Genomic DNA, 103,090 nt, shown 5'->3' with positions numbered 1-103,090 from the left:
CCACTCGCCGCCAGGCCGAAGCCCGCGCTGCCGTCCGACTTGCATGTGTAAGGCATGCCGCCAGCGTTCAATCTGAGCCAGGATCAAACTCTTCAGTTCAATACCTGTTACTGTTTTCGGTTTCTAAGAAACCGGTCGCTCACTCAACGTACTGACGATGATTAATCCGTCCTAAGACAGATAAACCTTCCTCTGATACTTCGTGTGAGACTCTTGATACTTTTGCTTATGCCGCAGCGCCTAAGCACCACAACCGCACTCGCCATCAAGCGCCCACACTTATCGGCTGTTAGTTTTTAAAGAGCAATCCGCCAAGACTTTCCACCTCGCCGCATCGAGCACTGGGCTCAACCGCTTCGTCTTGCGTCGCTGCATCAGCAGCAGAGAAACGAGATTATGTACGTCGTTTCGGTCAGTGTCAACAAGTTTTTGAAGCTTCTTTTTGACTCGCCTTTCGGCTCGGACCTGCGAACCCAGTCGGCTTACCAACATCGGCTCGCTTAAAGCGAACGGGTCGTGCGGACATCGCACGACCCGTCGACATTGAAGTCTTGGTGCCGGCTGCAGGACTCGAACCCGCCACCTGATGATTACAAATCAACTGCTCTACCAGATGAGCTAAGCCGGCGAAGGACGAGATTCTACTTCATTTAACGACTTTCAGGTGCGACCGGCCAGAGGATTTCGATGCGTCGTCATCCGACGCGCCCGATTGCGCCTCATCGCGCGATGAAGTGGCTGAAGCGCTCGACCGATCCTCCGCCTGAGGATCAACGTGACGCTGCTCTCGCTCGGCAGACCGGGGCGCAGCCGAAACACTCGGCTCGCTCGCGGAATGAGGCGACGGCTCGACGGGAAACGCCATTCCTTGCCCGTTCTCGCGCGCATAAATGGCGAGCACGTTGGCGACCTGGACCTCGATCTTGTGCGATTTCCCGGAAAAGCGCGCACTGAACTCGATCCATTCGTTCCCCATCTGCAACTGGCTCGTCGCCTCGAAGCTGATGTTGAGCACGATCTCATCATTGCGCACGAACTGGCGCGGCACGCGCGTCGCGCCGTCGACTCGCACGGCGATGTGAGGCGTAAAACCGTTATCGGTGCACCATTCGTACAGCGCGCGCAACAGATAAGGCTTGGTGGAGATTTCTTGCATCAACTTTCCTCTGCCGGAGCACGGTCGCGCGAACTCGCGCCCGGCGCGCCCCGTTCTCGCAAACTATCGACGCATCACCTTTTCGGAAGGCGTCAGCGCTTCAATATAGGCCGGGCGGCTGAAAATGCGCTCGGCGTACTTCATCAGCGGCGCGGCGTTCTTCGACAGCTCGATGCCATAGTGATCGAGACGCCACAAGAGCGGCGCGATCGCGACGTCGAGCATCGAGAACTCCTCGCCCAGCATGTACTTGTTCTTCAGGAAGATCGGCGCGAGTTGCGTGAGGCGGTCGCGGATCGCGCTGCGCGCCTTTTCGTGGTTCTTCTCGGCTGCCTTGCCCTTCTCGTTCTCGAGCGTGCCGACGTGCACGAACAGTTCTTTTTCGAAGTTGAGCAGGAACAGACGCGCACGCGCACGCTGGACGGGATCCGCCGGCATCAGCTGCGGATGCGGGAAACGCTCGTCGATGTACTCGTTGATGATGTTCGACTCGTACAGGATCAGGTCGCGCTCGACGAGAATCGGCACTTGACCGTACGGGTTCATCACCGCGATGTCTTCCGGCTTGTTGAACAGATCGACGTCGCGGATCTCGAAATCCATGCCCTTTTCGAACAACACCAGCCGGCAGCGCTGGGAGAACGGGCAAGTAGTGCCGGAGTACAGAACCATCATGTTATTTAAGTCCCTTCAGTAAACTCGAAGGGCCGGCTGCGGCGAATCCCTCCCGGGAGTAGCCGCGCCGACCCACGCCGTCACAGGCGTGCTATTTGATATCTCGCCAGTATGCCGCGTTCAGACGCCATGCGAGGAAGCTCAGGAGCGCCAGAAACAGCAAGACCCAGACGCCAAGGCGCTTGCGGGTCTGCTGGGCGGGTTCGGACATCCACGAAAGGTACGAAACCAGATCGGCCACAGCTGAATCATAATCCACGTTCGACATGGTGCCAGGCGTCACCTGAGTGTAACCCACGAATCTTTTTGTCTTTTCGCCGGTTTTCTCGTCCGTGTCCGTCTCGAACCGCGCATCGCGGATACCTTGCAGCGTCCACAGCACATGCGGCATGCCAACGTTCTCGAACACGCGATTGTTCCAGCCGGTCGGCCGGGTCGGGTCACGGTAGAAGCTGCGCAAATACGTGTAGAGCCAGTCCTTGCCGCGCGCCCGCGCCTCCACCGACAAATCCGGCGGCGACGCGCCGAACCACGCTTTGGCGTCGTCCGGGCGCATCGCGATGCTCATGGTGTTGCCGATCTTTTCCGTCGTGAACAGCAGATTGTCCTGAATCTGCTTCTGCGTGAGCCCGAGGTCCGTCAGACGGTTGTAGCGCATCAGGCTCGCGCTATGGCAGTTCAGGCAGTAGTTTACAAATATTTGGGCGCCGTGCTGCAAGGACGCGAAATTGTCCGCGTTATCGGGCGCACGGTCCAGCACCGCTTCTTCCGCCGCGTGCACTGGCGCCGCGCTGAACGCGAACATCGCCGCGCAAGTCATCGCGAGAGTCGAGAGCCATTTTTTCATCGTGTCGTCTCCGGACGGGCGCTTAGTGGAGTTTGTAGTTCACTCGCTCGGGCGGCGTCTTGAATCTGCCGCGCGGCGTCCAGAAAGGCATGCCGAGGAAAAACGCGAAATAAATGAGCGCGCAGATTTGCGCGATAAGCGTTCCCGCCGGCGATGGCGGCCGCGTTCCCAAAAAGCCGAGCACGAGGAACGCGAAGACAAAGATTGCGTAGAAGACTTTGTGAAAGAGCGGCCGGTAGCGGATCGACTTCACCGGACTGCGATCCAGCCACGGCACGAAGAACAGCGAAACGACCGCCGTGCCCATCACGACCACGCCCCAGAACTTGGATTCGGTGAGGGCCATGAACACGATCACCAAGAGCGCGAGCACGGGCAGCCCAATGCGCCATTTTCCGCGCGCGCGCAAAAGCGCGAACACCCCGAGCAGCGCGATGATGATCATCAGCACGATCTTGAACGGATCCGTGGTCGCACGCAGCATCGCGTAGAAGGCGGTGAAGTACCAGACGGGCGCGATTTCAGACGGCGTTTGCAGCGGATTAGCCGGCACGAAGTTATTTGCTTCGAGGAAGTAGCCGCCCATTTCCGGCGCGAAGAAAATAATTGCCGCGAAAATCAGCAAGAAAATGCAGACGCCCATGAAGTCGTGCACCGAGTAATACGGGTGAAACGGAATACCGTCGAGCGGAATGCCGTTCGCGTCCTTCTTTGCCTTGATTTCGATGCCATCGGGATTATTCGATCCCACTTCATGCAGCGCGACCAGATGCGCAACAACGAGCCCGATCAGTACGAGCGGAATCGCGATCACATGAAACGAGAAGAAGCGATTCAGCGTAACGTCCGACACGACATAATCGCCGCGAATCCACAGCGACAAATCCGGGCCGATAAAAGGAATCGCCGAAAACAGATTCACGATTACTTGCGCGCCCCAGAACGACATTTGCCCCCAAGGCAGCAGATAGCCGAAGAACGCTTCCGCCATCAGGCACAGGAAAATGGCGCAACCGAAAATCCACACGAGCTCGCGCGGCTTGCGGTAGGACCCGTACATCAGGCTGCGGAACATGTGAAGATAAACGACGACGAAAAACATCGACGCGCCCGTGGAATGCATATACCGAATGAGCCAGCCCCACGGCACTTCGCGCATGATGTACTCGACCGATGCAAAGGCCAGCGTCGCATCGGGCTTGTAATTCATGACGAGAAAAATGCCCGTGACGATCTGAATGACCAGCACGAGCATTGAAAGTGAGCCGAAGAAATACCAGAAGTTGAAGTTCTTCGGCGCGTAGTATTCGGTGACGTGTTTCTTCCAGGTGGATGTCAAAGGAAACCGGCGATCTATCCAGCCCAAGAAGCCCGTCGTTTCCACATCCTTGTCTGCGGTCGCCATTTAAGCCTCTCCCTTTTCGTCCTTGCCGATCACGAGTTGCGTCGCGGAAGTGAACATGTACGGTGGCACGTCCAGATTCTGCGGCGCGGGCTTGTTCTTGAAGACGCGGCCGGCCATGTCGTAGGTCGAGCCGTGGCACGGGCACAGAAAGCCGCCTGGCCAGTTATCGGGAAGATTGGGTTGCGGACCTTCGGTGAAGCGCGGCGTCGGCGTGCAGCCGAGGTGCGTACAGACGGCGACGGCCACGAATATGTTCTTGTGATCGGCGCGGGAGCGGAACTCGTTGTTGCAGTACTCCGGCAACGGCATCGAGAATTCCATTTTGGACTTCGGATCGGCCACTTCATTGTCGGCCTTCTTCACGTCGGACAGCATTTCGTCCGTGCGATTCACGATCCACACCGGCTTGCCGCGCCAGGCGACTGTCATCATTTCGCCCGGCTTCAGTCCGCTGATATCGACCTCGACGGGCGCGCCCGCCGCCTTGGCCTTCTCCGACGGAGCGAACGAACCAACAAACGGAACCAGCGTTGCCACACCTCCGACACCACCCGCCACGGTCGTCGTAATCAGCCAGGTACGGCGGCCGCCATCGACGCGCTTATCGTCCTTGTCTCGCATCACACGCCCCACTTCTGAGTTGGATTTATACCGTCACATCAGTGTTCCGCCGCTAGTGTGCGCGAATGGAGTTGCCATTTACAAGGGCCGTTCGGGGAAAATTACCCGGATTTAGCGAACCTTCCGGGTTTTCCCCACGTTTTCGCGCGTTCGCGTAAAGCATCCTTTCATGCCTACAGCCGGGCCTAAACGACGAAAAATCGCCGCTTCAGACCGGATTATCGATATCGATAAACACATGCTCGATGTCGAACTCTTCGGACAGGTGCGCGCCGACGGCCTGCACGCCATAACGCTCCGTCGCGTGATGCCCCGCCGCGATATACGCCACGCCGGATTCCGCCGCGATATGCATCGTCTGCTCGGACACTTCGCCGCTCAGATACACGTCGGCGCCCGCTTCGATGGCCTGTTCGAAATAGCCCTGCGCACCGCCCGTGCACCACGCGACGCGCCGCAGTTCGCGGTCGGCATCGCCGAACACGAGCGGCTTGCGGCCGAGCGCATTCTCGACGGTCGCGGTGAAGTGCTCGAGCGAAAGCGGCATGGTGATCGGCGCGACCCAGCCGATGTCCTGATCGCCGAAACGGCCGTCGGCAATGAGGCCGAGCCGCGCGCCGATCTGCGCGTTGTTGCCGAGTTCCGGATGCGCGTCGAGCGGCAGGTGATACGCGAATAGATTGATGTCGTTGGCGATCAGCGTGCGCAGCCGCCGATGCTTGCGCCCCGTGATCTGCGGCGCCTCGTTGCGCCAGAAATAGCCGTGATGGACGAGCACCGTGTCCGCGCCCCACTCCAGCGCGGCTTCCAGGAAGGCGAGCGATGCCGTCACGCCGGTCGCGATTTTCTGAACGCGGCGCGTGCCTTCCACCTGTAGGCCGTTCGGGCAATAGTCCTTGAAGCGGCCGATTTCCAGCAGGTTGTTCAGATACAATTCGAGTTCGATCCGATCCATGAAATCCTCTATCCCTTCAAATGCTTAGACGCTTCTGGCTGTTTTTTGCCCAAGCGGTCACCGTGCTTTTGGCTCTGATGTTCATCATCGCGACCCTGAAACCGCAGTGGCTTCAACGTCAGGGCCAATTCGGCAAGCAACTCGCCGAGCCGATCGTCGCGTTACAGGAAGTGGCGCCGAGCATCGGCTCGCGCCCGCTCCAGTCGTCGTATGCGGACGGCGCGCAAAAGGCGATGCCCGCGGTGGTGAACGTGTTCTCCAGCAAGGACGGCAATCTGCCGGCGGACCCGCGAGCCAAAGACCCGCTTTTCCGCTACTTCTTCGGCGACAAGAACAGACGCAAGAACGACGAGCCGCCCGCGTCGAATCTCGGGTCAGGCGTCATCGTCAGCTCGGAAGGTTACATTCTAACGAACCAGCACGTCGTGGACGGCGCGGACCAGATCGAAGTCGCGCTCGCGGACGGCCGCACGTCGAGCGCGAAAGTGATCGGCGTCGATCCCGAAACGGACCTCGCCGTGCTGAAGATCGCGCTGACGAACCTGCCGAGCATCACGCTCGGGCGAATGGACCAGACGCACGTCGGCGATGTCGTGCTGGCGATCGGCAACCCGTTCGGCGTCGGGCAGACGGTGACCATGGGCATCGTGAGCGCGCTCGGGCGCAATCACCTGGGCATCAATACGTTCGAGAACTTCATCCAGACCGACGCGGCGATCAATCCCGGCAATTCGGGCGGTGCGCTCGTCGACGTGAACGGCAATCTGCTCGGCATCAACACCGCGATTTATTCACGCAGCGGCGGCTCGCTAGGCATCGGCTTCGCCATTCCGGTGTCGACGGCGCGCAGTGTGCTGGAGAGCATCATCACGACGGGCACGGTGACGCGCGGCTGGATCGGCGTGGAACCGCAGGATGTGACGCCGGAAATCGCGGAATCGTTCGGGCTCGATCAGAAATCCGGCGCGATCGTCGCGGGCGTGCTGCAAGGCGGCCCGGCGGATAAAGCCGGCATCAAGCCGGGCGATATTCTCGTCAGCATCAACGAGGACACGATCACCGACACGACGCGCCTCTTGAACGTCGTTGCTCAGATCAAGCCGGGCACGTCCGTGAAAGTGCATCTGATGCGCAAGAACAAGGAACTGGACGTGAACGTGATGATCGGCAAACGGCCCGCGCAGCCGAAGGCGCCGCAGACGCCGGACGAAGATCAGGGCGATCAGGGCGACGAATAACGCGCCGAGCGCTCAAAAAGAAGGCAGCCTCGGCTGCCTTTTTTATTGCGGAGAACACGCGTTCGGTGCGGCCGACGCTGCGACAATCGGCCGCAGCCTTCTATTTCACGGTGAGCTCTTCGCTCTTGATCGCGTCTTTCCCGACCACGAGCCGCGCCGCCACGATTCCCGCTTCGTACAAGATGATGAGCGGAATCGCGAGAATCAGCTGCGAGAAGACATCCGGCGGCGTCACCACGGCCGAGATGATGAACGCGCCGACGATCACATACGGCCGGATCTGCTTGAGCTTCTGAATCGACACGACGCCCATGCGCGCGAGCAGCACGACGACGATCGGCACCTCGAACGTCATGCCGAACGCGAGGAACATGGTGAGCACGAAGCTCAGGTAATTGTCGATATCCGTCGTCATCTCCGCGCCGAGCGGCGCGTTGTAATGCGCCATCACGCGGAAAATGGTCGGGAATACGACGAAATACGCGAACGCCATGCCGCAGAGAAAGAGCGCGTAGCTGCTCGACACCAGCGGCGCGACGAGCTTCTTCTCATGCTGATAGAGCCCCGGCGCGACGAACGCCCAGATCTGATACAGCACGAACGGCAGCGCGATGACGAAGGCGACGAGCATGGTCACTTTCATCGGCACGAAGAACGAGCCAGTGACGTCAGTGACGATCATCTTGCCGTCGCGCGGCAAGTTCTGCATCAGCGGACGCGCGAGCAGTTTGAAGATGTCCGGCGCCCAATACACCAGCCCGACGAAAACGACGATGACCGAAGCCCCCGCGCGGATGATGCGATCGCGCAGTTCCACCAGATGGGAGATAAACGTCTCTTCGACGGGCTCGTCTTTATTGTGTTGCGGGTCGCTCACGCCGGCCCTCGGTTTGGATCATCGATGGAAGAAATGCGGCCGTGTCAGAAGAATTTCGTCGGACGGCGCAGGCTTGCAGGCGTATGACGCGCGACCCGGGCCGCACCCGACTGCACGCGCGTGCGGCGCGCGGTGGTGCGCTTGTACCAATTGGGAACCGCGGTCTGCTTGACGCGCCAGTTCTTGCGCTTCGCTGGCGCGAAGGTCGAGTTAACCCAAGGCTTGTCGGAAGCGCCGCTTTCATCTTCAGGCGACGCCGGAGCGCCTCCCGCGATGCTCGGCTCGACCGACGTGCCTTCCCTCCACGCATCGTTCAGTTCGGACTCGTGGCGCCGCAGATTGTCGTGAATCGTCGATTCGACGTTCGACGCCGCCGTCTCGAACTGCGTGCGCATCTTTTTGAGTTCGTCCAGTTCCATCTCGCGCGCCACCTCCGACTTCACGTCGTTGATGTAACGCTGAGCGCGCCCGAAGAGCGCGCCCGCCGTGCGCGCGACGCCGGGCAAGCGCTCCGGCCCGAGCACCACCAGCGCGACGACGCCGATGAGCGCCATTTTGGTCAGACCGAGATCGAGCATTGAAGGAACTGTGCAGGGTTACGTTCGCCCGTTCGATTAGCGGTAGTCGCCCGAACGCGTCTTGTCCTTCGCTTCCACGTCCACCGTGTCGCGCGGCAGTTGATCGCGCTTATCGGCCGACGCAGGGTTCTCTTCCTCACGCATGCCTTCCTTGAAACCGCGAACCGCGCCGCCCAGATCACCGCCGATATTGCGCAATTTCTTCGTGCCGAAGACGAGCGCCACGATCAGCAAAACGATCAACCAATGCCAAATGCTTAACGAACCCATGAATGAAAACTCTCCTTATTCCGCCGCAAAAGCCTTTCCGCGACGGAAGGCTGGCCTGCAGCTCGAGCCGAAGCAATGCCGCCTCGGCTATCAGTATCGATTTTGCGCGCCCAATATGGCATTGGAAAGCAAAACGCCGATGAAACCGACGTCAGCCCATTCGCCGCCACGGACGCGCCCCAGCCAGAAGATGCGCATGAATGTGATACACCTCCTGCCCGCCGCCTGGCCCGGTATTGATGACCGTCCGGAAACCGGTATCCCCACCCGTGTAGGAAACGCCCAAATCTTTCGCGAGACGGCCAACGAGACTTAACATTCTACCAAGCAGCGGCGCATCGCTTTCGGAACAGTCCGAAAGCGTCTCAATGTGCTGACGCGGAATCACCAGCACATGAACCGGCGCGGCCGGGTTGATGTCGTTGAACGCGACGAATTCGTCGTCCTCGTAGACTTTCGTGCTGGGAATCTGCCCGGAGGCAATCTTGCAGAAGATGCAGTTGTCTTGGCTCATGAATGTGCGTACTCCGTTGCCAGGCATCGCCGCTAGAACCACGTCTGCGGGTCGATCGGTTTGTTTTCGTAGAGAAACAGCCAGCCCTTGATGACGCGATACAGCGTCCAGATGCCGACTGCGGACAAAATGAGAAAGCCGACGCCCACGAACAGCAGCGCGACGCCGATCACATGGCCGAGCACTGCCCACCAGAACGTGCGGATTTGCCACGAAAAGTGCGCCTGATACGGCGTGCCCACCGTGTCGCCGCGCTTCAGATAATTGATGATGATCGCGACGAGCACGGTCAGCCCGCCCGTCAGCCAATAGAGCGCGTACAGCGCATAAAGGATGTGCGTGAGCGTGCGCAGGCTGCGCAGCCGCTCGTCTTCCGCCGGCGTCTGATACACCGGCGGCGGGTACGGTCCATCGAGCCCGGCCATGCTTGCCTCCTTCGCTCGCGCGAGAAAGTGGGCGAACGCCTCGTCAGCCGCCGTTCTGTTCGCGCTCGCGCGACTTGCGCAGCGCCTTCTCCTCGATGCCCGACAAGCCTTCGCGCCGCTCCAGTTCGGCGACCACGTCGGCGGGACTCAGGTCGAAGTGCGACAGCATCACGAGACAATGAAACCACAAATCGGCGACCTCGCCGACGAGCGCCTTCGGCGCGCCGCCGTGGCGCGCGTCCTTCGCGGCGAGCACGACTTCGGTCGCTTCCTCGCCGATCTTCTTCAAGACCGCGTCGTCACCTTTGTGAAAGAGTCGCGAAACGTAGGATTGTTCCGGATCGCCGCCCTTACGGCTGTCGATGACGGCGGCAAGGCGAAGCAGCGTGTCCAGCGTGGTGGCTTGCGTCATTTGTAAATGCTTTCTGGGTCTTTCAGGACCGGCTCGACGGCGACCCACTCGCCGCTTTCGGCCGTTCCCTCGAATTTCTGGAAGAAGCAGGAATGGCGGCCCGTATGACACGCGATGCCCGACACCTGCTCGACCTTGAGCAGCACGACGTCTTCATCGCAATCCAGCCGCACTTCGTGCACGTGCTGGACGTGCCCCGACTCTTCGCCCTTGAACCACAGGCGCTGTCGCGAGCGCGAGAAGTACACGGCGCGCTTCAGTTCGATGGTCTTCGCCAACGCCTCGCGGTTCATCCACGCGAACATCAGCACGTCGTTGGTCGATGCTTCCTGCGCGATGACGGGCACGAGGCCGTTCGCGTCCCACTTCACCTTATCGAGCCAATTCGTCGGGTCGCTCACGGTTCAGATCCTCACCGAGATGCCTTGATCGGCCATGAAACGCTTCGCTTCGCCGACCGTATGCTCGCCGTAGTGGAAGATGCTTGCGGCGAGCACGGCGTCGGCGTGCCCTTCGACGATGCCGTCCGCCAGATGCTTCAGCGACCCGACGCCGCCCGACGCGATCACCGGCACAGGCACGGCATCCGACACGGCGCGCGTCAGCGCCAGATCGAAGCCGGCTTTCGTGCCGTCGCGATCCATGCTGGTCAGCAGGATTTCGCCCGCGCCGAGTTCGGCCATCTTGCGCGCCCATTCCACTGCGTCGATGCCGGTCGCCTTGCGGCCGCCGTGCGTGAACACTTCCCAGCGCGGCGGCTCGCCTTCTCCCGACACGCGCTTCGCGTCGATCGCGACGACGATGCACTGCGAGCCGTGCTTGTCCGACGCGTCGCGCACGAGTTGCGGATTTGCCACCGCCGACGAGTTCATGCTGATCTTGTCCGCGCCCGCGTTCAGCAAGCGCCGGACGTCCTCGACCGCGCGCACACCGCCGCCGACGGTCAGCGGAATGAAGACCTGCGAGGCCACCGCCTCGATGATCGGCAAAATGAGATCGCGCTGGTCGGACGTCGCGGTGATGTCGAGGAACGTGAGTTCGTCGGCGCCCTGATCGTCGTAGCGTCGCGCGATTTCAACGGGATCGCCCGCGTCGCGCAGTTCGACGAAGTTGACGCCCTTCACCACGCGCCCAGCGGTCACGTCGAGACAGGGGATGATGCGTTTTGCGAGAGCCATGTTCTAGCTACTGCCGGTTCGGTACGGTTGAGGGCGGCCAGCGCCGCCCGGCGCGCTTCAGTGTGCTCGCGCGAGAGAAGCCGGGAAAGCGGCTCAGGCGTCGTCCGCTTCGCGCAGCGCGTCGGCGCGGGTTTGCGCCGCCTTGAAATCGAGGTCGCCCGAATAAATCGCGCGTCCGCAGATCACGCCTTCGATGCCTTCGTCCTCGACTTCGCAGAGCGATTCGATGTCCGCGATGCTCGACAAGCCGCCGCTTGCGATCACCGGAATCTTGACCGCTTGCGCGAGCCGCACGGTCGCGTCGATGTTGATGCCCTGAAGCATGCCGTCGCGGCCGATGTCCGTGTAGATGATCGACTCGCAGCCGTAGTCCTCGAACTTGCGACCGAGGTCCACGACTTCGTGGCCGGTCAGCTTGCTCCAGCCGTCGGTGGCGACCTTGCCGTCTTTCGCGTCCAGTCCGACGATGATGTGCCCGCCGAACGCGCTGCACGCGTCTTGCAGAAAACCCGGATTCTTCACCGCCGCCGTGCCGATGATCACGTACGAAAGGCCGTCGTCCAGATAGCGTTCGATGGTGTTCAGGTCGCGGATGCCGCCGCCGAGTTGCACCGGAATCTCGCTGCCCACTTCTTCGATGATCGCCCGAATGGCGTCGCCGTTCTTCGGCTTGCCCGCGAACGCGCCGTTCAGATCGACGAGGTGGAGTCTGCGCGCGCCCTTGTCGACCCAATGCCGGGCCATCGCCGCCGGATCTTCTGAAAAAATGGTCGCCTGGTCCATATCGCCTTGCTTCAGGCGCACGCACTGACCGTCTTTGAGATCGATGGCCGGAATGAGCAGCATAGGTATCGCGTATCTTCTGGGTGAATGTGATTGAAACGGCCGCGCGGGCCGTCTCGCTAGTGTAGTACAAGTCTCGCGGCACTCAATCGTGCGGGGACGCGGCCGCGAGGCTAACGCGCGACGCCGCTCACGGGTTCCAGTGAACGAAGTTCCGATAGAGGCGCAAGCCCGCGTCGGCGCTCTTTTCCGGGTGAAACTGCGTCGCGAAGATGTTGTCGCGCGCGACCGCCGACGTGAACGGGTCGCCGTAGACCGTTTCGCCCGACGTGTGCGCCGGGTTCTCCGGCGCGACGTGATAGCTGTGCACGAAGTAGAAGAACGCGCCGTCCGCGATGCCGTCCCAGACCGGATGCGCCTGCGTCTGGCGCACGCGGTTCCAGCCCATCTGCGGTACTTTGAAGCGCGAGCCGTCGTCCTGCACGCGGCCTTCGAGCTGAAAACGCACCACCTTGCCCGGGAACAGGCCGAGGCCGCGCGTGTCGCCTTCTTCGCTCCAGTCGAAGAGCATCTGCTCGCCGACGCACACGCCGAGCATCGGCTTTTCGCGCGACGCCTGCATCACCGCTTCCTGGAGGCCGGACTGCCCGAGATGCGCCATGCAGTCGCGCATCGCGCCCTGTCCCGGCAGCACGATGCGATCGGCCGCGTGAATGGCCTGCGGCTGATCGACGATCGCCACGTCCGCATCGGGCGCGGCCTTCTTCAGCGCCTGATACACCGAGCGCAGGTTGCCCATTCCGTAATCAACAATCGCAATCGAAGTTTTCATTTCAAGGTAGGCATCAGGGCCTTCAAGCCGTTGACGATGAATTCCACCGCCAGCGCGGACAGCATCAATCCCATGAGACGCGTGCCGATATTGATTCCGGTGCGCCCGACCCAGCGCGCGATCGGCTCCGCGAGATTTAGCGCGCCGAAGCACAACGCCGCGATGATCGCGCCCAGCAGGACGAGCCCGAAGCGGTCGTACCAGTGCTGCGCACTTGCAGCATAGACGATCACCGTGCTGATCGATCCCGGGCCCGTGAGCAGCGGAATGGCGAGCGGCACGACCGCGATGCTGTTGCGCTCTTCCGCTTCCATGCGCTCTTCGGGCGTCGAGCGCGCGTTGCCCACTTGCGCGTTCAGCATGCTGATCGCCATGAGCAGCATGATGATGCCGCCGCCCACTTCGAACGATCCGACCGAAATACCGAAGAACGCGATGATCTGCTGCCCGAGCAGCGCCGTTACGGCGATCACGCAGAACACCGAAATACACGCGACGCGGATGGTGTTGCGCTTCTCCACGTCCGATTGCTGCGAGGTGAGGCTCAGAAAAAACGGTATTGCGCCGATCGGGTTGATCAGCGCGAGCAAGGATATGAACGACTTGAAGAGATCCATCGCGAATGGCCGGCCGAGTTGAACGCTGTGCGGCGCCGAATCGGCAAACGGCTGATCAGAGACTGCCTTTGGTCGATGGAATCTGTCCCGCCGCGCGTTCGTCGACTTCGACGGCCATGCGCAGCGCGCGGCCGAAGGCCTTGAACACGGTCTCGACCTGATGATGCGCGTTGATGCCGCGCAGGTTGTCGATATGCAGCGTCACGCCCGCGTGGTTCACGAAGCCGCGGAAGAATTCGATGGTGAGATCGACATCGAACGTGCCGATGCGCGCACGCGTGAACGGCACATGGAATTCGAGCCCCGGCCGCCCCGAGAAATCGATCACGACGCGCGACAGCGCCTCGTCGAGCGGCACGTACGAATGACCATAGCGGCGAATGCCCTTGCGATCGCCGATAGCCTTCGCCACCGCTTGCCCGAGCGTGATGCCGGTGTCTTCGACGGTATGGTGATCGTCGATATGGAGGTCGCCATGCGCTTCGATTTCGAGGTCGAACAGGCCGTGACGGGCAATCTGGTCGAGCATGTGATCGAGAAACGGCACGCCGGTGGCGAGCTTCTGCTTGCCGGTGCCGTCCAGATCGAGCTTTACACGGATCTGCGTTTCGCTGGTGTTGCGAACGACTTCCGCAATGCGCATGGTGTTTCCTTGAGACTTTTCGAAGAAAGGGGTTCAGTTGGGCGCGAGCTTTCTCAACGCCGCGAGCATCTGCGCGTTCTCTTCGGCCGTTCCGACCGTCAAACGCACGCAATTCGTAAGCAACGGATGCATTTTACTCACGTTTTTCACCAAAACCCGCGAAGTCAGCAGGGTTTCGAACGCGAGCGCCGCGTCGGGTACGCGCACGAGCAGGAAGTTGCCCGCGCTCGGATAAACGGTCATGCCCGGCAGCGCGGCCACTTCCCGCGCGAGTTCGGCCCGCGCCTCGCGCAGCGCAGCGGCTTGCGCGTCAAGCACGTCGAGATGATCGAGCAGGAAATCGGCGGTGGCCTGCGTCAGCACGTTGATGTTGTACGGCGGGCGCACCTTGTCGAACTGCGCGATCCACGCGGGCGAACCGGCCATGTAACCGAGGCGGATGCCCGCGAGGCCGAGCTTCGACACCGTGCGCATGACGACGACGTTATCGAGCTCCGCGGCGCGCGGCATCCACGTTTGCTCGGCGAAGGGCTGGTACGCCTCGTCGATCACGACGAGGCTTTTCGTCGACGCCGCGATCACGCGTTCGATGTCGGCGTCGTCGTAGAGCGTGCCGGTCGGATTGTTCGGATACGCGACATAGACGAGCGCGGGCGCGTGTTCCTTGATGGCGGCGATGAGCGCGTCGGCGTTCAGCGTGAAATTGGCATTAAGCGGCACGCCGATAAATTCGAGGTGCGCGAACGCCGCCGACAGTTGGTACATGACGAAGCCCGGCACCGGGGCGACGACTTTCGCGCCCGGCTTCGAACACGCGACCGACATCATGCTGATCAACTCGTCGGAGCCGTTGCCGAGCAGCACGTCGCACGCAGCCGGAACGTGCATTGCGCGCTTGAGCTTCGCGATGAGTTCCGCCGGGCGCGGCGCGGGGTAACGGTTCAGCGCGACGCCCGCGAGGTGCGCGCCAAGTTGTTGCGCGAGCGCGTCGGGCAGCGTGTAGGGATTTTCCATCGCGTCGAGCTTGATGAGGCCCGTGGATTCCGGCACGGGATAGCTCGTCATCGCGAGGACGTCGGGACGAATGATGTCGTTCGGTGTGGTCATGGTGGCGCTGCTGGCGCTGGCGGCGGCTCTGAGGCCGCCTCGTTCGATTCAACGGCCCACTTCAGCCGACGTTTTTCATCCGGTATTCGGCGCTCTTCGCATGCGCCTGCAAGCCCTCGCCATACGCGAGTTCCGCCGCGATTTCGCCCAATGTCTGCGCGCCGTCCGAACTCACTTCGATGACGCTCGAACGCTTCATGAAGTCGTAGACGCCGAGCGGCGACGAAAAGCGCGCGGTCCGCGAAGTCGGCAGCACGTGGTTCGGCCCGGCGCAATAGTCGCCGAGGCTTTCGCTCGTGTAGCGGCCGAGGAACATCGCGCCCGCGTTGTGAATCTGCGCGGCCCACTGATGCGGATCCAGCGCGGAAATCTCCAGATGCTCCGGCGCGATGTCATTGGCGATGGCGCAGGCTTCGGCCATGTCCTTCACCTTGATGAGCGCGCCGCGATCTTCCAGCGAGCGCTGGATGACGTCACGCCGCGGCATCGCGGGAAGCAGTTCGACGATGGCATCCTCGACGCGCTGAATGAACGCCGCGTCGGGGCACAGCAGAATGGATTGCGCGAGTTCGTCGTGTTCGGCTTGCGAGAACAGGTCCATCGCGACCCAGCGCGGATCGGTGGTCGCGTCGCAAATCACGAGAATCTCGGATGGCCCCGCGATCATGTCGATGCCGACGGTTCCGAACACGCGACGCTTCGCCGACGCCACATACGCGTTGCCCGGACCGCAAATCTTGTCGACAGCCGGCACGGTCTGCGTGCCGTACGCGAGCGCGCCGACAGCCTGCGCGCCGCCGATGGTGAACACGCGATCGACGCCGCCGAGCAGCGCGGCCGCGAGCACGAGCGGATTCTTCACGCCATCGGGCGTGGGCACGACCATCACGATTTCCTTCACGCCCGCGACGCGCGCCGGAATCGCGTTCATCAGCACGGACGACGGATACGCCGCCTTGCCGCCCGGCACGTAGATGCCCGCGCGGTCGAGCGGCGTCACCTTCTGGCCGAGCACGGTGCCGTCGGCTTCGGTGTACTGCCAGCTATGGCTGCCGCATTCGATGCGCTGCTTTTCGTGATAGCCGCGCACGCGCGCCGCCGCCGCTTCGAGCGCCGCACGGCGCTTCGGCTCGAGCCCTTCCAGCGCGGCTTCCATCTCGGACGCGGGCAATTCGAGCGCCGCGACGCTGTCCGCCTTCAGGCGATCGAACTTGTTCGTGTATTCGAGCACGGCTTCGTCGCCGCGCGCTTTCACGTCGGCGAGAATCTGCGCGACGGCGCGCTCGATGGCTTCGTCCTCGCTCGCTTCGAACGCGAGCACCGCGCGCAGCGCCTTTTGAAAACCATCGGTGCTGGAATCGAGCTTACGAATCTTGATAGACATGCTGGTTTCCGATTGTGCTGTGGACGGCAGGCGTGGAGCAGCCGCCCTAGTTGTTCGTTGCTGCCGAGGCGCGCTCGAACGCGTCGAGATAGGGCTTCAGCGCCGCGCGCTTCAACTTGAGCGCCGCCTGATTCACCACCAGTCGCGACGAAATCTGCATGATCTCTTCGACCTCGACCAGGTTGTTCGCGCGCAACGTGCCGCCGGAACTCACCAGATCGACGATCGCATCCGCGAGGCCGACGAGCGGCGCGAGTTCCATCGATCCGTACAGCTTGATCAGATCGACATGAACGCCCTTCGCCGCGAAGTGTTCGCGCGCCGTCTCGGTGTACTTCGTCGCGACGCGCAGCCGCGCGCCCTGGCGCACCGCGTTGGCGTAGTCGAAGCCTGCCTTCACGGCCACCGACATCCGGCAGCGCGCAATGTTCAGATCGACCGGCTGATACAGACCGCCGCCGCCATGCTCGATCAGCACGTCCTTGCCCGCCACGCCGAAATCCGCCGCGCCGTATTCGACGTACGTCGGCACGTCGGTCGCGCGCACGATGATCACGCGCAGGTTCGGGTTCGTGGTCGGAAGAATCAGCTTGCGCGAGCTTTCCGGATCTTCGGCGACCTGCACGCCGGCTGCCGCGAGCAGCGGCACCGTTTCCTCGAAGATACGCCCTTTCGAGAGCGCGAGCGTGAGCGGCGCGCTGGCCTCGACCGACGACGACGTCTGCGGCAACGAGCTCATTGCTCGCTCCCGCTGCCCTTGATGCGGCGAACGTTCGCGCCGACCGCCGTCAGCTTCGACTCCATGCGGTCGTAGCCGCGATCCAGATGGTAGATGCGGTCGATCAGCGTTTCGCCGTCCGCGCACATCGCCGCGATGACGAGACTCGCCGACGCGCGCAGATCGGTCGCCATGACCTTCGCGCCCGACAGTTGCGCGACGCCGGTCACGAGCGCCGTGTTGCCATCGACCGTGATGCTCGCGCCCAGGCGGTTCAGCTCCTGCACGTGCATGAAGCGGTTCTCGAAAATGGTCTCGACCACTTGCGACGTGCCGCTTGCAATGGCGTTCAGTGCCATGAACTGCGCCTGCATGTCGGTCGGGAACGCGGGATATTCGGATGTGCGAATGTTCACGGCTTCCGGCCGCTTGCTCATGCGCACGCGCATCCAGTCGTCGCCTTCCTCTATGGACACGCCCGCTTCGCGCAGCTTGGCCGTCACGGCGTCGAGCAGCGACGGGCTCACGTGCCGCAGCGTGACATCGCCGCCGGCCGCCGCCACCGCGCACAGAAACGTGCCGGCTTCGATACGATCCGGCACCACGGCATGACGCGCGCCATGCAGCTTTTCGACGCCCTGAATCACGAGCCGGTCGGTGCCGATTCCTTCGATCTTCGCGCCCATCGCGACCAGCAGATTCGCGAGGTCGCTTACTTCCGGCTCGCGCGCCGCGTTCTCGATGATCGTTTCGCCATCGGCCAGCACTGCCGCCATCAGCAGATTCTCGGTGCCGGTCACGGTGATCATGTCCGTGATGATACGCGCGCCCTTCAGACGCTTCGCGCGCGCCTCGATGAAGCCGTGCTCGATGTTGATCTCGGCGCCCATCGCCTGAAGGCCCTTGATGTGCTGATCGACCGGACGCGCGCCGATTGCGCAGCCGCCCGGCAGCGACACCTTCGCTTCGCCGAAACGCGCGACGAGCGGCCCGAGCACGAGAATCGACGCGCGCATGGTCTTCACCATCTCGTACGGCGCGACGAGGTTGTCCACCTTCGACGCGTTGAGCGTCACGCGGCCGTCGGTCATCGCTTCGGACTGCACGCCCATCTGACGCAGCAGTTCGAGCGTGGTGCGCACGTCCTTCAGGTTCGGCACGTTCGACAGATGGACGTCGTCGGCGGTGAGAAGGCTCGCGCACAGAATCGGCAAAGCCGCGTTCTTGGCGCCCGATACGGTGATTTCGCCGGAGAGCTTCGCGCCCCCCGTAATGACGAGTTTGTCCATGATTGCTTGTCCTTCGACCGAGCGTCCTGCTGCGGAGCCGGATTCGGCGCCGCGGTTATCTTGAATGTTCCGCACTCTGTGCTGCCTGGTTCTGCCTGCTTCTACCGGTCGTGCCGGGTGTTGCTAGCTGTTGCTGAGGGTTGGGCGTGTGGCCTGCGTGTGACTCGTTTGGCTTCGCCGAATGGACTCAGGCCGATTTCCATTCGTCCGGGGTGAGGGTCTTCATGCTGAGCGCATGAATCTCCTCGCGCATGCGCTCGCCGAGCGCCGCGTACACCAGTTGATGACGCGCGATCAGGCGTTTGCCGACGAACGCATCGCTCACGATGGTCGCGAAAAAATGCTGGCCGTCGCCTTCCACTTCGAGATGCTGGCACGACAGACCGCCAGCGATGTAGTCCTTCACTTGCTCGGGAGTCGGCAACATGGGATTGTCTCCTTGAGATTTAGTGACGCAGCTTGTAGCCGCTCGCAAGCAGCCGCACCGCGATGAGCGCGAGCACGACCAGAAAGCCGCCGACGATGCACAGGCTCAAGAGCGGGTTCACGTCCGACGAGCCGAAAAAGCCGTAGCGGAAACCGTCGATCATGTAGAAGAACGGATTCAGATGCGACACCGCGCGCCAGACGGGCGGCAGCGAATGCGTCGAATAGAAGACGCCCGACAGGAACGTGAGCGGCATGATCAGGAAGTTCTGGAACGCGGCCAATTGATCGAACTTGTCGGCCCAGATGCCGGCGATCAGACCGAGCGTACCGAGAATGGCCGAGCCGAGCATCGCGAACGCAATGATGTAGATCGGCGCGGAAAAAGACATCGGGATGAACCATATCGTCACGATGAACACGCCGAAGCCGACGCACAACCCGCGCACGACCGACGCGAGCACATACGCGAAGAACATCTCCCAATGCGCGATCGGCGGCAGCAGCACGAACACGAGATTGCCCGTGATCTTCGACTGAATCAGCGACGACGAACTGTTCGCGAATGCGTTCTGCAACACGCTCATCATCACGAGGCCGGGCACGAGAAAGCTCGTGTACCCGACACCCGGATAGACCTGCACATGCCCGGTCAGCGCGTGACCGAAGATGGTGAGATAAAGCAGCGCCGTGACGATCGGCGCGAGCACCGTCTGAAACGACACTTTCCAGAAGCGCAGCAACTCCTTGTAGAACAACGTCTGGAAGCCGCTCATGAAAGCCCCTCGACCATTTCCGGCTCGTTCATGACCTGAAGGAACACGTCTTCGAGATCGGCTTTGCGCACTTCGATCTCATCGAACGTGCAGCCCGCCGCGCGGCATTTCGCGAGGATCGGCTCGACTTCGTCGTAGCTCGACAAGCGCAGCAGGTGCTGCGCGCCGGATACCGCTTGAGGGTCGACTTCGAGCGAGCGCAGGTCGGCCGGCAGCACGCCGCTCGAGAAGCGCAAATAGAGCTGCATGCCGGCGAAACGCTGCAACAGCGCGCTCGTGCGCTCCAGCGCGACGATTTCGCCGCGGCGAAGCATTGCGAGGCGGTCGCACAGCGATTCGGCTTCTTCGAGGTAATGCGTCGTCAGCACGATGGTATGGCCCTCGCGATTGAGGCGCGAGATGAACTTCCAGAGCGTCTGCCGAAGCTCGACGTCGACGCCGGCCGTGGGTTCGTCGAGCACGATCACAGGCGGCCGATGCACCAGCGCCTGCGCGACCAGCACGCGGCGCTTCATGCCGCCGGACAGCGCGCGCGTGTTGACGTCGGCTTTCTCGGTGAGATCGAGGTTCGCCATGACCTCGTCGATCCAGTCGTCGTTGTTGCGCAGGCCGAAATAGCCCGACTGGATGCGCAGCGACTCGCGCACCGTGAAGAACGGATCGAAAACGAGTTCCTGCGGGACGACGCCGAGCGCCCGACGCGCCGCGCGAAAATCGCTGACGACATCATGACCGCGTACGCTGATCGTGCCGCTATCGGCGCGCGCCAGTCCCGCGAGAATGCTGATCAACGTGGTCTTGCCCGCGCCGTTCGGGCCGAGCAGGCCGAAGAACTCGCCCTCTTCCACCGTGAGGCTCACGCCCTTGAGCGCCTGCAGATCCTTGTAGCGCTTTCGGACGTTTCGGATTTCTATGGCTGACATGAACAGTGCGCGCGCCTCGTGCGGCCGCGCCTCGATTGTGCGGATTACGCGTGACGGACCCGGGCTCGCTTCAAAAGGGGCCGGGTTCGGGCCCGAAAAAACGTTTGATTATAGGGCAAAGCCGGTAGAGCCGACGTCGGAGCGATCCTGTTTGCGGCGACGCTCACGCTGATGAACGCCGCCGCGCCTGAGCAGATGAATCAGGACAGGATCAATGTCGGAAGGTGAGCAGCGTGTCGACGCCATAGGCTTGCGCGAGACTGGCAAGCCCGGAGGGAATGTTGACGATACCGAGCGCGGCGCCGCGCGCGGTGGCCGCGCGCTGCCATGCGAGCAGCACGGCAAGCGCGGACGAATCGAACTGCCGAAGAGGCGCGCAATCGACTTCGGTCGCGCCCGCGGCGATGCGCGAAAGGCCGGCTTCGAGCGCGGCCTTCGCGCTTTCGTGAGTCAAGGACGCGGCCGTCTGGAAACGGCCGCCGGTGCCGACTGCGCTCACGACGAAGCCTTGCCGCTCGCGAGTTGCTGGTTGCGCTGCGTGAGGAACTGCAGCAGGCCGTCGACGCCGTGTTGCGAGATCTGCTCGCTGAACTGCTGTTGATACGCCTGGATCAACCATGCGCCGAGCACGTTGATGTCATACACGCGCCAGCCTTGCGGCGTCTTGTACAGGCGATAGTCGAGCTCGACCGGCTGGCCGTTGTTCATCACCACCGAGCGAACGACGACATCCGTGTCTTCCGGCGATGCGCGGAACGGCTTGTACTGAATGGTCTGATTGCGCACCTGGCTGAGCGCGCCCGAATACGTGCGGATCAGCAGCATCTTGAATTGCTCGACGATCTGCTTTTGCTGCTCGGGCGTGGCCGAATTCCAGTTGCGGCCCATCACCAGACGCGTGGTGCGCGTGAAGTCCGTGTACGGCAGGATCTTCTGGTTGACGAGTTCAGTGATGTGCTGCACGTCGCCCGACTGGAGCTTCGGGTCCGACTTGATCTGATCGAGAACCTGCTGCGTGACGGTTTTGATCATGCCGTCGGGCGAGCTGGTATCGACCGTTTGCGCCGACGCCGCGCCGCAGAACGCCATCAGCATGGCAAACAAAGGAAGCAAGAAGAGTTTTTTCATCGCAGACCCTGCAAAAGAAGTGGCTTGGATTGGAGTGCGCCGCTTGAACCAAGTTCAGGCCGCGCACCGGCCAATCTGTAATAAACGCTGTCAATCATGTTACCGCGCGTTAGCGTGGATGCGCTCAACGCAGGCGGAATGAAGGGAAGCCGGGCGGCGCGCGCGGCGGCACGTACTGATTGCCCGGGACGGTCGCGCCGCTCGAACTCGCGGCGTTCGGCGTAGCTGCGGTCCCCGAAGCAGGCGCCGCGCCCGACGCGCCTTCCGCCGCCGACGCCGCTGCGGGCGCCACCGCCGTTGCCGATGCGCCCACCGCGCCGCTCGCGCCGCCCGGTTCTGCGTAGGTCGGCAGCGGCGCTTCGTCGTAGTTCGGCATGCTGCCGGCATCACCGTCGGTGTCGCCGTGAATCAGATACTGCCGACGCTGCAAGTACGCGTTACGCACGAACGAGTATTTGTCGAGCGCTGCATCGGCGAGTACGTCCGTCGCGCCGAGCAGGTTCGCCCGCGTATTGACGAGGTTCACGCCATACAGCGCCCAGCTCACGGAATCCGGACTCACGTAGGTCAGCGGACTGCCGAAATAGTCGACGACCAGCCCGCTCGTATCGCGCACCGTGCTCGGCCCGAGCAGCGGCAGCACCAGATACGGACCGGCCGGAACGCCGTAATGGCCGAGCGTCAGGCCGAAGTCGCCGGAGTGCTTCGGCAACTTGGCGACAGTCGCGACGTCGAAGAGGCCGCCGACGCCGAACACCGTATTGATCGCGACGCGCATGATGTCGGAGACGCCATCCGCGATCTTCAACTGCAGCAGATTGTTCGCCGCGATATACACATCGCCGATATTCGAGAAGAAGTTCGTGACGCTGTTGCGGACCGGCTCCGGCACGCTCCACACGTATGCCTTCGCGACCGGCTTCAGCGCGAACTGGTCCACCTTGTCGTTGATAGTGAACATCGTCCGGTTGTAACTCTCGAACGGATCGCCCTTCGTGGGCGTCGTCACCGTCGCGCAACCGGCGAGCGTCACCGCCGCCGCCGAGACAAGCACGCGCCGCAGCCCCATCGCGTACATAGCTTCTCCTTATTGAGCCGAGCCCGATGCCGCGGGTGCGGGTGCGGGTGCAGCGCCCATGGCGCTTGCCGCGCCCGGGAATGCCGGCGCGGCAGCGGCCGGCGCGGCCGGCGTTGCTGCCTTCGACGCGCCCGAATCCGCCGCCTTGTTGTAGAGGAACTGTCCGATCAGGTTTTCGAGGACGACAGCCGATTGCGTCATCGTGATGGTGTCGCCGTTCTTGAGCATCTGATCGTCGCCGCCCGGCTCGAGGCCGATGTACTGCTCGCCGAGCAGACCCGAGGTCAGGATCTTCGCGGACGAATCCTTCGGAAACTGGTACTGCTTGTCGATGTCGATGGTCACGACCGCCTGATACGCGTTCGGATCGAAGCCGATGGAGCCGACGCGCCCGACCGTCACGCCCGCGCTCTTCACGGGCGCGCGCGGCTTCAGGCCGCCGATGTTGTCGAACTTGAGCCGGACGGCGTACGTTTGCTGGAACGACAGGGAACTCATGTTGCCGGCCTTCAGCGCGAGAAACAGCAGCGCCACGAAACCGAGCACCACGAAGAGGCCGACCCAAAAGTCGAGAGCAGTCTTTTTCATCGTCTTTCCAAAGAGAATCTTGTCGCGGAATGCGCGTGACGGTCTGTACCCTTCACAACGCCCACGCCCTCGCGGGCGTCCGCGAGTGGTCCATTAGCTGAACATCAACGCGGTCAGCAGGAAGTCGAGGCCGAGCACGGCGAGCGACGCGTAAACGACCGTTTTCGTCGTCGCGCGCGACACGCCTTCCGGCGTCGGCCGGGCTTCGTAGCCCTGGAACAACGCGATGAACGTCACCGCGAAACCGAACACGACGCTTTTCACGACGCCGTTGCCGACATCGCGCCAGACATCCACGCCGCCCTGCATCTGCGACCAGAACGCGCCCGAATCCACGCCGATCAGCAGCACACCGACCACATAGCCGCCGATCACGCCGACCGCGCTGAAGATGGCCGCGAGCACCGGCATCGAAATGATGCCCGCCCACATGCGCGGCGCGACGACCACCTTGATGGGATCGACGGCCATCATTTCCATTGCAGTGAGTTGCTCGCCCGCCTTCATGAGGCCGATTTCCGCCGTCAGCGACGTGCCCGCGCGCCCGGCGAAGAGTAGCGCCGTGACCACGGGCCCGAGCTCGCGCACGAGCGACAGCGCGACGAGCAGCCCGAGCGCCTGCTCCGAGCCGTAGCGGTTGAGCGTGTAGTAGCCCTGCAAGCCGAGCACGAAGCCGACGAAGAGACCCGACACCGCGATGATCACGAGCGAATAATTGCCGACGAAGTGGATTTGTTTCGTGACAAGCCGCGGGCGGCGCAGCAGCGGGAAGAATTCGAGCACGAGACGCGCGAGCATGCGCGTCGCGTAACCAGCGGTGCCGAAGCCGTCGAGCACCCAGCGTCCGAGTGCGCTGATCATGCCTTGCCTCCGATGCCGAAATCCGCCGCGAGGTTCTGGCTCGCGTAGTGGAACTTGAAGGGGCCGTCGGGCGTGCCGTCGATGAACTGGCGCACGGTTGGATCCTGCGACGCGCGCAGTTGCGCCGGCGTGCCTTCCGCGTGAATGCCGCCGTTGGCCACGAAGTACACGTAGTCGGCGATGGCGAACGACTCCGGCACGTCGTGCGAGACGAGAATGGACGTGGCGCCGAGCGCGTCGTTCAGCGTGCGAATGAGCTTCGCGGTGATGCCAAGCGAAATGGGATCGAGGCCGGCGAACGGCTCGTCGTACATCATGAGTTCGGGATCGAGCGCGATGGCGCGCGCCAGCGCCACGCGACGCGCCATGCCGCCCGAAATCTCCGACGGCGCGAGATCGCGCGCGCCGCGCAGACCGACGGCGTTGAGCTTCATCAGAACAAGATCGCGAATCAGCGCCTCGGGCAGATCCGTGTGCTCGCGCAGCGGAAACGCGACGTTCTCGAAGACCGTTTGATCCGTGAAGAGCGCGCCGAACTGAAACAGCATGCCCATCTTCCGGCGCAGCGCGTAGAGGCCGTCGCGCGTCTGCGAGCCGACGTCCTGCCCGCCGTACAGCACCTGGCCGCGGCTCGCCTTGACGAGACCGCCGATCAGCCGAAGCGTCGTGGTCTTGCCGCAGCCCGAGCCGCCCATGACCGCGACGACCTGACCGCGCGTGAAGCGCATGTTCAGGTTCGACAGGACAAGCCGGTCGCCGTAACCGAAGTCGACGTCGCGTAGCTCGAGCAGAGTCTCAGAAGAGGCTGGCACTGGGTAAGAAATTCCGTTGACGCAAAACGCCGCATTATAGGGCCTGCGTGCAATCGGTGCTTTGCCTAGTGCGCGGTGCCTAATTTTTTCGGAACTGTCAGCATTGACCTGCAAAGTTTTGTTGCAGCGATGTGACCGCCTGAGCAGTATCCGGCGCTTCGGTCACCGCGCGCACGACCGCCGCGCTGCCGACGCCCGTCGCGAGCACGTCGCCGATCACTTTGCCGTCGATTCCGCCGATCGCGACGAGCGGCACCCGGCCGCTTAACAACTGCACATAGCGGCGCAAGCGTGCGAGACCTTGCGGCTTGGTCGGCATGACCTTGGTCGTCGTCGGGAAGACGGCGCCGAGCGCGAGATAGCTCGGCCGGAAATGGAGCGCGCGCAGCATCTCGTAGTAGCCGTGCGTCGAGAGGCCGAGGCGCAGGCCGGCGCGCGCAATCGCGCTCAGATCGGCGGTCTCGACGTCTTCTTGGCCGAGATGCACGCCGTAAGCGCCCGCCGTTATCGCCTCGCGCCAGTGATCGTTGATGAAGAGCCGCGTCTGATGACGACGCCCCGCCGCCACGGACCGCTCGATCTCGCGTCGAAGATCGTCGGCGTCCGCGCTTTTGCGGCGCAGTTGCGCCGTGGCGACACCCAGATCGAGCACGCGCTCGACCCATTCGGCGCTCGGCAGAACGGGATACAAGCCGAGCGCGTCGGGGCACGCGGGGAATGCAGGCTCCGGCGCGGGCGGCAAGTCGCCGACGCGCGGGAACGTCGTGAAATCCACAGGCCAGGCGTCGTCTTTCGACTCGTCGCCGGTGCGCCAGGCCAGCGCCAGAACAAGCGCATCGTGCGGCTCGAAGTTGCAGTCGAGAAACGCGGCGAGCGCGGCGAGCCAGTCGTCGGACCGCTCGCCGTCGAGCACGAAACGCGCGCCCTTGCGCGTCAGCGTCACGCGCGAGCCGTGCGCTTCGAGCACGGCGGCGTCGCCGGCAAGCGCGCCGGGATCGGATTCACGCGGTTCCGTGAGCACGATCACGTCCTGCGCGCCGGCCGATTCGGGCGCGGTCAGGCAGATGCGCCAGCGCGTCGACGCGGCGGGCCAGTCGCCGAGCCGCGCGCGGATGCGCTCCGCGACTTCCACGAGTTCGTCCGCCGGCGGCCAGAACACTTCGCGACGGAGCAGGCTCATGCCGCACCTCCGTCCTGATGCCAGAACGGCATGCCGACGACCGGCGTGCTCGCCTGCGCGCTGTCGCGCTCGGCCATCGGACCGGCGAGAAACGCGCTGCGGCCCGCTTCGACGCCCAGCGCGAACGCACGCGCCATCTGCGGCGGAAACGTGGCCTGCGAAACCGCCGTGTTGAGCAGCACGCCGTCGAAGCCCCACTCCATCACCTGACACGCGTGCGACGGCACGCCGAGACCCGCGTCGACGATCAGCGGCACGTCCGGCAGCCGCTCGCGCAGCGTGCGCAGCCCGTAGGGATTGGTGACGCCCTTGCCCGTGCCGATGGGCGCGCCCCACGGCATCAGCGCTTCGCAGCCGGCATCGAGCAGGCGCCGGCCGATCACGAGATCTTCCGTGCAGTACGGCAGCACCTTGAAGCCGTCGCGCACGAGCTTCGCCGCCGCTTCGACCAGGCCGATCGGGTCGGGCTGGAGCGTGTAGTCGTCGCCGATCAGTTCGAGCTTGATCCACGGCGTGTCGAACACTTCCCGCGCCATGTAGGCGGTCGTCAGCACTTCGTCGACGCTCTGGCAGCCCGCCGTGTTCGGCAACAGCGCGACGCCGTGCCGCTTGAGCACGTCGAAGAAGCCGGCTTCGCCCGTCTCGGACTGACGGCGCAGCGCGACCGTCACCATGCCGGGACGCGCGGCATCGATGGAATCGGATAGCGATTGCAGCGACGGATAGCGCGACGTGCCGAGCAGCACGCGGCTCGGAAACGCCTCGCCGTAAAGCGTGAGCACGTCGGCGGTCTGTGTGGTCATGATGAAATCCTTCGTGTGTTCAGCCGCCCGCGACGGGCGAAACGACGTCGAGCTTGTCGCCCGGCGCGAGCGTCTTCGTGCCATGCTCGCCGCGCGCGACGAACTGGCCGTTGAGCGCGACCGCGAACGGCGGCTTCGCGCCGAACGCGGCGAGCGCGTCAGTGACGGTCGCGGCATCGGGCAACGTGAACTCGCGCTGATTGATGTGGATGTTCATGGTCCTGTCTCTGAATCGTGTCACGCGGCTACGGCCGCAAATGCGCCGTGCAGCAGCTCGCGCCATCTGGCAGCGCCGCGGAACTGCGCGAACGAAGCGGCGTCGCGCACCGTTCCTCCGATGAGCGCATCGGCGAGCGCGCAGGCGGCATCGGCCACTTCCGGCGCGATCATGAAGCCGTGCCGATACAGCCCGTTTACGCGCAGCGTCTGCGCGCCGTCCCAGACAATGGCCGGACGATGATCCGGCAGCGTCGGCCGGCATTGCGAATTGAGTTCGAGAATGCGCGCTTCGCCGAATCCCGGATGCACGGCGAACGCCGCGCTCAGCAATTCGAGCGCCGAGCGCACGCTGACGGGCGACATGTCCTCGCCCTCGACTTCCGTCGCGCCGATCACGTAGACGTCGTTCTGCTTGGGCGCGATGTAAAGCGGATAGCGCGGATGCAGCAAGCGCACCGGCCGCGTGAGCCCGATGCCCGGCGCATGCACGCGCGCCACTTCTCCGCGAATGCCGCGCAGCGCGGGCCACGCAGGCTTTGCGCCGAGACCGCGGCAATCGATGATCCAGCGCGCATCAGGCATGGCATCGACCGGCGTGTTCCAGTGCGTGCGCACGCCGCGCGCCGCCAGCCCCGCCGCGAGCGCTTTCAGCGCCTGCCGGTTGTCGAGCTGGCCTTCGTGCGGCAGCAGCCAGCCCTGCGCGAAGCGCGTCCCGAGCGCCGGTTCCGCCTCGGCGACCTGCGCGCCCGCGAGCTTGACGAAACCGCCGTCGAGTAGCGCGGCCGGAGCGTTCGCGCGCAGCCGGCGCTCGAAAAGCGGCGCTTCCGCGCGATCCGCGCCGTGCCACACGACGAGCGTCCCGTTGCGCTGAAAGTAGACCGGCTCAGGCAATGCCGCGAGCACATCCGGCCAGCGCGCGAGCGACGCCGCGCCGAGCTCGACGACGAGCGGCTCCGCGCTCGTTGCTTCCGCAAGCGGCGCGAGCATGGCCGCGGCGACCCACGCGGCCGACTGCGACCCGGCTTCGTCACCACGCTCGTAGAGCGCGACGCCGTGCCCTTCACCCGCGAGCTGCCACGCGACGAGCCGCCCGACGAGCCCGCCGCCGATCACCGCGAAATCCGGCCGGCGCGCGTCGCCCTGTTCCAAGCTGTTCACAATCCGATGTCTCCTCATCCGGTCCCGTGCGTCGGCTCGACAAAAGCGAGCGTCGCCGCAGGAAGCGGCATACCGATTGACTAACGTGACGAATCAGCGGAGGAGAGACCTGCACGGCGGCCGTCAGACGCACCGGGCGGAAAAGGAAGACTGGAAGAGACTGGAGGAATGGCGCGGCGAACGCGCGTTCTCCGGAAACTTCCCTCGCCGGTATTACCCGGATCGGGTGCAAAGGGTCTCTCTCAGCCTCGCCGCGCCGGCCACCGTTTCCAGTGACATTGCGCGCGAAGCACCCCTGTTTCGTCGCAGATCATTAGAGCATAAAAGGCAAAGCCGCTGCAAACCGGGATTGTCCGCTGCGGCCATACGCTTCCATTGTGCCGCGTCGTACCGCTCCGGTCGCGGGCGGCGGCACTCTGGCACAATGCCCCGAACACCGTTCGTCGGACGAACGGGCCGGTTTAAGCGACAGTTAAGGCAGCATCACAACAATCTGCGAACCCGGGACTGGCTGCGCGCACGTCGATGCCGCGCGCCGCACGGCAAGCGACACGTCTCAACCCGCCGGCGATCCGGCGCACCCGAACACAAGGTCATGGTCAACACGAATCTCGAAAGCACGCAGCAGAAGGCGGATGACGTATCGGCGTGGAGCCTCATCAAACCTTACTGGGTCTCGGAAGAGCGCGGCATCGCGTGGGGGCTTCTGGTCGCGATCATCGCGATCAATATGACGGTCGTCTGGATCAACGTGCGGCTCAACAGCTGGAACGCAGACTTTTATAACGCGCTCCAAAACAAGAACGTGCGCGACTTTCCGCATTTGCTGCTGATCTTCACGGGGCTCGCGTTCGCGTACATTCTGCTTGCGGTCTACGGGCGCTATCTCCGGCAGATGCTCGCGTTCCGCTGGCGGCAATGGCTCACGAACCGGTATCTCGAACAATGGTTCGGCGACAAGGCGTTCTACCGCATCGAGCGCGACCGCCTCGCCGACAACCCCGACCAGCGTATCAGCGACGACCTGCAATCCTTCGCGACCACCACGCTTACGCTGTCGCTCGACCTGCTGTCGACGCTCGTCACGCTCGTCACCTTCATCACCATTTTGTGGACGCTCGCGGGCGCTCTGACGCTCACGCTCTTCGGCAAGCCGCTCGTCGTTCCGGGCTACATGGTGTGGGCCGCCGCGCTCTACGCGATTCTCGGCTCGCTCATCATCCAGAAGGTCGGGCATCCGCTCGTGTCGATCAACTATCAGCAGCAGAAAGTCGAGGCGGACTTTCGCTTCGGCCTGATTCGCGTGCGCGAAAACGCCGAGCAGATTGCGTTCTACGACGGCATCGCCACCGAAACCGCCAACGCGAAGAGCATCTTCCAGCGCATTCGCGACAACTGGTGGCTCATCATGAAGTACACGAAGCGCATGACCTTCGTGCTGTCCTTCTACGGGCAAATCGCGATCATCTTTCCGATCATGGTCGCCGCGCCCCGCTACTTCGCGGGCGCGTTTTCGTTCGGCGTGCTGATGCAGATTTCATCGGCGTTCGGCACGGTCAGCGATTCGTTCTCGTGGTTCATCAACAGTTATTCGACGCTGGTCGAATGGCGCGCCACCGTCAACCGTCTGCGCGAATTCAAGCGCGTGATGCGCTCGACGCATATTCGCGAGGAAACGTCGCCTGCGACGGAGCGCGGCGGCATCAATTTGCATTACACGAGCACGCCGTCGCTGACGACCAACGGTCTCATGCTCGCGCTTCCGAATGGCACGCCGCTTTCGCGCGTGGCGGATGTCTCCGTTGAGCCGGGGTCGCGCTGGCTCGTCGTCGGGCCGTCGGGTTCTGGCAAGAGCACGTTGATGCGCGCGCTCGCGGGCCTGTGGCCGTTCGGCGACGGCACCATCGACGCGCCCGTCGATGCGAAGCTCATGTTCGTGCCGCAGCAGAGTTATCTGCCGATCGGGACGTTGCGCGCGGCGCTGTCGTATCCGTCGCCGGGCGAGACGTTCGGCGACGACGCACTGCGCGAAGCCTTGCGCTCCTGCAATCTCGAAGCGTACGCGGACCGGCTCGACGAAAGCGCGCACTGGGCGCGCAGCTTGTCGCCGGGCGAGCAGCAGCGGCTGGCTGCGGCGCGCGTGCTGCTGCACAAGCCGGACTTCGTGTTCCTCGACGAAGCGACGAGCGCGCTCGATGCCGAAAACGAGCTGCACATCTACAACACGCTGGTCGAGCGGCTGCCGAAAGCGGCGATCTTAAGCGTCGCGCATCGGGAGTCGGTCGCGATGTTTCATGACTATAAGATCGAGATCGAAAGGGCGATGGTGGAGGCTTGATTTCTGCGCGTAGATAGCAAAAAGGCCACGGAACGCGTGGCCTTCTTGCTTCACGATGCGTCGAACGATTACCGCGGCAACTCACTCGACCCCATCAAATACGCATCCACCGACCGCGCGCACTGACGTCCTTCGCGAATCGCCCAGACGACGAGCGACTGCCCGCGCCGCATATCACCCGCCGTGAACACCTTGTCCACCGACGTGTAGTACGCCTTCTCGCCTTCAGTCGTTGCCCGCACGTTGCCGCGCGCGTCCTTGTCGACGCCGAACGCTTCCAGCACCGGCGAGAGCGGCTGCGTGAAACCCATCGCGAGCAGAACGAGATCCGCCTTCATCTCGAATTCGGAATTCGGCACTTCCTGCATCTTGCCGTTCTTCCACTCGACGCGCGCCGCGATCAGCTTCTCCACCTTGCCGTTCTTGCCTTCGAACCGCTTGGTCGCAACCGACCAGTCGCGCTCGCAACCTTCCTCATGCGACGACGACGTGCGCAGCTTGATCGGCCAGTACGGCCACACGAGCGGCTTGTTCTCTTCTTCGGGCGGCTGCGCGAGCAGTTCGAATTGCGTGACGCTCTTCGCGCCATGACGGTTCGACGTGCCTACGCAGTCGGAGCCCGTATCGCCGCCGCCGATCACGACGACATGCTTGCCCTTCGCGACGAGTTGATCCGCGACCTTGTCGCCCGCGTTGACCTTGTTCTGCTGCGGCAGGAATTCCATCGCGAAGTGGATGCCTTCCAGCTCGCGCCCCGGCACCGGCAAATCGCGCGGCGTTTCCGAGCCGCCCGCGACCACTACCGCGTCGAACTGCTCTTTCAGTTCTTCCGGCGTGATGCTTTCCTTCGCCGTATTGCCGATGTGCGACGGAATCGCATCGCGGCCGACGAACACGTTCGTGCGGAACGACACGCCTTCCGCTTCCATCTGGCGCATGCGGCGGTCGATCAGCCACTTCTCCAGCTTGAAGTCGGGGATGCCATAGCGCAGCAGTCCACCGATGCGATCGTTCTTTTCGAACACGACCACGTCATGTCCCGCGCGCGCCAGTTGCTGCGCGACCGCGAGCCCCGCCGGACCCGAACCCACGACAGCGACTTTCTTGCCCGTCTTGTGCTTCGGCGGCTGCGGCGCGACCCAGCCTTCTTCCCACGCCTTGTCGATGATCTTGCGCTCGATCGACTTGATGCCGACCGGATCTTCGTTGATGCCGAGCGTGCACGCCGCCTCGCACGGCGCCGGGCAGATGCGGCCCGTGAACTCCGGGAAGTTGTTGGTCGAATGCAGCACTTCGATCGCGCTCTTCCAGTCCTGGCGGAACACGAGATCGTTGAAGTCCGGAATGATGTTGTTGACCGGACAGCCGTTGTTGCAGAACGGAATGCCGCAATCCATGCAGCGCGCGCCTTGAACCTTGGCGTCGTCGTCGGTCAGCGCAGCGACGAATTCCTTGTAGTGCTTGACGCGGGTCAGCGGTGCTTCGTACGCCTCGTGGCGGCGTTCGAATTCGAGAAAACCGGTTGCCTTGCCCATATCTTTCTCTGTATTGAGTGAGGATCGCGCTCTCCGATGCCTTTTCATCGGAGAGCCCTGACTTGTTGTGTTTCGGGCTTAAGCCGCCAGTGCTTCCTTCGCCTTTCTCGCGCCGATTTCGCCGAGCGCGCGCTTGTATTCGGTCGGGAACACCTTCACGAACTGACGACGCGACGCATCCCAGTTTTCGAGCAGCGCCTTGGCACGCGGCGAGCCGGTGAACTGGAAGTGGCGCTCGACGAGACCCTTGAGCAACGCTTCGTCGGTCTGGCCCGCGTGCCACAGTGCCTTGTCCACCGTGCGTTCCTGTTCGGCTTGTTGCAGCACCGGATCGAGCGCGACCATCGACTTGTTGCACTTGGCGGCGAACGTGCCGTCGGCGTCGTACACGAACGCGATGCCGCCCGACATGCCCGCCGCGAAGTTGCGGCCCGTTTCGCCGAGCACGACCACCGTGCCGCCCGTCATGTATTCGCAGCCGTGGTCGCCGGTGCCTTCGACAACCGCCGTCGCGCCCGAGTTACGCACGCAGAACCGCTCGCCCGCGACGCCGCGGAAGTACGATTCGCCTTCGATCGCGCCGTACATCACCGTGTTGCCGCAGATGATGTTTTCCTCGGACTTGCCGCGGAAGTCGTTGGTCGGGCGAATGATGATGCGCCCGCCCGACAAGCCCTTGCCGACATAGTCGTTGCCATCGCCGACGAGATCGAGCGTCACGCCCTTCGCGAGGAACGCGCCGAAGCTCTGGCCCGCCGTGCCCTTCAACTGAATGTGGATGGTGTCGTCCGGCAAGCCGTCATGGCCGTACTTCTTCGCGATCAGGCCCGACAGCATGGCGCCGACCGTGCGATTCACGTTGCGCACCGGCTGAATGAACGAGACGTGCTCGCCCTTCTCGATCGCCGCCTTCGACTTCTCGATCAGCACGTGATCCAGCGCCTTGTCAAGACCGTGGTCCTGCACGTCCACATGCTTGCGCGCCACTTCTTCGCTGACCGGCACCTGATAGAAGATGCGCGAGAAGTCCAGTCCCTTCGCCTTCCAGTGCTCGACGCCCTTCTTCGTGTCGAGCAGATCGACGCGGCCGATCAGGTCGTCGAACTTGCGCAGGCCGAGCTGCGCCATGATCTCGCGCACTTCTTCCGCAACGAAGAAGAAGAAGTTGACGACGTGTTCCGGCTGGCCCGTGAACTTCGCCCGCAGCACCGGATCTTGCGTCGCGACGCCGACCGGGCACGTGTTCAGGTGGCACTTGCGCATCATGATGCAGCCTTCGACGACGAGCGGCGCCGTCGCGAAGCCGAACTCGTCCGCACCGAGCAGCGCGCCGATCACGACGTCCCGGCCGGTCTTCATCTGGCCGTCGGCCTGCACGCGGATACGGCCGCGCAGGCGGTTGAGCACGAGCGTCTGCTGCGTTTCGGCGAGGCCGAGTTCCCACGGCGTGCCGGCATGCTTGAGCGACGACAGCGGGGACGCGCCGGTGCCGCCGTCATGACCGGCGATCACGACATGATCCGCCTTCGCCTTCGCGACGCCCGCCGCCACGGTGCCGACGCCCACTTCGGAAACCAGCTTCACCGAAATGCTCGACGACGAATTCACGTTCTTCAGATCGTGGATGAGCTGCGCCAGATCTTCGATCGAATAGATGTCATGGTGCGGCGGCGGCGAGATGAGGCCCACGCCCGGCACCGAATAACGCAGCTTGCCGATGTAGTCCGACACCTTGTGGCCGGGCAGCTGGCCGCCTTCGCCGGGCTTCGCTCCCTGCGCCATCTTGATCTGGATCTGATCCGCCGACGACAGATATTCCGCCGTCACGCCGAAGCGGCCGGACGCGACCTGCTTGATCTTCGAGCGCAGCGAATCGCCGTCCTTCAGTGGAATGTCGGTGACGACTTCCTTGCCGATGATCGATTGCAGCGAATCACCAGTCTTGATCGGAATGCCGCGCAGTTCGTTGCGATAGCGCGTTTCGTCCTCGCCGCCTTCGCCCGTGTTCGACTTGCCGCCGATGCGGTTCATCGCGACCGCCAGTGTGGCGTGCGCTTCCGTGCTGATTGAGCCGAGCGACATCGCGCCCGTCGCGAAACGCTTGACGATTTCCTTCGCCGGTTCCACTTCGTCGAGCGGAATGGCCTTCGCCGGGTCGAGCCTGAACTCGAACAGGCCGCGGAACGTCATGTGACGGCGGGTCTGGTCGTTGATCAGGTGCGCGTATTCCTTGTACGTCTGGTACGAATTGCTGCGCGCCGAGTGTTGCAGCTTGGCGATGGCATCCGGCGTCCACATGTGCTCTTCGCCACGCACGCGGTACGCGTACTCGCCGCCCGCATCGAGCATGGTCGCGAGCACCGGGTTGTCGCCGAACGCATCGCGATGCAGGCGAATGGCTTCCTCGGCCACTTCGAAGATGCCGATGCCGCCGACCTTCGACGCCGTGCCTTTGAAGTACTTCTCCACGAGATCCGACGACAGGCCGACCGCTTCGAAAATCTGCGCGCCGGTATAGGACATGTACGTCGAAATGCCCATCTTCGACATGACCTTGTGCAGGCCCTTGCCGACTGCCTTCGTGAAGTTGTAGATGGCCTTGTCCGCCGACAGATCGCCCTTCAGCCCTTCGGCCATGTTGGCGAGCGTTTCCAGCGCGAGATACGGATGCACGGCTTCCGCGCCATAGCCCGCGAGCAGCGCGAAGTGATGCGTCTCGCGCGCCGAACCCGTTTCCACGACGAGGCCCGTGCTCGTGCGCAAACCGTGCTGCACGAGGTGCGTGTGAATGGCCGAGGTGGCGAGCAGCGCCGGAATCGCGACGTTGTCCCGGTCCATCTTGCGGTCCGACACGATCAGGATGTTGTAGCCGGACTTCACGGCATCGACGGCTTCGGCGCACAGCGACGCGATGCGCGCTTCCACGCCTTCCTTGCCCCACGCGACCGGATAGCAAATGCTCAACTCGTACGAGCGGAATTTGCCGCCGGTGTACGTGTCGATGGCGCGGATCTTCGCGATGTCCTTGAAGTCGAGCACGGGCTGCGACACTTCCAGGCGCATCGTCGGGTTGATGTTGATGGTGTCGAGCAGGTTCGGCTTCGGCCCGATGAACGAGACGAGCGACATCACCATGTTTTCGCGGATCGGGTCGATCGGCGGGTTCGTCACTTGCGCGAACAGCTGCTTGAAGTAGTGATAGAGCGTCTTGTTCTTGCTGGACATGACCGCGAGCGGCGAGTCGTTGCCCATGGAGCCAACGGCTTCCTCGCCCGATTGCGCCATCGGCGCCATCAGGAACTTGAGGTCTTCCTGCGTATAGCCGAACGCCTGCTGGCGGTCGAGCAGCGCGGCGGCCTCACGGCGCTGCGCTTCGACGTCTTCCGCCTTCGGCTCGATTTCGTCGAGCTTGATACGCACGGCGTCGATCCAGCTCTTGTACGGCTTCGCGTTCGCGAGGTTGTCCTTGAGCTCCTTGTCTTCGATGATGCGGCCCTGCTCCATGTCGATCAGGAACATCTTGCCCGGCTGAAGACGCCACTTCTTGACGATCTTCGATTCGGGAATGGGCAGCACGCCGGATTCCGACGCGAGAATCACGAGGTCGTCGTCCGTCACGATGTAGCGCGCCGGGCGCAGGCCGTTACGGTCGAGCGTCGCGCCGATCTGGCGGCCGTCCGTGAACGCGATCGCGGCGGGGCCGTCCCACGGCTCCATCATCGCGGCGTGGTATTCGTAGAACGCGCGGCGGTTGTCGTCCATCAGCGTGTGCTGTTCCCATGCTTCGGGAATCATCATCATCATTGCGTGGACGAGCGGGTAGCCGGCCATCACCAGCAGTTCGAGGCAGTTATCGAACGAAGCGGTGTCCGACTGGCCCGGATAGATGAGCGGCCAGAGCTTCGGAAGATCGTCGCCGAGCACGTAAGAGGCAATCGCGCCGGTGCGCGCGTTCAGCCAGTTGACGTTGCCCTTCACGGTGTTGATCTCGCCGTTGTGCGCGATCATGCGGTACGGGTGCGCCAGTTCCCACGCGGGGAACGTGTTCGTCGAGAAACGCTGGTGCACGAGCGCGAGCGCGGACACAACGCGCTCGTCCTGCAGGTCGCGGTAATACACGCCGACCTGACCGGCCAGCAGCAGCCCCTTGTAGACGACCGTGCGCGACGACATGGACGGCACGAAGTATTCCTTGCCGTGCTTGAGCTTGAGCGCCTGAATGCGATGGCTCGCCGTCTTGCGGATGATGTAGAGCTTGCGCTCCAGCGCGTCCGTCACGACGATATCCTTGCCGCGCCCGATGAAGATCTGGCGGATCAGCGGCTCGCTCGCCTTCACGGCGGGCGAAATGGGCATGGTCGCGTCCACCGGCACGTCGCGCCAGCCGAGCACGACTTGTCCCTCGGCCTTCACGGTGCGCTCCAGTTCCTGCTCGCACGCGAGACGCGACGCATGTTCCTTCGGCAGGAAGATCATGCCGACGCCATATTCGCCAGCGGGCGGCAGCGTCACGCCCTGCTTGGCCATTTCCTCGCGATAGAAACCGTCCGGGACCTGAATGAGGATGCCCGCGCCGTCGCCCATCAGCGGATCCGCGCCGACCGCGCCACGGTGATCCAGATTCTCAAGAATCTTGAGACCTTGCTGAATGATCTCGTGGCTCTTCTTGCCCTTGATATGGGCGACGAAGCCGACGCCGCACGCGTCGTGTTCGTTCGCGGGGTCGTACATGCCCTGCGCGGCGGGAAGCGAACCGGCTGCCGGCTGCTGATGATCGTTCATGGGACACCGTCTCTACTGTGGGGGCCGACTCGGCCGTTGAACCGTTTTGTTATCTCTCGCCCCGGCGCTTTCAGCTGCGCCGCAAGACGCGGAGCCGGTCGCGCAGCGCTCGCGCTGCATCGCAAGAAACGCCGGAAATCGAAATATACGCGACGAATCAAAAAGATGGCAAATTAAATTCGATGGTCTGTCACCTATTATCGAAATGGTGCATAGCGGCCTCTTTTATTTGGTGCCATATCATTAAGCGGCAAAATTAAACGGCGTCCCGCAAATCGGGCCGCCGTTTATTACGGCGCGGCGCTCTCACTGCGTCTGGGGCGTTTCCCGGATTTTGCGCGGCCGCCCGCGCGGCAGCGGCGACACGCGTCGGTTCGCGGCGCGCGCCGCCCACTCGCGATACGAATCGCTGCCGAGCACCCAGCCTTTGAGCGTCGCCTGAAGCAGACGGGTCGTCTCGCGCTCGTCGAGCGGTTGCTCGCTCAGTTCCTTGTACGCGTGCTGGCGCTCGAACGGCGTGTTGCCGAGCAGCCAGAACAGCGAGTGGTCCGTGATGAGCGAATCCACCGTGAGCCCGATGTGATGCCGGTAGCTCGACCACTTGTAGTCCTGCGGCGACGCGACGAGCTGCGCGCGCACCGGCGCCATCTCGACGACGCGCGTGGCAAGCAGAAAGTACCGCTCGCCCTCGATGACCGTCGCGCGATACCGGCCTTCCCACAATGTGCCGCGCCGCGTGTAACGCCGGTTGAAGTGCGCGACGTAACGCCGCCCGACCGCCTGCATCGCCTTGGGCAAGCTGGCTTCGTCGCGGGGCGTGACGAGCAGATGGACGGCTTGCGGCATCAGCGCATAAGCGTGGATGGCGAGATGGTGATCGCGTGAGGCCGTCCTCAGGCATTCGATGAAAAGCTCGTAGTCCTGGTCGTCGACGAAGGCGGGCTGCTGGTCGAGACCGCGCAGGATGACATGCTGCGGCTGTTCGGGGACGTAGAGTCGTGCAAGCCGTGCCATTCTGGATATTCCATGGGTCGCGTTTGTGTTACCCCAAGCGGGGGCTGACTGGAGACGCTGCTGCAGCGGGAACACAAGACGCATGCAAGGGCCGTGCAACGGGACTCCGAAGCGGTCTCTCGCCCTAGGGAAAATGCTCTACCGTGCCGCTATGGTGACTTTGAAATGATGTGTTCATAATGGGCGTGCTTTCAGGAGGAGCACAAATTGAAATTAAAACAAGTCATGGCGGGGATCGCAGCGCTCGCATGTGTGTCCACCGCGGCACACGCGCAATCGGCTGGGTCCATCTACGCAACTGCAGGCTGGTTTCACTTTGCACCGCAAGACAGCAGCGGTCCGCTCAAAGAAACAAGTGTAGGCGGATCTCCCGTTAATATCAGCGTACCCGGCACGGGCGCCGGCATCGGAAGCGCTGATACCGCCGGCTTCACGCTGGGCTATTTCATCACCGACCACATTGCCAGCGAGTTCGAGATAGGCATTCCGCCCTCGTTCGATCTCAACGGAACCGGAACGCTTTCGCAGTACGGCAAGATCGGCAGCGCCAAGCAGTGGAGTCCCACGCTGCTGTTCAAATACTTCTTCAACGCTCCTGACGCGAAATTCCGCCCCTTTGCCGGCATCGGCGTGACGCGCACCTGGTTCACCGATGCGCAGATCAGCAACGGCGCATTCGAGAGCACCGTGCTGCATGGTCCGACCACCGTCGATACGGATAGTTCGTGGGCGCCGGTCTTCAACCTGGGTGCTCAGTACAATTTCACACAACACTGGTTCGCGGCGTTCTCCGTGTCCTTCATTCCGTTGAAGGCGACCGCCAAGTTGAGCACGCAAGCGCAAACGCCGGTCGGCACGCTTAACGTGCAGTCGCAGGCGAAGATCACCATCAATCCGATCGTGACGTATCTGCGCGTCGGCTATCGATTCTGATCGCGTGAGCAACATTCGCTATGCAGTCCGAACGCCGTCGTGCAGTCAGCATGACGGCGTTTTCTTTTACACGCGCCTTGTAAATGTGACTTGCGCGGCGGCGCATGTCATGCAGTAATTACGCGTCAACGGCCTGTGCATTGCGCGCTGGCACCGGCATCCAACTTGCTCAATGGCACTTTCCGCCGCGAAAGCGGAGTGTCATCCATCCACGATTCATCCATCGACGGAGCGATCATGAACGCACTGCCTAACACGCGAGACGCCATCGGAGATTCATGGAACAGCACGAGCCGCCGCGCACGCCGCATGGCGCGCCACGGCCGCGAGGCTGCCGAAGATATCGGCACCGAACTGCGCGCGCTGCTTTCCGAACTCGAAGAGCTCTTGGGCGAAGGCGCATCCGCCGATGCCGCGATGCTGCGCGCGCGCATCAGTGACCAAGTGGACGCGGCCCGCGCCCGTCTGAACGACTCGCAAGCGGCAGTGCGCGAGCGCGCCGCCGCGGTCATGGACGACGCCGACGCCTACTTGCGCGACAGGCCGTGGCGAACCATCGCGCTGGTCGGCGGTCTCGCGTTGCTCGCGGGCGTGCTGCTGGCGCGCGCCCGCTGACGCTTCTCGGCCCGACTCTACGCCCGGCTAGCTGCCAAGGAAGTCCGCGCCGATGATGTCGATGCGGTCCGTGCAGATCGCATCGACGCCCCATCGCGCGAGCAGGCGTGCCCGCTCGGGATCGTTCACGGTGTAGGCGAGCACGCGCAGGCCCGCGTCCCGGATGTCGCGCACGAGCGTTTCGTCGAGCGAACGATGGTCCGCATGCAGCGAGACACACGCGAGCGCCGCGGTCTGCTCGCGCCAGTCCGCCGGCACGCGCTCGTACAACATGCCGCGCGGCAGATCGGGCGCGGCGTTGCGCGCGGCTTCCAGCGCCTCGAACGAAAACGATGACAGCAGCGGCGCGGGCTCGGCGCCATTCCAAAGACGCGCCGCCTCGCGCGCGACGACTTCGCCCGTTTCGACTTCGCGCCCCGGACACGGCTTGATCTCCACATTCGCCGCGAGATTCAGCGACGCGCATAGCTCGCGCACTTCCGCGAGCGTCGGCATGCGCGCGTCGGCGAATTCCTCGCTGAACCACGACCCGGCGTCGAGCGCGCGCAATTGCGCATAAGTCATCGACTTCGCCGCGCCGTGGCCGTTGGACGTGCGGTCCACGTCGTCGTCATGCAGCAGGAACACGACGTTGTCCGCCGACAGCTTCGCATCGAACTCGATCATCTTTAGGCCGAGACGCGCGCCCGTCCGGATGCCTTCGAGCGTGTTCTCCGGCGCGAGCTTGCCGCCGCCGCGATGCGCGACGATAGCGGGATATGCCCAGGTTCTCATCGCGGTTCTCCTCAATTGGCGCGCAATCCGGTAGCCGGATCGAAGAAGTGCAGTTGCCGCGCCGGCACCGAAACCAGCAGCTTCTCGCCTCGCTGCGGCCGATGCGCATGCGGCAAGCGCGCCGCCACGTCATGCTTGCCCCACTTGCCATGCGCGAGATTGTCCGCGCCGAGCAATTCGGCTGAATCGACGTTGAGCGTGGCGCTAGCCGTTTCGCTATAGCCGGGCGTCATGTGTTCCGGGCGAATGCCCATGATCCACTCGCGCCCGCACATCTCGCGCGTCAATCCCTGCGCGCCCGCAACCGGGAGCTGCGGTCCGCCGCGCGCCACTTCGAACACCGAACCATCTTCCGACAAGCGGCCTTCGAGCAGATTCATCGCGGGCGAACCGATAAAGCTCGCGACGAACACCGACGCGGGACGCTCGTACACGTCCGTCGGCGCACCGATCTGCTCCGCGCGGCCCTTGTTCATCACGATCACGCGCTGCGCGAGCGTCATGGCTTCGATCTGATCGTGCGTCACATACAGGCTCGTGGTGGCGAGACGCGCATGCAGGCGCTGTATTTCGAGGCGCATTTGCACGCGCAGCTTGGCGTCGAGATTCGAGAGCGGCTCGTCGAAGAGAAAGACGGCCGGCTCGCGGACGATCGCGCGCCCCATTGCCACGCGCTGACGTTGCCCGCCCGACAGCTCGCGCGGCTTGCGCGCGAGCAGGTGTTCGAGTTCGAGAATACGCGCGGCATTCGAGACGCGGCTTTCGATGGTCGCGCGGTCCGCGCCGCCGATCTTCAGCGCATACGCCATATTCTGCGCGACGCTCATGTGCGGATAAAGCGCGTAGTTCTGAAAGACCATCGCGATATCGCGATCCTTCGGTTCCAGCTTGTTCACCACGCGCCCGCCGATCTCGATCGTGCCTTCCGACACGCTTTCGAGGCCCGCGACCATGCGCAGAAGCGTCGACTTGCCGCAGCCCGAAGGCCCGACCATCACGACGAACTCGCCGTCGTTCACCGCCACGTCGATGCCATGCAGTACGTACTGCTTGCCGTCGTAAGTCTTCTTGACGCCCTGGAGTGTCAGTGCAGCCATTGAACCCGGTTCTCCTTATTATTTTTCCGCATCGACGAGGCCGCGCACGAACCACCGCTGCATCGTCAACACGACCGCGAGCGGCGGCAGCATCGCGAGCAGCGTCGCGCTCATCACGAGATGCCACTCGGTCGCCGTATCGCCCGAGGCGATCATGCTCTTGATGCCGACCACCGCCGTTTGCAGCGACTGCTCGTTGGTGATGAGAATGGGCCAGAGATACTGATTCCAGCCATAGATGAACGTGATGACGAATAGCGCCGCGATGTTCGTCTTCGAAAGCGGCAGCACCACGTCCCAGAAAAAGCGCAGCGGCCCCGCGCCGTCGATGCGCGCCGCTTCCATCAGTTCGTCGGGCAGCGTCATGAAGAACTGGCGGAACAGGAACGTGGCCGTCGCCGACGCGATGAGCGGCAGCGTGAGCCCGGCATACGTGTTCGCGAAATGCATCGACGAAACGACCTGCACCGTCGGAAAGATGCGCACTTCGACTGGCAGCATCAGCGTGACGAAGATCAGCCAGAATGCGAGGTTCTTCAACGGAAAGCGGAAGAACACGATGGCATACGCCGAAATGATGGACACCGCGATCTTGCCGATGGAGATGACGAGCGCCATCACGAGACTGTTGACGAGCATGCGCCCGAATGGCGCCGCCGCGTTGCCGCTGCCGTGGGTCCAGATATGCGCGACGTTCTCGAACAGATGCGTGCTCGGGATGAGCGAAAGCGGCACGGTGAAGACTTCCTTCGCGCTCATCGAGGCCGCGCAGAACGCGACGTAGACCGGAAACACGATCAGCGCGACGCCGAGTATCAGCACCGCATGACAGAAGATATCGAAGCCGCGGCGATTCTCGATCATGAATATTGCACCCTGCGTTCGACGAAGCGGAACTGCACGATGGTGAGCGCCACGACGATCACCATCAGCACGACGGACTGCGCGCCCGAACTACCGATATCGAGGCCCTGAAAGCCTTCCGCGAAGATCTTGTAGATGAGCGTCTTGGTCGATTGCGCGGGACCGCCGCCCGTCGCGGCGTCGATGACCGGGAACGTATCGAAGAACGCGTAGACCAGATTGACGACGAGCAGGAAGAACGTCGTCGGCGAAAGGAGCGGCAGCGCAATGCCGAAGAAACGTCGCACGGGACCGGCGCCGTCGATGGCGGCGGCTTCGATCAGCGATTGCGGGATCGCCTGAAGCCCGGCGTAGAAGAACAGGAAGTTGTAGCTGACCTGCTTCCAGACGGACGCGAGCACGACGAGAAACATCGCCTGCGTGCCATTGAGCGCGTGATTCCAGACGATGCCCTCTTTGGCGAGCGCATACGTCACGAGGCCGATGCTCGGATTGAACAGGAACGACCACAGCACCGCAGCGATGGCGGGCGCGACCGCATACGGCCAGATGAGCAGCGTCTGATACGCCTTTGCGCCGCGCGTCACGCGATCGGCGCAGGCGGCCAGCACGAGCGATATCACGAGACCCGACACGGTCACGAGCGCGCAGAAAATCATCGTCGTACTGAACGACGAAAGATAGAGCGGGTCCGCGAAAAGCTGCCTGAAGTTTGCGAAGCCCACAAATTCGCTCGATGTGCCGAATGCGTCCTGACTTTGCGTGGCCTGCCAGAGCGCCTCGCCCGCCGGCCACAGAAAGAAAAGCGCCGTGATGGCGAGCTGCGGCGCGACCAGCAGATACGGCAAGACGCTCGCGTCGAAACGAGACCGTTTTTCCATTGACATGTCCTTCAAGCGCGCCCGCGCGTATGCGGGCGCTTAAGCGTCGCGCGTCTCGTTCAGCCGCCGCTCTTCTCGAAGCGGCGCAGGAGTTCGTCGCCGCGCTGCACGGAAGAATCGAGTGCCTGCTGCGGCGTCTTCTTGCCGGCCCAGACTTGCTCCAGTTCCTCATCGACGACCGTGCGGATCTGCGGCATATTGCCAAGGCGCAAGCCCTTCGTGTAGGCAAGCGGCGGCTTATTCAACATCTGCTTGATGGCGATGTCCGCGCCGGGATTCTTGTCGTAGAAGCCCTGCTTCTGCGTGAGTTCGTAGGCGGCCGTCGTCACCGGCAGATAACCCGTGTCCTGATGCCACTTCGCCGCCACCTTCGGCGACGAAAGATACGCGAGGAATTTCGCGACGCCCTTGTACACCGCCGGGTCCTTGCCCGAGAGCACCCACAGACTCGCGCCGCCGATGATCGCGTTCTGCGGCGCGCCCTTCACGCTCGCGTCGTACGGCATCATGCCGACGCCGTACTCGAACTTCGCGTATTTCTGGATGGTCGCCCGCGATCCCGACGAATTCGTGATGATCCCGCAGTCGCCGCTATAGAACTTCGAGACCGGGTCGTCCTTGCGGCCGACATACGTGAACGTGCCGTCCTTCGCCATGTTCTGAAGGAACTGGATGTGCGCGACCTGCAGCGGCTTGTTGAATTCGAGCGTGGCGTCGAGGCCATCGAAGCCGTTGTTCTTGGATGCGAACGGCGCGGCGTGCCACGCGCTGTAGTTCTCGAGATGAATCCAGCTCTGCCAGCCCGACGAATACCCGCACGAGTAGCCCGCGGCCTTGAGCTTTTTCGCATCGGCTTCAACATCGGCCCAGGTCTTTGGCGGCTGGTTCGGATCGAGGCCCGCCTTCTTGAACGCGTCCTTGTTGTAGTACAGGACTGGCGTGGAACTGTTGAACGGCATCGAGATCAGATGCCCGGTCTTCGCGTCGCTGTAATAGCCGGAGATGGTCGGCACGAACGCTTTCTCGTCGAGCGGAACGCCCGCCTGCTTGAAGACGTCGTAGACCGGCAGCACGGCCTTCTTCGCCTGCATCATCGTCGCGGTGCCGACTTCATAGACTTGCAGGATCGCGGGCGCGTTGCCGCTGCGATACGCCGCGATGCCCGCCGCGAGCGTCTGGTCATACGTGCCCTTGAACACCGGCACGATCTTGTAATCGCTCTGCGATGCATTGAAGTCGTTCGCGATGTCGTTCACGCGCTCGCCGAGGGCGGCTTCCATCGCGTGCCAGAACTGGATTTCCGTCGCGGCCTGAGCCGCCGTGCTAGCGCCGAAAGCCAGAATGGCCGCGGCCGAGAGGGAACGGAACGAGGGCATGCATCGCATCGAGTGAGTCTCCGGTTGTCGAACGTCTGCGCGTGAATCGCGCGATGTTAGTTGTTGTCGATGACAAACAGGCGTTGATATTCTTTTAGTGCGTACCGATCCGTCATGCCCGCGATGTAATGCGCGATGAGCCGCGCCTGCGTGCTGTTGTGACTGGGCGCGGCGGGATCGTTCGCCGACTCCTCCGCTGCCGCAATACGCGCCTGATACGCCGGCGGCAGAAGGCGCGGATCGTCGGTGAAGGCGTCGAAGAGACCGGTCACGACGCGCCTCGCCTTATTGGCCATGCGCATGACGCGGTAGTGCCGGTACAGGTTCTTAAACAGAAAACGCTTCAGCGTGGCGGCTTGCGCGGCGACTTCGTCGCTATGGGCGACGAGCGGCGGCGCATTGCGCACGTCGTCGAGCGAGGCCGGCGCGGCGCGCGCGAGATTGCGGCTCGTGGCTTCGATCAGATCGACGATCAGCGTGTTGATGATCCGCCGAATGGTCTCGTGAATCAGCCTGCGCCCTTCGATGGCGGGAAACTCCGCGCGAGCCGCTTCGTAATGCGTGTGCCACAAGCTCACTTCCGCGAGCTGGTCGAGCGTGATGAGGCCGGAGCGCAGGCCATCGTCCACGTCGTGATTGTTGTACGCGATCTCATCGGCGACATTCGCGATCTGCGCTTCGAGCGAAGGTTGTTTGCCCGCGAGGAACCGCTCGCCAAGATCGCCGAGTCGCCGCGCATTCTCGCGCGAGCAATGCTTGAGAATGCCTTCGCGCGTTTCGAAGCACAGGTTCAGGCCATTGAACGCGCCATAGTGCTCTTCGAGTTGATCCACGACCGCGAGGCTCTGGAGATTGTGTTCGAAGCCGCCGTGATCGCGCATGCATTCGTTGAGCGCGTCCTGGCCGGCGTGACCGAACGGCGTATGGCCGAGATCGTGCGCGAGCGAAATCGCTTCGACCAGATCTTCGTTGAGCCGCAGATTGCGCGCGACCGACCGCGCGATCTGCGCGACTTCCAGACTATGCGTGAGACGCGTGCGAAAGAGGTCGCCTTCGTGATTGACGAACACCTGCGTCTTGTATTCGAGCCGTCGAAACGCGGTCGAATGCACGATACGGTCGCGGTCGCGCTGAAACTCCGTGCGGGCGGCGGGCGGCGGCTCCGCATGCCGGCGCCCGCGCGACAACGCCGACCGCGCCGCGTACGGCGCGAGATGCGCTTCGAGCGCAAGCGACGAAGGCACTCCATATCCAGCTTCTGTTTCGCTCACCGGCGGCTCCGCTTCGTCGTGCATCGTCGTGGTCCCGGCTGATGCCCGATTGATCAGACGCTGGCAGCGAGCGTCTCGCGCACGGCCTGATCGGGCGCGCCGGTGATTTCCGTCGCGCCGAAGCGGGTCAGCAGAATGAATTTGATCTCGCCGGCTTCGGCTTTCTTGTCGACCTTCATCAGGTCGATGTAACGGTCGTCGCCGAGCTTCGGCGCGCGGACGGGCAGCTTTGCCGCTTCGATCACACGCACGAGCCGCTTGCGCGCGGCGTCGTCGAGCCTGCCGAGGCGCACGGAAAGGTCCGCCGCCATCACCATGCCGCAGCCGACGGCCTCGCCGTGTAGCCATTCGCCGTAGCCGAGGCCGGCTTCGATCGCGTGGCCGAACGTGTGGCCGAAATTGAGGATGGCGCGCTGTCCGCCCTCGCGCTCGTCCGACGCCACCACCGAAGCCTTGATCTCGCACGAACGCTTGACCGCGTGCGCGAGCGCGCTTTCGCCGCGGTCATTCAACGCGCCGATGTTCGCTTCGATCCAGTCGAAGAATTCGGCATCGGCGATTGCGCCCGTCTTGATGACTTCCGCGATGCCCGCCGCCAGTTCGCGCTCAGGCAGCGTATGCAGCGCGCCGATATCCGCGATGACCGCCTGCGGCTGGTAGAACGCGCCGATCATGTTCTTGCCGAGCGGATGGTTGATGCCGGTCTTGCCGCCGACCGACGAATCCACTTGCGCCAGCAGCGTGGTCGGCACCTGAATGAACGGCACGCCGCGCATGTAGCACGCCGCCGCGAAGCCGGTCATGTCGCCGACGACGCCGCCGCCCAACGCGATCAGCGTGGTCTTGCGATCGGCGCGGTTCGACAGCAGCGCGTCGAAGATAGTGTTGAGCGTTTCCCAGTTCTTGTGCGCTTCGCCGTCGGGCAGCACGACGGTCGTCACCTTCTTGCCGAGCGGTTCGAGCGCGGCGCGCAAGGTGTCGCCGTAGAGCGGATCGACCGTGGAATTGCTGACGATGGCGACCGACGAACCCTTGATATGCGGCGCGAAGAGCTCGGTGCGGCCGATCAGACCCGCGCCGATATGAATGGGATAGGCGCGCTCGCCCAGTTCGACGTTGACGGTGATGGTTGGGGTAATCATGGCGGACATTATGACTTAGCCGACTTGATGACGCCGGCCACCTCCAGTTGCATCAGGACCATGTTGACGAGCGCGTTGACGGTCGGGCGACCGGTTTCCACGACGAAATGCGCGCACTCGTGATAGAGCGGGTCGCGCGTTCGAAACAGCGTTTCGAGCTTGCCGCGCGGGTCGTCTGTCTGCAAAAGGGGCCGGTTCTTGTCGCGGCGCGTGCGCTGCCAGAGATCGTGCGGATTGGCGCGCAAATAGATGACGATGCCGCGATTCTTCAGATGTTCCCGGTTCTCGGGCCGCAGCACCGCGCCCCCCCCCGTTGCGAGCACGATGCCGCTCTTTTGCGACAGCTCGTCAATGACATTGACTTCGCGCTGACGAAACCCGCTCTCGCCTTCCAGTTCCCAGATCACCGGGATACGCGCGCCCGTGCGCGCCTCGATTTCCAGGTCCGAGTCGATGAAATCGCGCTGCAAACGGCGCGCAACCGCGCGGCCCACGGTGGTTTTACCCGCCCCCATGAGTCCGACGAAGAAAATGTTCGCGTTCGCGTGCCCTTCCTGCAACGTCAATCCTTTACGGTATCGAATTTGTTCGTGCGGCAGCTTAAGGGCAAACCGCCCGCTTTGTCGAGTCGCGCCCGCCGCGCCGATTTGCCCCGCAGCCGGCCATCGGCGAGCCCTTATCCGTCCGACGCAATCACATGCGGCGTGATCAGGATGACAAGCTCGCTGTGCGCCCTGCGACGCCCGTCGTGACGGAAAAGCCAGCCGATGAGCGGCAGTCTCATCAGTCCCGGCACGCCCGTCACGTCCTCGCGGTCGTCGTCCGAATAGATGCCGCCGATCGCTACGGTGCCGCCGTCCTCCACTTCGACGCGCGTCTGCACGTGCTTCGTGTTGATGGCGGGCCCGGACACGGTCTGTTCGCCGACGCTGTCCTTCGCCACATCCAGATCCAGCACGACATGACCGTGCGGCGTGATCTGCGGCTCGACCTCCAGTTTGAGCGCAGCGCGGCGAAACTGCACGCCGGAGACGCCATTGCCGACTTTCGCCTGATACGGCAGCTCCGTGCCTTGCTCGACGATGGCCTTCGCGCGGTCCGCCGTCACCACGCGCGGCCGCGAAACGACCTGCCCGCGCCCTTCGGCCTCCAGCGCGCTCAGCTGGATATCCAGCAGCCGCGTGGCTTGCGCGGCGAAGAGCGTGAGGCCCGCCGTGGCCGCGTCGAAGCCATTGAGAGGCTGCGCCGACAGATCGTATACCACGCCGTCCTTGCCGCCCGCGATCCCGCGCGCCGTATCGCCCGTCGGCGCGACGCCCAGTTTCACGCCGAGATTGCGCGACAACCCGGTCTCACCCTCCACGATCCGCGCTTCGATCATGACTTGCGGCGTCGGTTTGTCGATCGAGGCGATCAGATCGGCGATCTGCTGCACGCGTGCGTCGAGGTCGGTGACGAAGAGCAGGTTGGTGCGCGCATCGGCCATCGCAGAACCGCGCTTGGACAGCACGCGCTGCGTGCCGGAGCCGGTGAGCAGCTTGCGAACGTCTTCGGCGCGCGGATAGCGCAGCAGGAACGTGCGGCTCGCGAGCGGTTCGAGATCGGCGGCGCGCGCATGCGCTTCGTATCGAAGCTTTTCGCGGGCGGCGAGTTCGGCGAGCGGCGCGACCCAGATCACGTTGCCGTGCTGCTCCATGGCAAGCCCGTTGACGTCGAGGAGCGTGTCGAACGCGCGCCGCCACGGCACTGCGACGAGGTTGATCGACACCTGACCGCGCACCTTTTCGCTCGCGATGATGTTGAGCCCGGTGAAGCGCGCGAAGCTCTGCAGCGCGGCGCTCAGGTCCGCGTTCTTCAGGTCGAGCGTGATCGGCTTGCCGTCGTCGGCGGCGGGGCGTGCGTTATCCGATGCGCTCAGCCGTTGCAGCTTCGGCAGCGGCACGGGCGGGCCTTCGAGCGGCTCGTCGGCACTCGCGGCCGGCTGCGCGGACGTGCCCGCAGGCGGCGGCACGATCACGGGCGACGCCGACGCTGCCGGCATGCTCGTATCGATGGCGAACTGGTCGGTCGGCAAGGTATCGAACGAAGCGGGCAGCGGCGGCAACGGCGCAACCGGGGCATCGCCAATTTCTGCCGCGTTCACCGCGCGCGCGATCACCAGCGCAGCGACGCCGACGGCGCGGAGGATCGAAACGGCCGCGCTCACTTGCCATCCTCCGCGAACGTGAGCGTGCGCGACGTGCCTTCGCCGCTCACGAGCTGGATGACACGCGGCTGCACGCGCTCGAGCCGCTCACCGCCGATTGTCTGCCCCGGCTCGACATGCTCGACGCTCTTGGCGCTCTGCACGACCGCCATCGCGCGATGCCGTCCGACGAAGGTGCCGACGAGCAGCATGCCCGCGCCGCGCGAAGAACCGGCAGCGCCGTCCTTTGCGAAAGGATCGACGACGAACGCGTCCATGCGCGGCGGCTCCGCGAGCGGCACGGCGGGCAATGTGTCGTGGATGCGCAGCGTCGCGTCGATGGTCAGCGCGCCCGCCTGCCGCCTGATCTGCACCGCCTCCGGAATAACAAGGCGCGGCAGTCCGGAAAGTGCCTCCAGAAAGCGTCGTATCTCGGGAAACGCGCCTTCCGCGCGAAACGTCAGCGCGCGTTCGGAGGGCGCCAGCGCCGTTTTCGGCGCACCGCTTTTCGATGCTTGCGGATCGATCTCGGTCACGCGCAGCCCGTTCTGCGCGGCGAGCGCGGCGACGGCGTGCAGCGCATCGCCGGCGGTCCAGTTTTCGGGCTTCATCGCGCTGGCCGCCACGCGGGTTCGCAGATCGGGCAGTTGGGCAGCCACGCGCCCTGCGTCGTCCAGCTTGCGCTGCGTCGCGGCGAGCGCGGCGCGGCTCGCATCCCGCTGACTCAAGCCGGCGTTCCGCCAGGTTTGCAAAGCCAGCGCGAAGACGACGAATGCAAGCGCCACCGCCGTGATCGCAGTCCGGCGTTTCGACCATTGATCGAGCGGCTGAAGAAGCGGCTGGCGCGGGCGCGCGGGGAAATTCATGCTGATCGTGCTCATCGGGCTCTCCTCGTGATCGACGCTTTCGTGCTCGCCGGTATCGGCTTGCCGGCCGCCGGTGCATAGCGCACGAGCGCCGTGAACTCGTAACGGTCGGCGGCGGGCGCAACGGGCGCAACGGGCGCAACGGGCGCGACGGGCGCGACGGGTTCGCGCCTGCCCGGCGACACGGTGTCGGCGCGCCGCTTCATCTCCACGACTTCCACCGATTGCACGCCGCGCAGCCCTTCCAGACGCTTGAGCCAGCGCGCCGCCGTCTGCGAGTCGGGCGCGAGCGCGGCCAGTTCCACTTCTTCCGCGCGTTGCGAGACGCGTTGCAGCGCGACTTCGCTCGAAGCCGGTCCGTCCGCGAGCGCATCGAGAAGCGCGAGAAAGCGATCGCGCGGGGCGGCGAGCGGCTGCGCGGCCTCGCGCGCGCGACGCCGTTCGCCTTCGACGCGCAGCAGCCGGGCGTGCTCGTCGATTTGCGCGCTCGATGCGCGCAGCGTCGCTTCGAGCGCGATGCGGCGGTGGTCGAGACGCGCCCGCTCGAACGCGTCCCAGCCGACGACGCCGCCGACTGCCGCGCATCCCGCCAGCCCGGCAGCCGCGAGAATCGCGATCCGCTGACGCCGCACCGAGCGACGTTTCAGCGCTCGATGAGGAAGCAGGTTGAATCCTTCGACAATGGCGGCGCTCGTCATTGCAGCACCTCGCGCAGTGCGAGTCCGAAGGCCACCGCGAAGACCGGCGAATGTTTCAGCGCGCCCGCGATCTCGGATACGCCGTGGCAATACGGCGCGGACTCGAACGGCAGCGCCGGGCAGCCGAAGACCTCGGTCAACGCCTCGAGCGAAAGCCCGGCCGGTTTCAGCAAACGCTCTTGCCCGCCCACGAAGATGCCGCCGAGCGGCGCGGCGCCCGCCAGATCGCGCAGCGCGTCCAGAGCGCTGCCGTACTCCGGCGCGGGATACAGCAGGTCGCGCTCGACATCGCCCGCATTCACGAGCCAGCCGTGCAAGCCCGCGCCTTCAAGCCAGCACGCCACGTAGCGCGCCTCGGAACCCAGCTCCGTTCTGCCGGAATGACGCATCGCGCGCAGCGCCGCGGCGGGCTCGCCGTCGATGGCGCACAGCGCGATGCCCGCCGCAGCCGCCGTTTCCACGCGTGCTTCGACGTGCTGACGCGCCGTCGCGGAAATGGCGACGTCCGGCTCGCCGCCCTGGCGCGATCTCACTGACCAGTCGACCGCCAGCGCGCTGCGCTCGATGCCCGACACGCGCTCGGCTTCGGCGAGCACCGCAGGTTCGAGCAGTCCGCACGGGTCGGCGCCAAGGGTCGCCATGTCGGGCTCGCGCAATTCGATCAGGCGCGCGAGCGGCACGCGCGTGGTGTGCGTCGCGGACGCCGGGAGTCCCATGGCGCAACGCAGCGCCCGCCACGCGCCGTTCTGCGGCAGGCGCGCGACCACTTCTCGCAGCGCGGCGACGACGGCGGCACGGTCGATGAAATCGCTGCCCACCACTGCGCCCGGCGCGAGCGGCACTTTATCCAGATGCTCGACGCACACCGTCGAGTCCCTTTTCAGACGCCGGCTCAACACGGCGATGCGCACCGCGTCCTCGCTCACGTCGATGCCCGCCGCGAACCGGCGCGTGACCGTCAGCATCGTGCCGCGCAAGGCATTTTCGTTTCTCATGACCACTCCTTCTCTTACTCGCGCGCCGAACCGTTCGTGCGCATGCATTGAAGGAATTGTCGGGACGGCGGCGCACGGCGAACATTCGGCCGAATGGCTAACGCGTGCGGTGGCAGGATGTTTTGCGGGACTATCGCGGGTATTGTTGGAGGTGGAAAAGCCAGCGCGACGCATCGGTCAGGTGTCTGGAGTCCCTAGGAAAAACCCGAAACCCGGACGGCTATAATCGCGGGACTGTTTTTGGTGGTGCTATGCAATCCTCTTCCCCGACCAATCCGCCTGCCACGCCGCCCGAACGGCCCAAGAAGGCATCACGCCCCTGGTACACACGGCTGTTTCTCGGTTTTCTCGTCAGCGTTTTCGCGCTGATCGTCTGTGCTGGACTGGTGCTGGGCTATGCGCTCGTCGTCGCGATGCCGAACCTGCCGTCGCTCGAAGCGCTCACCGACTATCGTCCCAAGGTGCCGCTGCGCATCTATACGGCGGATCACGTGCTGATCGGCGAATTCGGCGAAGAACGCCGCAGCGTCGTACGCATTCGGGACGTGCCCGATCATCTGAAGAAGGCGGTGCTCGCCATCGAAGACGCGCGTTTCTATGACCACGGCGGCGTCGATCTGACGGGCATTCTGCGCGCGGGCAGCGTCGCGCTGACGAACGGCCACGCGTCGCAGGGCGCGAGCACGATCACCATGCAGGTCGCGCGAAACTTCTTCCTGTCGAGCGAGAAGACCTATACGCGCAAGATTTACGAAATGCTGCTCGCGTACAAGATCGAGCGGGCACTGACGAAAGATCAGATTCTCGAGGTGTATATGAATCAGATCTATCTCGGGCAGCGCGCCTACGGTTTCGCGAGCGCGGCGCGCGTCTATTTCGGTAAGGATCTGAAGGACATCACGCTCGCGGAAGCCGCCATGCTCGCCGGTCTGCCGAAAGCGCCGTCGGCGTATAACCCGGTGGTCAATCCGAAGCGCGCCAAGGTGCGGCAGGAGTACATTCTTCAGCGCATGCGCGAACTCGGCTTCATCACCGAAGACGAGTACGAACAAGCGGCCAAGCAGCCGCTCGTCGTGAAAGGCCAGGGGCGCGAATTCAGCGTCCACGCCGAATACGTCGCGGAAATGGTGCGCCAGATGATGTACGCGCAGTATCGCGAGGAAGCGTACACGCGCGGCCTCAACGTCGTGACGACGATCGATTCCGCCGATCAGGACGCCGCGTATCACGCCGTGCGCAAAGGCTTGATGGACTACGAGCGGCGTCACGGCTATCGCGGGCCGGAGGGTTTCATCGATTTGCCGTCGAACGCGGACGACCGCGAACAGGCCATCGACGACGCGCTCGCCGAGCATCCGGACAACGGCGAGATCGTCGCGGCCGTGGTGACGGCGGCGAGCACGAAGGAAGTGAAGGCGAGCTTCATCGACGGCAACGTGGCCACCGTGAGCGGCAGCAATCTGCGCTTCGTCGCGAACGCGCTTTCGCCGCGCGCGCAGCCGAACCAGCGCATTCGTCCGGGCGCCATCGTACGGCTCGTAAAGAACGACGACGGCGACTGGACCATCACGCAACTGCCGCAAGTGGAAGGCGCGCTCATTTCGATGGTGCCGCAGGACGGCGCGATTCGCGCGCTCGTCGGCGGGTTCGACTTCAACAAGAACAAGTTCAATCACGTCACGCAAGCATGGCGTCAGCCGGGGTCGAGCTTCAAGCCGTTTATTTACTCGGCATCGCTGGAGAAGGGTTTGTCGCCGGCGACGATCATCAACGACGGACCGCTCTTCTTCAGCGCCGCGGAAACCGGCGGCCAGGCGTGGGAGCCGAAGAACTACGGCGGCGGCTTCGACGGCCCGATGACCATGCGCACCGCGCTACAGAAGTCGAAGAACATGGTGTCGATCCGCATTCTGAACACCATCGGCACGAAGTACGGACAGCAGTACATCACGCGCTTCGGCTTCGACGCCGACCGCCATCCCGCCTATCTGCCGATGGCGCTCGGCGCGGGTCTCGTCACGCCGCTGCAAATGGCCGCCGGCTACGCGGTGTTCGCGAACGGCGGGTATCGCGTGAATCCGTATCTGATTGCCGATATCACCGATCCTTACGGCGCGGTCGTGTCGCATCCGCAACCGCTCGTCGCGCAGCAGAGCGCGCCGCTCGCCATCACGCCGCGCAACGCGTATGTGATGAACAGCCTGCTGCAAAGCGTCGCGCAGCACGGCACGGCCGCGAAGACGAATCAGCTCAAGCGCAGCGATCTGGCCGGTAAGACCGGCACGACGAACGATTCGCGCGACGCGTGGTTCGCCGGCTACCAGCGTTCGCTCGTGGCGATCGCGTGGGTGGGCTACGACAATCCGCGCAGCCTCGGCGACAAGGAAACCGGCGGCGGGCTCGCGCTGCCGGTCTGGATGGACTACATGAGCCGCGCGCTGCAAGGCGTGCCCGAGTACAAGCCGTTAATGCCGCCCGACGTGAAATCGCTCGGCGGCGAGCTGTACTACGACGACATGACGCCGGGCCACGGCTTCATCGCGACCATCGGCGTCAGTCAGGCGCCGCCGCAGGAAGGCGGTGTGTCGGGCGTGACCGCGCCCGCGCCGGATGTCGGCGAGCAGGAAAAGCAGGACATCATGAATCTGTTCAAGGGGCAATGAGCCTTGCGCGCCCCGCGCCGGTCACGCTTTGAAGCTGACCGGCTGGCCTGCCTGCGCGGTGGAATGCTGCGAAAGCGCCGCGAAAAACTCGCTGTTGTCGCGGGTATCGCGCCACTGGCCGTCGACGAACTTGTAGTGGAATCCGCCCGCCTTCGCCGCGAGCCAGATTTCGTGTTTAGGCGGCTGAAGGTTCACGATCACCTTCGTCCGGTTCTCGAATTCCAGCGTCAACACGTTGCCGCTCCGCTCGAATTCGATATCGGCTTCGGCCTCGTCGACGGACCGCTCGATCGCCGTCAGCACGGCCTCCGCCAAGGTCAGGTATTCCTGGTCTGTCATGCTAAACTCCATCGATTCTATGTACAGGGACGGTCATGCGAGCTGTTTTCAGGATGAGCGCGATTGTAGCGGCTGTCAGCGTTTGTGCCGCGACCACGCTCACGCTCGGCGGTTGCGGGCAACGCGGTCCGCTTTATCTCCCCGTCGTGCCTCCCATGCCGCAGCGCCCTGAGAACCTTCAGGATACGCCGCCTTCCGACGTGACTCCCGGTGACGAAACCGCGTCGCGCGCCGGCAAGACCGGAGCGAACGCGGCGGGCGACGTGCCCGACACGTCGGGCGCACCGCTTTCGCTCGCTCCCGAGACGGACCTCAAATCGACGCCCGCGGCGCCGAAAGCCGCGTCGTCGGCCGAGTAACCGGCAAGCTCTTCGCGCACCGCGCATCTTCCATTCCAAGCACGCATGAGTGATTCCGCATTCCATTATGTCGACGGCGTGCTGCACGCCGAAGGCGTCTCCGCCGCGTCGCTCGCGCAGCAGTTCGGCACGCCGCTTTACGTCTATTCCCGCGATGCCTTGACGCGCGCCTATCGCGCTTACGCCGATGCGTGCGCCGGACGCCGCGCGGTCGTGCATGTCGCCGTGAAGGCCAACAGCAATCTCGCGGTGCTCAACGTGTTCGCGCGCATGGGCGCGGGCTTCGACATCGTCTCGTCGGGCGAACTCGCGCGCGTGCTCGCAGCGGGCGGCAAGGCGGAAAACACGGTGTTTTCGGGCGTCGGGAAGTCGGCGGCGGAGATGCGCGAGGCGCTGGAAGCGGGCGTCAAGTGCTTCAACGTCGAGTCGATTCCCGAGCTTCACGCGCTCAACGCAGTCGCGAAGTCGCTCGGCAAGCGCGCGCCGGTTTCGTTGCGCGTGAACCCGGACGTGGACGCGAAGACGCATCCGTACATTTCCACGGGCCTCAAGTCGAACAAGTTCGGCGTGGCGTTCAGCGACGCGCGCGCGACGTATCGCGAGGCGCACGCGATGCCCAATCTCGATGTCGTCGGCATCGACTGCCATATCGGCTCGCAGATCACCGAGATCAGCCCGTATCTCGACGCGCTCGACAAGTTGCTCGATCTCGTCGAGCAGATCGAGTCCGACGGCATGTCCATTCGTCATGTGGACGTCGGCGGCGGTCTCGGCATCACGTACGACGACGAGACGCCGCCCGATATCGGCGATTTCGTGCGCGCGCTGCTCGCGCATATCGAAAAGCGCGGCCACGGTCAGCGCGAAGTGTATTTCGAGCCGGGGCGCTCGCTCGTCGGCAATGCGGGCGTGCTGCTCACGCGGGTCGAGTATCTGAAACCGGGAGAGGAGAAGAGCTTCGCCATTGTCGATGCCGCCATGAACGACCTCGCGCGTCCCGCGATGTACGAGGCGTTTCATCGCATCGTGCCGGTCGTGAAGCGCGACGCGCCCGCGCACAAGTACGACGTGGTCGGCCCCGTCTGCGAAAGCGGCGACTGGCTCGGGCGCGATCGCGATCTGGCTGTCGAGCCGGGCGACTTGCTCGCCATCTGCTCGGCCGGCGCGTACGGCTTCGTGATGAGTTCGAACTACAACACGCGCCCGCGCGCCGCCGAAGTCATGGTCGACGGCGAGCGAGCCCGCCTCGTGCGCCAACGCGAAGAGGTGCGGCAGTTGTTCGCCGGAGAGTCGATCCTGCCGGACTGACGCTCGCTCGAACTCACACCGACAAAGCGATGCCGAGGCATCGCTTTTTTCATGCGCGCGTCGCGGCTTTCGCCTTCAGCCATACAAGCAGACGCCAGCCGAGCAACGCAATCACGATCGCGCCGTAGATCTTCGGCAGTATCAGATCGTGCTTGCCCGCCTTCATCCACCAGAAATGCAGGATGGCGAGCGCGGCGATGACATAGATCGCGCGATGCAGCGTCTGCCAGCGTCGGCCGAGCTTGCGCACCATCGCTTTGGGCGACGTGATAGCGAGCGGAATCAGCAACACGAACGCCGCGAATCCGACCGTGATGAACGGCCGCTTGCCGATGTCCTTCAGAATCTCCGCGACGTCGAACCACTTGTCGAACCAGAAGTACGTCGTGAAATGCAGCGCGGCGTAAAAGAACGCAAAGAGCCCGATCATGCGGCGAAAGCGCACGAGCGCGGTCACGCCGGTCAGGCGTCGGGCGGGCGTGATGGCGAGCGTGATGCACAGGAACACGAGCGTCCAGAGCCCGGTCGACCGCGTGATGAACTCGATCGGGTTCGCGCCCAGCCCGCCATGCACGCCCGTCACGCCGAGCAGCACGAGGCGCGCGAGCGGATACAGCGCGGCAATAAACACCGCGACCTTCGCGGGCACGATCCAGCGCGGCCCCGTCTGTGCGCGCGCCCGCGGCTGCGCCGTCTTGATATCGGTTGCGGTCGGCATGGTCAGAAGTTCTTCTTGAGGTCCATGCCCTGATACAGCGACGCGACCTGATCGCCGTAGCCGTTGAACATCAGCGTCTTGCGTTTGGGCGTGAAGAATCCGTCCTCGCCGATGCGCCGCTCCGTCGCCTGGCTCCAGCGCGGGTGATCCACGTTCGGATTCACGTTCGAATAGAAGCCGTATTCGTTCGGCGCGTAGGCGTTCCAGCTCGTCGGCGGCTGCTTTTCCACGAAGCGGATCTTGACCAGCGACTTCGCGCTCTTGAAGCCGTACTTCCACGGCACCACGATCCGCACCGGCGCGCCGTTCTGGTTCGGCAACACTTCGCCGTACAGGCCGACAGTCAGGAGCGTGAGCGGGTTCATCGCTTCATCCATGCGCAGACCCTCGGAATACGGCCAGTCGAGGATCGGCGTCGACAGCCCCGGCATCTGCGAACGGTCCGCGAGCGTGATGAACTGCACGTACTTGGCGTTGCCCGTCGGCTCCGCGCGCTTGATCAGTTCGGACAGCGATACGCCGATCCACGGAATGACCATCGACCAGCCTTCGACGCATCGCAGCCGGTAGATGCGCTCTTCCAGCGGCGCGAGCTTCAGGATCTCGTCGATGTCGTAGACCTTCGGATTCTTGATCTCGCCTTCCACCGACACTTTCCACGGCCGCGGACGCAGCGTGCCCGCGTGCTCGGCCGGATCGCCCTTGTCGGTCCCGAACTCGTAGAAGTTGTTGTACGTGGTGACGTCTTTGAGCGGCGTCGGCTTGTCAAGCGCGACGAACTTCGCATTGGTCTTCGCGGCGAGTTTCTGACCCTTCGCATCGGGCGAAGTCAGCGTCGCGTGGGCGAGACCGCTCGCGCCCGCGAGTCCCGTTGCCGCTAGCGCGCCCAACGAACGCAGCGCGCGGCGGCGGTTTTCGAACACGTCGCGCGGCGTGATCTCGTGACGGGGGATGTCGTCGCCATAAAGCGCGCCATTACGTTTGATCCACATGGAGCCGACTCCTTTGCTTTCGCGATACACAGGCAAACAGCAGAACCAGCGCCCGTATTCCACACCAAAACGAAAAAAAACCGCCAGCGCGACGCATGGCGGTTTCTCCTTTTTCTATGCCGGCCGGCTCACAGCTTGCCGTAACTGTGCAAGCCCGACAGGAACATGTTGACGCCGAGGAACGCGAACGTCGTCACGATCAGGCCCGTGAGCGCCCACCACGCCGCCGCCGCGCCGCGCAGGCCCTTCATCAGCCGCATGTGCAGCCACGCCGCGTAGTTCAGCCAGACGATCAGCGCCCACGTTTCCTTCGGGTCCCAGCTCCAGTAGCCGCCCCACGCTTCCGCCGCCCAGAGCGCGCCGAGAATGGTCGCGATGGTGAAGAACGCGAAGCCGACCGCGATCGACTTGTACATGACGTCGTCGAGCACTTCGAGCGACGGCAGGCGGTCCGCCAGCACGCCGCGCTGCTTGGCGAGATACGCGACCGACACCATCGCGGAAAGCGCGAAGCTGCCGTATCCGATGAAGTTCGCCGGCACGTGAATCTTCATCCACCAGCTTTGCAGCGCGGGTACGAGCGGCTGAATCTGCTGCGCGTCGCGCGCAATCGAATACCACATCAGGAAGCCGACGGCCGCGCTGATCACGAGCAGCACGAACGCGCCCATTTGCCGCGTTGCGTAATGCTGCTCGTAGTAGAGGTAGAACAGCGACGTGATGAGGCAGAACAGCACGAAGACTTCGTAGAGATTCGAAATGGGAATGTGGCCGACGTCGGTGCCGATCATGTACGACTCGTACCAGCGCACCATCATGCCGGTGAAGCCCATCAGCACCGCGACCCACGTCATGCGCGAGCCGATCGCGCCGCCCGTCTGCGACCGCGTGACAAGCCCGATCCAGTAGAAGAGCGTCGCGAGAACGAAGAGCGCGCTCATCCACAGAATCGCGGACTGGCTCGACAAGAAATACTTGAGGAAGAAATTGGTGTCGGCACGTGCCAGATCGTGCTGATAAAGCTGAATCGACAGCAGCGACATGACCGCGATCAGCGCGATCAGCAAGCGCACCGGCTTCCAGCGCCAGCCGAGCACGACGAACGTCGGCACGGCGCCGACCAGCACCGCCGTGTCGTACACATCCATGTACGCGTGATAGCGGTTGAGCGCGAAACCCGCGCCCGCGACCATCGCGATGGCGAACAGCCAGTCGAGCGCGCCGAGCCTGCGGAAGAACGGACGGTCGTCGAACACGGCGACATCGGGAAGGCTCGATGCCGGACGTTCCGTCTTGGCGGAGGCGTGGGAGGAAGTCTGTGTGAGGTCCATGATCTTACCGTGATGAAACTTCCGAGCTCGCGGCTTCGGATTGCGATTGCGGCGCGGCGGACGCCGGCACATTCTGAGCGGTCGGTGGCGCGGCCGGGTCGATCGGCGAAGCGCCCAGCGCCGCGCCGACCGACGCCCGCGTGCGCTCGAATTCCTTCTCGAAATCCAGCGTCCGGCGCGCGGTGGACATGGCCATCAGCACGCTTGCGCCGCCCTGTCCTGAATCTTTGAGCCAGAACCAGAGCCGGCGTTCACGAACATAGAACATCGAGAAGATGCCGACGACCAGCAGAAGGCTGCCAAGATACACCACTTTTTTACCCGGCGCGCGCGTCAACTGGAATACCGAAGCTTGCACCTGCTTGAACGAATCCAATTGCAGGAAGACGGGAGAACCGTACAGAAAGCTGTCAGAAAGCGCGTTGATGGACGCCTGAACGAACGCCGTGCTCTTGTCGTCGATCTTCGCGTCGGGCTCGCCGTTCTGCTCGCGCGACATTTGCCAGACGTCCCACATCGCGCCTTCCAGCATGCGCATCAGCAGGCCCGCGGCCTTTTCTTGTTCGCCCTTCGGCACGGATTTGTCGATAAATGCGGCGATGCTCTGGAAACCGCCGTTCATCTGACCATTCGCGCTCGTCGCGCCGTTTGCGTCCGCGCCGGCGAACAGGTTCAGCACGCGCAGCGCGCTTTCTTCCAGATGCTTCTGCAACTCGGCGTTCTCCTGCGGCACCGAGCGCATCGCGAATCGGTGAGCCGCCGCGGCGCGGGTCGCGGGCGTTTGCAGCGCGGCGCGCAAGTTCATCCACTGCTTGACGGAGCCTTGCTCGTCGGCGGGAATGCGCAGATAGCGGAACGGATCGTTCGGGCTCACGCGCATGCCGGCGAGGAACATTCGCTGACCGCCGACATCTACCGGCAGCATGTAGTTGCTGTATTCGCGCGCCTGGCCGTCCGTGCCACGCACCTTGTACTGCACTGACGGGCCGATATTGCGCAGATCCGTCGGCCGCGATGTCTTCGCGCCGGAACCGAGGCGCTCGTCGAACGCGTCGCGCAGCGTTTCCTTCTTGCCGACGCCGCGCGCGTCCGGCGCGCCGCTGCCGTCCGTCATGTTCTCGACGTTGATCGCGCGGAAATCCGTGAATTCGACCGTTTCGCCCTGCGCGCCCGCGAACTGCGATGCAACCGGCGCGGTGCCGCCGATCGTCCCGTTGAAGGGCGAGGTCTTCGCGCTGCCGCCCGTCATCGGCCAGGCGGTCATTTCGAGTTTCGAGCCGCCGTCCTGAAAGCTCGATTGGTAAATCGACACGCCGTCATACGTGAACGGCTTGTTCACTTCGACGCGCGCCGGAATGCGCTTGCCGGTCTTGTGATCGATCACGACGATATCGCTCGCGAAGAGCTTCGGCATGCCGGTCGAGTAGTAATCGACGATGAACTTGTCGAGCTGAATGGAGAACGGCAGGTCCTGAATGATGGACCCGTCCTGCTGATTCAGAATGGCCGTGCCGACGTACTGCCCTTCCGGAACCCACGCGTAGCCACGAAATGTCGGATTCGACGTGGAAAGGCGATGCTCGGCGGGAATGTCGTTGATGACCGCGTTCGTGGCGACCGGTGTCTTGTTGAAGAGCCACATTTGCAGCTTGATCGGCAGATTGCTGTCCAGCAGGCCGCCGATGCAGATCACGACGATCGCGAGGTGCGCCGAGATATAGCCGAGCTTCGTGAGCGCGCCGCGCTTGCCGGCGATCAGCGTCGCGCCGGTGTCGGTCTCGCGCCGGACGAAGCGATAGCCCATCTTCGCGCTGAGGCGTTCGAGCGCTGCGGCGGTCTGCGCGCGATCCGCAGCAACCACGAACTCACCCTTGTGATGGAACGCGCGCAAGCTGCCTTCATGCACGCGATCCTTCCAGTTTTTGATATCCCCGATCATCTTCGGGCCATTGCGCACGACGCACAGCGACACCGAAATCACGAGGAACACGAGAATCAGCATGAACCACCACGCGCTGTACACGTTGTAGAGGCTCAGGCCGCGGAAGATGTCCGCCCAGAACGGGCCGAACTGGTTGACGTAGTTGGGGTACGGGTCTTCCTGCGTCAGCACCGTGCCGATGATGCTGGCGATCGCCAGCACGACCAGCAAGGCGATGGCAAAGCGCATCGAACTCACGAGCTCGACGAAATGCTTGATGGCGCGACGGCTCGATTTCGACTGCAATCCCGATGTGGTGATGCTCATTCAAACTCCGGCTGACAGCAAAAAAGGGTGGAGACGTAAGCGGTCTGACCGACCGACGTCCCACCCTTTTTCTTGTTTTCGCGCCTGCCTCTGTGGGCCGGCTTCGTGCGTAGTATGGGCGATTCCCCGCGTTTTTGCTCTTCGCCGGGGACCGCTGGACGCTCTCGTGCTGCGTTTAATGCAATCCGGCGACGTAATCCGCTACCGCTTTCATTTCCGCTTCGTTCAGGCGCGAGGCGATGGCGTGCATCGGTTCGCTGTTGTTGCGCGTGCCCTGGGCGAAGGCATTGAGCTGCGCTACCGTGTAATCGCCCCACTGCCACGACAGCCGCGGATACTGCACCGGAATGCCCATGCCCGTCGCGCCGTGGCACGCGGCGCACGCCGGCACGCCTTTGTCCGCAATCCCGCCGCGATAGATCTTCTGGCCGAGCGCGACGTCGGTCTTGTCGCGAGCGTAGTTCGGCTTGGTTTGCTGAGACGCGAAGTACGCCGCCACGTTCACCATGTCCTGATCCGACAGCGCCCCGGCAATGCCCGTCATGATCGGATTGTTGCGCGCCGGCGCCTTTGCGCCCGGCTGCGTCTTGTAATCCTTCAACTGCTTGACGATGTAGTCGGCGTGCTGCCCCGCGAGCTTGGGAAACGCGGCGCCGGCGCTGTTGCCGTCCGCCGCGTGACACGCCGCGCAAACCTGGGTCGCGATGGCCTGACCTCTTGCCGCATCCGGCTTGGCCGGCGGGGCCGCCTCCGCCGCATTCACTGAAACCGATACCGCCAATCCACCGAGAGCCGCCGCTGCCTGAAGCACCACCAGAGACCTGTACAGTCGGTTCATTCGCGTACCCTGTTTTTCGTCTTGTGAGAATGTTAGGTTCTGCAAAAAACGACGGCAGCCGAATATGGCCGCAAGTACCCGAACGAAAGGGCTCAAAAGATGCCCTGAAACTGTCTCGCTCCTTTATGGGTGACGCCTGCAGCCTGGGTCTTGCGCCCATGCGGGTCTTTAAAAATCCGTCGTATTGTACAATAACCCGCTACACGCAAAGACGCCAGTCGGGGCATGCCCAGTATCGCCGGGGTTCTCTAGGCTTCGAGTCGACGCCTCTCTCTCGCGCTCTTTCGCGCGCTTTCGTCCCGCCCGCCAATGCCATTTCTGCTCCATCAAGCCCGCTTCTTCACCACGGTCAATCACCTGCGCGATCTTCCGCCGACGCCGCAGCCGGAAATCGCATTCGCGGGTCGCTCGAACGCCGGAAAGTCGACGGCGATCAACGTGCTCTGCAATCAGAAACGGCTCGCGTTCGCGAGTAAGACGCCGGGACGCACGCAGCACATCAACTACTTCTCAGTGGGGCCGGAAGCCGCGCCGGTCGGGCATCTCGTCGACTTGCCGGGCTACGGCTACGCCGAAGTGCCCGGCGCGGCGAAGGCGCACTGGCAGCAGTTGCTCTCGACCTACCTTCAGAGCCGCGCGCAACTACGCGGCATGATTCTGATGATGGATTCGCGCCGTCCGCTGACGGAACTCGACCGCATCATGGTCGACTGGTTCGCGCCGACCGGCAAGCCGATCCACGCGCTCCTCACAAAGTGCGACAAATTGACGCGACAAGAGATGACCAACGCCCTGCGCGCGACGCAGAAGTCGTTCGGCGAATACAAGGCCGCCGGTTATCGCGGGGAGTTGAGCGTGCAGTTGTTTTCCGCCCTCAAGCGCACGGGCCTCGACGAAGCGCACGAATTGATCGAAAGCTGGCTTTTGCCCGCCGAAGCGGCATCCGAAGACGCGGCCGAGTGATCTCGTAGTGGCAGCAGAGTTGCGAGCGGGATAAAAAAACCCGCCGCATGACGGCGGGTGAACAGCCTTATCGAATAACGACAGGCACCCGCTCAGGGAGGAGAAGCGGGGAGCGCGGCGCGAGCGCCTTGCTCGCTGGCTATGATATACCATTGTCTCAAATCGCCTCCGAAACGCTCGCCGGCTTGTCCAGCATGGCTTTGCGGCACACAGCGCACGTTTTGGATCTCCTCCTGAAGCACGTCAATCCGAGTCGAGTCATGAGTTTTTATCCGCATCATCGCCCGCGCCGCATGCGCCGCGATGACTTCTCGCGCCGTCTGATGCGCGAGAACATTCTCACCACCAACGACCTCATTTATCCGGTGTTCATCGTCGAAGGCGCGAATGTGCGTCAGGCGGTGCCGTCGATGCCGGGCGTCGAGCGCACGTCCGTCGATCTGCTGATGAAGGTCGCCGAGCAATGCGTCGAGTTGGGCGTGCCGGTGATTTCGCTTTTCCCGGCGATCGAGCCGTCGCTCAAGACGCCCGACGGCCGCGAGGCGACGAATCCCGATGGTCTGATTCCGCGCGCGGTGCGCGAACTGAAGAAGAACTTTCCGATGCTCGGCGTGCTGACCGACGTCGCGCTCGACCCGTATACGAGCCACGGCCAGGACGGCGTGCTCGACGAAGAAGGCTACGTCAAGAACGACGAAACCAGCGAAATCCTCGTTGATCAGGCGCGCACGCAGGCGGAAGCGGGCGTGGATATCGTCGCGCCGTCGGACATGATGGACGGGCGTATCGGCGCGATCCGCGAAATGCTGGAAAGCGACGGCCACATCCACACGCGCATCATGGCGTATGCCGCGAAGTACGCGTCGGCGTTCTACGGCCCGTTCCGCGACGCGGTCGGCTCCGCCGGCAATCTCGGCAAGGGTAACAAGATGACGTATCAGATGGACCCGTCGAACTCGGACGAAGCCATGCGCGAAGTGCGCATGGATATCGAGGAAGGCGCGGACATGGTGATGGTCAAGCCCGGCATGCCGTATCTCGATATCGTCTGGCGCGTGAAGGACGAGTTCCGCTTTCCGACGTATGCGTATCAGGTCAGCGGCGAGTACGCGATGATCAAGGCCGCGACGCAGAACGGCTGGCTCGATCACGACAAGGCAATGATGGAATCGCTGCTCGCGTTCAAGCGCGCGGGCGCGGACGGCGTGCTGACGTACTTTGCGCTGGACGCTGCGCGGATTTTGCGCGCGTCGAAGTAAAACTGCGCTTTGGAAGATCAAAGGGCGATGCCTTGGGGCATCGCCCTTTTCTTTTAGCCGTTCGAAGGCCCGAGCTTGTCGAGGCGCTTCAGGAACGTGTCCGCCGACTCATAGCCGACGACGCGCAAAACCTCGTTGCCCTGAGCGTCGAAGAAAATGATGCCCGGTGGCCCGAACAGCTTGAAACGCTTCAGCAGCGCCTGATCGTCCGCATTGTTCGCGGTGACGTCGGCGCGCAGCAGGTTCAGTTGGGCGAGTCGCGCCTGAACGCGGGCATCGGAGAAGGTCAGGTTCTCCATTTCCTTGCAGGAGACGCACCAGTCCGCGTAGAAGTCCAGCATCGCCGGGCGGGCGGCGGCTTTGACGGCTGAGTCCAGTTCCGTCGACGATCGCACTGGCGCGAAAGTCGGCGATTGATTCCGCGCGGCGGCAGTCGCGGACGGATCGGCGCGCGATGTCAGAACGGCGAGCGGCTGCAACGGATCGGTCGATCCCGCCGCGAGACCGACGATAAGCGCGGCCGCCCAAATCACGCAAACCGCGCCGAGCCCGCGCCCGAGGCGCTTCCACACCGTTGCCGGCCCAGCCGTGACCGCGCCGAAGACGCCGAGCGACGCGGCCGCAATCAAGAGCCACAGCGCGCCGAGCAACATACGCGCGACGCCGCCGATCACCGGCCACACGATCCACAACGCCGCCGCCAGCAGCATGACGCCGAAGAAAACCTTCACGCCGTCCATCCATGCGCCCGCTCGCGGCAGAATTGAGCCGGCGCCGAGCCCGATAACCAGCAGCGGCATACCGAGACCGATGCCCATCGCGAACAGCGCCGCACCGCCGAGCAGTGCGTTGCCCGTATGCGCGATGAACGCCAGCACGGCGAAAAGCGGGGCCGTCATGCACGCGCCGACGACCAGCGCGGACAACGCGCCCATCACGGCGACCGCGGCGAACTTGCCGCCGCTGCGCTTCTGCGATGCCTCGTTCACGCTGCTCTGCCACCGCTCCGGCAGCGCGATATCGACGCCCGAGATCAGCGTGACAGCGAAGACGGTAAGCAAGACGCCGAACGCGCCGAGCACCCACGGGTTCTGGAGCCACGCGCCGAGACTTTGCCCGATTAGCGCCGCCGCCACGCCGAGCGCGGTGTACACGAGCGCCATGCCGACGACATAAGAAACGGAAAGCGCAAAGCCGCGCGCCCGCGTCACGCGCGCGCCCTCGCCGACAATAATGGCGGAGAGAATCGGGATCATCGGGTACGAGCACGGCAGCAGACTCAGCACCATACCCGCCAGAAAGTACAGACCGACGACGGCGAAGAACCCGCCGCCTTCGAGCATGGACTGCGCGTAGTCGGCGCTCGTTGCGCGCTCGAAGAAGGATTGCGATGCATCCGTCGCCGGTTTGCTCGACGTCGAAGCGCCCGCAGGCTGCAACGCGGCGCCTTTCACGCGATACGTGCGCTCCATCGGCGGGTAACAGATGCCCTGATCGGCGCAACCTTGCGATGTCACGGCCAGTTCGAAGGGGCCCTTCGCCTGCGCGACGGGAATGCGGATCAGCAACTCGCCGCGATACGTCTCGACGTCCTTGTTAAACGTCTGGTCGAAGTGGACTTTGCCCGCCGGCAATTGAGCAGCGCCGATAGTCGCCTCGCCGTTCTTGACCGCGAAAGCGAACCGCTCGCGGTACATGTAGTAGCCGTCGGCGATCTTGTATCGCACGTCGACTTCGCCCGGCTGTTCGGAGGCGCTGAATCGGAACGCGACAGCCGGGTCGAGGAAATCGTCGGCAGCGCGCGCCGCGCCGATCACACCGCAGCACACGGCCAGCAGCAGCAAGGCGCCCCACGCGCGACGCCCGAAGAGTCGGAAAAGCTCAAACATGAATAGAACGCTGCGTTTCTGCATTGACCCACTGGCCGTAAGCCGGCGAAGCGTCCGCCTGCCAGACAAGGATCTCGGGCGTTTCGTACGGATGCCGCTGCGCGACGAATCGCTGAAGCTCATCTGCCCGCGCGACGCTCGTTTTGATCAGCATCTGCACTTCCTGCGACGACTCCACCGCGCCCTTCCAGTGATAGTGCGATTCGACCGCGCCGAGCTTGGTGACGCACGCGGCGAGACGCGCTTCGAGAATGCCCTGAGCGAGCGCGTTCGCCGATTCGGCATCGGGCAACGTGGTCAGCATCAGGACGACGGGAACGTTCACTCGCGGCTCCAGAAAAGCAGGTAACGACCAATATCGTAGCATTCGCCGACTGCGCCGCCTCACTACCGAACCAGCCCACGGAAAGGTACCGCCGAAAACAAAAAGGCCAAGCTGAGCTTGGCCTTTTTGCTGACTGCTACCGAAACTTATTCAGCTTCCTGAACTTCTTCGGTTTCTTCGACTTCCGGGCGATCCATCAGCTGGACCAGCGCCATCGGGGCGTTGTCGCCGACGCGGAAACCGAACTTCAGGATGCTCAGGTAGCCACCCGGACGGTTCGCGTAGCGCGGGCCGAGCACGTCGAACAGCTTCGCGACGGAATCACGATCGCGCAGGCGGTTGAACGCGAGACGGCGATTTGCCAGCGACGGCTTCTTGCCGAGCGTGATCAGCGGCTCGACGACCTTGCGCAGTTCCTTGGCCTTCGGCAGCGTCGTCTTGATGACTTCGTGCTCGATCAGCGAGTTCGACATGTTACGGAGCATTGCCAGACGGTGGCTGCTCGTGCGGTTCAGTTTCCGCAGACCATGCTTGTGACGCATTTTCAGTTCCTTTAACGAGTTTTGATCCAGCTCTTCTATTGCGCTCCGTTTTCACGGAAAGGCGCACGGGCCGGTCGAAGAAAAAAGCAAGACGCGGATTTTAAAGCAAAATCCGCGTCTTTGCCAGTTACAGCGCGACGTCCGCGATGACTTGCAGACTTTACTTGTCCAATCCGGCCGGCGGCCAGTTTTCGAGCTTCATGCCGAGCGTCAGGCCACGCGAAGCCAGCACTTCCTTGATCTCGTTCAGCGACTTGCGGCCCAGGTTCGGCGTCTTCAGCAGCTCGTTTTCCGTGCGCTGGATCAGATCGCCGATGTAGTAGATGTTCTCGGCCTTCAGGCAGTTCGCGGAGCGAACCGTGAGTTCGAGGTCGTCCACCGGACGCAGCAGGATCGGATCGATCTGCGGTGCACGCGACGGCGCTTCCGCTGCCGCTTCCGTGCCTTCCAGGGCTGCGAACACCGACAACTGATCCACCAGAATGCGCGCCGATTGACGGATCGCTTCTTCCGGCGAAATGACACCGTTGGTTTCGATGTTCATCACGAGCTTGTCGAGGTCGGTACGCTGTTCGACACGCGCGCTTTCCACGGCGTAGCTGACGCGACGCACCGGCGAGAACGACGCGTCCAGCACGATGCGGCCGATAATCTTCGCCGAATCTTCGCCGTAGCGACGCACGTTGCCCGGCACATAGCCGCGGCCCTTTTCGATCTTGATCTGAACGTCGAGCTTGCCGCCCTTCGACAGATGAGCGATCACGTGTTCCGGATTGATGACCTCGCAGTCGTGCGCGAGTTCGATATCGCCGGCAGTGACCACGCCTTCGCCTTCCTTGCGCAGCGTGACCGTAACTTCGTCGCGGTTGTGCAGCTTGAAGACGACGCCCTTCAGGTTCAACAGCAGGTTGACCACATCCTCTTGCACACCATCGAGCGTCGAGTATTCGTGCACGACGCCTGCGATCGTCACTTCGGTCGGCGCGTAGCCCACCATCGACGACAGCAGCACGCGCCGAAGCGCGTTACCCAAGGTGTGGCCATAGCCGCGTTCGAACGGCTCCATAACCACTTTCGCGTGGCTTTCGCCAAGCGATTCAACTGCAATGATCTTGGGCTTCAACAAACTGGTTTGCATAGGTTTTCCTTTTCAATACCCTCGGCTCGTTACACCGATAAGGCTGACCGGTAACAACCTGAAAATACACAGCCGGGGATGCCCCTTTGCCACGAGCAATCAGGCTCCCCGGCTGCAGATCCGGTTACTGCGCGAAGGCCGCGCGATTAACGCGAATACAATTCGACGATCAGGCTTTCGTTGATGTCGCCAGCGATATCGCTACGCTCCGGCATCGACTTGAACGTACCTTCGAACTTCTTCGCATCGACCGACACCCAGCTCGGCATGCCGCCTTGCTCTGCCAGCGACAGCGCTTCGACGATACGCGCCTGCTTGCGCGACTGTTCGCGCACGGAGACGACATCGCCAGCCTTCACTTGCAGCGACGGGATGTTGGCGACCTGGCCATTCACCATGATCGACTTGTGGCTCACGAGCTGACGCGCTTCAGCGCGGGTCGAGCCGAAGCCCATGCGATACACGACGTTGTCGAGACGCGACTCGAGCAGTTGCAGCAGGTTTTCGCCCGTCGGGCCCTTGCGGCGGTCGGCTTCAGCGAAGTAGCGGCGGAACTGACGCTCGAGAACGCCGTAGATACGCTTCACTTTCTGCTTTTCGCGCAACTGGGTGCCGTAGTCGGACGTACGCGCGCCCGAGGTGCGGCCGTGCTGGCCGGGCTTGCTGTCGAGCTTGCACTTGTCGGCGAGCGAGCGACGCGCGCTCTTCAGGAACAGATCGGTGCCTTCACGGCGGGACAGCTTGGCTTTGGGACCGGTATAGCGTGCCACGTTGAATCCTTAAAAATTAATCACGCGAACTTTCGTCCGCGCTAGTCCGAACCCTTTGGGCCGAACGGTGGGCTTAGTCAATTCACGACGCACGAATCCCGCCGATACTTTCGCATCAGCAGGAGCATGCGTTTGCGTCATCGCGTTAGATGCGACGGCGCTTCGGCGGACGGCAACCGTTGTGCGGGACCGGCGTCACGTCGGAGATCGCGGTGATCTTGATGCCAAGACCATGCAGCGCGCGCACCGCCGATTCACGGCCAGGACCGGGGCCCTTGATCCGCACTTCGAGGTTCTTCACGCCGTATTCCATCGCCACGCGGCCAGCCGATTCGGCTGCGACCTGAGCTGCAAACGGCGTCGACTTACGCGAGCCCTTGAAACCCTGACCGCCCGACGTCGCCCACGCGAGAGCGTTACCTTGACGATCGGTGATCGTGATGATGGTGTTGTTGAACGACGCGTGAACGTGAACCACGCCCTCGGCGACGTTCTTCTTAACCTTCTTGCGAACGCGTTGCGCCGCGGAGTTGTTCGAAGCCTTAGCCATTACGTTTTCCTGTAACTGTCAGTTCCGCTTACTTCTTCAGCGATTGCGCTGCACGACGCGGACCCTTGCGCGTACGGGCATTCGTGCGGGTGCGCTGGCCACGCAGGGGCAGGCCCTTGCGGTGACGCATGCCGCGGTAGCAACCCAAGTCCATCAGGCGCTTGATGTTCATCGTCACTTCACGGCGCAGGTCGCCTTCGACGATGAACTTGCCCACTTCGTCACGCAGCTTTTCGAGGTCTGCGTCAGTGAGGTCCTTGACCTTCTTCGAAAATTCCACACCAGCTGCGGTGCAAATGCCGCGAGCGCGCGTGCGACCGATGCCGAAGATTGCCGTCAGGCCGATCTCGGTATGCTGGTGATTCGGGATGTTAACCCCTGCGATACGAGCCATTGTTTTTCCTCAAACAAAAAGCGCAAGCAAAAGCGCGGCGTTCAGCCTTGACGCTGTTTGTGGCGCGGATCAGAGCTGCAAATCACGCGCACAACGCCCTTGCGCTTGATGATCTTGCAATTGCGGCAAATGCGCTTAACCGATGCCATCACTTTCATGATATTACCCTTTTTTCAAATCACTTCGCCCGGAACACGATCCGTGCACGAGACAGATCGTAAGGCGTCAATTCAACCGTAACCTTGTCGCCCGGCAGGATGCGGATGTAGTGCATCCGCATCTTTCCAGAAATGTGTCCCAGGACGACATGGCCATTTTCCAATTTCACCCGGAAAGTAGCGTTGGGCAGGTTTTCGATCACCTCGCCCTGCATCTGGATTACATCGTCTTTGGCCATAGTCCTTAATTAACGCATCGGGACATTGCCGCCCTTGAAGTTTGCCTTCTTGAGCAGCGATTCATATTGTTGCGACATAACGTACGACTGCACCTGAGCCATGAAGTCCATCGTGACGACGACAATGATCAGCAGCGACGTTCCACCAAAATAAAACGGCACGTTCCAGCGCAACACCAAGAACTCAGGCAACAGGCACACGAACACAATGTAGATCGCACCGGCCAGCGTCAAACGCGTGAGGATGCGGTCGATATACCGTGCAGTCTGATCGCCCGGACGGATACCCGGAACGAATGCACCGCTCTTCTTCAAGTTGTCGGCGGTTTCCCGGCTGTTGAACACCAGTGCGGTGTAAAAGAAGCAGAAGAAAACGATCGCCAACGCATACAGCAGCACGTACACCGGTTGACCGGGCTTAAGCGCCTCGGCCACGCCGTGCAGCGTGTTCGCGAACCAGTTGGTGCGCGTACCCGAACTGAACCAGTTCAGGATGGTTGCCGGGAAGAGGATGATCGACGACGCGAAGATCGGCGGAATCACACCCGACATGTTGAGCTTCAGCGGCAGATGGGACGACTGTCCGCCGTAAATCTTGTTACCGACCTGGCGCTTCGCGTAGTTCACGAGGATCTTGCGCTGACCGCGTTCGATGAACACGACCAGATACGTGACCGCCGCGATCAGCACGACGATGATGATCGCCGAGATGATGCTCATCGAACCGGTGCGGACCAACTCGAACAGACCGCCGATCGCGTTCGGGAAACCCGCCGCGATACCACCGAAGATGATGATCGAGATGCCGTTGCCGAGACCGCGCTCCGTGATCTGCTCACCCAGCCACATCAGAAACATCGTGCCCGTCACCAGCGTGACGACCGTCGTCAGCCGGAACACCATGCCGGGGTCCAGCACCAAAGCGGGCTGATTCTCCAGCGCCACCGCGATACCAAACGCCTGGAAGGTCGCGAGCACCACGGTGAAGATACGCGTGTACTGCGTGATCTTCCGCTGCCCCGCCTGCCCTTCCTTCTTCAACGCCTCCATCTGCGGCGACACGATCGACAGCAACTGCATGATGATCGACGCCGAAATGTAGGGCATGATGCCCAGCGCAAAGATCGTGAATCGCGACAGCGCGCCACCCGAGAACATGTTGAACATGCCAAGGATGCCGCCCGACTGGCTCTGGAACAGCTTGGCCAGTTGATCCGGATCGATGCCGGGAACCGGAATGTGCGCACCAATGCGGTAGACGATCAGCGCCAGCAGCAGGAACACTGCACGCCGACGCAGATCGCCGAATTTCGCCGCGCTTCGACCGGGTTTTGCGAGACTCGGGCTGTTAGCCAAGAACCTTCTCCGATGCTAGTGCTAGTAACGGCGAAAGCGCGTTACTCGGCGAACGAGCCGCCAGCGGCTTCGATTGCCTCACGGGCGCCCTTCGTTGCCGTCAGGCCCTTCACCGTGACCTTGCGGCTGATCTCGCCGGTCTTGATGATCTTCGCGCTCTTGATGAGCTCGCCGACCAGACCCGCTTGCTTCAGCGCCAAGAGATCGATTTCGTCGACCGGCAGCTTCTCGAGATCCGAGAGGCGCACTTCACCGACGAATTCCTTCGTCAGCGAGGTAAAGCCGCGCTTCGGCAGACGACGCTGCAGAGGCATCTGACCGCCTTCGAAGCCGACCTTGTGAAAGCCGCCCGAACGCGATTTCTGACCCTTGTGGCCGCGGCCCGCGGTCTTGCCGAGGCCCGAACCGATCCCGCGACCGACGCGACGCTTAGCGTGCTTCGCGCCTTCCGCCGGCTTCAGGTTATTCAATTCCATGTTCAACTCCTTGGATCCGTGGTCGGCCGCTTAGGCGATGACCTTAACGAGGTACGAGACCTTGTTGATCATCCCGCGCACTGCCGGCGTGTCCTGCAGCTCGGAGACCGAGTTCAGGCGACGCAGGCCGAGGCCACGCACCGTTGCGCGGTGCGATTCGCGGGTCCCGATCAGGCTCTTGACGAGCTGAACCTTGACAGTTTTTTCAGACATGGTGCCCACCTTAGCCCAGAATGTCTTCGACGGACTTACCACGCTTCGCCGCGATGTCGGCCGGAGTCGACTGCTTGCGCAGGCCATCCAGCGTCGCACGGACGAGGTTGTACGGGTTCGTCGAACCGTGGCTCTTGGCCACAACGTTTTGCACGCCCATCACGTCGAACACTGCGCGCATCGGACCGCCAGCGATCACGCCGGTACCGTCCTTCGCCGGAGCGAGGAGGACCGCCGAAGCGCCGTGCTTGCCGTGAACTTCGTGTTGCAACGTGCCATTCTTCAGGGGCACCTTGAACATATTGCGGCGGGCTTGTTCCATTGCCTTTTGAACGGCAACCGGAACTTCCTTCGCCTTGCCCTTGCCCATGCCGACGCGGCCATCGCCGTCGCCAACCACGGTCAGTGCGGCGAAGCCGAGAATACGGCCACCCTTCACGACCTTGGTCACGCGGTTGACCGAAATCATCTTTTCGCGCAGGCCGTCGTCGCGTTCGTCAGCCTGAACTTTCGCTTGCATCTTTGCCATGACGAATTCTTCCCTTAGAACTTGAGCCCGGCTTCGCGCGCCGCATCAGCCAGCGCCTTCACGCGGCCGTGGTAGCGGAAACCCGAGCGGTCAAAGGCGACGGATTCGATGCCGGCAGCCTTGGCCTTTTCGGCAATACGCTTGCCGATCAGGGTTGCAGCGTTGATGTTGCCGCCCTTGCCCGACTTGTCGGCCAGCTCTGCGCGCACTTCGGCTTCGAGCGTCGAGGCGCTTGCGAGCACCTTGGTGCCGCACGCCGAGAACACTTGCGCGTAGATGTGCGTATTCGTGCGATGCACGGCGAGACGCGCGACCTGCAGCTCAGCGATCTTGATACGCGTCTGACGAGCGCGGCGCAGGCGAGATTGAGTCTTATCCATGATTGCGCACCCTTACTTCTTCTTCGTTTCTTTGAGGATCACGACCTCGTCGGAATAGCGCACGCCCTTGCCCTTGTAGGGCTCCGGCGGACGATAGCCGCGCACTTCCGCCGCGACTTGTCCGACTTTCTGCTTGTCGATCCCCTTGATCACGATTTCGGTCTGCGACGGGGTTTCAGCCTTGATGCCTTCCGGCATCTGGTGCACCACGGGGTGCGAGAAACCCAGCGACAGGTTCAGCTTGTCGCCTTGCGCTTGCGCACGATAACCGACGCCAACCAGCGTCAGCTTGCGCTCGAAACCCTTAGTGACGCCGTGCACCATGTTCGCCACCAGGGCGCGCATCGTGCCGGACATCGCATTCGCTTCACGGCTTTCGTTGGCCGGCGCGAAGTTCAGCGTACCGTTGTCGTTCGCCACGGTCACCAGCGGGTTGCCCGCTTGCGAGATCGTGCCGAGCGGCCCCTTGACGGTGATGACGTCGCCCTTGACGGCCACTTCCGCGCCTTGCGGCAGCGCGATCGGGCTTTTACCTACTCGAGACATGTTTCTTCTCCCTTCGGCGTTAAGCGACGTAGCAGATGACTTCGCCGCCGACGCCGTTCTGGCGCGCCTTGCGGTCGGTCATCACACCCTTCGGCGTCGACACGATGGCAACGCCCAGGCCGTTCATGACCTGCGGGATGTCGTTGCGACCGCGGTACACGCGCAGACCGGGCTTCGACACGCGCTCGAGGCGCTCGATCACCGGACGGCCTGCGTAGTACTTCAACGCGATATTCAATTCCGTCTTCGCACCTTCAGCCTTCACTGCGAAGTCGTCGATATAACCTTCGTCCTTCAAAACCTGCGCAATCGCAACCTTGACTTTCGACGAGGGCATAGTCACCGAAACCTTCTCGACCATCTGCGCATTGCGGATGCGAGTCAGCATATCGGCGATAGGATCACTCATGCTCATTTATGTTTCTCCTATTACCAGCTCGCCTTGGTGAGGCCAGGGATTTCGCCGCGGAATGCGATTTCGCGGATCTTGTTACGCGCAAGTCCGAACTTGCGGAACGTGCCACGCGGGCGACCCGTGATTGCGCAGCGGTTACGCTTGCGAGTCGGGTTCGAGTTACGCGGCAGTTGTTGCAGCGCGAGGCGAGCGAAGTAACGCTCTTCGTCCGACTTGCTCGAGTCTTCGATCACAGCCTTCAGTTCAGCACGCTTCGGAGCGTACTTCGCGGCCAGGCGTGCGCGCTTCTTTTCACGTTCGATCAGTGCCAGTTTAGCCACGGTAACCTCAGTTTCTGAACGGGAACTTGAAGCCGGCGAGCAGCGCCTTTGCTTCGTCGTCAGTCTTCGCGGTGGTCGTGATGCTGATGTTCAGCCCACGCAGCGCGTCGATCTTGTCGTAGTCGATTTCGGGGAAAATGATCTGCTCTTTCACACCGATGTTGTAGTTGCCACGACCGTCGAATGCACGGCCCGACACGCCACGGAAGTCGCGCACGCGGGGCAGCGCAACCGTCACGAAGCGGTCCAGGAATTCGTACATCGCTTGACCGCGCAGCGTCACCATCGCGCCGATCGGGTAGCCCTGACGAATCTTGAAGCCTGCGATTGCCTTGCGCGCCTTCGTGATAACCGGCTTCTGGCCGGCGATCTTCGTCAGGTCGCCCACGGCGTTTTCGATGATCTTCTTGTCAGCGACGGCTTCGCCAAGGCCCATGTTCAGGGTGATCTTGGTGATGCGCGGCACTTCCATGATGGACTTGTAGCCGAACTTTTCGACGAGTTGCGGCACAACCGTTTCTTTATAAATCTCTTGCAGACGAGCCATTTTTTAACTCCGCATCAGGCGTTGAGCGTGGCGCCGGTCGACTTCAAGAAGCGAACCTTCTTGCCGTCTTCGACCTTGATGCCAACACGCGATGCCTTGCCGTTCGCGTCGACGAGTGCGACGTTCGAAATGTGCAGCGGCATCGACTTGGCTTCCACACCGCCCGTCGTACCCTTCATCGGGTTCGGCTTCACGTGCTTCTTGACGAGGTTGATACCCTCGACGGTCACACGGTCTTCCGCAACGGCCAGCACGGTGCCGCGCTTGCCCTTGTCCTTGCCGGTGATGACGATGACTTCGTCACCCTTGCGAATCTTGTTCATCGCGACTCCTTACAGCACTTCCGGCGCGAGCGAAACGATCTTCATGAATCGTTCGCTACGCAGTTCACGCGTCACCGGCCCGAAAATACGCGTGCCGATCGGCTCGAGCTTGGTATTCAAGAGGACAGCGGCATTGCCGTCGAACTTGATCAGCGAGCCATCCTGGCGACGCACGCCCTTGGCCGTGCGAACGACCACGGCGTTGTAGATTTCGCCCTTTTTCACGCGTCCGCGCGGCGTCGCTTCCTTGACGGTCACCTTGATGATGTCGCCAATGCTAGCGTAACGACGCTTCGAGCCGCCGAGCACCTTGATGCACATGACTTCACGCGCACCCGTGTTGTCGGCCACTTCAAGCCGAGTTTCGGTCTGGATCATGGTTTATCTTTCCCAACTTAATCCGGTCGCACCACCATGGCACATCCGGTCAGTCTTGGTCCCGTCAGCCAATCGGCTGCTTGGGTTAGAACAGGCAGCGAAGGCAGACGAAACCCGCCATCGCAATCCGGTGAATCTGTCGATACAGGCTGGCGCCCGAACCGGCTTCCCCCACCAATTTCGCCCGCGACGGGGCTCCCACAAAGAGGGAAGACCGAGATTATAACAAATAATCTCGGTCTTGCAAGCGAAACTTACTGCGACACTACTTACTGCATCGCGATACTTCAGCTTTAGATCACGCGAGCCGCTTCGAGGAGCTTCGACACAACCCAGGCCTTCGTCTTCGAAATCGGACGGGTTTCCTGGATTTCGACGAGATCGCCCTCGTTGTACGTGTTCGCGTCATCGTGTGCGTGGTACTTCTTCGAGCGCACAACGTACTTGCCGTAGATCGGGTGCTTCACACGGTGCTCGACCAGCACGGTAACCGTCTTGTCCATCTTGTTGCTGACGACCTTGCCGACCAGCGTCCGCTTGAGCGAGGTTTTTACGCTATCGTTCATTTCTGGTTCGCCTTTTCAGTCAGGACAGTCCGCACACGTGCGATGTCGCGACGAACCTTCTTCAGCTGGCTCGTGTTCGTGAGCTGCTGGGTCGCGAGTTGCATGCGCAGGCCGAATTGCGCCTTAAGCAGGTCCGACAGCTCTTTGTTGAGCGCCGCCTGGTCCTTCTGGTGAAGTTCAGATGCCTTCATCGTTTACTCCTTAGGCGCCGAGCTGGCGGATGACGAAGTTCGTCTTCAGCGGCAGCTTGGCTGCAGCCAGACGGAACGCTTCGCGCGCCAGTTCTTCGGAGACACCGTCCATTTCGTACAGCATCTTGCCCGGTTGAATTTCAGCGACGTAGTACTCCGGGTTACCCTTACCGTTACCCATACGCACTTCTGCCGGCTTTTGCGAAATCGGCTTGTCCGGGAAAATGCGGATCCAGATCCGGCCGCCACGCTTGATGTGACGCGTCATGGCACGACGCGCCGCTTCGATTTGACGCGCGGTCAAACGGCCGCGACCGATAGCCTTCAGGCCATATTCACCGAACGACACCGCGTTGCCGCGCGTCGCCTTGCCGGTGTTACGACCCTTCTGCTCTTTGCGATACTTTCTGCGTTTCGGTTGCAGCATCGTTATTCTCCACTCTTCGCGTCACCGCCGGCGCCGCCACGACGGGGGCCGCCGCGGCGTGCACCAGCCGGCGCACCTTCACCGTCACGACGCGGACGGCGATCGCCACCCGGACGTGCGTTGCGACGCGGACGCTTCTCTTCCGCGACTTCTTCCACTACCGGCGCTTCGTTGCGGCCGAGCGTGTCGCCCTTGTAGACCCACACCTTCACGCCGATGATGCCGTACGTGGTCTTCGCTTCGGACGTCGCGTAGTCGATATCGGCGCGCAGCGTATGGAGCGGCACGCGACCTTCGCGATACCACTCGGTACGAGCGATTTCGATACCGTTCAGACGGCCCGCGCTCATGATCTTGATGCCTTGGGCGCCAAGACGCATCGCGTTTTGCATCGCGCGCTTCATCGCACGGCGGAACATGATCCGGCGCTCGAGCTGCTGCGTGATGGAATCGGCGATCAACTGAGCATCGGTTTCCGGCTTGCGGATTTCTTCGATGTTCACGTGAACCGGAACGCCCATGCGCTTCTGCAGCTCGGACTTGAGCGACTCGATGTCTTCGCCCTTCTTGCCGATCACGACACCCGGACGCGAGCTGAAAATCGTGATGCGCGCGTTCTTTGCAGGACGCTCGATCACGACGCGGCCGACGGACGCGTTCTTCAGCTTCTTCTTCAGGTATTCACGAACACCGATGTCTTCCTGCAACATCGCCGCGAAATTGTTGTTGTTCGCGTACCAGCGCGAAGCCCAATTGCGGCTGACGGCCAAACGGAAGCCAGTCGGATGAATTTTCTGTCCCATCGTATGGCTCCTTAATTCCCGACCGTCACAGTGATGTGACAGGATTGCTTCTCGATGCGGTTACCGCGACCCTTTGCGCGTGCGGTGAAACGCTTCAGCGAAGCGGCCTTGTCGACGTAGATGCTCGTGATCTTGAGCTCGTCGATATCGGCGCCTTCGTTGTGTTCCGCATTCGCGATCGCAGACAGCACGACCTTCTTGACGATACCCGCCGCCTTCTTCGGCGAGAACGTCAGGACGTTCAGCGCCTTGTCGACCGGCAAACCACGAATCTGGTCAGCCACAAGGCGCGTTTTCTGCGCCGAGATGCGGGCACCGCGATGAATTGCTTTCACTTCCATCTTGATAGCCCCTTATTTCTTGGCCTTCTTGTCGGCCGCGTGACCCTTGAACGTACGGGTCAGTGCGAACTCGCCAAGCTTATGGCCGACCATGTTTTCCGTGACGTACACCGGAACGTGCTGACGGCCGTTGTGGACGGCGATCGTCAGACCGATGAAGTCCGGCAGAATCGTCGAACGACGCGACCAGGTCTTGATCGGCTTCTTGTCACGCGTGGACGCAGCCGCCTCAACTTTCTTCAGCAAATGAGCGTCGCAGAACGGACCTTTTTTAGCAGAACGTGTCATTGCCTACTCCTTAACGCTTGTGACGGCGCTGGACGATCATCGTCGTCGTGCGCTTATTGCTGCGGGTGCGATAGCCCTTCGTCGGCGTGCCCCACGGGCTCACCGGATCGCGACCTGCAGCCGTGCGGCCTTCACCACCACCGTGCGGGTGATCGATCGGGTTCATCGCAACACCACGCACCGTCGGACGGATACCGCGCCAGCGGTTTGCACCGGCCTTACCGATTTGACGGAGGCTGTGCTCTTCGTTACCGACTTCACCGATGGTTGCACGGCACTCGACGTGCACGCGGCGGATTTCACCCGAACGCAGACGAACCTGCGCGTAGATGCCTTCACGTGCCAGCAGCATGGCCGACGTACCAGCCGAACGCGCGATCTGCGCGCCTTTGCCCGGCAGCATTTCGATGCAGTGGATCGTCGTACCGACCGGAATGTTGCGGATCGGCAGGGTGTTGCCTGCGCGAATCGGCGCTTCCGAACCGGACATCAGCTGCGCGCCGACCGCCACGCCCTTCGGCGCGATGATGTAGCGACGCTCGCCGTCTGCGTACAGAACCAGCGCGATGTTCGCGCTACGGTTCGGGTCGTACTCGAGACGCTCGACCTTTGCCGGGATGCCGTCCTTGTTGCGACGGAAATCGACGATACGGTAGTGCTGCTTGTGACCGCCACCTTGGTGACGCGTGGTGATGCGACCGTTGTTGTTACGGCCCGCCGACTTGGATTGCGAGTCGAGCAGCGCAGCATGCGGCTTGCCCTTATGCAGATCCTTGTTGACGATCTTGACCATCGCGCGGCGACCCGGCGAGGTCGGCTTAACTTTCACGATTGCCATGATTACTTGGCCTCCGCTTCAAAGTTGATTTCCTGGCCGGGCTTCAGGCAGACGTACGCCTTCTTCACGTCCTTGCGCTTGCCGTTGAAGCGGCCAAAGCGCTTGGCTTTGCCCTTCGTGACGAGCACGTTGACGGAATTGACTTCGACCTTGAACAGCAGCTCGACAGCAGCCTTCACTTCCTGCTTCGTGGCGTCCGGCGCGACTTCGAACACGACTTGTTCGTTCTTGTCGGCAACCAGCGTCGCCTTTTCGGAGATCACCGGCGCGAGCAGAACTTGCATCAAACGATGATCGTTTTTGCGAACTTCGCTCATGACAGCAACTCCTCGATCTGAGCGACCGCAGCCTTCGTGATCAGCACTTTCTTGAAGTAGATCAGCGAGAGCGGGTCGGCGTAACGCGGCTCGACAACCGCCACGTGGGCCAGGTTGCGCGACGCGAGGTACAGGTTTTCGTCGACCGTATCGGTGATGACCAACACGGAATCGAGACCCATCGCCTTGAATTTATCAGCCAACAGCTTGGTCTTCGGCGCTTCGAGCGCGAGATCCTCGACCACCGAGATGCGGCCTTCGCGAGCCAACTGCGAGAAGATCGAGCAGAGGCCTGCGCGATGCATCTTCTTGTTGACCTTGTGCGAGAAGTTTTCTTCCGGCGAGTTCGGGAAAATGCGACCACCGCCACGCCACAACGGGCTCGACGACATACCGGCACGAGCGCGGCCCGTACCCTTCTGGCGCCACGGCTTCTTCGTGGTGTGCTTGACCTGCTCACGATCCTTCTGAGCGCGGTTGCCGCTACGTGCGTTCGCCTGATAAGCGACGACGACTTGGTGAATCAGGGCTTCGTTGTAATCGCGACCGAACACGACGTCCGATGCGGTCACGCCAGCGCCTTCCTGACCATTGGCATTCAGGAGCTTAAGTTCCATTATTTCGCTCCTTTCGCAGCACGGGTCTTGACGGCGGGGGTCACGAAGACCTTGCCGCCCTTCGCACCCGGAACAGCACCGCGGACGAGCAGCAGATTGCGCTCAGCGTCGATGCGGGCGATTTCGAGATTCTGGACCGTGACGGTCACGTCACCGAGGTGACCCGTCATGCGCTTGCCGGGGAACACGCGACCCGGATCCTGCGCCATACCGATCGAACCCGGAACGTTGTGCGAACGCGAGTTACCGTGCGATGCGCGGCCCGAAGCGAAGTTGTAACGCTTGATGGTACCGGCGTAGCCCTTACCGATCGACGTGCCTTGCACGTCAACCTTCTGGCCGACTTCGAAAATGTCCGTACCGATGACGGCGCCGTTCGACAGTTCACCTGCCTTGGCGGTATCGATATGGAATTCGCGGAGGATTTCACCAGCTTGAACGCCGGCTTTGGCGAGGTGACCCGCCAACGGCTTCGTCACGCGCGAAGCGCGGCGAGTACCGAATGCAACCTGAACGGCGGTATAACCATCCGTTTCAACGGTCTTGATCTGCGTCACACGGTTGTCCGACACGTCCAGCACGGTGACAGGGATCGAGTCCCCCTCAGGCGTGAAGATACGGGTCATGCCAACCTTGCGACCTACGAGTCCAAGGCTCATCGTTTTCTCCATTCCCGACTGCGATTGGTCGGGGCTGATTTCAAAATGTCCGCCCTGCTACGAGAAACAAGGCGCACTTTTTTGCGCAAATGCGCGAAAAGCCTTGGAGTATAACAAGGCTTTTCGTTTTCTGCAAGCAATCAAAGACTTAGCTCCGTCCGAGACGCCGGCGGAGCTTTGTAGGCTTACTGCAGCTTGATTTCGACGTCGACACCAGCCGGCAGGTCGAGCTTCATCAGTGCGTCGACGGTCTTGTCCGTCGGGTCGACGATGTCCATCAGGCGCTGGTGCGTGCGGATTTCGAGCTGGTCGCGCGACGTCTTGTTGACGTGCGGCGAACGCAGGATGTCAAAACGCTGAATACGCGTCGGCAGCGGCACCGGGCCACGGACGATCGCGCCAGTCCGCTTCGCCGTATCGACGATCTCGGCTGCCGACTGGTCGATCAGGCGATAGTCGAAAGCCTTCAGACGAATGCGGATTTTCTGGTTCTGCATGACGATTCCTTAGAAAAAGAGCGAGGCGGTATTGCGCCGCCGATTTGGCAAAAGAGCGAGGGGCCAGGCATTCGCTGAGGGCGAACACCCGGCCCCGGTCACATCACTTCTGTACTGCTACTGCAAGAAAGACCGAGATTTTACTCGATAATCTTCGCAACGACACCTGCGCCGACGGTACGGCCGCCTTCGCGGATTGCGAAGCGCAGACCTTCTTCCATGGCGATCGGGGCGATCAGCTTGACCGTGATCGACACGTTGTCGCCCGGCATCACCATTTCCTTGTCCTTCGGCAGCTCGATCGAGCCCGTCACGTCCGTCGTACGGAAGTAGAACTGCGGACGGTAGTTGTTGAAGAACGGCGTGTGACGGCCGCCTTCGTCCTTGCTCAGCACGTACACTTCAGCGGTGAAGTGCGTGTGCGGCGTGATCGAACCCGGCTTGGCCAGCACTTGGCCGCGCTCGACGTCTTCACGCTTCGTGCCGCGCAGCAGGATACCGACGTTGTCGCCCGCTTGACCCTGGTCGAGCAGCTTGCGGAACATTTCCACGCCCGTGCAGGTGGTCTTCACCGTCGGCTTGATACCGACGATTTCGATTTCCTCGCCGACCTTGATGACGCCGCGCTCGACGCGACCCGTCACCACCGTGCCGCGACCCGAGATCGAGAACACGTCTTCCACCGGCATCAGGAAGGCGCCGTCAACTGCGCGCTCCGGCGTCGGGATGTACGTGTCCAGCGCGTCGGCCAGGCTCATGATCGCCACTTCGCCGAGTTCGCCCTTGTCGCCTTCCAGCGCGAGCTTGGCCGAACCCTTGATGATCGGCGTGTCGTCGCCCGGGAAGTCGTACTTCGACAGGAGTTCGCGCACTTCCATTTCGACGAGCTCGAGCAGTTCGGCGTCGTCCACCATGTCGCACTTGTTCAGGAACACGATGATGTACGGCACGCCGACCTGACGGGCCAGCAGGATGTGCTCGCGCGTTTGCGGCATCGGGCCGTCAGCGGCCGAGCACACCAGGATCGCGCCGTCCATCTGCGCGGCGCCCGTGATCATGTTCTTCACGTAGTCGGCGTGGCCCGGGCAATCGACGTGTGCGTAGTGGCGGTTAGCCGTTTCGTACTCGACGTGCGCGGTGTTGATGGTGATGCCGCGAGCCTTTTCTTCCGGCGCCGCGTCGATCTGGTCGTACGCCTTGGCTTCGCCGCCGAACTTGGCGGTCAGCACCGTCGTGATCGCCGCCGTCAGCGTGGTCTTGCCGTGGTCAACGTGACCGATCGTGCCCACGTTCACGTGCGGCTTGGTCCGCTCGAATTTACCTTTTGCCATGATTACCTTCTTTCAAAGTTTGGTTATCGGTTAAAGCTTGTGGCTTGCGCCGAATGACTTGCGGGTATTACTTACCCTTGGCGTTGATGATCGCGTCGGCGACGTTACGCGGAGCTTCAGCGTAGTGCTTGAATTCCATCGTGTACGTTGCACGGCCTTGCGTCAGCGAGCGCAGCGAGGTCGAGTAGCCGAACATTTCCGACAGCGGCACTTCGGCGCGAACGATCTTGCCGCCGCCAACCATGTCTTCCATGCCCTGGACGATACCGCGACGGCCGGACAAATCGCCCATCACGTTGCCCATGTAGTCTTCCGGCGTTTCGACTTCCACGGCCATCATCGGTTCGAGGATGACCGGGCTTGCCTTGCGCATTGCTTCCTTGAAGGCCATCGAGCCGGCCATGCGGAACGCGTTTTCGTTCGAGTCCACGTCGTGGTACGAACCGAACGTCAGGTGCACCTTCACGTCCACAACCGGGAAGCCTGCCAGCACGCCCGACTTCAGCGTTTCCTGGATACCCTTGTCCACGGCCGGGATGTATTCGCGCGGAATCACGCCGCCCTTGATCTCGTCCAGGAACTCGTAGCCCTTGCCCTGCTCGTTCGGCTCAAGCGTAATGACCGCGTGACCGTACTGGCCGCGACCACCCGACTGCTTGACGAACTTGCCGTCGACGTCAGCCGCCGTCGTGCGAATGGTTTCGCGGTACGCAACCTGCGGCTTGCCAACGGTCGCTTCCACGCCGAATTCGCGCTTCATGCGGTCGACCAGAATTTCCAGGTGGAGCTCGCCCATGCCCGAAATGATGGTCTGGCCCGATTCTTCGTCCGTTTGCACGCGGAACGACGGGTCTTCCTGCGCCAGACGGTTCAGCGCCAGGCCCATCTTTTCCTGGTCAGCCTTGGTCTTCGGCTCGACAGCCTGCGAAATCACCGGCTCCGGGAAAATCATGCGCTCGAGCACGATCGGGCTCTGCGGATCGCACAGCGTGTCGCCCGTGGTGGCTTCCTTCAGGCCGACGGCCGCCGCGATATCGCCCGCGCGCACTTCCTTGATTTCTTCGCGCTGGTTCGCGTGCATCTGCAGAATACGACCGAGACGTTCCTTCTTGTCCTTGGTCGCGTTCAGCACGGTGTCACCCGAATTCACGACGCCCGAGTACACGCGGAAGAAGATCAGCTGACCGACGAACGGGTCCGTCATGATCTTGAACGCGAGTGCCGAGAACTTCTCGTCGTCGGCAGCACGGCGCTCGGCCTTCTCGCCGCTCTCGAGTTCGCCCGTGACCGGCGGAATGTCAACCGGCGACGGCAGGAAGTCGATCACGGCGTCGAGCATGCGCTGCACGCCCTTGTTCTTGAACGCGGTGCCGCACAGCATCGGCTGGATTTCGCACGCGATGGTCCGGTCACGGATCGCCTTCACGACTTCCGCTTCCGACAGCTCTTCGCCGCCGAGGTACTTTTCCATCAGCTCTTCGCTGGCTTCAGCAGCCGACTCGATCATCTTCTCGCGCCACTCGTTGCACGTGTCAACGAGTTCAGCCGGGATGTCGACGTAGTCGAACTTCGTGCCTTGCGACGCTTCGTCCCAAATGATCGCCTTCATCTTCAGCAGATCGACGACGCCCTTGAAGTTTTCTTCCGAGCCGATCGGCACGACGACGGGCACCGGGTTCGCCTTCAGACGCGTCTTCAGCTGGTCGTAGACCTTGAAGAAGTTCGCGCCCGTACGGTCCATCTTGTTGACGAACGCGAGACGGGGAACCTTGTACTTGTTCGCCTGACGCCACACCGTTTCCGACTGCGGCTGCACGCCGCCCACTGCGCAGTAGACCATGCATGCGCCGTCGAGCACGCGCATCGAGCGCTCCACTTCAATGGTGAAGTCGACGTGTCCCGGCGTGTCGATGATGTTGATGCGGTGCTCGGGATAGTTGCCGCCCATGCCCTTCCAGAAGGCCGTGGTAGCAGCCGACGTGATGGTGATGCCGCGCTCCTGCTCCTGCTCCATCCAGTCCATCGTTGCTGCGCCGTCGTGAACTTCACCGATCTTGTGGTTCACGCCCGTGTAAAACAAGATGCGCTCGGTCGTCGTCGTTTTGCCGGCGTCGATGTGAGCGCTAATACCGATGTTGCGGTAGCGCTCGATAGGTGTCTTGCGAGCCACTTTGGATCCTTTATTCGGTCGACGCGCCGACTCAATCAATGAGCCGGCAGCGCCCTAACACAAACGGGCGAGGCGCCGAACTAGCGCACCCGCCCTGATTTTTCCGTTGCCCTATGAGCGGGAGCTTAGAAACGGAAATGCGAGAATGCCTTGTTAGCCTCTGCCATGCGGTGAACTTCGTCGCGCTTCTTCATCGCGCCGCCGCGGCCTTCGGCCGCTTCGGAGAGCTCACCTGCCAGGCGCAGGGCCATCGACTTTTCGCTGCGCTTCTTCGCGGCTTCGCGCAACCAACGCATCGCCAATGCCATACGACGCGAGGGACGCACTTCGACCGGAACTTGATAGTTCGCACCACCAACGCGACGGCTCTTCACTTCGACCACCGGCTTCACGTTGTTGAGCGCGACCGTGAACACTTCCAGCGGGTCCTTGCCACCCTTGGTCTGGATCTGTTCAAAAGCGCCGTACACGATGCGCTCGGCAACCGACTTCTTGCCGGACAACATCAGCACGTTCATGAACTTGGCTACATCTACGTTGCCGAACTTCGGATCCGGCAATACTTCCCGCTTGGGGACTTCGCGACGACGCGGCATGATTCTTCCTTTACTTTTTCAGTTGGAGCGCTTTTTTCGCTCCGCGGCCACCAACTAACCCGATCCATCTCTCGACTAAACCAGCTTGGCCGGGTGACCACTTACTCGACAGCACCGGCACATCCGGCACTACCGCATTAACCGCCTTGCGGCGACCTGAAACTACTTCGACTACTCGAACCGGCGATTACTTGCCAGCCTTGGCACGCTTCGCACCGTACTTCGAGCGAGCCTGCTTACGATCCTTGACGCCCTGGGTATCCAGCGAGCCGCGGACCATGTGGTAACGCACACCCGGCAAGTCCTTCACACGACCGCCGCGAATCAGCACGACCGAGTGTTCCTGCAGGTTGTGGCCTTCACCACCGATGTACGAAATGACTTCGAAGCCGTTCGTGAGACGAACCTTGGCAACTTTACGAAGTGCCGAGTTCGGCTTCTTCGGCGTCGTCGTGTACACGCGGGTGCACACGCCGCGACGCTGCGGGCAGTCCTGCAGGGCCGGCGACTTGCTCTTCGTCGTTTCCGACGCGCGGCCTTTGCGAACCAGTTGATTGATGGTTGGCATCGTTTAATCCTAAAAATGAACAAAATCGGCGCAATTCCAAACGGGCAAAGCGAAGGAATCGCGCGTCTGACTTTCTCGTGAATGGCTCTTACTTGCGCAGACCCCGCGTTGAACAGGATCCCGAAATGCGCCAAGAACGAGAACCTAGCATGATATTCTGAAAATGCCAATGCGGTCAATACGTTGCGTGAAATCCTGGCTCACTCGCCGATGCAACGTCAGTCCGCGCCCACCACGTCGAGCAGTTCGTCGCCGAAACGCTCGAGTTTGCGAACGCCGATGCCCGGAATGTGCCGCAAGTCGTCGATCGTATCGGGATCGCTGCGCGCGATTTCGGCGAGCGTCGCGTCGTGGAAGATCACGTACGCGGGCACGCCGTCGGTTTTGGCGGTCTCGGCGCGCCACGTGCGCAAGCGATCCCAGCGCGCTTTCTCGCGCGGCGACATGCCTGCGGTGGGATCGGCGCGCTCGCCGGTTCGGCCAGATGACTGCCGGTTGCGCACCGGTTTCACGTACTTGCGCAGCGTGACGCGCTCTTCGCCCTTTAGGACGGGCTTGCTGGCGTCGGTCAGGACGAGCGCGCCGAACCCGTCATGATCGACGGCAAGAAAGCCAAACGCGACCAGCTGCCTGAAAACCGCGCGCCACTCCGGCTCGGAAAGGCCCGCGCCGACGCCGAAGGTGGACAGCTTGTCGTGCCCGCGCTGCAAGACCTTCTCGCTACGCGTGCCGCGCAGAATGTCGATCAGATGGCCCGCGCCGAAGTGGAAACCACTGGCCTTCTGCGCGCGATACACGCACGACAGCGCCATCTGTGCCTCGCGCGTCGCGTCCCACGACGCCGGCGGTTCCAGACACGTATCGCAATTGCCGCACGGCGTGCTCGTCTCGCCGAAGTACGCGAGCAGGCGCACGCGGCGGCACGTCGCGGCCTCGCATAGTCCTAGAAGCGCGTCAAGCTTGCCGGTCTGCACGCGTTTGTGCGCGTCGTCGGCGTCGGATTCGTCGATCATCTTGCGCTGCTGCACCACGTCGCCCAGGCCGTAGGCCATCCACGCGTTCGCGGGCAAACCGTCGCGGCCCGCGCGGCCGGTTTCCTGGTAATAGCCTTCGACGCTCTTCGGCAAATCCAGGTGCGCGACGAACCGCACGTCCGGCTTGTCGATGCCCATGCCGAACGCAATCGTCGCGCACATCACGATGCCCTCTTCGCGCTGGAACATCTCCTGATGCTTCTGGCGCGTCTCGAACTCCATGCCGGCGTGGTACGGCAGCGCGCGAACGCCCTGCCCCTTGAGCCAGTCGGCGGTTTCCTCCACCTTCCGGCGCGAGAGGCAATAGACCACGCCGGCGTCCGTCGTGCCGTCCTTGTTCGTGTGCTCGGCGCGAATGAAGTCGAGCAGTTGCGAGCGCGCGTTGTCCTTCTCGACGATCCGATAGCGGATGTTCGGCCGGTCGAAGCTCGACACGAAGATGCGTGCGTCGTCGAGCGCGAGGCGGTGCACGATTTCATCGCGCGTGATGGCGTCCGCCGTCGCGGTCAGCGCGATGCGCGGCACGTTCGGGAATCGCTCGTGCAGCACGGACAGCTGAATGTATTCAGGCCGGAAGTCGTGGCCCCATTGCGAGACGCAGTGCGCCTCGTCGATCGCAAAAAGCCCAACCGGCGAGCTTCCGAGCAGATCGAGAAACCGCGGCGTCATGAGACGCTCGGGCGCGACGTACAGCAGATCGATGCTGCCGTTCCGCAACGCGCGCTCCGTCGCGGCGGCCTCGGCGCCCGAAAGCGTCGAATTGAGATACGCCGCCCGCACGCCGAGTTCGGTGAGCGCGGCAACCTGATCCTGCATCAGCGCGATCAGCGGCGAAACGACGATGCCCGCGCCGAAGCCCGCCTCTTTGCGCACCAGCGACGGAATCTGATAGCACAGCGACTTTCCGCCGCCCGTGGGCATCAACACGAGCGAATCGCCGCCGTTGGCGACATGTTCGACGATTTCCGCCTGCTGTCCGCGAAAGGCCGGATAGCCGAATACTTCGTTGAGAATTTCGAGCGGACGGGACATAAGAAAGAAGCGCGAACTGCGGCGTGGAGGTTAACGAATTCTATCAACGCGAGCGCGCGCGCCCAGGCGTGAATCGCAACGTTAGCCGTTCGGCCGACGCGCGAGAACGAAAAGAAGCAGCGAAAAAAAACCGCCCGGCGAAAACCGGGCGGTTCGAGGTGCTACGAGCGAAAGACGCTTACTCGTTGGTGTGCGGCTGCTGCTCCGTTGCCGGTGCTTCCGGCGTACCGAAATCGAATGCCTCTTCGGCAGCGATCTGGTCGAAGCGTTCGCGATCCGCCGACTCCTTGCTCTTGCGCGCCTTGTGGAACGCGAGACCCGTACCGGCCGGAATCAGACGGCCGACGATCACGTTTTCCTTCAGACCGCGCAGATCGTCGCGCTTGCCCATGATCGCCGCTTCGGTCAGCACGCGAGTCGTTTCCTGGAACGACGCTGCCGAGATGAACGAATCGGTCGAGAGCGAAGCCTTCGTGATACCGAGCAGCACGTTCTCGTACGTCGCCGGACGCTTGTCTTCCGCGATCATGCGGTCGTTCTCGTCGAGCATGTCCGACCGCTCGACTTGTTCGCCCGGAATGAAGCGCGTATCGCCGTTGTCGACGATCTGCACGCGGCGCAGCATCTGACGCACGATCACTTCGATGTGCTTGTCGTTGATCTTCACGCCTTGCAGACGGTACACGTCCTGCACTTCGTCCACGATGTAGCGCGACAACGCCTCGATACCCTGCAGACGCAGGATGTCGTGCGGATCCGCAGGACCGTCGACGATCATTTCGCCCTTGTTGACGACCTGACCATCGTGCACCAGCACCTGCTTTTCCTTCGCGATCAGGAACTCGTGCTGATTGCCCTCAAGGTCCGTGATCACGAGACGCTGCTTGCCCTTCGTGTCCTTACCGAACGACGTCGTGCCCGTGACTTCCGCCAGAATGCCGGCGTCCTTCGGCGAGCGCGCTTCGAACAGTTCGGCCACGCGCGGCAGACCACCGGTAATGTCACGCGTCTTCTGCGCTTCAACCGGGATACGCGCCAGCACTTCACCGACCTGCACTTGCTGACCATCCTTCACGGTGATCAGTGCGCCGACCTGGAAGCCGATCTGCACCGAATGCTCGGTGTTCGGGATCTTCACTTCCTCGCCGTTCGCGTCGAGCAGCTTCACCTGCGGACGCACGCTCTTGCCAGCCTGCGAGCCGCGGCGCTTCGCGTCGATCACGACGAGCGTGGACAGACCGGTCACGTCGTCGATCTGCTTGGCGACCGTCACGCCTTCCTCGACGTTTTCGAACTTCACCGTACCGCCCCACTCGGTGATGATCGGACGCGTCAGCGGATCCCACTGAGCCAGTTGCGCACCGGCCTTGATCTGAGCGCCGTCGAGTTGCAGCAGCGTTGCGCCGTACGGAACCTTGTGACGCTCACGCTCGCGACCGAAGTCGTCCGCGATGATCGCTTCGCCCGAACGCGAGATGACGACTTGCTCGCCCTTCGCGTTGGTCACGTAGCGCATCGTGGCCGTGAAACGCACCGTACCATTCGACTTCGCTTCCACCGTCGATGCAACCGCCGCACGCGATGCCGCGCCACCGATGTGGAACGTACGCATGGTCAGCTGCGTGCCCGGCTCGCCGATCGACTGCGCCGCGATCACGCCGACTGCTTCGCCGACGTTCACGCGCGAACCGCGGCCGAGGTCGCGGCCGTAGCACGCGGCGCACAGGCCGTAGCGCGTTTCGCAGGTGAGCGGCGTGCGCACGCGCACTTCGTCGATGCCGAGGCGCTCGATCTCTTCCACCGCGTCTTCGTCCAGCAAATCGCCGGACGCAAACAGCGTTTCCTGCGTTTCCGGATTGACGACGTCCGCCACCGCGACGCGACCGAGAATACGGTCACGCAGCGCTTCGACGACTTCACCGCCTTCGACCAACGCCTTCATCGCCACGCCGTTCGACGTACCGCAATCGTCTTCGACCACGACCAGATCTTGCGTCACGTCCACGAGACGACGCGTCAGGTAACCCGAGTTCGCCGTCTTCAGTGCCGTATCCGCCAGACCCTTACGCGCGCCGTGCGTCGAGATGAAGTACTGCAGCACGTTCAGGCCTTCGCGGAAGTTCGCGGTAATCGGCGTCTCGATAATCGAGCCGTCCGGCTTCGCCATCAGGCCGCGCATACCGGCCAGCTGACGAATCTGCACCGCGGAACCACGCGCGCCCGAGTCGGCCATCATGTAGATGGAGTTGAACGACTCCTGCTTCGTCTCGTTGCCGTCACGGTCGATGACCGGTTCGGTTGCGAGCTGCTCCATCATCGCCTTACCGACGCTTTCCGACGTTGCCGACCAGATGTCGACCACGTTGTTGTAGCGTTCCTGCGCGGTGACGAGACCCGACATGTACTGACGGTCGTACTCCTTCACCTTCTTCGCGGCGTCGCCGACGATCGTCTCTTTCTGCGGCGGCACGAGCATGTCGTCCACGCAGATCGAGATACCGGCGCGCGTCGCGAGGCGGAAGCCCATCTGCATCAGCTGGTCGGCGAAGATCACCGTTTCGCGCAGACCGCACTTGCGGAACGCCGTGTTGATCAGGCGCGAGATTTCCTTCTTCTTCAGCGGCTTGTTCAGCACCGAGAACGGCAGGCCCGGCGGCAGAATCTCCGACAGGATCGAACGGCCAACGGTCGTCGCGTACAGCGTGACCTTCGGCACGAACTTCGGTGCGCCTTCGCTCGTGTCTTCGTTCGCCACCATTTCGGTGATACGCACGTTGACGCGCGAAGCCAGCTCGACTTCCTTGTTCTCGTACGCGCGGATCACTTCCGACACGCCCGTGAACGTGAGGCCTTCGCCCTTGCCGTTGATCGCTTCACGCGATGCGTAGTACAGGCCGAGCACGATATCCTGCGACGGCACGATCGACGGATCGCCGTTGGCCGGGAACAGGACGTTGTTCGACGCCAGCATCAGCGTGCGCGCTTCCATCTGCGCTTCGAGCGACAGCGGCACGTGAACAGCCATCTGGTCACCGTCGAAGTCGGCGTTGAACGCCGCGCAAACCAGCGGGTGCAGCTGGATTGCCTTACCTTCGATCAGCACCGGCTCGAAAGCCTGAATGCCGAGACGGTGCAGCGTCGGCGCACGGTTCAGCATGACCGGATGCTCGCGGATCACCTCTTCGAGGATGTCCCACACCACCGGCGTCTGGTTCTCGACTTCCTTCTTCGCAGCCTTTATGGTGGTCGCGACGCCCATCACTTCCAGCTTGTTGAAGATGAACGGCTTGAACAGTTCGAGCGCCATCAGCTTCGGCAGACCGCACTGGTGCAGCTTGAGCGTCGGGCCGACCACGATCACCGAACGGCCCGAGTAGTCCACGCGCTTACCGAGCAGGTTCTGACGGAAACGACCGCCCTTACCCTTGATCATGTCAGCGAGCGACTTCAGCGGACGCTTGTTCGCGCCGGTCATGGCCTTACCGCGACGACCGTTGTCGAGCAGCGAATCGACGGCTTCCTGCAGCATCCGCTTTTCGTTGCGGACAATGATTTCAGGCGCCTTCAGTTCGAGCAGACGCTTCAACCGGTTGTTACGGTTGATCACGCGGCGATACAGGTCGTTCAGGTCCGACGTCGCGAAACGGCCGCCGTCCAGCGGCACGAGCGGACGCAGTTCCGGCGGCAGCACCGGCAGGACTTCGAGCACCATCCAGTCAGGCTTGATGCCCGAACGCTGGAAAGCCTCGAGCACCTTCAGGCGCTTCGCGTACTTCTTGATCTTCGCTTCGGAACCCGTGTTCTTGAGTTCGGTGCGCAGCAGCTCGACCTGCTCGTCGATGTTGATCGAACGCAGCAGTTCGCGCACGCCTTCCGCGCCCATTTCGGCACGGAATTCGTCACCGTACTCTTCGACCTTGTTGTAGTAATCCTCTTCCGTCATGATCTGCCGCGCTTTTAGCGGCGTCATGCCCGGGTCGATCACCACGTACGCTTCGAAGTACAGCACGCGCTCGATGTCGCGCAGCGTCATGTCGAGCACCATGCCCAGACGCGACGGCAGCGACTTCAGGAACCAGATGTGCGCGACCGGCGAAGCCAGTTCGATATGACCCATGCGCTCGCGGCGCACCTTGGCCAGCGTCACTTCGACGCCGCACTTCTCGCAGATCACGCCACGGTGCTTGAGGCGCTTGTACTTGCCGCACAGGCACTCGTAGTCCTTGATCGGCCCGAAAATCTTCGCGCAAAACAGACCATCCCGCTCCGGCTTGAACGTGCGGTAGTTGATGGTCTCCGGCTTCTTCACTTCGCCGAACGACCACGAACGGATCTTGTCGGGCGACGCGAGGCCGATCTTGATCGCATCAAAAACTTCTTCTTGTTGGACTTGCTTGAATAGATCGAGCAGAGCTTTCATTGCTTTCTCTCCGTAGTCCGATTAGTTGCGGTCGAGATCGATGTCGATACCGAGCGAGCGGATTTCCTTCACCAACACGTTGAAGGATTCCGGCATGCCGGCGTCGATCACGTGATCGCCCTTGACGAGGTTCTCATACACCTTCGTCCGGCCCGTCACGTCGTCCGACTTGACCGTCAGCATTTCCTGCAGCACATACGATGCGCCATACGCCTCGAGCGCCCACACTTCCATTTCACCGAAACGCTGGCCACCGAACTGCGCCTTACCACCCAGCGGCTGCTGCGTGACGAGCGAGTACGGACCGGTCGAACGCGCGTGCATCTTGTCGTCGACCAGGTGGTGCAGCTTCAGGTAGTGCATGTAGCCGACCGTGACCTTGCGCTCGAACGGCTCGCCCGTGCGGCCGTCGTGCAGCGTGACCTGGTTCTTCGACGCGTTCATGCCGAGGTTCTGCGCCACGTCGTCCGGGAACGCGAGGTCCAGCGCGCGCGACATTTCGTCTTCCGTCGCGCCGTCGAACACCGGCGTCGCGAACGGCACGCCTTCGCGCAGGTTCTTCGCCAGTTCCACGATCTCGTCGTCCGAGAAGCCTTCCAGCTCTTCCTTGCGGCCCGACTCGTTGTAGATCTGCGTGAGGAACTGACGCAGTTCTTCGATCTTCGCCTGACGCTGCATCATCTCGCCGATGCGCCAGCCGAGACCCTTCGCGGCCCAGCCCAAATGCACTTCGAGAATCTGACCCACGTTCATCCGCGACGGCACGCCGAGCGGATTCAGCACGACGTCGGCCGGACGGCCATCGGCCATGTACGGCATGTCTTCGATCGGCACGATCTTCGACACGACACCCTTGTTACCGTGACGGCCCGCCATCTTGTCGCCAGGCTGCAAGCGACGCTTCACGGCGAGATACACCTTGACCATCTTCAGCACGCCCGGCGGCAGTTCGTCGCCTTGCGTGAGCTTCTTGCGCTTCTCTTCGAACGCGAGGTCGAACTGGTGACGCTTCTGCTCGATCGAGTCCTTGATGGCTTCCAGCTGCGCCGCTGCTTCTTCGTCCGCGAGGCGGATGTCGAACCAGTGGTAGTGGTCGAGGTCTTCGAGGTACGCGAGGTCGATCTTCGTGCCCTTCGCGAGCTTCTTCGGACCGCCGTTCGCGACCTTGCCGTTCAGCATGCGCGCGAGACGCGAGAACGCGTCGCCTTCCACGATACGAAGCTGATCGTTCAGGTCCAGGCGGTAACGCTTCAGTTCATCGTCGATGATCTGTTGCGCGCGCTTGTCACGCGTGATGCCTTCGCGCGTGAACACCTGCACGTCGATGACCGTGCCGCTCATGCCCGACGGCACGCGCAGCGACGTGTCCTTCACGTCCGATGCCTTTTCGCCGAAGATCGCGCGCAGCAGCTTTTCTTCCGGCGTCAGCTGGGTTTCGCCCTTCGGCGTGACCTTGCCGACCAGCACGTCGCCTGCTTCGACTTCCGCGCCGATGTACACGATGCCCGACTCGTCGAGACGGCCAAGCTGCACTTCCGCGAGGTTCGAAATGTCGCGCGTGATTTCTTCCGGTCCGAGCTTGGTGTCGCGAGCAACGACGTTCAGTTCTTCGATGTGGATCGACGTGTAACGATCGTCCGCGACGACCTTCTCCGAGATCAGGATCGAGTCTTCGAAGTTGTAGCCGTTCCACGGCATGAAGGCGACCAGCATGTTCTGACCGAGCGCGAGCTCGCCCAGATCCGTCGAGGCGCCGTCGGCCAGCACGTCGCCGCGCGAGACCTTGTCGCCCATCTTCACGATCGGACGCTGGTTGATGTTCGTGTTCTGGTTCGAACGCGTGTACTTGATCAGGTTGTAGATGTCCACGCCGACATCGCCGGCGACGGCTTCATCGTCGTTCACGCGAATCACGATACGGCCCGCGTCCACGTAATCCACGACACCGCCACGCATGGCCTGAACCGTCGTGCCCGAGTCGACCGCCACGGTACGCTCGATGCCCGTACCGACGACCGGCTTCTCCGGACGCAGACACGGCACGGCCTGACGCTGCATGTTCGAGCCCATCAACGCGCGGTTCGCGTCGTCGTGCTCGAGGAACGGAATCAGCGATGCCGCGACCGACACGATCTGCGACGGCGCCACGTCCATGTACTGGATGCGATCCGGCGTGACCATCAGCGTTTCGCCGGCTTCACGCGACGAGACGAGTTCGTCGGTCAGCGTGCCGTCTTCCGCGACTGCCGCGTTCGCCTGCGCGATCACGTAACGGCCTTCTTCGATCGCCGACAGATAGTCGATCTGGTCCGTCACCTTGCCGTCGACCACCTTGCGATACGGCGTTTCGAGGAAGCCGTATTCGTTCAGGTGCGCGTACAGCGCGAGCGAGTTGATCAGACCGATGTTCGGACCTTCCGGCGTTTCGATCGGGCACACGCGGCCGTAGTGCGTCGGATGCACGTCGCGGACTTCGAAGCCTGCGCGTTCACGCGTCAGACCGCCCGGGCCGAGTGCGGAAACGCGACGCTTGTGCGTGATTTCCGACAGCGGGTTGGTCTGGTCCATGAACTGCGACAGCTGCGACGAACCGAAGAACTCGCGAATCGCCGACGAAATCGGCTTGGAGTTGATCAGGTCGTGCGGCATCAGGTTTTCGCTTTCGGCCTGGCCGAGGCGTTCCTTCACAGCACGCTCGACACGCACGAGACCCGCGCGGAACTGGTTCTCCGCGAGTTCGCCGACGCAACGCACGCGACGATTACCCAAGTGGTCGATGTCGTCCACTTCGCCCTTGCCGTTACGCAGCTCGACGAGGATCTTGATGGTCGCGAGGATGTCGTCGTCCTGCAGCGTCATCGGCCCGATGATTTCATCACGGCCCACGCGGCGGTTGAACTTCATGCGGCCGACCTTCGACAGGTCGTACGCGTCTTCGCTGTAGAAGAGACGATTGAACAGCGCCTCGACCGCTTCTTCGGTCGGCGGCTCGCCCGGGCGCATCATGCGGTAGATCGCGATACGCGCGGCCATCTTGTCCGCGGTTTCGTCGATACGCAGCGTCGACGAGATGTACGGACCCTGGTCGAGATCGTTCGTGTACAGCGTCTGGATTTCCTTGACCTTCGCTTCGCGCAGCTTTTCGAGGACCGTTTCGGTGATTTCCTCGTTAGCGTTCGCGATGACTTCGCCCGTTTCGGGATCGATCACGTTCTTCGCGAGCACGCGGCCGAGCAGATACTCCTCGGGCACCGAGATGAACTTCGTCTTGGCGTTTTCGAGGTCGCGAATGTGCTTCGCGTTGATCCGCTTGTCCTTCGTGACGATGACGTTGCCTTCGCGATCCTGAATGTCGAAGCGCGCCACTTCGCCGCGCAGACGCTCGGGCACGAATTCCATCTGCGCGCCTTCGCTCATCAGCGCGAAGTTGTCGAAAACGAAGAAGTTCGCGAGGATCTGTTCCGGCGTCAGGCCGATGGCCTTCAGCAGAATCGTGACCGGCATCTTGCGGCGACGGTCGACGCGGAAGTACAGCACGTCCTTCGGGTCGAACTCGAAGTCGAGCCACGAACCGCGGTAAGGAATGATACGCGCCGAGAACAGCAGCTTGCCGGAGCTATGCGTCTTGCCCTTGTCGTGCTCGAAGAACACGCCGGGCGAACGGTGGAGCTGCGACACGATCACGCGCTCGGTACCGTTGATGACGAAAGAACCGGTCGGCGTCATGAGCGGAATTTCGCCCATGTACACTTCCTGTTCTTTGACTTCCTTCACGACGGGCTTGCTCGGCGACTCTTTGTCGAGCAGAACGAGACGGACCTTCGCGCGCAGGGCCGAGCAATAGGTCAGGCCGCGCTGCTGGCATTCCTTGATGTTGAATGCGGGCGGCGACAGCATGTAGCTGACGAACTCGAGCCGCGCGAAGCCGTTGTGCGAAACGATCGGGAAAACAGAGGTGAACGCAGCTTGCAAGCCTTCTGCCTTGCGCTGCGAAGAAGACGTATCCGCTTGCAGAAACGTCTGGAATGATTCAAGCTGGGTCGCCAGCAAAAAGGGAACTTGGTGAACGATGGGGCGCTTCGCGAAACTCTTGCGAATACGCTTCTTCTCGGTGAAGGAATATTGCATACGATCTCCGAATCACGGCGGGCGTTACCGAGGCGGGATACCTCGACGACACGGCCCGGTGTTCACCGACTGAGACCCGCGCCGCTGTCCGGGGAGGACGCGCGAGTCTAGAAGCTTGGTGGTTGGCCGCTACCAACCGCTGGCTGACGGCAGCGGATGCCTGTGTTTCCCGCTACCCGACCAAACTTGCCTTCTGCAGTCGCTTCAGAAGACAAAGACAACTGCCGGAATATATTGCCGACCCGACCGTTGTCTTTGGCTTCTGCGGGGACATTTATGCTTGCCAACGCGCATAAAAACTCGGTCCCCACAAAGCACAAAAAGGCCGGCGGTGAAAAACCGCCAGCCTTCGCACAGCGCAATGAAACTTACTTGATTTCAGCCTTCGCGCCTGCGTCTTCCAGCTTCTTCTTCGCTTCTTCAGCAGCAGCCTTGGGCACCGCTTCCTTGATGGGCTTCGGTGCGCCATCGACCAGGTCCTTCGCTTCCTTCAGGCCGAGACCCGTCAGTTCGCGAACAGCCTTAATGACCGAGACCTTGTTTGCGCCAGCTTCGAGCAGGTTCACCGTGAATTCGGTTTGCTCTTCAGCAGCAGCGGCAGCGCCGCCAGCAGCCGGGCCAGCGACAGCAACAGCAGCTGCCGACACGCCAAACTTCTCTTCGAACGCCTTGACCAGCTCGTTCAGTTCCAGAACCGACATCGCGCCAACGGCTTCCAGGATGTCTTCTTTTGCGATTGCCATTTGAAATACTCCTAAATTGAATTCGGATCGAGCTAGCGATCTTTACCTAACTGAGCAACTGTGGCTCAAGCGTGACGTTATGCAGCTTCGCCTTGCTTCTCTGCCAGCGCGGCGAGAGCGCGCGCAAAGCCGGAAACAGGTGCTTGCATGACGAACAACAGCTTGGAGAGCAGCTCTTCGCGGCTCGGGATGTTGGCCAGCGCTTGCACGCCCGCCTTGTCCATCACCTTGCCTTCGTAGGAACCAGCCTTGATGATCAACTTGTCATTGCTCTTGCCGAAGTCGTTGACGACCTTGGCTGCGGCAATGGCATCTTCCGAGATGCCGTAGATCAGAGGACCGGTCATCTGCTCAGCCAGCGGAGCGAACGGCGTACCTTCGACGGCGCGACGCGCCAGCGTGTTCTTCAACACGCGCAGATACACCTGTTGCTCACGCGCTTTCGCGCGCAGCTTGGTCAGATCGCCAACCGTGATCCCACGATACTCAGCGAGCACCATCGTCTGAGCCTTCGCGACTTGCGCGGCGACTTCAGCGACGACTGCCTGCTTATCTTCTTTGTTCAGTGGCACGGTTAAACCTCCAGATTCGATGCACTCAGGTGTCCAACCTTCATGCACCACGTTCGACAACGGCGTCCGACTGTTAGGAGTATTTCAAGCGGTTGGTGACCGTCTGAGAACGATCGACAACCGGCTTCAACCACTGCAAAACTGTTTCGGGTTCGCCATCTGCGTTGGCTTGAATTAAGGCGCCGCCCAACTGCTGCACCGCCACCAACGGTCTTTGACAACCGGTTACCCAACTAAACGACTGTTGCGCAACCGCCCAAAGCCCTTGAGAACGCGGTCATGCGACCGCGTCGAAATTCTTATTGTTGCGCGAGCGTGGCTTGGTCCACGCGAACGCCGACGCCCATCGTGCTCGACAGCGCGATCTTGCGCAGGTACACGCCCTTGCTCGTCGCCGGCTTCGCCTTGTTCAGCGCGTCGATCAGCGCCGACAAGTTCTGACGAAGCGAAGCGGGTTCGAACGACGCACGGCCGATCGTGCCGTGGATGATACCGGCTTTGTCGACGCGGAACTGCACCTGACCAGCCTTGGCGTTCTTGACCGCTTGAGCGACGTCCGGCGTCACGGTACCGACCTTCGGGTTCGGCATGAGGCCACGCGGACCGAGGATCTGGCCCAGCGTACCGACCACGCGCATCGTGTCCGGCGAAGCGATCACGACGTCGAAGTTCAGATTGCCGGCCTTGACTTGCTCAGCCAGGTCTTCCATGCCGACCACGTCCGCGCCAGCTGCACGTGCTTGCTCGGCCTTGTCGCCTTGCGCGAACACTGCAACGCGAACCGACTTGCCGGTGCCGGCGGGCAGAACGACGGAACCACGAACCACTTGGTCCGACTTCTTTGCGTCGATGCCGAGCTGAACGGCGACGTCGATCGACTCGTCGAACTTGGCGTTTGCGCATTCCTTGATCAGGTTCAGCGCGTCGTCGATCGGATACAGCTTCTGACGATCGACCTTGTTTGCAAATGCCTGAAGGCGCTTCGAAAGCTTAGCCATTTACACGCCCTCCACAGTGATACCCATCGAACGCGCGCTACCGGCGATGGTGCGCACGGCTGCGTCCAGATCAGCTGCCGTAAGGTCCGGCATCTTGGTCTTCGCGATTTCTTCCGCTTGAGCGCGGGTGATGTTGCCGACCTTGTCGGTGTGCGGCTTGCTCGAGCCCTTCTGCACTGCGGCTGCCTTCTTGATCAGAACGGTAGCCGGCGGCGTCTTCATGATGAACGTGAAGCTCTTGTCCGCGAATGCCGTAATGACGACCGGCACCGGCAGACCCGGCTCCATGCCCTGAGTCTGCGCGTTGAACGCCTTGCAGAACTCCATGATGTTCAGGCCACGCTGGCCCAGCGCCGGACCGACCGGCGGCGACGGATTGGCTTTACCTGCAGGAATCTGCAGCTTGATAAAGCCGATGATTTTCTTTGCCATGTTGAAAACCTCTGCTGAACGCGTAAGCGTTCGGTGAGTGATAGCGCGCGTTCGACTTGACGACTACTGACGCTCCTCAACGGCCATTACGCGGACCGTAAGCGCGAATCGCGCGAGACCGATGACCTCGCGCGACGTATTCTTACACCTTCTCGACCTGACCGAATTCGAGTTCAACCGGCGTCGAACGCCCGAAGATCGTGACCGAAACGCGGACCCGGGACTTCTCGTAGTTGACTTCTTCGACGTTCCCGTTGAAGTCGGTGAAAGGACCTTCCTTCACACGCACCATCTCGCCGACTTCGAACAGTGTCTTCGGCCGCGGCTTCTCGACACCTTCCTGCATCTGCGACATGATCTTTTCGACCTCGCGCGGGGAGATGGGGCTCGGCCGATTGCGCGCACCGCCGACAAAACCGGTCACCTTCGCCGTATTCTTGACGAGGTGCCAGGTTTCATCCGTCATTTCCATTTCAACCAGGACGTAGCCCGGGAAGAAACGACGCTCGGTGACCGATTTATGGCCACCCTTGACTTCCACTACTTCTTCCGTCGGAACGAGAATTTGACCGAATTGGTCCTGCATTCCCGCTCGCTCGATGCGCTCCTGAAGCGCACGTTGCACGCTCTTCTCCATGCCGGAGTAGGCGTGCACCACATACCAACGCTTTCCACTCGGAGATGTCGGAGTATCGCTCATATCATTTCCAACCCAGAATCGCCGAGAAAATTACCCATTCGATTGACTTGTCGCTAAGCCAAAGGAAGATGGCCATGATGAGGACGAATGCAAAGACCACCAGCGTGGTCTGCGTCGCCTCTTTGCGCGTAGGCCAGACGACCTTTCGAACTTCTTTGTACGAGTCTTTCGCGAAGGCAATGAAGCCCTTCCCGGGCGCAGAAAGAAGGCCGACAGCGACACCAGCAACCAAACCGACAGCAAGCGCCGCACCGCGGACATACCACTCTTGGCCGCTGAGCAGAAAGAAACCCACGAACCCGGCCAAGACCAACAATACCCCAGCCACCAACATCAACTTATCGCTGGAAGTATTTACAGTTTCGACTGAAGGATTCGCCATAACACCTTAAGCAGCGCCACCTGGCGCGAGAATGTGGCAGGGGCAGAGGGAATCGAACCCCCAACCTTCGGTTTTGGAGACCGACGCTCTGCCAGTTGAGCTATACCCCTAAACCATTTGGGGCCGACGGTTTCGCCGACCCCGAAAACTACAGACTACCGAGAGATCTCTGGCTCTTACTCGATAATCTTCGCAACGACACCTGCGCCGACGGTACGGCCGCCTTCGCGGATTGCGAAGCGCAGACCTTCTTCCATGGCGATCGGGGCGATCAGCTTGACCGTGATCGACACGTTGTCGCCCGGCATCACCATTTCCTTGTCCTTCGGCAGCTCGATCGAGCCCGTCACGTCCGTCGTACGGAAGTAGAACTGCGGACGGTAGTTGTTGAAGAACGGCGTGTGACGGCCGCCTTCGTCCTTGCTCAGCACGTACACTTCAGCGGTGAAGTGCGTGTGCGGCGTGATCGAACCCGGCTTGGCCAGCACTTGGCCGCGCTCGACGTCTTCACGCTTCGTGCCGCGCAGCAGGATACCGACGTTGTCGCCCGCTTGACCTTGGTCGAGCAGCTTGCGGAACATTTCCACGCCCGTGCAGGTCGTCTTCACCGTCGGCTTGATACCGACGATTTCGATTTCCTCGCCGACCTTGATGACGCCGCGCTCGACGCGGCCCGTTACCACCGTGCCGCGACCCGAGATCGAGAACACGTCTTCCACCGGCATCAGGAACGCGCCGTCAACTGCGCGCTCCGGCGTCGGGATGTACGTGTCCAGCGCGTCGGCCAGGCTCATGATCGCCACTTCGCCGAGTTCGCCCTTGTCGCCTTCCAGCGCGAGCTTGGCCGAACCCTTGATGATCGGCGTGTCGTCGCCCGGGAAGTCGTACTTCGACAGGAGTTCCCGCACTTCCATTTCGACGAGCTCGAGCAGTTCGGCGTCGTCCACCATGTCGCACTTGTTCAAGAACACGATGATGTACGGCACGCCAACCTGACGGGCCAGCAGGATGTGCTCGCGCGTTTGCGGCATCGGGCCGTCAGCGGCCGAGCACACCAGGATCGCGCCGTCCATCTGCGCGGCGCCCGTGATCATGTTCTTCACGTAGTCGGCGTGGCCCGGGCAATCGACGTGTGCGTAGTGGCGGTTAGCCGTTTCGTACTCGACGTGCGCGGTGTTGATGGTGATGCCGCGTGCCTTTTCTTCCGGCGCCGCGTCGATCTGGTCGTACGCCTTGGCTTCGCCGCCGAACTTGGCGGTCAGCACCGTCGTGATCGCTGCCGTCAGCGTGGTCTTGCCGTGGTCAACGTGACCGATCGTGCCCACGTTTACGTGCGGCTTGGTCCGCTCGAATTTACCTTTGGCCATTTTCGACTCCTAACAGGATTTTCGCACCTTGCGCCGCGCGCAACTTACTAGACTGATACAGCTGGTGCCCATGGGCAGGATCGAACTGCCGACCTCTCCCTTACCAAGGGAGTGCTCTACCACTGAGCCACATGGGCACTACAAAACCGACACTGGAGCGGGTGAAGGGAATCGAACCCTCGTCATAAGCTTGGAAGGCTTCTGCTCTACCATTGAGCTACACCCGCGAGGGTTGGATTCCCTTACCGCTTGAATTCTGGTGGAGGAGGTTGGATTCGAACCAACGTAGGCGTAAGCCAACAGATTTACAGTCTGCCCCCTTTAGCCACTCGGGCACCCCTCCGCAGAGAACTATCGATTATGGGGTAACAACACGCGGTTGTCAAGTACTTCTTGCGAAGCGAATCGATGAGGCTCTCACTTATAGTCGTCGCCCCAAACGCAAAAACCCCACCTTTGAGGGGTGGGGTTTTTGTTTTGAGCAAGGGGGAGCCTGACGATTACCTACTTTCACACGGGCAATCCGCACTATCATCGGCGTGGAGTCGTTTCACGGTCCTGTTCGGGATGGGAAGGGGTGGGACCGACTCGCTATGGTCATCAGGCTTTAAGGGGATGTTGTATCGCCTGTGGGGCGCTACAACCAATCGGGGAAGAAGTAGTTGTTTGGGTGGCGATTGTGGGCACAGTCGCTACTCAACCGGTGGCGCACCCGCTTCGGGGTG

General features: G+C 62.5%; 110 protein-coding genes, 5 tRNA genes, 2 rRNA genes and 1 riboswitch. Of the genes, 9 read left to right on the top strand and 108 right to left on the bottom strand.

Features of this window, described 5'->3' with window-relative positions; translation table 11 throughout:
* From HWX53_RS26915 to HWX53_RS26880, 8 genes are all read right to left on the bottom strand, one after another.
* Window positions 1–99 (bottom strand): 16S ribosomal RNA (locus tag HWX53_RS26915); the annotation flags it as partial.
* Between the two features lie 453 nt (window positions 100–552).
* A tRNA-Thr gene (locus HWX53_RS26910) sits at window positions 553–628 on the bottom strand.
* A gap of 18 nt (window positions 629–646) precedes the next feature.
* Window positions 647–1,156, bottom strand: a complete 510-nt coding sequence (locus HWX53_RS26905) for a ClpXP protease specificity-enhancing factor (protein WP_175946558.1) — start codon at window positions 1,154–1,156, stop codon at window positions 647–649.
* Between the two features lie 63 nt (window positions 1,157–1,219).
* Window positions 1,220–1,831: a glutathione S-transferase N-terminal domain-containing protein gene (locus HWX53_RS26900; RefSeq protein ID WP_008344155.1), complete on the bottom strand. Its 612-nt coding sequence runs from the start codon at window positions 1,829–1,831 to the stop codon at window positions 1,220–1,222.
* A gap of 91 nt (window positions 1,832–1,922) precedes the next feature.
* The gene (locus tag HWX53_RS26895; RefSeq protein WP_175946557.1) at window positions 1,923–2,678 is read right to left on the bottom strand and encodes a cytochrome c1; all 756 of its coding nucleotides are present in this window, start codon (window positions 2,676–2,678) and stop codon (window positions 1,923–1,925) included.
* A gap of 22 nt (window positions 2,679–2,700) precedes the next feature.
* Complete coding sequence (locus HWX53_RS26890; protein ID WP_175946555.1) at window positions 2,701–4,083, bottom strand: cytochrome bc complex cytochrome b subunit; 1,383 nt, start codon at window positions 4,081–4,083, stop codon at window positions 2,701–2,703.
* Window positions 4,084–4,704, bottom strand: coding sequence for a ubiquinol-cytochrome c reductase iron-sulfur subunit (gene petA / locus HWX53_RS26885; RefSeq protein WP_175946553.1), 621 nt, complete (start codon window positions 4,702–4,704; stop codon window positions 4,084–4,086). It abuts the gene before it with no gap.
* A gap of 208 nt (window positions 4,705–4,912) precedes the next feature.
* Window positions 4,913–5,659 (bottom strand): Nif3-like dinuclear metal center hexameric protein, encoded by a 747-nt coding sequence (locus tag HWX53_RS26880; RefSeq protein ID WP_175946551.1) that lies wholly within the window; start codon window positions 5,657–5,659, stop codon window positions 4,913–4,915.
* A 20-nt stretch (window positions 5,660–5,679) separates the two neighbouring features.
* On the opposite strand from HWX53_RS26880, the gene HWX53_RS26875 reads away from it, so the two are divergent.
* Window positions 5,680–6,897 carry a Do family serine endopeptidase gene (locus HWX53_RS26875; protein ID WP_175946549.1) on the top strand — a complete coding sequence of 406 codons (1,218 nt, stop codon included), beginning with the start codon at window positions 5,680–5,682 and terminating at the stop codon, window positions 6,895–6,897.
* A 100-nt stretch (window positions 6,898–6,997) separates the two neighbouring features.
* Here HWX53_RS26875 and tatC read toward each other — a convergent pair whose 3' ends face one another.
* The 29 genes from tatC to HWX53_RS26730 form a co-directional block, all read right to left on the bottom strand.
* Window positions 6,998–7,774: a twin-arginine translocase subunit TatC gene (gene tatC, locus HWX53_RS26870; RefSeq protein WP_175946547.1), complete on the bottom strand. Its 777-nt coding sequence runs from the start codon at window positions 7,772–7,774 to the stop codon at window positions 6,998–7,000.
* 44 nt (window positions 7,775–7,818) lie between these two features.
* Window positions 7,819–8,352, bottom strand: a complete 534-nt coding sequence (gene tatB, locus HWX53_RS26865) for a Sec-independent protein translocase protein TatB (protein WP_175946544.1) — start codon at window positions 8,350–8,352, stop codon at window positions 7,819–7,821.
* 36 nt (window positions 8,353–8,388) lie between these two features.
* A complete protein-coding gene (gene tatA / locus HWX53_RS26860) occupies window positions 8,389–8,622 on the bottom strand; it encodes a Sec-independent protein translocase subunit TatA (RefSeq protein WP_175946542.1) in 234 nt (77 codons plus the stop codon).
* Window positions 8,623–8,773: 151 nt separating this feature from the next.
* Window positions 8,774–9,136, bottom strand: coding sequence for a histidine triad nucleotide-binding protein (locus HWX53_RS26855; RefSeq protein ID WP_175946540.1), 363 nt, complete (start codon window positions 9,134–9,136; stop codon window positions 8,774–8,776).
* A gap of 32 nt (window positions 9,137–9,168) precedes the next feature.
* Window positions 9,169–9,561: a hypothetical protein gene (locus HWX53_RS26850; protein ID WP_175946538.1), complete on the bottom strand. Its 393-nt coding sequence runs from the start codon at window positions 9,559–9,561 to the stop codon at window positions 9,169–9,171.
* Window positions 9,562–9,604: 43 nt separating this feature from the next.
* Window positions 9,605–9,973 (bottom strand): phosphoribosyl-ATP diphosphatase, encoded by a 369-nt coding sequence (locus HWX53_RS26845; RefSeq protein ID WP_175946536.1) that lies wholly within the window; start codon window positions 9,971–9,973, stop codon window positions 9,605–9,607.
* The gene (hisI, locus tag HWX53_RS26840; RefSeq protein ID WP_175946534.1) at window positions 9,970–10,374 is read right to left on the bottom strand and encodes a phosphoribosyl-AMP cyclohydrolase; all 405 of its coding nucleotides are present in this window, start codon (window positions 10,372–10,374) and stop codon (window positions 9,970–9,972) included. Before hisI ends, HWX53_RS26845 begins: the two co-directional genes overlap by 4 nt.
* 3 nt (window positions 10,375–10,377) lie before the next feature.
* On the bottom strand, window positions 10,378–11,151 hold the full coding sequence (hisF, locus tag HWX53_RS26835; protein ID WP_175946532.1) for an imidazole glycerol phosphate synthase subunit HisF: 774 nt from the start codon (window positions 11,149–11,151) through the stop codon (window positions 10,378–10,380).
* A gap of 93 nt (window positions 11,152–11,244) precedes the next feature.
* On the bottom strand, window positions 11,245–11,997 hold the full coding sequence (gene hisA / locus HWX53_RS26830; RefSeq protein WP_175946530.1) for a 1-(5-phosphoribosyl)-5-[(5-phosphoribosylamino)methylideneamino]imidazole-4-carboxamide isomerase: 753 nt from the start codon (window positions 11,995–11,997) through the stop codon (window positions 11,245–11,247).
* A gap of 127 nt (window positions 11,998–12,124) precedes the next feature.
* A complete protein-coding gene (gene hisH / locus HWX53_RS26825; protein WP_175946528.1) occupies window positions 12,125–12,766 on the bottom strand; it encodes an imidazole glycerol phosphate synthase subunit HisH in 642 nt (213 codons plus the stop codon).
* The gene (locus HWX53_RS26820) at window positions 12,763–13,383 is read right to left on the bottom strand and encodes a YchE family NAAT transporter (protein ID WP_175946526.1); all 621 of its coding nucleotides are present in this window, start codon (window positions 13,381–13,383) and stop codon (window positions 12,763–12,765) included. Before HWX53_RS26820 ends, hisH begins: the two co-directional genes overlap by 4 nt.
* Window positions 13,384–13,438: 55 nt before the next feature.
* The gene (hisB, locus tag HWX53_RS26815) at window positions 13,439–14,026 is read right to left on the bottom strand and encodes an imidazoleglycerol-phosphate dehydratase HisB (protein WP_175946524.1); all 588 of its coding nucleotides are present in this window, start codon (window positions 14,024–14,026) and stop codon (window positions 13,439–13,441) included.
* A 33-nt stretch (window positions 14,027–14,059) separates the two neighbouring features.
* A complete protein-coding gene (hisC, locus tag HWX53_RS26810; protein WP_175946522.1) occupies window positions 14,060–15,133 on the bottom strand; it encodes a histidinol-phosphate transaminase in 1,074 nt (357 codons plus the stop codon).
* Window positions 15,134–15,194: 61 nt separating this feature from the next.
* The gene (gene hisD / locus HWX53_RS26805) at window positions 15,195–16,517 is read right to left on the bottom strand and encodes a histidinol dehydrogenase (RefSeq protein ID WP_175946520.1); all 1,323 of its coding nucleotides are present in this window, start codon (window positions 16,515–16,517) and stop codon (window positions 15,195–15,197) included.
* Between the two features lie 46 nt (window positions 16,518–16,563).
* Entirely contained in the window at window positions 16,564–17,256 is a 693-nt protein-coding gene (gene hisG / locus HWX53_RS26800; RefSeq protein ID WP_175946518.1) for an ATP phosphoribosyltransferase, read from the bottom strand.
* On the bottom strand, window positions 17,253–18,524 hold the full coding sequence (gene murA, locus HWX53_RS26795; RefSeq protein ID WP_175946516.1) for a UDP-N-acetylglucosamine 1-carboxyvinyltransferase: 1,272 nt from the start codon (window positions 18,522–18,524) through the stop codon (window positions 17,253–17,255). Before murA ends, hisG begins: the two co-directional genes overlap by 4 nt.
* A 187-nt stretch (window positions 18,525–18,711) precedes the next feature.
* Entirely contained in the window at window positions 18,712–18,951 is a 240-nt protein-coding gene (locus HWX53_RS26790) for a BolA family protein (protein WP_035506651.1), read from the bottom strand.
* 19 nt (window positions 18,952–18,970) lie between these two features.
* Window positions 18,971–19,726: an ABC transporter permease gene (locus tag HWX53_RS26785; protein WP_175946514.1), complete on the bottom strand. Its 756-nt coding sequence runs from the start codon at window positions 19,724–19,726 to the stop codon at window positions 18,971–18,973.
* Window positions 19,723–20,649: an ABC transporter ATP-binding protein gene (locus tag HWX53_RS26780; RefSeq protein WP_175946512.1), complete on the bottom strand. Its 927-nt coding sequence runs from the start codon at window positions 20,647–20,649 to the stop codon at window positions 19,723–19,725. The genes HWX53_RS26785 and HWX53_RS26780 overlap by 4 nt, the downstream gene beginning before the upstream one ends.
* A 211-nt stretch (window positions 20,650–20,860) precedes the next feature.
* On the bottom strand, window positions 20,861–21,148 hold the full coding sequence (locus tag HWX53_RS26775; protein ID WP_175946510.1) for an STAS domain-containing protein: 288 nt from the start codon (window positions 21,146–21,148) through the stop codon (window positions 20,861–20,863).
* Window positions 21,145–21,777: an ABC transporter substrate-binding protein gene (locus HWX53_RS26770; RefSeq protein WP_175946508.1), complete on the bottom strand. Its 633-nt coding sequence runs from the start codon at window positions 21,775–21,777 to the stop codon at window positions 21,145–21,147. Before HWX53_RS26770 ends, HWX53_RS26775 begins: the two co-directional genes overlap by 4 nt.
* A 124-nt stretch (window positions 21,778–21,901) precedes the next feature.
* Window positions 21,902–22,855, bottom strand: coding sequence for a VacJ family lipoprotein (locus HWX53_RS26765; protein WP_175946506.1), 954 nt, complete (start codon window positions 22,853–22,855; stop codon window positions 21,902–21,904).
* A gap of 9 nt (window positions 22,856–22,864) precedes the next feature.
* Window positions 22,865–23,443 (bottom strand): outer membrane lipid asymmetry maintenance protein MlaD, encoded by a 579-nt coding sequence (gene mlaD / locus HWX53_RS26760; RefSeq protein ID WP_175946504.1) that lies wholly within the window; start codon window positions 23,441–23,443, stop codon window positions 22,865–22,867.
* 93 nt (window positions 23,444–23,536) lie between these two features.
* The gene (mlaE, locus tag HWX53_RS26755) at window positions 23,537–24,304 is read right to left on the bottom strand and encodes a lipid asymmetry maintenance ABC transporter permease subunit MlaE (RefSeq protein WP_175946503.1); all 768 of its coding nucleotides are present in this window, start codon (window positions 24,302–24,304) and stop codon (window positions 23,537–23,539) included.
* Complete coding sequence (locus tag HWX53_RS26750) at window positions 24,301–25,116, bottom strand: ABC transporter ATP-binding protein (RefSeq protein ID WP_175946502.1); 816 nt, start codon at window positions 25,114–25,116, stop codon at window positions 24,301–24,303. Before HWX53_RS26750 ends, mlaE begins: the two co-directional genes overlap by 4 nt.
* Window positions 25,117–25,213: 97 nt before the next feature.
* The gene (gene thiE, locus HWX53_RS26745) at window positions 25,214–26,296 is read right to left on the bottom strand and encodes a thiamine phosphate synthase (RefSeq protein WP_175946501.1); all 1,083 of its coding nucleotides are present in this window, start codon (window positions 26,294–26,296) and stop codon (window positions 25,214–25,216) included.
* The gene (locus tag HWX53_RS26740; RefSeq protein ID WP_175946500.1) at window positions 26,293–27,099 is read right to left on the bottom strand and encodes a thiazole synthase; all 807 of its coding nucleotides are present in this window, start codon (window positions 27,097–27,099) and stop codon (window positions 26,293–26,295) included. The genes thiE and HWX53_RS26740 overlap by 4 nt, the downstream gene beginning before the upstream one ends.
* 19 nt (window positions 27,100–27,118) lie before the next feature.
* Window positions 27,119–27,316: a sulfur carrier protein ThiS gene (gene thiS / locus HWX53_RS26735; RefSeq protein WP_159837137.1), complete on the bottom strand. Its 198-nt coding sequence runs from the start codon at window positions 27,314–27,316 to the stop codon at window positions 27,119–27,121.
* Window positions 27,317–27,336: 20 nt separating this feature from the next.
* Entirely contained in the window at window positions 27,337–28,467 is a 1,131-nt protein-coding gene (locus tag HWX53_RS26730; protein WP_175946567.1) for an FAD-dependent oxidoreductase, read from the bottom strand.
* A 191-nt stretch (window positions 28,468–28,658) separates the two neighbouring features.
* Window positions 28,659–28,783: riboswitch (TPP riboswitch) on the bottom strand.
* 288 nt (window positions 28,784–29,071) lie between these two features.
* On the opposite strand from HWX53_RS26730, the gene HWX53_RS26725 reads away from it, so the two are divergent.
* Window positions 29,072–30,814: an ABC transporter ATP-binding protein/permease gene (locus tag HWX53_RS26725; RefSeq protein ID WP_175946499.1), complete on the top strand. Its 1,743-nt coding sequence runs from the start codon at window positions 29,072–29,074 to the stop codon at window positions 30,812–30,814.
* A gap of 68 nt (window positions 30,815–30,882) precedes the next feature.
* Here the strand turns inward: HWX53_RS26725 and HWX53_RS26720 are convergent, their stop codons facing one another.
* The 3 genes from HWX53_RS26720 to HWX53_RS26710 form a co-directional block, all read right to left on the bottom strand.
* The gene (locus HWX53_RS26720) at window positions 30,883–32,349 is read right to left on the bottom strand and encodes a glutamate synthase subunit beta (RefSeq protein ID WP_175946498.1); all 1,467 of its coding nucleotides are present in this window, start codon (window positions 32,347–32,349) and stop codon (window positions 30,883–30,885) included.
* Between the two features lie 78 nt (window positions 32,350–32,427).
* Window positions 32,428–37,131: a glutamate synthase-related protein gene (locus tag HWX53_RS26715; protein WP_175946497.1), complete on the bottom strand. Its 4,704-nt coding sequence runs from the start codon at window positions 37,129–37,131 to the stop codon at window positions 32,428–32,430.
* Between the two features lie 306 nt (window positions 37,132–37,437).
* A complete protein-coding gene (locus HWX53_RS26710) occupies window positions 37,438–38,145 on the bottom strand; it encodes a transposase (RefSeq protein ID WP_175946496.1) in 708 nt (235 codons plus the stop codon).
* 225 nt (window positions 38,146–38,370) lie between these two features.
* On the opposite strand from HWX53_RS26710, the gene HWX53_RS26705 reads away from it, so the two are divergent.
* Window positions 38,371–39,078 carry an OmpW family outer membrane protein gene (locus tag HWX53_RS26705; protein ID WP_175946565.1) on the top strand — a complete coding sequence of 236 codons (708 nt, stop codon included), beginning with the start codon at window positions 38,371–38,373 and terminating at the stop codon, window positions 39,076–39,078.
* Window positions 39,079–39,315: 237 nt separating this feature from the next.
* A complete protein-coding gene (locus HWX53_RS26700; RefSeq protein WP_175946495.1) occupies window positions 39,316–39,693 on the top strand; it encodes a DUF883 family protein in 378 nt (125 codons plus the stop codon).
* A 27-nt stretch (window positions 39,694–39,720) separates the two neighbouring features.
* Here HWX53_RS26700 and ugpQ read toward each other — a convergent pair whose 3' ends face one another.
* The 12 genes from ugpQ to pilM form a co-directional block, all read right to left on the bottom strand.
* Complete coding sequence (ugpQ, locus tag HWX53_RS26695) at window positions 39,721–40,467, bottom strand: glycerophosphodiester phosphodiesterase (protein WP_175946493.1); 747 nt, start codon at window positions 40,465–40,467, stop codon at window positions 39,721–39,723.
* 11 nt (window positions 40,468–40,478) lie between these two features.
* Window positions 40,479–41,564 carry a sn-glycerol-3-phosphate import ATP-binding protein UgpC gene (locus tag HWX53_RS26690; RefSeq protein WP_175946491.1) on the bottom strand — a complete coding sequence of 362 codons (1,086 nt, stop codon included), beginning with the start codon at window positions 41,562–41,564 and terminating at the stop codon, window positions 40,479–40,481.
* 18 nt (window positions 41,565–41,582) lie between these two features.
* Window positions 41,583–42,428: a sn-glycerol-3-phosphate ABC transporter permease UgpE gene (gene ugpE, locus HWX53_RS26685; protein WP_175946490.1), complete on the bottom strand. Its 846-nt coding sequence runs from the start codon at window positions 42,426–42,428 to the stop codon at window positions 41,583–41,585.
* Window positions 42,425–43,309: a sn-glycerol-3-phosphate ABC transporter permease UgpA gene (gene ugpA, locus HWX53_RS26680; protein ID WP_175946489.1), complete on the bottom strand. Its 885-nt coding sequence runs from the start codon at window positions 43,307–43,309 to the stop codon at window positions 42,425–42,427. The genes ugpE and ugpA overlap by 4 nt, the downstream gene beginning before the upstream one ends.
* 59 nt (window positions 43,310–43,368) lie before the next feature.
* The gene (ugpB, locus tag HWX53_RS26675; protein ID WP_175946488.1) at window positions 43,369–44,694 is read right to left on the bottom strand and encodes a sn-glycerol-3-phosphate ABC transporter substrate-binding protein UgpB; all 1,326 of its coding nucleotides are present in this window, start codon (window positions 44,692–44,694) and stop codon (window positions 43,369–43,371) included.
* A 47-nt stretch (window positions 44,695–44,741) separates the two neighbouring features.
* Entirely contained in the window at window positions 44,742–45,980 is a 1,239-nt protein-coding gene (locus tag HWX53_RS26670) for a deoxyguanosinetriphosphate triphosphohydrolase (RefSeq protein ID WP_175946487.1), read from the bottom strand.
* A gap of 29 nt (window positions 45,981–46,009) precedes the next feature.
* The gene (aroB, locus tag HWX53_RS26665; RefSeq protein ID WP_175946486.1) at window positions 46,010–47,107 is read right to left on the bottom strand and encodes a 3-dehydroquinate synthase; all 1,098 of its coding nucleotides are present in this window, start codon (window positions 47,105–47,107) and stop codon (window positions 46,010–46,012) included.
* The gene (locus tag HWX53_RS26660; RefSeq protein WP_175946485.1) at window positions 47,107–47,658 is read right to left on the bottom strand and encodes a shikimate kinase; all 552 of its coding nucleotides are present in this window, start codon (window positions 47,656–47,658) and stop codon (window positions 47,107–47,109) included. Before HWX53_RS26660 ends, aroB begins: the two co-directional genes overlap by 1 nt.
* A 116-nt stretch (window positions 47,659–47,774) precedes the next feature.
* Window positions 47,775–49,226 (bottom strand): type IV pilus secretin PilQ, encoded by a 1,452-nt coding sequence (pilQ, locus tag HWX53_RS26655; protein ID WP_244140300.1) that lies wholly within the window; start codon window positions 49,224–49,226, stop codon window positions 47,775–47,777.
* Between the two features lie 74 nt (window positions 49,227–49,300).
* Complete coding sequence (gene pilO / locus HWX53_RS26650; protein WP_175946484.1) at window positions 49,301–50,164, bottom strand: type 4a pilus biogenesis protein PilO; 864 nt, start codon at window positions 50,162–50,164, stop codon at window positions 49,301–49,303.
* Complete coding sequence (locus tag HWX53_RS26645) at window positions 50,161–50,847, bottom strand: fimbrial assembly family protein (RefSeq protein WP_175946483.1); 687 nt, start codon at window positions 50,845–50,847, stop codon at window positions 50,161–50,163. Before HWX53_RS26645 ends, pilO begins: the two co-directional genes overlap by 4 nt.
* Window positions 50,844–51,842, bottom strand: coding sequence for a pilus assembly protein PilM (gene pilM, locus HWX53_RS26640; protein ID WP_175946482.1), 999 nt, complete (start codon window positions 51,840–51,842; stop codon window positions 50,844–50,846). The genes HWX53_RS26645 and pilM overlap by 4 nt, the downstream gene beginning before the upstream one ends.
* 251 nt (window positions 51,843–52,093) lie before the next feature.
* Here pilM and HWX53_RS26635 point away from each other — a divergent pair, with 251 nt between their 5' ends.
* Window positions 52,094–54,505 (top strand): penicillin-binding protein 1A, encoded by a 2,412-nt coding sequence (locus tag HWX53_RS26635; RefSeq protein ID WP_175946480.1) that lies wholly within the window; start codon window positions 52,094–52,096, stop codon window positions 54,503–54,505.
* 21 nt (window positions 54,506–54,526) lie between these two features.
* On the opposite strand, the gene cyaY is transcribed toward HWX53_RS26635, so the two are convergent.
* Window positions 54,527–54,844: an iron donor protein CyaY gene (gene cyaY, locus HWX53_RS26630; protein WP_175946478.1), complete on the bottom strand. Its 318-nt coding sequence runs from the start codon at window positions 54,842–54,844 to the stop codon at window positions 54,527–54,529.
* 35 nt (window positions 54,845–54,879) lie between these two features.
* On the opposite strand from cyaY, the gene HWX53_RS26625 reads away from it, so the two are divergent.
* Together HWX53_RS26625 and lysA are read left to right on the top strand one after the other, a co-directional pair.
* A complete protein-coding gene (locus tag HWX53_RS26625) occupies window positions 54,880–55,203 on the top strand; it encodes a lipoprotein (RefSeq protein ID WP_175946476.1) in 324 nt (107 codons plus the stop codon).
* Window positions 55,204–55,248: 45 nt separating this feature from the next.
* Entirely contained in the window at window positions 55,249–56,511 is a 1,263-nt protein-coding gene (gene lysA, locus HWX53_RS26620; protein WP_175946474.1) for a diaminopimelate decarboxylase, read from the top strand.
* A gap of 49 nt (window positions 56,512–56,560) precedes the next feature.
* On the opposite strand, the gene msrQ is transcribed toward lysA, so the two are convergent.
* From msrQ to HWX53_RS26595, 5 genes are all read right to left on the bottom strand, one after another.
* Window positions 56,561–57,229 carry a protein-methionine-sulfoxide reductase heme-binding subunit MsrQ gene (gene msrQ / locus HWX53_RS26615; RefSeq protein WP_175946473.1) on the bottom strand — a complete coding sequence of 223 codons (669 nt, stop codon included), beginning with the start codon at window positions 57,227–57,229 and terminating at the stop codon, window positions 56,561–56,563.
* A 2-nt stretch (window positions 57,230–57,231) separates the two neighbouring features.
* A complete protein-coding gene (gene msrP / locus HWX53_RS26610; protein WP_175946471.1) occupies window positions 57,232–58,221 on the bottom strand; it encodes a protein-methionine-sulfoxide reductase catalytic subunit MsrP in 990 nt (329 codons plus the stop codon).
* Between the two features lie 128 nt (window positions 58,222–58,349).
* Complete coding sequence (gene ccsB, locus HWX53_RS26605) at window positions 58,350–59,552, bottom strand: c-type cytochrome biogenesis protein CcsB (protein ID WP_175946468.1); 1,203 nt, start codon at window positions 59,550–59,552, stop codon at window positions 58,350–58,352.
* 4 nt (window positions 59,553–59,556) lie between these two features.
* Window positions 59,557–61,800, bottom strand: a complete 2,244-nt coding sequence (locus tag HWX53_RS26600; protein ID WP_175946466.1) for a cytochrome c biogenesis protein ResB — start codon at window positions 61,798–61,800, stop codon at window positions 59,557–59,559.
* A 175-nt stretch (window positions 61,801–61,975) separates the two neighbouring features.
* Window positions 61,976–62,638: a c-type cytochrome gene (locus HWX53_RS26595; protein ID WP_175946464.1), complete on the bottom strand. Its 663-nt coding sequence runs from the start codon at window positions 62,636–62,638 to the stop codon at window positions 61,976–61,978.
* Between the two features lie 309 nt (window positions 62,639–62,947).
* Here HWX53_RS26595 and yihA point away from each other — a divergent pair, with 309 nt between their 5' ends.
* The gene (gene yihA, locus HWX53_RS26590; RefSeq protein WP_175946462.1) at window positions 62,948–63,601 is read left to right on the top strand and encodes a ribosome biogenesis GTP-binding protein YihA/YsxC; all 654 of its coding nucleotides are present in this window, start codon (window positions 62,948–62,950) and stop codon (window positions 63,599–63,601) included.
* 260 nt (window positions 63,602–63,861) lie between these two features.
* On the top strand, window positions 63,862–64,860 hold the full coding sequence (hemB, locus tag HWX53_RS26585; protein WP_175946460.1) for a porphobilinogen synthase: 999 nt from the start codon (window positions 63,862–63,864) through the stop codon (window positions 64,858–64,860).
* A 53-nt stretch (window positions 64,861–64,913) separates the two neighbouring features.
* On the opposite strand, the gene dsbD is transcribed toward hemB, so the two are convergent.
* The 50 genes from dsbD to rrf all read right to left on the bottom strand — a co-directional run bounded on the left by dsbD (window position 64,914) and on the right by rrf (window position 102,970).
* Window positions 64,914–66,749 (bottom strand): protein-disulfide reductase DsbD, encoded by a 1,836-nt coding sequence (gene dsbD, locus HWX53_RS26580; RefSeq protein WP_175946458.1) that lies wholly within the window; start codon window positions 66,747–66,749, stop codon window positions 64,914–64,916.
* The gene (gene cutA / locus HWX53_RS26575) at window positions 66,742–67,053 is read right to left on the bottom strand and encodes a divalent-cation tolerance protein CutA (protein ID WP_175946561.1); all 312 of its coding nucleotides are present in this window, start codon (window positions 67,051–67,053) and stop codon (window positions 66,742–66,744) included. The genes dsbD and cutA overlap by 8 nt, the downstream gene beginning before the upstream one ends.
* 167 nt (window positions 67,054–67,220) lie before the next feature.
* Entirely contained in the window at window positions 67,221–67,616 is a 396-nt protein-coding gene (rplQ, locus tag HWX53_RS26570; RefSeq protein ID WP_008344047.1) for a 50S ribosomal protein L17, read from the bottom strand.
* A gap of 160 nt (window positions 67,617–67,776) precedes the next feature.
* The gene (gene rpoA / locus HWX53_RS26565; RefSeq protein ID WP_159837170.1) at window positions 67,777–68,754 is read right to left on the bottom strand and encodes a DNA-directed RNA polymerase subunit alpha; all 978 of its coding nucleotides are present in this window, start codon (window positions 68,752–68,754) and stop codon (window positions 67,777–67,779) included.
* A gap of 146 nt (window positions 68,755–68,900) precedes the next feature.
* The gene (gene rpsD, locus HWX53_RS26560; protein WP_159837171.1) at window positions 68,901–69,524 is read right to left on the bottom strand and encodes a 30S ribosomal protein S4; all 624 of its coding nucleotides are present in this window, start codon (window positions 69,522–69,524) and stop codon (window positions 68,901–68,903) included.
* A gap of 145 nt (window positions 69,525–69,669) precedes the next feature.
* Window positions 69,670–70,074 carry a 30S ribosomal protein S11 gene (rpsK, locus tag HWX53_RS26555; protein WP_006052224.1) on the bottom strand — a complete coding sequence of 135 codons (405 nt, stop codon included), beginning with the start codon at window positions 70,072–70,074 and terminating at the stop codon, window positions 69,670–69,672.
* Between the two features lie 28 nt (window positions 70,075–70,102).
* Window positions 70,103–70,468, bottom strand: a complete 366-nt coding sequence (gene rpsM / locus HWX53_RS26550) for a 30S ribosomal protein S13 (RefSeq protein ID WP_175946456.1) — start codon at window positions 70,466–70,468, stop codon at window positions 70,103–70,105.
* Between the two features lie 41 nt (window positions 70,469–70,509).
* Window positions 70,510–70,626 carry a 50S ribosomal protein L36 gene (gene rpmJ, locus HWX53_RS26545; RefSeq protein ID WP_004199844.1) on the bottom strand — a complete coding sequence of 39 codons (117 nt, stop codon included), beginning with the start codon at window positions 70,624–70,626 and terminating at the stop codon, window positions 70,510–70,512.
* Between the two features lie 20 nt (window positions 70,627–70,646).
* Window positions 70,647–70,865: a translation initiation factor IF-1 gene (gene infA, locus HWX53_RS26540; protein WP_004521905.1), complete on the bottom strand. Its 219-nt coding sequence runs from the start codon at window positions 70,863–70,865 to the stop codon at window positions 70,647–70,649.
* Between the two features lie 9 nt (window positions 70,866–70,874).
* Entirely contained in the window at window positions 70,875–72,221 is a 1,347-nt protein-coding gene (gene secY / locus HWX53_RS26535; protein ID WP_175946454.1) for a preprotein translocase subunit SecY, read from the bottom strand.
* A gap of 41 nt (window positions 72,222–72,262) precedes the next feature.
* Entirely contained in the window at window positions 72,263–72,697 is a 435-nt protein-coding gene (gene rplO, locus HWX53_RS26530) for a 50S ribosomal protein L15 (RefSeq protein ID WP_175946452.1), read from the bottom strand.
* A 30-nt stretch (window positions 72,698–72,727) separates the two neighbouring features.
* Complete coding sequence (gene rpmD, locus HWX53_RS26525; RefSeq protein WP_006400644.1) at window positions 72,728–72,910, bottom strand: 50S ribosomal protein L30; 183 nt, start codon at window positions 72,908–72,910, stop codon at window positions 72,728–72,730.
* A 10-nt stretch (window positions 72,911–72,920) separates the two neighbouring features.
* Window positions 72,921–73,439 carry a 30S ribosomal protein S5 gene (rpsE, locus tag HWX53_RS26520; protein WP_061170928.1) on the bottom strand — a complete coding sequence of 173 codons (519 nt, stop codon included), beginning with the start codon at window positions 73,437–73,439 and terminating at the stop codon, window positions 72,921–72,923.
* A gap of 14 nt (window positions 73,440–73,453) precedes the next feature.
* Window positions 73,454–73,819, bottom strand: a complete 366-nt coding sequence (gene rplR, locus HWX53_RS26515; protein ID WP_035967614.1) for a 50S ribosomal protein L18 — start codon at window positions 73,817–73,819, stop codon at window positions 73,454–73,456.
* A 12-nt stretch (window positions 73,820–73,831) separates the two neighbouring features.
* Window positions 73,832–74,365: a 50S ribosomal protein L6 gene (gene rplF, locus HWX53_RS26510; protein WP_175946450.1), complete on the bottom strand. Its 534-nt coding sequence runs from the start codon at window positions 74,363–74,365 to the stop codon at window positions 73,832–73,834.
* A gap of 19 nt (window positions 74,366–74,384) precedes the next feature.
* On the bottom strand, window positions 74,385–74,780 hold the full coding sequence (rpsH, locus tag HWX53_RS26505) for a 30S ribosomal protein S8 (RefSeq protein WP_035967610.1): 396 nt from the start codon (window positions 74,778–74,780) through the stop codon (window positions 74,385–74,387).
* A gap of 14 nt (window positions 74,781–74,794) precedes the next feature.
* Window positions 74,795–75,100, bottom strand: a complete 306-nt coding sequence (gene rpsN, locus HWX53_RS26500) for a 30S ribosomal protein S14 (RefSeq protein ID WP_175946448.1) — start codon at window positions 75,098–75,100, stop codon at window positions 74,795–74,797.
* Between the two features lie 7 nt (window positions 75,101–75,107).
* On the bottom strand, window positions 75,108–75,647 hold the full coding sequence (rplE, locus tag HWX53_RS26495) for a 50S ribosomal protein L5 (protein WP_159837176.1): 540 nt from the start codon (window positions 75,645–75,647) through the stop codon (window positions 75,108–75,110).
* A gap of 14 nt (window positions 75,648–75,661) precedes the next feature.
* Entirely contained in the window at window positions 75,662–75,970 is a 309-nt protein-coding gene (rplX, locus tag HWX53_RS26490; RefSeq protein WP_175946446.1) for a 50S ribosomal protein L24, read from the bottom strand.
* Window positions 75,971–75,979: 9 nt separating this feature from the next.
* A complete protein-coding gene (rplN, locus tag HWX53_RS26485) occupies window positions 75,980–76,348 on the bottom strand; it encodes a 50S ribosomal protein L14 (protein ID WP_006998478.1) in 369 nt (122 codons plus the stop codon).
* Window positions 76,349–76,641: 293 nt separating this feature from the next.
* Entirely contained in the window at window positions 76,642–76,914 is a 273-nt protein-coding gene (gene rpsQ, locus HWX53_RS26480; protein WP_035933074.1) for a 30S ribosomal protein S17, read from the bottom strand.
* The gene (gene rpmC, locus HWX53_RS26475) at window positions 76,911–77,105 is read right to left on the bottom strand and encodes a 50S ribosomal protein L29 (RefSeq protein WP_007180130.1); all 195 of its coding nucleotides are present in this window, start codon (window positions 77,103–77,105) and stop codon (window positions 76,911–76,913) included. The genes rpsQ and rpmC overlap by 4 nt, the downstream gene beginning before the upstream one ends.
* A 10-nt stretch (window positions 77,106–77,115) precedes the next feature.
* Window positions 77,116–77,532: a 50S ribosomal protein L16 gene (gene rplP / locus HWX53_RS26470; RefSeq protein ID WP_035967605.1), complete on the bottom strand. Its 417-nt coding sequence runs from the start codon at window positions 77,530–77,532 to the stop codon at window positions 77,116–77,118.
* 2 nt (window positions 77,533–77,534) lie between these two features.
* Window positions 77,535–78,335 carry a 30S ribosomal protein S3 gene (gene rpsC / locus HWX53_RS26465; protein WP_175946444.1) on the bottom strand — a complete coding sequence of 267 codons (801 nt, stop codon included), beginning with the start codon at window positions 78,333–78,335 and terminating at the stop codon, window positions 77,535–77,537.
* Between the two features lie 11 nt (window positions 78,336–78,346).
* Entirely contained in the window at window positions 78,347–78,676 is a 330-nt protein-coding gene (gene rplV / locus HWX53_RS26460) for a 50S ribosomal protein L22 (RefSeq protein WP_007730533.1), read from the bottom strand.
* Between the two features lie 12 nt (window positions 78,677–78,688).
* Window positions 78,689–78,964 carry a 30S ribosomal protein S19 gene (gene rpsS / locus HWX53_RS26455; RefSeq protein ID WP_008343850.1) on the bottom strand — a complete coding sequence of 92 codons (276 nt, stop codon included), beginning with the start codon at window positions 78,962–78,964 and terminating at the stop codon, window positions 78,689–78,691.
* Window positions 78,965–78,974: 10 nt separating this feature from the next.
* Window positions 78,975–79,802 carry a 50S ribosomal protein L2 gene (gene rplB, locus HWX53_RS26450; protein WP_175946441.1) on the bottom strand — a complete coding sequence of 276 codons (828 nt, stop codon included), beginning with the start codon at window positions 79,800–79,802 and terminating at the stop codon, window positions 78,975–78,977.
* A gap of 2 nt (window positions 79,803–79,804) precedes the next feature.
* The gene (rplW, locus tag HWX53_RS26445) at window positions 79,805–80,119 is read right to left on the bottom strand and encodes a 50S ribosomal protein L23 (RefSeq protein ID WP_035967599.1); all 315 of its coding nucleotides are present in this window, start codon (window positions 80,117–80,119) and stop codon (window positions 79,805–79,807) included.
* Window positions 80,116–80,736, bottom strand: a complete 621-nt coding sequence (gene rplD / locus HWX53_RS26440) for a 50S ribosomal protein L4 (protein ID WP_175946439.1) — start codon at window positions 80,734–80,736, stop codon at window positions 80,116–80,118. Before rplD ends, rplW begins: the two co-directional genes overlap by 4 nt.
* Window positions 80,736–81,395, bottom strand: a complete 660-nt coding sequence (rplC, locus tag HWX53_RS26435; protein WP_175946437.1) for a 50S ribosomal protein L3 — start codon at window positions 81,393–81,395, stop codon at window positions 80,736–80,738. The genes rplD and rplC overlap by 1 nt, the downstream gene beginning before the upstream one ends.
* Before the next feature lie 185 nt (window positions 81,396–81,580).
* A complete protein-coding gene (rpsJ, locus tag HWX53_RS26430; RefSeq protein WP_006998489.1) occupies window positions 81,581–81,892 on the bottom strand; it encodes a 30S ribosomal protein S10 in 312 nt (103 codons plus the stop codon).
* A gap of 140 nt (window positions 81,893–82,032) precedes the next feature.
* Complete coding sequence (gene tuf, locus HWX53_RS26425; RefSeq protein ID WP_175946421.1) at window positions 82,033–83,223, bottom strand: elongation factor Tu; 1,191 nt, start codon at window positions 83,221–83,223, stop codon at window positions 82,033–82,035.
* Window positions 83,224–83,290: 67 nt separating this feature from the next.
* Window positions 83,291–85,393: an elongation factor G gene (gene fusA / locus HWX53_RS26420; RefSeq protein WP_175946435.1), complete on the bottom strand. Its 2,103-nt coding sequence runs from the start codon at window positions 85,391–85,393 to the stop codon at window positions 83,291–83,293.
* A gap of 125 nt (window positions 85,394–85,518) precedes the next feature.
* Complete coding sequence (rpsG, locus tag HWX53_RS26415; RefSeq protein ID WP_006053291.1) at window positions 85,519–85,989, bottom strand: 30S ribosomal protein S7; 471 nt, start codon at window positions 85,987–85,989, stop codon at window positions 85,519–85,521.
* A 187-nt stretch (window positions 85,990–86,176) separates the two neighbouring features.
* The gene (rpsL, locus tag HWX53_RS26410; RefSeq protein ID WP_006998493.1) at window positions 86,177–86,557 is read right to left on the bottom strand and encodes a 30S ribosomal protein S12; all 381 of its coding nucleotides are present in this window, start codon (window positions 86,555–86,557) and stop codon (window positions 86,177–86,179) included.
* A gap of 218 nt (window positions 86,558–86,775) precedes the next feature.
* The gene (gene recQ, locus HWX53_RS26405) at window positions 86,776–88,623 is read right to left on the bottom strand and encodes a DNA helicase RecQ (protein WP_175946433.1); all 1,848 of its coding nucleotides are present in this window, start codon (window positions 88,621–88,623) and stop codon (window positions 86,776–86,778) included.
* 178 nt (window positions 88,624–88,801) lie between these two features.
* Window positions 88,802–93,043, bottom strand: coding sequence for a DNA-directed RNA polymerase subunit beta' (rpoC, locus tag HWX53_RS26400; RefSeq protein WP_175946431.1), 4,242 nt, complete (start codon window positions 93,041–93,043; stop codon window positions 88,802–88,804).
* A 21-nt stretch (window positions 93,044–93,064) separates the two neighbouring features.
* Window positions 93,065–97,171, bottom strand: coding sequence for a DNA-directed RNA polymerase subunit beta (gene rpoB, locus HWX53_RS26395; RefSeq protein WP_175946428.1), 4,107 nt, complete (start codon window positions 97,169–97,171; stop codon window positions 93,065–93,067).
* 368 nt (window positions 97,172–97,539) lie between these two features.
* The gene (rplL, locus tag HWX53_RS26390; protein WP_175946426.1) at window positions 97,540–97,914 is read right to left on the bottom strand and encodes a 50S ribosomal protein L7/L12; all 375 of its coding nucleotides are present in this window, start codon (window positions 97,912–97,914) and stop codon (window positions 97,540–97,542) included.
* A 77-nt stretch (window positions 97,915–97,991) separates the two neighbouring features.
* Window positions 97,992–98,486: a 50S ribosomal protein L10 gene (rplJ, locus tag HWX53_RS26385; protein ID WP_159837187.1), complete on the bottom strand. Its 495-nt coding sequence runs from the start codon at window positions 98,484–98,486 to the stop codon at window positions 97,992–97,994.
* Window positions 98,487–98,785: 299 nt separating this feature from the next.
* Window positions 98,786–99,484 (bottom strand): 50S ribosomal protein L1, encoded by a 699-nt coding sequence (gene rplA / locus HWX53_RS26380; protein ID WP_175946425.1) that lies wholly within the window; start codon window positions 99,482–99,484, stop codon window positions 98,786–98,788.
* Window positions 99,485–99,916, bottom strand: a complete 432-nt coding sequence (gene rplK / locus HWX53_RS26375; protein ID WP_008343796.1) for a 50S ribosomal protein L11 — start codon at window positions 99,914–99,916, stop codon at window positions 99,485–99,487.
* Window positions 99,917–100,058: 142 nt separating this feature from the next.
* On the bottom strand, window positions 100,059–100,616 hold the full coding sequence (nusG, locus tag HWX53_RS26370) for a transcription termination/antitermination protein NusG (RefSeq protein WP_159837189.1): 558 nt from the start codon (window positions 100,614–100,616) through the stop codon (window positions 100,059–100,061).
* Between the two features lies 1 nt (window position 100,617).
* A complete protein-coding gene (gene secE, locus HWX53_RS26365; protein ID WP_175946423.1) occupies window positions 100,618–100,998 on the bottom strand; it encodes a preprotein translocase subunit SecE in 381 nt (126 codons plus the stop codon).
* 34 nt (window positions 100,999–101,032) lie between these two features.
* Window positions 101,033–101,108: transfer RNA gene (locus tag HWX53_RS26360), tRNA-Trp, on the bottom strand.
* Between the two features lie 66 nt (window positions 101,109–101,174).
* Window positions 101,175–102,365 carry an elongation factor Tu gene (gene tuf / locus HWX53_RS26355; RefSeq protein ID WP_175946421.1) on the bottom strand — a complete coding sequence of 397 codons (1,191 nt, stop codon included), beginning with the start codon at window positions 102,363–102,365 and terminating at the stop codon, window positions 101,175–101,177.
* 62 nt (window positions 102,366–102,427) lie between these two features.
* Window positions 102,428–102,502, bottom strand: a tRNA-Thr gene (locus HWX53_RS26350).
* Window positions 102,503–102,518: 16 nt separating this feature from the next.
* Window positions 102,519–102,592 (bottom strand) — tRNA-Gly (locus tag HWX53_RS26345).
* Window positions 102,593–102,622: 30 nt separating this feature from the next.
* Window positions 102,623–102,708, bottom strand: a tRNA-Tyr gene (locus tag HWX53_RS26340).
* Window positions 102,709–102,856: 148 nt separating this feature from the next.
* Window positions 102,857–102,970, bottom strand: a 5S ribosomal RNA gene (rrf, locus tag HWX53_RS26335).
* Window positions 102,971–103,090 lie beyond the last annotated feature (120 nt).

The sequence above is a fragment of the Caballeronia sp. BCC1704 genome (genome assembly GCF_902833455.1).
Taxonomy (GTDB): domain Bacteria; phylum Pseudomonadota; class Gammaproteobacteria; order Burkholderiales; family Burkholderiaceae; genus Caballeronia.
The sequence above is the reverse complement of the archived record's forward strand: the minus strand, read 5'-3'. Positions and strand labels throughout refer to the sequence as shown.

What these genes read in the sequence shown, in the direction of transcription:
- cyaY (WP_175946478.1), bottom strand. Translation starts at nt 54,844, where the DNA reads ATGACAGACCAGGAATACCTGACCTTGGCGGAGGCCGTGCTGACGGCG.
- HWX53_RS26790 (WP_035506651.1), bottom strand. Translation starts at nt 18,951, where the DNA reads ATGTTGCCGACTCCCGAGCAAGTGAAGGACTACATCGCTGGCGGTCTG.
- mlaD (WP_175946504.1), bottom strand. Translation starts at nt 23,443, where the DNA reads ATGAAAAAGACTGCTCTCGACTTTTGGGTCGGCCTCTTCGTGGTGCTC.
- HWX53_RS26600 (WP_175946466.1), bottom strand. Translation starts at nt 61,800, where the DNA reads ATGAGCATCACCACATCGGGATTGCAGTCGAAATCGAGCCGTCGCGCC.
- rpsG (WP_006053291.1), bottom strand. Translation starts at nt 85,989, where the DNA reads ATGCCGCGTCGTCGCGAAGTCCCCAAGCGGGAAGTATTGCCGGATCCG.
- hisD (WP_175946520.1), bottom strand. Translation starts at nt 16,517, where the DNA reads ATGTCTATCAAGATTCGTAAGCTCGATTCCAGCACCGATGGTTTTCAA.
- rplR (WP_035967614.1), bottom strand. Translation starts at nt 73,819, where the DNA reads ATGGATAAGACTCAATCTCGCCTGCGCCGCGCTCGTCAGACGCGTATC.
- HWX53_RS26705 (WP_175946565.1), top strand. Translation starts at nt 38,371, where the DNA reads ATGGCGGGGATCGCAGCGCTCGCATGTGTGTCCACCGCGGCACACGCG.
- ugpE (WP_175946490.1), bottom strand. Translation starts at nt 42,428, where the DNA reads ATGATCGAGAATCGCCGCGGCTTCGATATCTTCTGTCATGCGGTGCTG.
- ccsB (WP_175946468.1), bottom strand. Translation starts at nt 59,552, where the DNA reads ATGGACCTCACACAGACTTCCTCCCACGCCTCCGCCAAGACGGAACGT.
- ugpQ (WP_175946493.1), bottom strand. Translation starts at nt 40,467, where the DNA reads ATGAGAACCTGGGCATATCCCGCTATCGTCGCGCATCGCGGCGGCGGC.
- ugpB (WP_175946488.1), bottom strand. Translation starts at nt 44,694, where the DNA reads ATGCGATGCATGCCCTCGTTCCGTTCCCTCTCGGCCGCGGCCATTCTG.
- HWX53_RS26905 (WP_175946558.1), bottom strand. Translation starts at nt 1,156, where the DNA reads ATGCAAGAAATCTCCACCAAGCCTTATCTGTTGCGCGCGCTGTACGAA.
- HWX53_RS26595 (WP_175946464.1), bottom strand. Translation starts at nt 62,638, where the DNA reads ATGAACCGACTGTACAGGTCTCTGGTGGTGCTTCAGGCAGCGGCGGCT.
- rplB (WP_175946441.1), bottom strand. Translation starts at nt 79,802, where the DNA reads ATGGCAATCGTGAAAGTTAAGCCGACCTCGCCGGGTCGCCGCGCGATG.
- HWX53_RS26895 (WP_175946557.1), bottom strand. Translation starts at nt 2,678, where the DNA reads ATGAAAAAATGGCTCTCGACTCTCGCGATGACTTGCGCGGCGATGTTC.
- pilO (WP_175946484.1), bottom strand. Translation starts at nt 50,164, where the DNA reads ATGAGCACGATCAGCATGAATTTCCCCGCGCGCCCGCGCCAGCCGCTT.
- msrP (WP_175946471.1), bottom strand. Translation starts at nt 58,221, where the DNA reads ATGTGGATCAAACGTAATGGCGCGCTTTATGGCGACGACATCCCCCGT.
- HWX53_RS26715 (WP_175946497.1), bottom strand. Translation starts at nt 37,131, where the DNA reads ATGAACGATCATCAGCAGCCGGCAGCCGGTTCGCTTCCCGCCGCGCAG.
- HWX53_RS26645 (WP_175946483.1), bottom strand. Translation starts at nt 50,847, where the DNA reads ATGACGAGCGCCGCCATTGTCGAAGGATTCAACCTGCTTCCTCATCGA.
- HWX53_RS26855 (WP_175946540.1), bottom strand. Translation starts at nt 9,136, where the DNA reads ATGAGCCAAGACAACTGCATCTTCTGCAAGATTGCCTCCGGGCAGATT.
- HWX53_RS26785 (WP_175946514.1), bottom strand. Translation starts at nt 19,726, where the DNA reads ATGAGCGGCTTCCAGACGTTGTTCTACAAGGAGTTGCTGCGCTTCTGG.
- thiE (WP_175946501.1), bottom strand. Translation starts at nt 26,296, where the DNA reads ATGAGCCTGCTCCGTCGCGAAGTGTTCTGGCCGCCGGCGGACGAACTC.
- hemB (WP_175946460.1), top strand. Translation starts at nt 63,862, where the DNA reads ATGAGTTTTTATCCGCATCATCGCCCGCGCCGCATGCGCCGCGATGAC.
- HWX53_RS26725 (WP_175946499.1), top strand. Translation starts at nt 29,072, where the DNA reads ATGGTCAACACGAATCTCGAAAGCACGCAGCAGAAGGCGGATGACGTA.
- tatB (WP_175946544.1), bottom strand. Translation starts at nt 8,352, where the DNA reads ATGCTCGATCTCGGTCTGACCAAAATGGCGCTCATCGGCGTCGTCGCG.
- hisH (WP_175946528.1), bottom strand. Translation starts at nt 12,766, where the DNA reads ATGAAAACTTCGATTGCGATTGTTGATTACGGAATGGGCAACCTGCGC.
- nusG (WP_159837189.1), bottom strand. Translation starts at nt 100,616, where the DNA reads ATGAGCGATACTCCGACATCTCCGAGTGGAAAGCGTTGGTATGTGGTG.
- rplE (WP_159837176.1), bottom strand. Translation starts at nt 75,647, where the DNA reads ATGGCTCGTCTGCAAGAGATTTATAAAGAAACGGTTGTGCCGCAACTC.
- rplV (WP_007730533.1), bottom strand. Translation starts at nt 78,676, where the DNA reads ATGGAAGTGAAAGCAATTCATCGCGGTGCCCGCATCTCGGCGCAGAAA.
- tuf (WP_175946421.1), bottom strand. Translation starts at nt 102,365, where the DNA reads ATGGCCAAAGGTAAATTCGAGCGGACCAAGCCGCACGTAAACGTGGGC.
- hisF (WP_175946532.1), bottom strand. Translation starts at nt 11,151, where the DNA reads ATGGCTCTCGCAAAACGCATCATCCCCTGTCTCGACGTGACCGCTGGG.
- HWX53_RS26845 (WP_175946536.1), bottom strand. Translation starts at nt 9,973, where the DNA reads ATGACGCAAGCCACCACGCTGGACACGCTGCTTCGCCTTGCCGCCGTC.
- rpmD (WP_006400644.1), bottom strand. Translation starts at nt 72,910, where the DNA reads ATGTCTGAAAAAACTGTCAAGGTTCAGCTCGTCAAGAGCCTGATCGGG.
- dsbD (WP_175946458.1), bottom strand. Translation starts at nt 66,749, where the DNA reads ATGTTTGAGCTTTTCCGACTCTTCGGGCGTCGCGCGTGGGGCGCCTTG.
- HWX53_RS26740 (WP_175946500.1), bottom strand. Translation starts at nt 27,099, where the DNA reads ATGACCACACAGACCGCCGACGTGCTCACGCTTTACGGCGAGGCGTTT.
- aroB (WP_175946486.1), bottom strand. Translation starts at nt 47,107, where the DNA reads ATGTCCGCCATGATTACCCCAACCATCACCGTCAACGTCGAACTGGGC.
- ugpA (WP_175946489.1), bottom strand. Translation starts at nt 43,309, where the DNA reads ATGGAAAAACGGTCTCGTTTCGACGCGAGCGTCTTGCCGTATCTGCTG.
- HWX53_RS26875 (WP_175946549.1), top strand. Translation starts at nt 5,680, where the DNA reads ATGCTTAGACGCTTCTGGCTGTTTTTTGCCCAAGCGGTCACCGTGCTT.
- rplF (WP_175946450.1), bottom strand. Translation starts at nt 74,365, where the DNA reads ATGTCTCGAGTAGGTAAAAGCCCGATCGCGCTGCCGCAAGGCGCGGAA.
- msrQ (WP_175946473.1), bottom strand. Translation starts at nt 57,229, where the DNA reads ATGCCGACCGCAACCGATATCAAGACGGCGCAGCCGCGGGCGCGCGCA.
- rpsE (WP_061170928.1), bottom strand. Translation starts at nt 73,439, where the DNA reads ATGGCAAAGATGCAAGCGAAAGTTCAGGCTGACGAACGCGACGACGGC.
- rpsK (WP_006052224.1), bottom strand. Translation starts at nt 70,074, where the DNA reads ATGGCTAAGGCTTCGAACAACTCCGCGGCGCAACGCGTTCGCAAGAAG.
- recQ (WP_175946433.1), bottom strand. Translation starts at nt 88,623, where the DNA reads ATGTCCCGTCCGCTCGAAATTCTCAACGAAGTATTCGGCTATCCGGCC.
- rplL (WP_175946426.1), bottom strand. Translation starts at nt 97,914, where the DNA reads ATGGCAATCGCAAAAGAAGACATCCTGGAAGCCGTTGGCGCGATGTCG.
- rpmJ (WP_004199844.1), bottom strand. Translation starts at nt 70,626, where the DNA reads ATGAAAGTGATGGCATCGGTTAAGCGCATTTGCCGCAATTGCAAGATC.
- rpsS (WP_008343850.1), bottom strand. Translation starts at nt 78,964, where the DNA reads ATGACACGTTCTGCTAAAAAAGGTCCGTTCTGCGACGCTCATTTGCTG.
- HWX53_RS26780 (WP_175946512.1), bottom strand. Translation starts at nt 20,649, where the DNA reads ATGTCAGCCATAGAAATCCGAAACGTCCGAAAGCGCTACAAGGATCTG.
- rpsM (WP_175946456.1), bottom strand. Translation starts at nt 70,468, where the DNA reads ATGGCTCGTATCGCAGGGGTTAACATCCCGAATCACCAGCATACCGAG.
- lysA (WP_175946474.1), top strand. Translation starts at nt 55,249, where the DNA reads ATGAGTGATTCCGCATTCCATTATGTCGACGGCGTGCTGCACGCCGAA.
- rplW (WP_035967599.1), bottom strand. Translation starts at nt 80,119, where the DNA reads ATGAGCGAAGTTCGCAAAAACGATCATCGTTTGATGCAAGTTCTGCTC.
- HWX53_RS26670 (WP_175946487.1), bottom strand. Translation starts at nt 45,980, where the DNA reads ATGCACGACGAAGCGGAGCCGCCGGTGAGCGAAACAGAAGCTGGATAT.
- HWX53_RS26720 (WP_175946498.1), bottom strand. Translation starts at nt 32,349, where the DNA reads ATGGGCAAGGCAACCGGTTTTCTCGAATTCGAACGCCGCCACGAGGCG.
- rplD (WP_175946439.1), bottom strand. Translation starts at nt 80,736, where the DNA reads ATGGAACTTAAGCTCCTGAATGCCAATGGTCAGGAAGGCGCTGGCGTG.
- HWX53_RS26770 (WP_175946508.1), bottom strand. Translation starts at nt 21,777, where the DNA reads ATGAAAAAACTCTTCTTGCTTCCTTTGTTTGCCATGCTGATGGCGTTC.
- rpsC (WP_175946444.1), bottom strand. Translation starts at nt 78,335, where the DNA reads ATGGGACAGAAAATTCATCCGACTGGCTTCCGTTTGGCCGTCAGCCGC.
- rplK (WP_008343796.1), bottom strand. Translation starts at nt 99,916, where the DNA reads ATGGCAAAGAAAATCATCGGCTTTATCAAGCTGCAGATTCCTGCAGGT.
- HWX53_RS26690 (WP_175946491.1), bottom strand. Translation starts at nt 41,564, where the DNA reads ATGGCTGCACTGACACTCCAGGGCGTCAAGAAGACTTACGACGGCAAG.
- rplX (WP_175946446.1), bottom strand. Translation starts at nt 75,970, where the DNA reads ATGAACAAGATTCGCAAGGGTGACGAAGTCATCGTCATCACCGGCAAG.
- HWX53_RS26635 (WP_175946480.1), top strand. Translation starts at nt 52,094, where the DNA reads ATGCAATCCTCTTCCCCGACCAATCCGCCTGCCACGCCGCCCGAACGG.
- rpsQ (WP_035933074.1), bottom strand. Translation starts at nt 76,914, where the DNA reads ATGAACGATAGCGTAAAAACCTCGCTCAAGCGGACGCTGGTCGGCAAG.
- rpsL (WP_006998493.1), bottom strand. Translation starts at nt 86,557, where the DNA reads ATGCCAACCATCAATCAACTGGTTCGCAAAGGCCGCGCGTCGGAAACG.
- rplC (WP_175946437.1), bottom strand. Translation starts at nt 81,395, where the DNA reads ATGAGCCTTGGACTCGTAGGTCGCAAGGTTGGCATGACCCGTATCTTC.
- tatA (WP_175946542.1), bottom strand. Translation starts at nt 8,622, where the DNA reads ATGGGTTCGTTAAGCATTTGGCATTGGTTGATCGTTTTGCTGATCGTG.
- yihA (WP_175946462.1), top strand. Translation starts at nt 62,948, where the DNA reads ATGCCATTTCTGCTCCATCAAGCCCGCTTCTTCACCACGGTCAATCAC.
- rplP (WP_035967605.1), bottom strand. Translation starts at nt 77,532, where the DNA reads ATGCTGCAACCGAAACGCAGAAAGTATCGCAAAGAGCAGAAGGGTCGT.
- HWX53_RS26890 (WP_175946555.1), bottom strand. Translation starts at nt 4,083, where the DNA reads ATGGCGACCGCAGACAAGGATGTGGAAACGACGGGCTTCTTGGGCTGG.
- HWX53_RS26850 (WP_175946538.1), bottom strand. Translation starts at nt 9,561, where the DNA reads ATGGCCGGGCTCGATGGACCGTACCCGCCGCCGGTGTATCAGACGCCG.
- rplA (WP_175946425.1), bottom strand. Translation starts at nt 99,484, where the DNA reads ATGGCTAAGCTTTCGAAGCGCCTTCAGGCATTTGCAAACAAGGTCGAT.
- rpoB (WP_175946428.1), bottom strand. Translation starts at nt 97,171, where the DNA reads ATGCAATATTCCTTCACCGAGAAGAAGCGTATTCGCAAGAGTTTCGCG.
- rpsJ (WP_006998489.1), bottom strand. Translation starts at nt 81,892, where the DNA reads ATGCAGAACCAGAAAATCCGCATTCGTCTGAAGGCTTTCGACTATCGC.
- rpsH (WP_035967610.1), bottom strand. Translation starts at nt 74,780, where the DNA reads ATGAGCATGAGTGATCCTATCGCCGATATGCTGACTCGCATCCGCAAT.
- HWX53_RS26820 (WP_175946526.1), bottom strand. Translation starts at nt 13,383, where the DNA reads ATGGATCTCTTCAAGTCGTTCATATCCTTGCTCGCGCTGATCAACCCG.
- rplQ (WP_008344047.1), bottom strand. Translation starts at nt 67,616, where the DNA reads ATGCGTCACAAGCATGGTCTGCGGAAACTGAACCGCACGAGCAGCCAC.
- thiS (WP_159837137.1), bottom strand. Translation starts at nt 27,316, where the DNA reads ATGAACATCCACATCAATCAGCGCGAGTTCACGTTGCCCGATGCCGCG.
- hisA (WP_175946530.1), bottom strand. Translation starts at nt 11,997, where the DNA reads ATGCTGCTCATTCCGGCCATCGATCTCAAAGACGGTCAGTGCGTGCGC.
- hisC (WP_175946522.1), bottom strand. Translation starts at nt 15,133, where the DNA reads ATGACCACACCGAACGACATCATTCGTCCCGACGTCCTCGCGATGACG.
- murA (WP_175946516.1), bottom strand. Translation starts at nt 18,524, where the DNA reads ATGGACAAACTCGTCATTACGGGGGGCGCGAAGCTCTCCGGCGAAATC.
- HWX53_RS26900 (WP_008344155.1), bottom strand. Translation starts at nt 1,831, where the DNA reads ATGATGGTTCTGTACTCCGGCACTACTTGCCCGTTCTCCCAGCGCTGC.
- rplN (WP_006998478.1), bottom strand. Translation starts at nt 76,348, where the DNA reads ATGATCCAGACCGAAACTCGGCTTGAAGTGGCCGACAACACGGGTGCG.
- HWX53_RS26880 (WP_175946551.1), bottom strand. Translation starts at nt 5,659, where the DNA reads ATGGATCGGATCGAACTCGAATTGTATCTGAACAACCTGCTGGAAATC.
- cutA (WP_175946561.1), bottom strand. Translation starts at nt 67,053, where the DNA reads ATGCTGACCACGTTGCCCGATGCCGAATCGGCGAACGCGCTCGCTCAG.
- petA (WP_175946553.1), bottom strand. Translation starts at nt 4,704, where the DNA reads ATGCGAGACAAGGACGATAAGCGCGTCGATGGCGGCCGCCGTACCTGG.
- rplO (WP_175946452.1), bottom strand. Translation starts at nt 72,697, where the DNA reads ATGGAATTGAATAACCTGAAGCCGGCGGAAGGCGCGAAGCACGCTAAG.
- HWX53_RS26700 (WP_175946495.1), top strand. Translation starts at nt 39,316, where the DNA reads ATGAACGCACTGCCTAACACGCGAGACGCCATCGGAGATTCATGGAAC.
- pilM (WP_175946482.1), bottom strand. Translation starts at nt 51,842, where the DNA reads ATGAGAAACGAAAATGCCTTGCGCGGCACGATGCTGACGGTCACGCGC.
- rpoA (WP_159837170.1), bottom strand. Translation starts at nt 68,754, where the DNA reads ATGCAAACCAGTTTGTTGAAGCCCAAGATCATTGCAGTTGAATCGCTT.
- hisB (WP_175946524.1), bottom strand. Translation starts at nt 14,026, where the DNA reads ATGCGCATTGCGGAAGTCGTTCGCAACACCAGCGAAACGCAGATCCGT.
- HWX53_RS26625 (WP_175946476.1), top strand. Translation starts at nt 54,880, where the DNA reads ATGCGAGCTGTTTTCAGGATGAGCGCGATTGTAGCGGCTGTCAGCGTT.
- infA (WP_004521905.1), bottom strand. Translation starts at nt 70,865, where the DNA reads ATGGCCAAAGACGATGTAATCCAGATGCAGGGCGAGGTGATCGAAAAC.
- rpoC (WP_175946431.1), bottom strand. Translation starts at nt 93,043, where the DNA reads ATGAAAGCTCTGCTCGATCTATTCAAGCAAGTCCAACAAGAAGAAGTT.
- HWX53_RS26710 (WP_175946496.1), bottom strand. Translation starts at nt 38,145, where the DNA reads ATGGCACGGCTTGCACGACTCTACGTCCCCGAACAGCCGCAGCATGTC.
- hisG (WP_175946518.1), bottom strand. Translation starts at nt 17,256, where the DNA reads ATGAGCTCGTTGCCGCAGACGTCGTCGTCGGTCGAGGCCAGCGCGCCG.
- HWX53_RS26765 (WP_175946506.1), bottom strand. Translation starts at nt 22,855, where the DNA reads ATGTACGCGATGGGGCTGCGGCGCGTGCTTGTCTCGGCGGCGGCGGTG.
- secE (WP_175946423.1), bottom strand. Translation starts at nt 100,998, where the DNA reads ATGGCGAATCCTTCAGTCGAAACTGTAAATACTTCCAGCGATAAGTTG.
- rpmC (WP_007180130.1), bottom strand. Translation starts at nt 77,105, where the DNA reads ATGAAGGCATCTGAACTTCACCAGAAGGACCAGGCGGCGCTCAACAAA.
- tuf (WP_175946421.1), bottom strand. Translation starts at nt 83,223, where the DNA reads ATGGCAAAAGGTAAATTCGAGCGGACCAAGCCGCACGTGAACGTGGGC.
- mlaE (WP_175946503.1), bottom strand. Translation starts at nt 24,304, where the DNA reads ATGATCAGCGCACTCGGACGCTGGGTGCTCGACGGCTTCGGCACCGCT.